The sequence below is a fragment of the Bacillus cereus group sp. BfR-BA-01382 genome, from assembly GCF_022663475.1.
Taxonomy (GTDB): Bacteria; Bacillota; Bacilli; order Bacillales; family Bacillaceae_G; genus Bacillus_A; species Bacillus_A thuringiensis_S.
Genome location: NZ_JAKUFQ010000005.1, coordinates 1 through 115343, shown reverse-complemented (window position 1 = coordinate 115343; position 115343 = coordinate 1). Strand labels below are relative to the sequence as shown.

Below are 115343 nucleotides of genomic sequence, written 5' to 3'. Positions count from 1 at the left end.
AATAAAAATGTACAAAAACAATTGCATTATGGAGTACAATCAAATAATGCAGTAGAATTTATAATGCCGTTAATCAATAATAAGGTTCATCAAATAGATGGTTTTAATTTAAACATGCATAGTGATACAGGACTAAATTTAAATAGGGCTAAAAAAGCAGTGCAGGAATATACAGGGGAAACGGCTCATGTTATGAATGCGGCTAATAATGGCAACTATGAAGAAGCCAATAAAAGAGCTAAGCAAATATTTGAAAATGAGACAGAAAATATATCAAGTATTTCAAGAAGGATGAAACTTGGCGTCAGTAGTATGCTTAATGATATTAAGACGGTTAAAAAACATGAAATGTTTGAAAGTAAAGAAGGTAATAATCTATCAAAAGAATTTGAGTATATCAACCAAGATAGCTCCATTTACTATTTAAAGTCTCCACGTTTATATGAGGAGAAAGAAATAGTAAATAACAATTTTTCAAATGAGAAAGGGATTAATAAGGGTTTCAATAAGAAGCGTATTAAAACAGCAACAAGTTCTAAAGGTGTTACGGAAATCGTCAATCTAGATGCATTAGATAAAGTATTATTTGGATTTGAGGGAAATAACCAGCCAATACATGATTTATATGATGGCTTTAATTTGAAAGGTGAAGGCATAGGATTTTTAAAAGGAAAGACATTTGAACATAATCATTCAGAAATATTAAAAAGGAATTTTCATGAGTTCCGAAATATAATGCCTACTTTAGACCACCTATTCTATAAGAAAATATTAGTTACTGGGTTCAGTTCCCTACTAGAGCAATATAAAGATAAGCATGTATACTCAGGTACAATGTTAAGTCAAGATAAGGTAGAGAGTTTAACTGAGAGATATGAATACCATGAATTGGAGAATCAGCATAGATGTGGGTCAGAGTTTTCCATGGTTAGAAGAAATGATGGTATAGAACAGAAAGATAAAGCTATATTTAATCGTAATGAGAAAAATAACGTTAAAGAGATTAATCAGTTATTTACCCCATTGACCAATTTAGATGTTCCTGATGGAGATATTCAATTGAGAAAGTTTCCAAAGCATGTTTTAAGTATATATCCAAAAATAGACGATATTATATCAACACCAACACCTATAGAGGAAGAAAATCAACTTTATGGTCAATTACAATTACAAGGTTTTGTAAGTAGACGAGATCATCATGGCATTAAAGGGTTAATGCATTCAAAATATATGTTATCTGATGATGTTTATAAAGTTAATATGAACATATTTAAATCGAGTTTATCTAATTTGATGGATTTTAATACTCTGTTGAAATTGCAAGATATATATAAAGAAAAGAAAGATACTGTCATTTCAAGAAATATGTCTGAAAATATGGGATGGGGGTCCAAATTAGAGGGTAGTAAGCACAGGTATAATACAAATGTACATTATCATCATACCTTACATAACGGAATGCCATTTACAAAGATAATTATAAATGATGATGTGAACACAAGTGAAGTTTATAGAACTTTCTTGTCACCTATTCTTTCAGATACCGACTCCAAGAGCTATTATTCTTACATTAGTGGTTCGTTAGGTGAAAGTGAATATAGTAGGTCAAGTTTACAGAATGTGGTTGAAGATAATATGAAACATACTGGAAAAACTTTTGTAGATATCTCTAGAAAGATAGTCTCAAAGGCGGGTCAGATGACAAGAGACTCAGCAATTAACTTAAACGCATTTATAAATCGGGAATTTAGTAATATTCAGCAAATAAATGAAACAATGAAAGAATTTGGACATGGTCTAAAGCGAGAATTAATTGATGCGAAACGTGGGGCAAGGTCAACGGGACTTGAGATGATTAATGCAGCCTATAACCATGAGTTTAATTTAGAAAAATTAAATGAGCGCGAATATCTTAATGGGAAAGTTACACGGTTTAATAAAACCTCAGGAGAGTTTTCTAATTTTAGGCACAGGATGTTTGATAAGCATCAAAATATAGAGGTATCAAAAGGAAGTCTAGCAGGAATAAAAAGTGTTTCAGAATTGGCCCAAACATTAATGCAACAAAAAGGGGGAAATACGAGAAACCTTATTAATAAAATAAGAAATAAAGTTATTGATAAAGGGACAGGTATTGTATTACAAGCCTCTGAGAAAGCTAATGATTTATTAGATACAGTAAGAAATATGAATCAGGAAAAAACAATGAGAATGGGTGATGCACTTGCCCTAGGTGGAATAACATCGTACAATATTATTAGTGATAAAAAACCTGTAATGCATTACAATGATTCGAGTCGTGGAGATTATGAATCAAGAAAGCAAGACCATGTACCATCGATAGAAATGCCAAATGAAAGTTATGTAAATCAAAATGCTTCCATCAGTATTCAAGCAACAGGAAGTAACATGGATAAAAAACAATTTTCTAATATAGTTGAACAAAGTATGAGGGAAATAGGCATGAGTGCAGGACCAACTAGAATTACAGTGAATCATAATGACAACACAAAACAATTAAATCGTATTTGGTATAGAGATAAAGTACGACAAAATATGTAGGGGGAATGATTATGCCAGTTACTCAGAGAACTCCTTATGGGAGCTTGCTTGAACATCATTTACGCATAGGAGATACAGCGTTTTTTGTACCACCTACCGCGATTAGTATACACCGTCAAATGAAAAATGAACGTGTAAAAATTCTGCGTGCTAGAAATAGTTTACCTAAAGAATCGGGGCACTTTGACAGGGTGATTGAAATCACCCTGTTTTTCCCTGATAAAGATCATATGAATGAAGAACTTAGACCTTTATTATCTCAAGTAAAAAAATGTCCGTTTTTACCAATAGAAAATACATATTTAAATGATATTCATAAGATTGATGCGGTTACTGTTTCTGGAATAACGGTTCAAACAACACCGGGATTTCCACAAACTTTACAAGCTCAAATACAATTATATTCATTTGAGCCTTATTCATATATTTCAGATGATGAGGATAGAACATATGATGAGATGTTTGATTGGCCACTGTTTAGATGGCATTATCAAAGAAATTTAAATCCTCAAAATGCGAAATCTTTTCGTTCTTATTATGAACCTTTATATAAAGAATTAGATAATGATTTTAAATTTAGAATAGCCGCTGAAGATGATTTAGTTAAGATGAACAAATGGAATAATGAGAAGAAAAAACTGATTAAGAGTTATATTGAAGAGAAGCAAGAAGATTATCTGGATACAGGAAAACTAGAGAAACAATTCAATAAAGATATTGATGCATTTTATGAAAAGGCAATGTTTGAACATGACGTAGGTTACGAAGAGTGGGATTTACCTAACTTAACATTAACTGATTTGTCTATAGGATTTGAAAACACCATTACTTCTGTTCAACTACAACATGATGAATCTCCTACGCATCAGTATATGGGATCTCAGGATACAGTAATCACGGGAAAGTTTACTACTCATGATATGGAGTCTATTGCAAGCTTAGAAGGGCTAATGAGAAGAACTTCTTATTTAATTCGTACCTATCATAAAGAGATGGCGAATGGATTTCTAGATTTTGATAATCAGCTTGCAAGATTATTTGGAGTAAAAAATGTAACTATTGAAGATATGCAAACAAATACTGTGCCAGGAATGCCAGGGATGTTTGAAGTCACTTTAACAATGATTGCATACAATCGAGCAGAAAAAAAGATGAATGAGGTTAAATGGTTATCAGAGACTGCTAAATGGGATATTGATAAATTTGAGAATCAAGGAGTCTTGAGTCTTTTAACAAGCTTAAATCCAGCTACAATGTTTGAAGACGGAATAGGTGATAATCCATTAAATAGATGGGCTCAATTTTTTGCGGATAGACCGGCAGCGAAAGAAGCATGGGTGGGATTAAGATCATTCTTAGGAGGTTCTAATGTTCAAGCGGATGCAAAAAAACAAGCCATTTATGAGGAATCCATACAAAAGTTCTTTGCAGCGGCTGAAGTATATCCTGACTTAGAACTCCCTACTTATGGCGAAGTTGAGGAAGCTGGTTTTAAAGTAGAAAACTATAATAATGGTGTATTTGTAGATCCTGACTTTTTTATTAGGTACAAAAAAGGGACGTTATTCTTTGAGGATTTGGTTAATGTAGCACAACAAAATTATCAAACAGTATTGAGGGATGGTAAAGGCGGAGAAGCAAATATCAACGGTGGTAATATTGAGAATATAAATGATATTACATCTGAAGAATTAAAGAATAGTAGAAAAGACTATGAGGATGCAGTAGGTAAAAATAAAGTTAGTTATAGTGCTATCCCAGAAGAGCTTATTGATAAAAATAACCTTTCTGTGGCTCAAGCAGAAGCTCTTATTAGAGAAAAATCACAACAGTTTCATATTAATCAAAACTTTACAGTTGCATTTGCTAAGGCTCTAGATTCTGAATTAAAACAATTCTATGATGTAGGAACAAATACAAGGCAGGATAAAGTAGTAAATAGTAAAACAAGTTCTCCTACTATGATGAATAAAAACTTTAAATACTATGTAAATAACGATGGATCTATAGATGGAGAATACATTGGGATAATGAAAGTCAGAAAAATGTATGGTTCTAATGTAAATTTACTTGGTAAAAATATTGAATATAATGTTGAACAAGGTGTACGTAAGATGTCTCAATATTACACGGAACTAAACCAAATGCTTGCTAAATCAAATACGAGTGATAAAAAAATGTATCACGAAGAAAATGTATATGCTTGTTTTGGATTGAATACCAATAATGGTTGGGAGCAACAAAAGGTACGCTTTGCTGGGGTGGTTATGCTATATCTTGGTTATGATCGAGAATATGTAGATTTATTAAAAGATAATAAACAACCACCTAGAGAAGTTATCGACATTATTAATAAAGTGTTGAATTCATCTTCTTATAATCCAGAATGGTCTGATCAAACCATCAAAGAAAAAACAAAAGATTTACCTGTGAAAGATTTTAAAACCACAGGTCCAAACGGAAAAAAACAAGAACAAAACATGAAAGAAAGTGATTTCAAAGACGATAACCGAATACATACAGGTATGTTACATGACATGGTGAAATATGATATGCGTGGAAGATTAGTCAGAGCATTCCCTACATTTTTTCTGACATTTATTGATGAAGGAAAATATATGGGGACTGTTAAAATGTCCGATCAATTCTTTAATTATCAAGCTGTTATGGATATTACTTATACTAATAGCAGAAAAGAAGCTTCTAGTACATTGGCGATAGAGATGTGTAATATCTATGGAACATTGGATGACGCTGAAAAAGGTATGGATTTAACAAATACAAGTTGGTGTGAAGTCTTTAAAATGCTAACAATGCCTGGTGCGGTGGCTAAAGAAGCAGAGCGTTCACGACATAGGAACGCAAACTATTATAAGAGTATTATGCTGCGTACTGGCACACGTATTCATTTCAGAATGGGATATGGTTCAAACCCTATGAGTATGCCAACAATCATGAATGGAACAATAACATCTATTCAAAATAATGGGATTTCTCTTACAGTGATTGCGCAGGACGATGGAATTGAACTAACAAATAAAATTAGAGCAGATGTGAATGAAACTACAGAGGGTGGATTTTTATTTTCTAAGCAAGAACCAACAGAAATTGTAGATGAATTATTGACTGATTCAAGAGGCTTTTTTTCTAATCTTTGGGCTGGCTTATCTAATGATGAATTCCAAGAACATAGTTTAGGCATAATGCATTTTGGACATCAGCAAGCTCCACAAGGATGGGGTGAGCTTGGAGGATTCTTTGGAGGAGCAGCATTAGGGGCATCTGGAGGATTTCTAATTGGTGGACCAATGGGAGCAGCTATTGGCGGTGTTGCTGGAGGATTTATTGGTGGAGTAACATTTGGTAAGGATAGCCGAACTGTTGGAGAAATTAATATGAATATCTACCAAACCACGGGGCTAACAAACGAAGAGCATGATGGCTGGTGGAATAAAATTAAGGATGCATTTGGTATTGGGCAAGCAGATGAACCTGGTATTAATATTGGATTATTTGATAAGACCGTCTGGGATGTATTAAATATATGTGCGGCTGTTGGTGATGATCACATAGTTGCGGTTCATCCCTTTGGTTTTAGGAATACTATATTTTCTGGAAAGCCATATTTTCCGTTGCATTATGATTATGTTGTGGATGGTGAAGAAGTTAAAGGTACTGCTTTGAAGCCATTTAGACAATTCCATGTTTACGATAGTGCAACAAGTATTATTGATAATTCAATAGAGACTACTGAAGATAACATGTATACAGTAGCTGTTGGTTTATACATGAATGAAGGGGAGATGGATACAACCTCCCCAGTGTTTGTTGACACAAATATTTGGCCTGAAAAACAAAGAGTTGTAAACATTGATACGACAATGAATGCGCAAGGGGTTCGCATGATACAAAATATCCCTCTGATTGGTGGCTTACTAAATAAATTGCCTAAGTGGTATTACGATGAAGGAGTTGCTGTAAAAATAACAGCAGCAGGTTTAAGGGATTATGTAAAAGATATGTATGATGGCTATTTAACGGTTATGGGAGATCCATCTGTAAAGCCATTTGATCAAATGTGGATTAATGATGAGCATAATTCTATTTCAGGTCCTGCAGAGGTAAAGGAAGTAACACAAATTATGAATCATGAACAAGGGTATGTTACTTTAATCAAACCGGATGTTGTAGTTGTTAATACAGACCGCCGTGCCATGACGTTACTTGCAAGTGTCCAAGCATTAGCAGGTAGCGCATTAATTACCCATACGTTACGTAAAAAATTAAGAACTTCTAAATACGCAGGACATTTACCAATTATGAATGCTTTATGGTCTTCTACAAAAAATCGATTCGACAAGATGAAAGAGCGATTTGATACGAGCAAGCTAGGTCAAAAGTTTCAGGATAAGGTAACTGGTGGTAAGGCACCAAATGGCAAAGAGATAGCTGCCGCTGATGAATTGAGAAAAGGTGGTATATCTTCCAAAGATATTGCGAGATGGTCCAAGAATGGATTACTTGAACAACTTGCTAAGCTAACAGGAGAAGAAGGCACAAACAACTTAAAGAATATATTCCAGAATTCTAGAGAGTTTGGCTATAACAGTTTTAAAAATGTAAAGATGAAAGCTAAAGGAAGTGCTCTAATTGCAAAAGGTTCTAAATCCATAGGTAAGGTATTAAAAGGTGGGCGTGGTGTTGTAACGTCTCTTTGGACAGGTGCGCACATAACGGCAGGGCCAATTGGTTGGCTAGGACTAGCCATAGAAGCTTTAGGAGTTCATATCCTTACATCAACAATTGGAGAATTTATTGAACGATGGTTATTTATGAGACAGGCATGTTTAATATCTCCATTACAAAAAAGCGGATTTGAATATACAGCAGGTATAAATGGACATAAGGGTTCTGTCATAGGGGATGCACCTGATTTTGTGCAAAAAATTATAACAAATGATGTTTCTGCATTCCTTCTAGGATTTATTGGTGTGGATGCTTGGCAATTTAGAAATGATAATCTTCAAGAGCAAATGGGGATAAAGTCGGATACACCTACAGAACAACCTATTGATCTAACTAAATTAGCGAGTAACTTTTATAATACATTTAAAAAACAAGTATCGACTTCAGAAAAACTGTTTGAACTTTATGATAAAGATCGCAAAGCAGCTTTAGAACAAATTAATAAGAGATTAGAATTGTTAGGAAAAAGGGATACAAAAGCAACATATGAAAAAGAAGAAACATCTTGGGAAGAATGGAAGAATAAAATTAAAAACAAAATAACCGGTTGGTTTAAAGATCTGTGGGATAAAGTTACATCCTTCTTTGGAAGCAAAGATGATGGTACTTGTGTTCCTGAGGGTGATGTACCGACAGATGGTAAAGCGAAAGGTCTTTCAAAATACTTTGATGTAATTGGTCCTAAGATTGAAGCTGAAGCAAAAGCACAAGGAATCGGATCATATGCAGAGATATTAAAATCTTTAACTATGCAGGAGTCAGGCGGTAATTATCACAAACTCCCTGATGTGATGCAATCCTCAGAATCGATGGGAAAACCAATTGGGTATATTAAAGATGTAGATGCTAGTATTAAGCAAGGTGTAACGCACTTCAAGAACCAACTTGCAAGAGCAAAAGGTGATATCAAACTAGTATTGCAATCCTATAACTTCGGCGGTGGATTTATTGATTACTGTATGAACAGAGGTGGAAAATACACATATGAATTAGCCTATAGTTTTTCAGAATCTATGGTTAAAAAAGTAGGTAGAATTTCAAGGATTCCACCAGGATACGGTGATTCTAAATATGTAGAACGAGTTTTACGTTACTATGATGGTAATTTGCCTGCTGGTGCATGTAAAGGTGGCGGAGCAGTTGGCGAAGGTTCTGGTGGTGCAAGTTCATGTCCAATTGCAACAGGGAGAGAAGGGAAAAGTAAATATCACTTAGGAAGTGGTGGCGCTCCAGATATCATTGATTTACATAATTTATCTGGACGTAATTTTGGTTTAACAATTGTAGGAGGTGGCGGTACAAGTAAAGTTCGAAAAGCAACAGGTGAGTTGCTCATAGAAGTTGCTAAATTATACAAGGCTGCCACAGGAGATAGTTTTAATATTACGAGTGGATGGCGACCAGGTGATAATCAGTGGCACGGTACTGGTTGGGCTGCTGACATTGATACTCCAAATACAATGAGAGTTATTAATGGGAAAATGAGATTCCCAAATGGAACTGATAAAGAAAAGGCTAGAAAGCTTGTAGAGTGTTGTTTGAAAGCTGGCTTTAGAGGTTTAGTGTTTGGTGATTGGGATATTATTCAAGAAATGAATAGTAAATACGGAGACGGTGCAATGCAATATGATCCTAAAGGGCATTGGAATCACTTGCATTGTTCATATCCATTGTGCAGAAAATAAAAGGAGGAGTTGTTTGTGGGTATAGAAGCAAGCCAAGTAAGAAAAGATTTGCAAAATGAAGGAGCAGATAGAGCGTCAGAACGACGCTCTTATGGTCTTATTGGAAAAGTTGTTGATTATCATCCTAATACAGGTACCAAAAAGGCAGGTGGTGTTTGTAGGTGCGGTAGACATAAAGGGGAAAAGATAGAAGTATGGGAGCAACACACAGTTGATGTAGACGTTTTACAAGGAAATAAAATTCAAAAATTATATGCCGTCCCTTGTTTTGTTTATTCACAGGGGGTTATTGATAAAGGGTTTACAAAGAATGACCGAGTATGGATTCAGTTTATTAATGGTGATCCTAGTATGCCAATAGCTACAGCCTATTATAGAGAACCAGACCAAATAGAACTATTTTGGAATAATTTAAGCATACGTGTTGCTGGTTTCTTTGAGGAACTATTACCAGGTGGAGGGTTACTATGAGCTGGAAACAAAAGCTAACGGATCTAGATCTAAGAGTAACAGAAGATATTGATTTTCTCACAGAAACAGCAACTGAAGCGAAAGAGAATGATGTGGGCGTAATTAATTCTATTAGTGGTGCTGGCATATTAGCTAGAGAAAATGGGGATTTAGAAGGATATGCGGATTATGGATTGGGATTTCGTTTTAGTAGAAAGAAGCAGGCGCTTATGGTGTTTGCTCCAAGTGTGCACGTTTTTACACAAAACCTTCAAAAGCATACTGACATGAAAGTAAGTTCGTATATAAAAGATGAACTAAAAGACGTACACGATTTATTGCAGCTAAACAATAAAATTGAAAGCGGGAATTAGAGATGAGGAATTATAATGAATCTGATATTCGTTTTTATGATACTAAGAATGAAATCGAAGGGGATTACATGGTTAATGAATCAGGTGATTTTGCACTTACAGAGCAATATGAATCTGCTAGACAAGACATTACGAATCGCATGCATTCCCAAAAAGGAGAATGGCGATCTCATAAGTGGCTAGGTGCTGATTTAGAATTGCTAGAAGGAGAGCCAAACACTAGAGAAACAGGCTTGAGAGGTGTGGAACAAATTTATCAAACATTAACAGCCGATGGGCGATTTCAGATTGCAGATATAGATGTTAGAGCTGTTCCTACTAGCATAGAAGCAATAGAGTTCTTTGCTATATTAAGTACAGATAAAAAAGGGAAAGTAGTTGTTAAACAGCCACTAGAATTATAGGAGGTTTTCATGATGTTATTAAAACGTAGTGCGCAAGAAATTATAAGAGATGCTTGTGTTTCTATATCTGAGAATACGCCTATTACAAATTTCTCAGCAGGAAGTATTGCCCGTTCTATTACAGAAGCAATTGCTCCTGAAATTGGTTCAGGAGATGATCCTAAAAGAATATCGTTATATGATTTTGCACAAGAAGTATTAAATCAAGGATTTATTAGCAAAGCAACGAATGAGCATTTAGATTTAATTGGTGGACTGTTTAGTTATAAACGAAGAATGCATCAAGTTCGTGGATCTGATGGTATATTAACAGAAAAGTTAATAGATGATGATATGTATCGTGCAGAATTAATACAAATCGTTCCTGCATCAGCTACCGCAAACCATACAGCACTTAGATTAGCTTGCTTAACAGTGAATGGCGTAAGAGATGTAATTGGTAAAGAGTATACTCATGGAACGGGAAGTTTTAGTTTTATTGTGATACCCGAGTATGGATACGAGAAAGAAGAAGTGCTTCATAATGTAGGGGAACAAATATCAAAGATAAAAGCTTTTGGAAGTCGTCCTAATATCATTACACCAATTGAAATCCCAATTGATATAACGGTGCAGTTAGCATTTCATGAATCAACGAGCGCACAGCAAAAGTCATATATATCTTTTGAAACACAAAATAAACTTCAAGAACATTTCGGCAAATTCGAGATGGGACAAGGCTTTATTTACAATGACTTAGTGCAAGAGATTATGAATATTAATGATAAAATAGTTGATTTTGAAATATTAATGCTGCATTTAAATAATGAGGCAGTGCTCTTAACAAATCATAAGCTTTTGGAGGATGAACAAATTATACCTCAAAACATAAAGGTTATTTAGAACGAGATTTAAACGCCTTGATTATATGTTATCACAAAAATAAGTAAAAAAATGAGGAGAAACGATTATGAATAGAAGTTTAACGAAGATACAGAAGTATGATTTAGAAGATAGTTTAATCGAAATTATTGATGACATTATTAAGTTGATGGGTACCTATGATACAGTTTATGGACGCTTTACACATATTAATAGTGATTTGTTTGATACAAATACAAGAGCTGTTGTTGACGACTTGATTCAAGGTTATGAGAATGGTGGTATATTAACAATACAGCGTATTGAGAATATAAAACGAGATTTAGAATCAGCAATCTTGAAAGGCACCACAGAATCTGGGGATTATGATGAAAAATTCGAGTATGATGAGCAATATGGAAACATTATACGTCATACTACAACAGGCGATAAAGAAATGATAGTAGAGTATGCTTACCGAGATTTAGCGGTAGGTGAATTAAGTAAATCAGTTCAAACATTTGCAAATAATAAAGGTCAAAAAGTTACTGTAACAAAAACGTATTCTTATGATACTAAAGGCAATATCACAGGTATTAAAACTAGAACAGAGGTAGACGTAACGGCACCTGCAGATATAAAAGGGTTAGTTGGCAGCTCTCCATCTCAAGGAGTTGTAAATCTGGAGTGGGTGAACCCTACAGATGCTGACTTAGATAAGATTAATGTTTATATCGATAATATTAAGACGCCACTAGATACCACAAAACGTGCATCCATTGTATTGAATGGCATTTCAAATGGAGAACATACATTTACACTTAAAGCAGTAGATACAAGTAAAAATGAATCTGTTGGTACATCTATTACAGTGATTGTACTATAGGAGGGAATAAGATGGAGATTATTTCTTTCAGTAAAGCAAGTAAAGTTTTTCAGGATATTAAGCAGCTCAATGAGATGGTGGTAGGAGAGGGAGCGGAAGGTCGATTTAACTCTGTTGATGAAAGGTTAGATTGGATAGAAGCGCAAGCATCAAACCTACAAGTAAAAGAGGTATATGAAGTAGATTTAAATAAAGGTCAGTTTAATGATGCAGAGTTCAAAGACGGTAGCATTCAACTTCGCCAAATCGGACCACAAGCATTTGTAGGATCAGGAGTATGGGAGTCTGAAGTAGTAGACTTAGGAAGCGGTATGCAAAAAATAACAAACATCGAAATGAAAATTAAATAAGGAAGGGGTAATCATATGTCTTTTTTCTTTGGGTATGTAGATGTAAACAATGATATGTATGTAATTGCTGGTAATTCCTCCAGTGATACTTCGCATACATTTCCACAGAACCAATGGACAAAAGCTGCTTCAAATGTAAAGAGCGCCGTTATTAGTAATGAGGATTATAACAATGCCTGTGATGGATATATTGATATGTATAATAATTTATACATTTGGAGAGCAAGTAAAACGCCAATCCTGATTGATACAAATGTAAAACAGGCGGATTCATCTGAAGAAAGCAAATTAGTCTATGTTAAAAATGACAATACTCTTTGGATAGTAGATACAAGTGGGCCTTATAGAAGACAGATAGCATCAAATGTGGATTATGCTGTATCGGCAAATAATCAAATTGCATATAAATCGTTAGATGGACGAGGGTATTTCTCAACATATACAAGTTGGGGTTCAAGTCCAAATGCAGGATTTGTTGATATAGGAGCCGTGCAAGATGTTGCTGTAGCTGGTTCAAATGGCGGCAGCGGAAGATATATGTATATTGATACTATTGGAACTTTATATGGGAGTACATCACCAACCTCTAATTTTAGTAGAATTTCGTATGGTGTAAAGTCAGTTAGAAAATTAGGAAGTGGATCTATATATCTAACAGTTTCCAATGACTTATACAAGGACACAGAGTTAATTGCAAGAAACGTTATGGACTATTGGGATAACATAACTTACGGCGGAACTATATATGGTATTTTTTATACGACTATTGATAATCCCACTGTATTAAAAGCAGCAAAGTTTAGTGGGGTACCTCCAACTCCACCAACACCAATTAAAAAGCTAGGAAGTTCATATAATGATAACTTAGCTTATATAAGAATAGAAGTGAGTGCTTCTGATGATGGCATTACATTTGGTTCATATGCTTTCTTTGATCCCAGCAATCTTCCGCAAAAAAGATTCTTAAAGTTTCGGGTAATCCTTGATGGTGGTACACAAATGGGGGAAAAAAAGGTGTTTGAGTTTGACCAGGCGAACCCAGAAACCAAATTGGCATTAAATGAATTTGTCTCGTCTATTAATACCAATGTACAGGTGAGTGCTGTTTATAAAATAGATGGCATTAAGAATGATAATTACACAGATGGAGTGTTATTTGAAATACCAGTTGACCGAACAAAGTATAAGTCCATTGCAAAAATAGAAGTAGTATAGGCGATTCATTCTTTGAATGGTCGTCTTTCTTTATGAAAGGAGGAAGTGCTATGTCTAACTTTTTTGGATATGTTGATAACAAAAATGATATGTATGTAATCGCATCAGCAACAAATCGCTTAGGCCACAGTTTTCCAGTAGGTGTATGGACGAAGATTCCAGTAAAAGTGAAATACCCTATTATTACAAATGGATATGATTCATATAATAGTGTCGATGGATATATAGACTTTACAAATAATTTATATTTATGGCGAGATAAGCAAGAACCAGTTCTTGTAGATACAGATGTAAAACAGGCTTACGGCTCTAATAAAGGATATCTGTATTATGTAAAACGTGATAATACATTATGGCGTTGTAATTGTTCTTATACTGCAAGTACTATTTCAAAAACTCAAATTGCAAGTGATGCAAAATATGCGACAGCTTCCGGTTCTCAATATACCTATAGAACATTAGGCGGAACTGGATGTTATAATTCAAAAGTAATTGGGAAGGTAAAAGATATTATTGCATTAGGAAGTTACTCTGGTATTGGACATATGTATGCCTACATTGACATGTATGACAATTTATACGCAGAAGGAAACGGTAAATTAAAAGTTGCATCAAATGTGTTATCTATAAAAACTGGAGCAGACTTATTCCTTACATATATCACAAAATCAGGTGATTTATATTGTGGTCAGCCATCTAATATGTCTTTGGTTGCATCAAATGTAGATAAATACTGGTCAAATAAAACAGGAGCAGTTGGATTAAATGCGATTTTTTATACAACAACAGATCAGCCTTCTATATTAAAAGTGGCATCAGAATCTAGTGCTGAAAATTTTTATGCCACCGCTCGAACCACACCTACGCCAATTAAGATACTTGGAACGGACCATAATAAACCAAATGCGATTACAACAATATTTATAAAACAGCCAGATTCTAATAGCATAAATCTTCCAGGCAAATCTATATCATTAGAATGGAGCATATCTACTGATCTCGAAGAAGATGCTATCACATATGAAATTGAATTTTATAATGGTTCTACATGGGTAAGCATTGCAACGAAAATTACAGGTTCAACATATGACTGTATACTTCCAATTTGTAATACAAGTAATGCACAATTTAGAGTTCGAGCATTTGATAATGAAAATGATGCATCTCCATACACAATGAGTAATGTGTTTACAGTCGCCGCTCAACTTGCATTAGTGCGAGACGGAAATAATGTAAAAACATATAAGAATGGTATATGGAAAATTATTTAGAAAGGAGAAGATACTATGGCAACTTATACAGTAAATCAACCTGGTAGTCCAGTAGTAGCATTTCCAGCAAGCTTACAGCGTGGGGATGTATTGCTGATTAGTAATACTAGAACTGGACCCTCAGGAGATATAATATCATGGACTGTTCAAAATGATGGAGAGTATAAAATAGAGGCTTATGGAGCAGAAGGTGGAAATAGTGGTGGAAAAGGGGCAAAAGTACAAGGTAACTTTAATCTAAAAAAGGGGCAAGTAATAAAAATATTAATTGGGCAAATGGGAGGGGCATATACAAATTCTAAATATGGAACAGTAGGTGGTGGTGGTGGTGGAACATTTTTAGCAGATTCACAAAATGCCCCTCTTATTATAGCCGGTGGCGGTGGTGGATTTAATAAATATCAAAATTATATTGCTGAAGCTAGACCTGGAACATCTTCTGTAGGGGATTCTTCAGGAGCTGGATTTATCAAAGAAGGGTATGGAGGGAATGGCGGAAGCGTTACAGGTGGATCGGGTGGTAGTGGATTCTATGGTGATGGAAATAGAAGTAGCTATGGATATGGAGGAAAGGCTTTTATTAATGGAGGAATTGGGGGCAATGGTTATAATGCCATTGATTATGGTGGATACGGAGGCGGAGGTGGTGGCGGATTTTCTGCTGGCGGTGGTGGTGGTGGATACACGGGTGGTGGCGGTGGCGGAAATGCGTCTGAGTATGCTGCAGGTGGTGGCGGTTCTTTTAATAAAGGAAACAATCAATCAACTGTATCGGGATATAATAGAGGTCATGGGAAAGTAGAAATTACATTTATCGGCTCTGCAAATGAGCCACCAACAAAGCCATCACTTACAAAGCAACCAATCTCTAATAGTATGAATCTATCCAATGAGATAATACCGTTAGGGTGGACTGCATCAACTGATCCAGAAGGAAATCCTATTACATATGAAATAGATTTCTATAATGGCTCTGCATGGGTAAGTATTGCAACAAAGATTACAGCTACAAAATACGATTGTATCCTTCCGTCAGTTACAACAGACAAAGCACAACTACGGATTCGTGCAACTGACAGTGAAAATGGTGCATCTGAATATGTGCTAAGTAATGTATTTATAGTAGCAAAGCAATTGTATGTAATTAAAGATGGAGACATAAATAAATCTTATAAAAACGGAAACTGGGAGTTTATTTAAAAAAGGAGGAAATTACATGGCAACACATATTGTTAATAACACATATTCTGGTGTTACTAATTACCCAGAAGCACTAACATTAAATGACACTCTTCATTTCAATCCAACGTCTACTGGTCGTTCAGGGACAATTATGAAGTGGATAGTCCCTATGAACGGAAAATATAAAATTACAGCAGCAGGTGCACAAGGGGGGAAGGGAACAAGCTATACAGCCTCACCAGGTAGCGGAGCAATTGTGTATGGTACTGTAGAATTAAGAAAAGGGGATGTTATTCATGTCCTAGTTGGACAGCAAGGAGGAGCTTATACTAATGGAGGTGGTGGCGGTGGTGGTAGTTTTGTTGCCAAAGGAGATACACTTTCTTCGGCTATCCCTCTAATTGTCGGTGGTGGTGGCGGTGGATCATCAGCTGAAAATGCTTCAAGAGCATACGGAACAAATGCAAGTACAGGACCAACCGGAACATCATCTACCAGTTCTTCCACTCCATATGGAGGTTCATCGGGACAAGGTGGTAAATCTATTCCTTCTAGTACGTATCCAGCTGGAGCAGGTGGTGGCTTTTATAGTGACGGACAATCTATTGAATATGCAACACAAAAAGTTGTAAGTTGGGATACACCTAATGGCTCAAACACCTATGCACAGGGAGGAAGAAGCTTTGCGCTCGGTGGAGCTGGTGGATATGCTGTAACTTATGCAAAAGGTGCTGACGGTGGATTTGGTGGTGGCGGTGGTAATGGTCACTATTCTGGTGGCGGTGGCGGTGGTTACTCCGGTGGTGCATGTGGTTACAACGATAGATATGGAGGTGGCGGTGGTGGCTCTTATGTATCTGGGGAAAATACATATGGAAGAATAGGAAATACCGGACATGGATATGTAACAATTCAACTTGTTGAATTAGGAAGTATGTCGCCAACAGTACCAACTAATCTAAAGATAACAGCAAGCACAAATAGTGTATACCTAACAGGTGAAACCATTACAGTATCATGGGATGCATCTACGGATCCGGAGGGGGATGCAATTACATACGATGTAGATTTCTACAACGGTTCTTCTTGGGTGTCGGTTGCATCAAAGATAACAGATGTATCAGTAGAATATACACTTCCCGATGGATTAAATATTACAAATGCGAAAATAAGAGTAAGAGCAGTAGATAATAATACGGTTGCATCTGCATATCAGGAGAGTGCTGCCTTTACTGTGCGAAAACAATTATTACTTATTCAAGATGGTGATATAATAAAAACATATAAAAATAATACATGGCAAACCATATAAGGAGGAATGAATATGCCTACAGTAGATGAATTTAAGCAACATGGTATGACAGATTTGAGTGTAATTCCTGAATCAGCATGGAATCAATTAGAATCAGACAATATTAAAATACTAGTGCTCACAAAAGATACAAGTATTAATAGTGCGTCTGTAAATGTAACTGCTATACCAAAGCGACAATTGATTATGCAAGAAACAGATATGATATTTGAGAAGCCTATTAAATCCTTTACATTAACGGGAACTGTACAAAATGAAAGTGTCCTCAAGATTATTGCATCTAATGACAGTGGAACAACATGGAAAGCATTTAATGGTGTATCTTGGCATCCTGTTGATATAAACGACCTAGATGATGTAAAGTCAAAAGGGATGGATATTGCTACATTTAATAACGTTAGACAGGAAGCATGGAAGCCTTTTTTATCTGGAATGAAGTTACGATTAGCATATTATTTAGACTTACATGCAGTTACAGACACATTATTAATTGATAAATTAGCATATGAGACGGTGCCAGTTGTAAGCAACTCACCAAAATTACATAGCATCAAAATTGAAACAAATAGCTTAACGGTTGAAGGACGTTTAAAAGAGCTAGAACGAATCAATGCAATTAATATGGCGAAACTCAACTTTAAAAGTAATGCATTACTTAAATCAGAGAAATATAAAATGCATGACATGGTAATAGATACATGTGAATCTGATAGTATGAAAATTATTGCTTCTTCAGGTGCGGGAGAAACAAAGCAAGAAGTTGCGTTTTCTAATACAGTAGAATTAGGCTCAGGTAAGGTATCTGAATTAAATCTTGCATCGATAACAAATATAAAGAAAATAGAGGTGAAATAAATGCCACGTATTGATTTTAATGACAAGGAAATATCTGATGATAACTTGCAAACAATAGGCATAGCAAAATCATCACCACCTTGGAGTACAAGCAGTAGTTATAATCCATCTTCATTAAATGATGGGAACAAAAGTAATTCTGATGCTTCTTTTTGGTTTGAAAGAGGAACCACTTCTGCTTGGATGGGAATTGTGTTTGATTTTCCTGTTCTTATTACAAAAATTAAACCATATGGATTGCCTGATGAGGGTCTTGGGAAGGAGGATTTTATTACCTATGTCGAATACCGTGATATAGAAACAAATCAATGGAAGCGAGTAGAAAACAACAATGAGGACAAAGTTAGAATGATTTATGGTCCTATTGACTGTTGGATATTTTGTAATGGTATTCGCTATTACTTTAAAGATAACGGGGGAATTAGCATTGGGTCAGGAAGTGGCCAAGTTAGATTTACTGAACTTGGAATAACAGGGTTCAAGATTAATAATATTGATTCTAAATTCGCAGATGTATCAAATGATCCAGTCGGATTATATAATGACGTGAAAATACCTAATATCCAAATGTTTCTCATTCAATCTGAAAATATAATCAAAAAAATTAATAGCACATGGGAAGATGTAGGCACAGAACCAGTCACATACGAAATGTTTAAAGACCATGGTATGTTTTCATTAAATAGCATTACAGAGGAACAATGGAAAGCACTCCCGAGTAATTCTAAGATATTAGCTTATACAGAAACTGAAAAACAATTTACAGCAAGCATTTCACAGCATTATCTCTATAATTCAGAAGATAAATTATATCGTGGAACTGGTATGATAGAGACGGATACAGAAGAGTTACCTACATATCGCAAAACACTTGTCATAGCGGCAGATCATCAAGAATGTACATTCCAATATTCTTTAGATAACGGAAGTACTTGGAATGCCTTTCAATCAGGGGATGTAATAGATGTCTCAGCACAATCTGGTAAGCTGTTTAAAATTCGTATTAATCTACCAACAGATTTAGCAACCTTAACAGCAATCGCTTATGCATGGGCTTAACAACAAGAAAGGAGTGAAACAATGGATATCGTCAGTTATTCTAAAGCAATGCAAGGAAGAAAAAATCTAGACTCACTGAATAGGCGTCTAGGTGTAGGTGACTACAAAAATGGAGACAAAGATATAAAAGGAACTTTTGCTACTGTTAAAACTCGTCTAGATGAATTAGAAAAGAAAAGACAAGGATTAATTGATAAAGTAAAGGTTGTTTCAACTCAAGAAGGTAGCATCACTAATGATGTTTGGACTTCTAATGTAATTCATTTAGGGGAAGATGCATTGGATTTAAAAGCATTAAAAGTTACAGGATCATTAATATCGAAAAGTGGAAACTTAGCAGAAGGCGGTAAGGCTTCTGCTAGTTCATTTAGAAACACTGGAAACAGTTATGTTCCCGCTAATGCGTTTGATGGAATGAAAAATGAAGGAGTAGGATGGCAATCATCTGAGAGCGCAACCTTTCCACATTGGATTATGTATGAGTGGGAAGCTGTGACAAAGATAGTAAATAAGTATAAAATCAGATCTCGAAAGAATTTGCAGTATGTGAATCAATCACCAAAGAGCTGGGTGTTCAGAGGTCTACCGTTAGGTTCTAATGAATGGGTTGATCTTGATACACGAGTAAATCAAGTGAACTGGGGAGAGTATGAAGAAAGAGAATACGCTTTTGAAAATAATTCAGGATACAGGGCCTATGCACTAGTTGTTTCGGAAACAAATGGATTCCAAGAGGGCGGAGTCTTTCCTGTGAATATTGATGAATTGGAGTTTTATTTTGGCAATAATGTGCCAGCGGAATTGCCAAGAGACAAAGTAAAAGTATCTGTGAAAACAACAGATGATTTTATTGATGTAGGAAATAGTTTTGAAATAGTAAGTAAGTTTTCAAAGAACTTACAAATACAAGTAACTGTTCTTGATGAAGCGTATAAGTTTAATAATGTGGCAATCTCTTATCAGAATCGTCCATTGCCTAATCGTGTATCAGACTTAGAAACGAGTATCCATGTAAATCTCAATAAACATAATTTAAGAGTAAATTCTCTTTTAGATAAAAAACGCTATAACATGAAAGATATGATTATAGATGATTTTGGTGATAGCTCTGGCATTGATTTAATAAATTCAAAGAATGTTCTTCATGATCAACAAAATCATAAAGTAACACCAAAGGACAAGACGCAAGCAGCTATTTTGATTACAGCCGTTGAGTCTGTAGAGACTATTCCTACATTATTTTTATTATCGTCAGTTACTGAAGATAATGGAGAATCCAGTTTAGAATATTATGTATCTCGTAACAATGAATCATGGATGAGAATTGAGAAAGATAAGCTTGTTAGTTTAGATAAACTCCCAGAGGGTAAAGAACTGCTTGTTAAGGTCGTTCTAAAAAACGGAAAAGAGCTTCATGCAATTTCATACTCATGGTTATAGAAAGGATGGTGCTAAATGGATACTATTAGTTATGGTATTGCGAATAAAACCAAGGATGCAGAATCCAGCTTACGTAATCAAACATTATTTTCTGGTGTAGAAGGTAATTTTATAAACGTAAAAGAGCGTATTGATAACCTGGAAAGATATCTAGAAGGGTTATCATTACGAGCAAATCAACTCATTGTTCATGATGCAGTCAACATTATGAAGGCACATGCTAAATTAAATAGTATTGCAAAAACACTAAAATACAATATGAAAAATATGATGTTTGATGATCTATTAGATGTAAGTGGAATTGATACTGAAAAGAGTAAAGGTTATATTCATAATTCTGAGAAGGGCTCATTAATAACAACTGAAGAATGTGTTATTGAAACAACTACTGAAGAGTTAGAGAGTATTCCTTCTAAACTTATTTTAATTGCCAATGTGAAAGTAACACCTGTATCTTCAGATGAAAACTTAATCCCTAAAATGACTTCCAATACAACTCCTTCTGGAGAAGCGTTTGCAAGTAATACAAATCAAGGAGAAAAAGGAAATGTTTCTGCTTATGAAGCGTTCGATAGAGACTCTGAAACAAGATGGGGAGGGAACACTTTAACAGGACCTAATCCTAGTTGGATTGGATATAGATTTCCTAATCCAACTTTAGTAGATAAATATATTGTGGAAGGTTCTAGTGTAGCAGATTCTTATCATATTGAAGATTGGGAGTTTCAAGGAAGTATGGATGGCATCAATTATACAACTCTCCATAGTGTCTCAGATGCTACGTTTATAAAGCAGGAAAGAAAAAACTATACCTTTTTAAATAAAGAATTCTACCTATATTATAGAATTCTTATAAAAAAAGCTGTTGATATGACTATCCCAAGTCTCACAGGAATAGAAATGATGGGCGCAATCACCAATGAAAATGCTGATAGAATAAATTATTATATTTCTCGTGATAACGGTGAAACTTGGATAGGCATTTCACCTGAGGAACTTTTCATATTTGATGATAAGATTCATCCAAAAGAAAAGAAATTAAAATTAAAGATAGAATTACCTGTTAATGTAGAGTTACAAGATTATTCACTAACATGGATATAAAACAAAAGAAAGATTTAATATGGATAGAGAACGTATTTCATTTGTATGAGATGATGTAAGGAGAGAAGAGAATCTAAAATTTGGGATAAATGAAGAATTTATCAATATATAAAGATCATTTTGATTTATCTTTAAACAATTGGATTTCATGTGAAATCCATAAAAATTCAGTAAAAATAAAAGAGGAGGCACGATTATGAATAGAATTTCAACAAAGATACAAAAGTATGATTTAGAAGATAGTTTAATCGAAATTATTGATGACATTATTAAATTAAAAGGGATATATGATACGGTTTATGATCGTTTTATACACATTAATAGTGATTTGTTTGATACAAATACAAAAGCTGTTATTGATGACTTGATTCGAGGTTATGAGAATGGTGGTATATTAACAATACAGCGCATTGAGAATCTAAAACGAGATTTAGAATCTGCAATTTTGAAAGGCACTACAGACTCTGGAAACTATGATGAAAAATTTGAGTATGATGAGCAATATGGAAATATTATACGTCATACTACAACAGGCGATAAAGAAATGATAGTAGAGTATTCTTATCGAGATTTAGCATCGGGTGAGCTAAGTAAATCAGTTCAAACATTTGCAAATAATAAAGGACAAAAAGTTACTGTAACAAAAACTTATTCTTATGATCCTAAAGGAAATATCACAGGTATTAAAACTAGAACAGAGGTGGACGTAACGGCACCTGCAGATATAAAAGGGTTAGTTGGTAGTTCTCCATCTCAAGGCGTTGTAAATCTGGAGTGGGTGAATTCTACAGATGCTGACTTAGATAAGATTAATGTTTATATAGATAATATTAAGACGCCACTAGATACCACAAAACGTGCATCCATTGTATTGAATGGCATTTCAAATGGAGAACATACATTTACACTTAAATCAGTGGATACAAGTAAAAATGAATCTGTTGGTACATCTGTTACAGTGATTGTGCTATAGGAGGGGATACAATGGAGATTATTTCTTTCAGTAAGGCAAGTAAAGTGGCTCAGGAAATTAAACAGCTTAATGAAATGATAGTAGGAAAGGGAGCAGAAGGTCGATTTGACTCTGTTGATGAGAGGTTAGATTGGATAGAAGCTCAAATATCTAACTTACAAGTTAAAGAGCTTTATGATGTTGATTTAACCAAGGGCATGTTTGATGATGCGGAATTTAAAGAAGGAAATATTCAGCTTCGACAAATTGGATCACAAGCATTTGTAGGTTCTGGTACATGGGAATCAGAAGGCGTTGACTTAGGAAGCGGCATGCAAAAAGTAACAGGAATAGAAATTAAATTTGGGTAAGAAAGGAGAAACAATATGTCTTTTTTCTTTGGATATGTAGATGTAAATAATGATTTATATGTGACTACTGATCAAAGTACAGCACATATGTCACATGGATTTCCAGTTGGTAAATGGACAAAAGCAGCTTCTAATGTAAAAACTGCTGTCATTAGTAATGAGGACTATGACTATGCTTGTGATGGCTATATTGATATGAATGGCAATCTATATGCTTGGAGAACGAGCATGACACCAACCCTTGTTGATACGAATGTAAAGCAAGCGGACTCTTCTGAAGGAGGAAGATTAGCATATGTAAAAAATGATAACACTCTTTGGATGGTGGCAACGGATAGTTCGTTCCAAAAAGGGCAAATAGCAACAAATGTGGACTACGTTGTATATGCCAATTTTCAATTAGCATATCGGTCACTAGATGGCAATGGATACTTTACAACTAGATCATCTCCCATGGATTTTAGTAAAAGCTTTTATTCTGTTGGAGCTGTAAAAAGCATAGCAGCAGGTGGAGCGAATAGTGGTCAAGCTAGATTTTTTTATGTAGGTAATAACGGAGATTTGTATGCGAACCCTGCTGGTAGTACATCGTATTCATTTACAAAAATAGCTTCAAATGTAATGGCAGTTAAGAAGGCAGGATACTCAGATTATTTTTATATAACAAATGATAATACTTTGTATGCTGTGAGTACTTCTAATACACATACTGTAATTGCCAGAAATGTTGCAGATTGGTGGTCAAACTTAGGTTACTCTAGTGGCTTGCTCGCTGTATTTTATACACTTCTTGATAGCCCTACAGTATTAAGAACATTAAACGAAGGAAGTAGTTTTCAAGCATACGCAAGAACAACACCAACTCCAATCAAGAAGATGGGAAGCTCATATGGAGCACTATCTTATACACGGGTGGAAATAAGCACTTCTGACGATGGTGTTACGTTTAGTCAATATATTGCATTTAATCCAAGTTTTCTTCCGCAAAAAAGATTCTTAAAGTTCCGTGCAATTATTGATGGAGGAACACAAACGGGAGAGCGCAAGGTATTTGAATTCGACCAAACAAGCCCTGCAACCAAACTCGTTCTAAATGAGTTCTTATCTACTGCTAGTTCAGACGTAAAGGTAAATGGCATTCATAAAATAGATGGCATCCAGAATGATACCTTCACAGATGGCAAACTATTTGAAGTGCCGATTGACCGAACAAAGTATAAATCCATTACCAAAATAGAAGTAGTATAGGCGATTCATTCTTTGAATGGTCGCCTTTCTTTATGAAAGGAGAAGTGCAAGTGCCTTCATTATTAGTACCAAGATCAGAAGGTAACTGGGGTGCTGCTTACGATGTATTGGTAACACCTAAAACAAACATCATCATGAATAAGGTGTATGTTCAAACGTATAACGGAGGATATGGAGGAATTGTATATCGGCTTCGAATTGCCGACGAATCAACAGGACAAATTGTTTATGATATTTCAAGTACAGAAGAAACAGCAGATAACAATCGTGTAAGTATTAGTCCTAATATATGGAAAGATTTTCAGGATGTGAAAATGCTTTCAGGAAAAACATATAGGCTAAGTCTTACGACAATAACACAAGACTCTTCTAATTATGATAATGGTACACACGGAAGCAGAGATCCATTTAATGGAGCATCAAACGAGCATCTAGAAATTAAATCAGCTAGTCGAAAGTATGGGAGAAGCGCACTTCAGTTTCCAGAATGGAAGTTTGATTACACATTAGATGAGCCTAAAGGAATAAGAGTAAGGAGTACAACTGCTTCTGCAAAAGGTATTAAGACAATCGCCAAACCTACAGGAACACAAGAAGGAGATGTCCTAGTTTTATATGTCAATCATTATAATGATGCCATTATTGATTCTAATGATGGATTTATAAAAACAAATACTAGTGAATTTTCTACTATGTTGTATAAAGTAGCAACAAAGTATGAACCGGAAGAGTATCCGATACGTATCGCAACAGCCCAATTAAGTTGGATTGAGATGTCATTGATGTCTGTTGCAGATGCTAAAGTTGTAAACTATGGCATGGTTGATAAAAGTGGATCTTCTTTTCCTCCTGTTACTACAACTAGGGTTAATAGTAGGTTTGCTGTTATTGCAGCTAGTTCTCTTAATGACGGAAGCAGTGCATTACTTCCTCTTACAGAACGTTACGGAAAAATGTGTTCATCAATAGTTCCTGTAAATACAAATGTAACAATATATAGAAATAGCTGGGACTCACGAACAAAGTTTATTATCTTAGATGAAAATATTAAAAGGGAGAATAAGATAAAGCACATTGGCACTACAGCTCCTGCTACTAGCTATAGTGGAATAAATTATATAACTTCTTGGCCTGTTCCACGTGGCATCCAGGTAGGGGATTTAATTGTTGTCATGGCACAATCAACAGGGTCTATTTCGAACTCTGCAATTATAAGTCCATCTGGTTATACTAAAGTTGCAGAAGCGACAAGTAATGGTTCAATGGGATCATCTCTTTTTTATAAGATTGCAACGAAAGAAGATATTGATTCAACGGTATCAGTTGATACCCCAAGATCACCAACAGGATTAGGATTTGGTTCCATCAATGTATATCGAAATGGTAAGTTTCTTACTGGTGGTGTTGAAAAGACAATTGGGTTTTCTACTCCTATCCCAAGTCCACAAGAAGAGGTCGTATTATTACAGCAAGTTAGAAATAATTATGAAAACCCACGAGTTGGCTTTACTCGAATTGCAGAGCATAAATATGGTGCTACAACTATGCATAAGTATTTCTATAATGTAAACAATACAGTTCCTAGCTCAATAGATGGAGATTACCCAGAGTATGGTGTCCCTTTCACTGTAATTGGATATAGTGAAGGAAATGAGCCACCAACTAAGCCAGAGCTATTTGTAAAACAGCCGACCGTAAACAGTATGAATCTCTCAGGGGAATCAGTACAACTAGAATGGACAGTATCAACTGACAAAGAAGGAGATTCTATCTCATATGAGGTGGAACTATATAATGGCTCCGATTGGGTTTCAGTGGAATCTAGTGTAACAGTAAATTCTTATGCTACTATTCTTCCAAGTTTAGATACAGACAAAGCACAGTTTCGGGTAAGAGCAAAAGACAATAAAGGAGGAAAATCAGATTACACATTGGGAAATGTGTTTACAATCGCAACTCGTCTTTTATTAGTGCAAGATAATAACATAGTAAAGTCATATAAAGATGGAGTGTGGAAAGCCATTCAGTAAGGAGGATAAACAATATGCCATATATTAAAACTATTAATAAAGGTGGAAATGGAAATAGAGGCGTTATGTTTTCTGTTACAGCAAATAAAGATATTTTTGTGACAGGATTTTCAACCTACTTCAGAATTAGAGGAGTTGCTTATGTTGATATTTATGTGCGGGACGGAGGATACGCAAACGGAGCAGGTGGATGGGTTAAAATAGTATCTAATGTTCCAACGAATGTTATTGATAACAATAAAGTATATACTGAGATACCAGCCAAATTGAAAGTTAAGATTAAATCAGGAGAGACAAAAGGTTTTGCATTGGTTAATCCATCTGGCAGTAATATAGCATATTCAGATGGAGACACTAGCTTTTCTAATGATGATGTCACTCTTATAAATGGAGCAGGTTTTTCTACATTAAGTAGTGGATTTAGTGAACGAAGGATATTTAATGGTCGTGTCGATTATGAGTTAGATAATGACCCACCAACACAGCCAGGAGAAATCACAGGGATACAAGAGACATTATATTTAACAAGTGAAAGTATACAACTTGATTGGGGTGCTTCTACGAGTCAAATCGGGGCTCCCATCACTTACGATATTGATATCTATGATGGCAGTGCATGGCTATCAGTAGCAACCAGTGTATCAGATATATCAATTTCAGTTATAATTCCACGTCATATTAATACAGATAATGCAAAGATAAGAGTGCAAGCCAAAGATACAGTCGGAAATAAATCACCATATAAAGAAAGCCAAGACTTTTCTATATACGATAAGATGTTGCTCATACGAGATAGGGAAACAGTGAAATCGTACAAGAATGGGATATGGAAAACTATTTAGAAATGAGAAGATATTATGGCAACTTATACAGTAAATCAACCTGGTAGTTCAGTAGCAACATTTCCAGCAAGCTTAAAGCGTGGAGATAAAATGATTCTTAATAACACTAGCACTGGAAGGTTCGGAGTTATATGTCAATGGAAAGTACCCTATGATGGACTATATACAATTGAAGCATGGGGGGCAAAGGGTGGCGGGTCATTTGGGGGGAAAGGCGCAAGAATGAAAGGAGACTTCAACTTGCAAGCCAATCAAATAATTAACCTCGCTGTTGGTCAAGGAGGGATATTTACTCATAATGGATTGGATTTTGAAGGTGGAGGTGGCGGAGGTTCATTCATTGTAAGAGAAAATATTCCTCTTCTAATTGCTGGCGGAGGTGGTGGACAGTCATCATACTCTAGCAATCAAAATATTCGTGGTAGTGACGGCTCAAAAGAAAAATTACCGCCTAGTATTGGTGGAGGTAAACCATCAAAAGGAGAGGGCCTTGGAGGAAGTCATGGTGGAGGAACTGGAGGTGCAGGCGGGTCAGGTTTTTACTCAAACGGTTACAATGATGGTGGACATGGAACTTACTATGGTGCAGGTGGATATACATATTCTCAAGGCTTATTTGGAGGAGAAGGATATTCAGGTGCGAGTGGTAGCTTTGGTGGTGGAGGTGGAATTGGAGGTACAGCTGGTGGTGGGGGTGGAGGCTATACAGGTGGTCACGGCGCAGGGAACGCTTCTGCTTTTTCCGCACAAGGTGCAGGTTCATTTAATACAGGAATCAATCAAGATAACGAATCTGGTGTGCAAGGTAGTCATGGGCGAATTGAAATTACATTTATCGGCTCTGCAAATGAGCCACCAACAAAGCCATCACTTACAAAGCAACCAATCTCTAAGAGTATGAATCTGTCTAATGAGATTGTTCCATTAGAATGGACTGCATCAACTGATCCAGAGGGGAATTCTATTGCATATGAAATGGATTTCTATAACGGTACAGCATGGATAAGTATTGCAAAAAATATTATAGATACAAATTATGATTGTATCCTTCCATCAGTTACAACAGATAAAGCACAACTACGGATTCGTGCAAATGACAGTGAAAATGGCGCATCTGAATATGTGCTAAGTAATATATTCTCAGTAGCAAAGCAATTGTATGTAATTAAAGATGGAAATATAAATAAGTCTTATAAAAATGGAAACTGGGAGTTTATTTAAAAAGGAGGAAGCTACATGGCAACACATGTTATTAATAACACGTATTCTGGTGCTACTAATTACCCAGAAACACTAAATTTAAATGATACTCTTCATTTTAACCCAACGAACATTGGTCGGTCAGGGACAATTATGAAATGGATAGTTCCTATGAGTGGGAAATATCAGATTACAGCAGCAGGTGCACAAGGTGGGAAAACATCAAATTCAAGCCTTACCGCAAGGGGGGGATATGGTGCAATTGCTAGTGGGAAAATTGAACTAAAACAAGATGACGTAATTCAAGTATTAGTAGGACAGCAAGGTATGGGCTATCCACAAGGTGGTGGTGGCGGTGGTGGTGGTTCAAATAATAATTCCAGCGGCTATGGAAGCGATGGGAGCGTATCCACTTCAGGGACATCATCTTACGGTTCTATGACTCCATATGGAGGTTCATCAGGGCAAGGTGGGAAATCGGTTCCTTCTGGACATTATCCGGCTGGATCAGGCGGTGGCTTTTATAGTGACGGACAATCTGTTGAATATGCAACACAGACAGTTGTAAGCTTGGGGGAAAGCGGATGGAAAAAATAGCATTGTACAAGGTGGGCAAGCTTTTATTAGTGGCGGACTAGGTGGCTATGCACGTTCTGACGCAAGTGTAGGTGGATTTGGCGGCGGTGGTTACTCTGGAGGTGGCGGCGGCGGTTCCTATATATCCGGGGAAAACACATCTGTAACAACGGGAAAATCTGGTGATGGATATGTTAAAATTCAACTTGTTGAATTAGGAAGTATGCCACCAACAGTGCCAACAAATCTAAAAGTAACAGCAAGTACAAATAGTGTATACCTAACAGGTGAAACCATTACAGTATCATGGGATGCATCTACGGATCCAGAGGAGGAGGCAATTACATACGATGTAGATTTCTACAACGAATCTTCTTGGGTGCCTATTGCTTCAAAGACAACAGATGTATCAGTAGAATATAAACTTCCCGATGGATTAAATATTACAAATGCTAAAATAAGAGTCAGAGCAGTAGATAATAATACAGCTACATCTGCATATCAGGAGAGTTCAGCCTTTACTGTGCGAAAACAATTGTTACTTGTTGAAGATGGAGAAGTCATAAGAGTTTATCAAGATGGGGCTTGGATAAGTATTTAAAAAAGGTGGGTAGTAGTATGGCACAAGTATGGACATTTAATTATACAGGAGCAGAGCAAACATTCACTCCGCCTGTTAGTGGAGTATACAAGATTGAAGTTCAAGGCGCACAAGGTGGAAATTCTTCTTCTGGGGGATTAGGTGGATTAGGCGCTTTGGTTTCAGGAGATTTTACACTAGAAGGTGGCAAACCTATTTATGTAATGGTAGGTGGACAAGGAAAAAAAGTAGAAAATGGAAGTGTTGCAGGCGGATGGAATGGTGGGGGCTCAATTGTAAATACAAGTGGAAGTGCCGCTTCAGGTGGTGGATCATCTGATATAAGAATTGGTGGAATGACTTTAGATAAACGAACAATTGTAGCTGCTGGAGGTGGCGGGGGTGGATACGAAAGAACAAAAGGAGGAGGTGGCGGGACCAAATACGGCGAAGCAGGTGAATCCTGGAATACTACCTGGTATGGTGGTGCTGGTGCTGGACCTGTATATGGTGGTGCTGCTTCTAATACAACTACCGCAGTTACTGCTACTTCTGGAACAATTGGTCAAGGTGGAAAGGGAATAGGCTACTCTGGCGGGGGAGGTGGCGGGGGAGGTGGATACTTTGGCGGTGGTGGTTCAATTATTTCAGGTGGAGGAGGTGGAAGTAGTTATAATTTAGGGTCAAATCAATTAGGACAAAATAGCTATCGAGCAGGAAATGGGTTTGTTACTATCACACTAAAATCAGAACCTAGTCTTCTCTTGATACAAGATGGTGATATAATAAAAACATATGAAAATAACACATGGCAAAATATTGAAGGAGGAATGAATATGCCTACAGTAGATGAATTTAAGCAACATGGTATGACAGATTTGAGTGTAATTCCTGAATCATCATGGAATCAATTAGAATCAGATAATATTAAAATACTAGTTCTTACAAGAGATACAAACATTAACAGTGCGTCTGTAAATGTAACTGCTATACCAAAGCGACAATTAATTATGCAAGAAACAGATATGATATTTGAGAAGCCTATTAAGTCCTTTACATTAACGGGAACTGTACAAAATGAAAGTGTCCTCAAGATTATTGCATCTAATGACAGTGGCACAACATGGACAGCATTTAATGGTGTATCTTGGCATCCTGTTGATATAAGTGATTTAGATGATGTAAAATCAAAGGGTATGGATATTGCTACATTTAATAACGTTAGACAGGAAGCATGGAAGCCTTTTTTATCTGGAATGAAGTTACGATTAGCATATTATTTAGACTTACATGCAGTTACGGACACATTATTAATTGATAAATTAGCATATGAGACGGTGCCAGTTGTAAGCAACTCACCTAAATTACATAGCATCAAGATTGAAACAAATAGCTTAACAATTGAGGGGCGTTTAAAAGAGCTAGAACGAATCAATGCAATTAATATGGCAAAACTCAATTTTAAAAGTAATGCATTACTTAAATCAGAAAAATATAAAATGCATGACATGGTAATAGATACATGTGAATCTGATAGTATGAAAATTATTGCTTCTTCAGGTGCGGGAGAAACAAAGCAAGAAGTTGCGTTTTCTAATACAGTAGAATTAGGATCAGGTAAGGTATCTGAATTAAGTCTTGCATCATTTACAAATATAAAGACAGTAGAGGTGAAATAGATGCCAGATTTATGGTCAGCAACTACGAGTATTTCAAGCGATAGCGCAAAAACATGGAGGGGATCTTCATTTAAGGCATTAAAGGATTTCAATATTGGAGAATTATATCTAAGGACAGAAACTCCTTCTTCTTGGGATAAAGCGTCATTATGGGAAGTAGAAGAAAGCACAGGAAAAATACTATCTAAACTAGTAGAAGCAACTCCATCAGCAAGAAATTCTCAGACATATATTAATGCAAATGGCGTGGAAATTAAAAAAGGAAAAGTGTATTTAATTGTGTTTAGGTCATCAAGTGAAGATGCTAAATTTTATTTTACAGAAAACGAAAATCCGATTACAAATGAATTGTATCAGGCAATGACTTCTCTTGGTGGAACAAGTGGTGCGAATTACGGGTCAGGAAAAGAGCCGGCAATTGGAGCAAGTGCCACGGGAAATAGATTTATGGTTGGCGTCGGTTTTACTATTGGGAAGCCAAGAAAGTATTTTGAAATGTGTCCAGATGCAAATGCAATATGGGGAAATAGTATGAGTACAATAGCAAACTATATCAGTGTAAAACAAGATGTAGTAGTCACAGCTATGGAGTGGCTTGTTCATCCAGCAACAATTAACTCTTCTAATACTGGAACAGCAAAGATATGGGATGGAAATGGCTTACTTGCAAAAGGGCAAACAACTGTCACAGACAAAAAAGGAACATGGGTGAGAAGTGAATTCACCTCGCCAGTAGCTTTAGAAAAAGGAAAATCATACTATGTTGGTTTTTCTGCAACAGCACTAAGTGAAAAAGAAAATCCTGTCGCAAGGGATATTTATAGTAATGATGGGTCACTTCCAATAAGTGTGAAATCATTCAATTACAGGGTGCCAAGTGGCAGCGATGGTGATGTTGATATAAGACCAAGCATATCTATTCAATATGAGTTTGCAATTCGTATGTATGTGGAGGTAAATAATACAAGATTCCTCATTGAATCAGATGGAATGATTAAAAAGTTATCTGATTCATGGATAGATGTTGGACCTGCACCTGTAACAGATCAAGTGTTTAAAGACCATGGCATGGTGTCATTGAATGGCATTACAGCGGAGCAGTGGCAAGCATTACCTAAAAATTCTAAGATACTTGCTTATTCAGAAGATGATAAGGTATTTAAAGCATCTATATCACGTGGAATTCTTTATAATTCAGAAGATAAATTATATCGTGGAACTGGTATGATAGAGACGAATACAGAAGAGTTACCTGCATATCGCAAAACACTGGTCATAACAGCAGATCATCAAGAGTGCATATTCCAATATTCTTTAGATAACGGAAGTACTTGGAATGCCGTTCAATCAGGGGATGTAATAGATGTCTCAAAACAATCTGGTAAGCAATTTAAAATCCGCATTAATTTGCCAACAGATTCAGCAATCTTAACAGCAATCTCTTATGCATGGGCCTAATGGAAAGAAAGGAGTGAAACAATTGGATATCGTAAGTTATTCTAAAGCAATGCAAGGAAGGAAAAATCTAGATTCACTGAATAAGCGCCTAGGTGTAGGTGACTACAAAAATGGAGACAAAGATGTAAAAGGTACTTTTGCTACTGTTAAAGCTCGTCTAGATGAATTAGAAAAGAAACGACAAGGATTGATAGATAAAGAAATTATCATTGACACAAAAGATGATTTTGCAAAGGGAACTTTTATTGGACTAAATGCAGATACAGGTGTGCTTTCATTAAATAAAACAGAAAGCGGCGGAGAGTCTAACGTTAATTTAATTCCAGTTATGACAAGTAATACAGCACCAAGTGGAGTAGTAAGTGCAAGTGCAGAATCACTTTCAAACGGGCCTGCATATCGAGCATTCAATGGTACCACGAATTCTTGGGAAGACAGATGGTTTGTAGAAGACTTTGTATCAGACACATGGTTACAATATAAATATGATAGCCCAGTAGTAGTTACATCATATGAAATACACCCTGTCTTTGGTGACAATGGATTAGAAGAAACTAGAGCACCAAGAGATTTTAAATTCCATGGAAGCAATGATGGAGAGACATGGAATATGATAGGACTAGAAGCTGCCATATCAGGATGGAAAGCAGGAAATCCCAAAAGATTTTTCACGCAAAATAGAACAGCTTATCAATATTATAGATTAACAGTTCTTGCTAACAATGGAGATAAATCATTAGAGATTGGTGAATTAAAAATGCTTGGCCCTTCATTAGAATACACTAATCAAGGAGAATGGATATCCCAAGAGATTGATTTAGGAAATGACTTCTTAGAGCTATCAGCTATTGAAGTTGTAGGGACAGGAAATATTAAAGTTTCAACTAAGACTAATAGTGATTCTGATTTTATAGAATTGGATGGGAAGAATATTAAGTCAAGGAATGGAAAGAAACTGAAATTAAAAGTGCAGTTTAAAAATGGAGAAGTTCTTCCAACTATTGATTCTATTAAAATTAAATACAAAATCCGCCCATTGCCTAATCGTGTATCAGACTTAGAAACGAGTATCCATATAAATCTTAATAAGCATAATTTAAGAGTAAATTCTCTTTTGGATAAAAAACGCTATAACATGAAAGATATGATTATAGATGATTTTGGTGATAACTCAGGTATTGACGTTGAAAAATCTGAGAATATTACATACGATAAAAAGAAGCATAAGGTGAAGCAAAGTAATGCTCAACAACCAGCTACATTTATTACAGTAAGCGAGCAATTAGATATGATGCCAAAACTATTTCTATTGTCAGGGATATCCGGAAAAGCAACGAGAGAAAGTGGATGGATAAAATATCCTGAAGCCCCTCTGACTTCCAATACATCTAATAGTTTAAATGTTATTTGGGAGACATCTATAACTAACTTCAAAGGAACACAGCCTTGGCAGGTGTTTGATGGGAATGAAGAACTTAGTGCAACTCATGCACATTACTATTACAACTGGCGCAACTACTATGTGGGATTAGATTTTAAAGATAGTCCAAAACATATTGAGAAGGTATATATATCTTCCGTTAGTCTTGTAGAATTTCAAGTTATCTGTTCCAATGATAAAACAAATTGGAAAATTGCTTACTCTGGAAATCATGGTGCAATTGAAGTAAATGGAAGCCCAACTGCGACACCGAAAGAATATGAGTTTGATAGCATTGGTTCCTATCGATACTGGGCTATTCGGACAATTACCAGTGTTCCTAATAATTGGCATGGTACTATGAATGAACTTGCATTCTTTGAAAATAAAGATCAAGACATTATGACACAAGATCCCTCTAAATCGGAAGGATTAGAATATTATGTGTCCCGAAATAACGGAGAAGATTGGATGAGAATTGAAAAAGATAAGCTGGTTAGTTTAGATAAACTCCCAGAGGGTAAAGAGTTAGTTGTTAAAGTCGTTCTGAAAAGCGGGGAAGAACTTCACGCTATTTCATACTCATGGCTATAGAAAGGATGGTGCGAAATGGATACTATTAGTTATGGTATTGCGAATAAAGCCAAGGATGCAGAATCTAGCTTACGTAATCAAACATTATCTGACGGTGTAGAAGGTAAATTCATGAACGTAAAAGAACGTATTGATAGCTTAGAAAAGTATTTAGAAGGGTTATCATTACGAGCAAATAAGCTTATTGTTCATGATGCAGTGAATATTATGAAGGCACATGCTAAATTAAATAGCATTGCCAAAACAACAAAATATAATATGCAAAATATGATGTTTGATGATCTCCTTGATGCAAGTGGCATTGATGCAGATAAAAGCTCAGGATACTCACATGACACACAATTTGGATTCATTCAATCGAATTCAGAAGCACCTTGTATAATTGAGACAGTGGCTGAAACAGTGCAAAGTTCTCCAGAGAAAGTAATCCTTCTTGCAGGGGAGCAGAAGAAAGAATTTAATAAGTATGGGATGAAGTTTAATGGTTCAAATTCTCATATCGTTATACCTGGATGGACGAGTGGACCTTCTACGGGAACATTTACATGTGAAATAACCGTTACATTGAATTCAACCAAAAACCAATGCTTTGTTGCTTTTAATGAAGATAATATCTTGTGTGGCTATTATGAAAATAAACTTCAGTTACGAGTGTTATCTTATGTTATATGGGGTCCAGCGTTGGAAGCAGGAAGAGATTATAAACTTCGTTTTGTAATCGAGCGCACAGACAAAAGTTACTTTCGAATCTATGTAGATGGAAATCTTGTGGCAAATGGAGAGACGGCAAATCTCATACCATTGAGTGCTAATTCATGGTCAATTGGACAAGAAACAGATGGTGGTTCTTATTCAGATTTTGTCGATGGAACATTGGCAAATATTCGACTATGGGAAAAAGTTGCAGATACTGTTGGTACAGAATTATCAGGAAATGAAGAAGGGCTGCTCTTATACTATGATTTTGCAGAAGGTGAAGGAACAGCAGTTATTGATAAGAGTAGCAACAGAAGAAACGGTCAAGCTCAAAATGCAATCTATGTAAAAATTCGTGGGAAGAATATAGCAAGGGATGCTGATATCCAAGCAACTGGCGAAGGATTCTTTCGTGGTGATAAAAGCGGAATGACAGATGGAAATAAAACTAACTATGTTTGGGATGACAGTTCGAATGGAACTGATGACGGTTTTTTATGCACATTTCCTGAAAAACGAAATATAGGTTCTGTGATTATTTATGCTGACCCTACTTGGCCCGTTTGTTCAGGAAAGCTTCTTGTAGATGGTATTGTAGTTGCAGTAAACCCAAATAAATTTATAACTTGGGAAGTCCCTGTGGATAAGGCTGCACAAAAAATCGAATTCATTCGAACTACTACTGGCGTAGATCAAGGAATTGCTGAAGTGGAAATTTTCGAAGCCAATAGTAATAATGAGTTAGTCCAAGATGGAAGCTATCTCATTTCTCGTGACAATGGTGAAACATGGACCCCGATTACACCGGAAAAATTGTTCTACTTTGACAATAAGACAATCCCAGCAGGTACGCAGTTAAAAGTAAAAGCTATCATTCCATCAGGCATTAAGCTATTAAACTACGCTCTAACATGGGCATAAAATAAAGGAGAGATTAAATATGGCTAGAGAACGTATTTCATTTGTATCAGATGATGTAAGAAAAGAGGAAACACTAGAATCTAAGATTCTATCAGGAGAAATTAACGCAGAAAGCTTTAAAAATCTATCTGAAGAAGAACAATTGAAGGTAAATCAGATTTTATTCAATATAGCTTCAGAGAAAATAAATCCTAACATTGGATCATCCACACTAGAGTTTGTGTTGTTTGGTTTTATGAGAATAATGAATAAGAAAGTAAATGGCTTAAGTCTTTCAGTAGATGAGAAAGAAATTGAAGAGAATCTAGAGCAGATTGCAAAAATGCATCAAATTACAGACGCATCTTTAGCTAAGTCTGACTGGTTATTTGATTATATGGGATATGCAGAAGCAAAAGCGAAAGAAATATTAGAAAACAGAAAAGAACATATAGATAGAAAGCAAAATATCATGGGAACAGCTTAACAATGGCTTGCTATGAGTTTTGTATCTAGAGTTTAATCAGTATATAATTTATTACAATCGCAGAAGGGAGGTTATTCTGTGAAGTTACAAACAGGAGATATTGTTTTAGTGAAAGGCAATACACCTATTATTTCTAGATTAATAAATTGGATTACAGGATCAGATTATACACATGCTGGGATAATAGTAGCAGATGGTTTAATACTAGAAATTGATATTAATAAAGATTTAGCTATACGTCCGCTGAAGCATGAGGTATATGATATTTATCGTTATACAAAGGGACTTACTAGCGAGCAAAGAACAAAAATTATTAAACAAGCAATTCGAAGAGCAAAGCTCAATAAAGGTTATGATTGGATACATATTATTTCATTTGCATTGCAAAAGATATTTCGTATTTCAGCAACTTTTGAAGAAGTAAATAAAGTTGTTTGCTCTGAAATTGTCGATTATATTTATAACGATATTGGTATTGATCTTGTTCCGAATTGTGCTGATGGAGATGTAACGCCTGAACAATTGGCGACCTCGCCGTATCTAACAAAGTTGTTTAGCTGCAAACAAGTAGCCTAACATATATAAAATATAATTAAGGGGTGGAAGTAATGAGTACTTTAGAATCTCGATATTCCGTACAAGTATTTGCTACAGCTGGTGATACAATTGCACCAGGTAAAGTGGTTGGATTAAATTATACGATAGAGCAAGGAAAAGTAATCCTATCTTGGGACGCATTAAAAGTGAACGCTGATGGATCTGTTCTTGATGACTTACAAGGTTATCGTATTTTTAGAAAGAAAACAGCAGGAGCTACGTTTGCATTAGTTGGATCAGTTGGTGCATCAGCAACTACATACACTGATAGTGGTATGAAAGATGGTGCAAGTTATATTTATGCTGTTGCTGCATTTGATGATGAAGCATTACCACAAGAAGGTGAAAAATCAGCTGAATTAGAAGTAAAAACAATTCCTTCTATTCCAGTTGGCGTCACTGCTACAGCATTTGATGGTAAGATTCGAATTGACTGGCAATCAGTTAAAAATGAATCTGATGCAGAGCTTAATGAAAATCTTGCTGGTTATAACATTTATCGCTCTACAAAAGATGGCGTGGAATATTCTAAAATTGGTGCAACAGGAGCTACTGAGGCAACGTTTGAAGATACAACTGTTGAAAATAATACGAAGTATTACTACGTTATCACATCTTATGATAATACACTGTAAAATAAAAAAAGGCATACCTATGTGGTATGTCCTTTTTTATGTTATACTGTTCTTACATTTAAGGTTTGTAATGCCTTTCAAGGACAGGAGGGTGTTTTTTATTTATATAATTCAACACGAAGACATATGGATTGAGAGCACAGAACCAATCAGTTGGACTCAGAAATATAACAAGACCCTGAACTATAGTAATTTAACTATAAATAAGGATACATATAATGATTTTCAACCAACATATTTACAGTTTTATTTAGATTCAGAAGTTCCCATTCAATCCATTACTATGAAAATAAAATTTGCGAATCGACTTACAAAAGCACAGGTAAAGCATTGCAAAGCTTGTAGATACGATGAAAAGAGAAAAGAATGGGATGTAGTTAAACACACTATTGATCAAAAAGAAAAGACTATTAATCTTTCTGTGCAATCAATAGGGGTTTATTGTATTTTTGTGAATCATTACTGGTATTCAAGCTTTACTCAAAGACTTGCAGAGGAATACCCGTTATGGAGTAAAGTTAGACAAGATAATGAAAGTACCGGTCAACAGTTCTTAAATTTCTTTGGTATTGAGTTAGAAGAAGTTCAAGATTATTTAGACTGGATTCAAGAACAAAAATATATTCATACCGCTGATATTCATACTTTAGACTGGATTCAGTTATATAAGATTCCTCAGATCAAGCCTAGTGATAACGTGAGGTTGTTTAAAAAGAATAATCTTATTGAAGTGCCTATTTTAGAAACATTAAAAGAATTCTTTTATAATGATAAAAATCAAGGTGCAATTATTGATTATAGTGAGATGAAACTATATACAGTACAAAAATATGGTGAAATAATTATTAAAACAAAACATGAACAAGGTCATGTGGAGGTTGTTATTACACCTATTGATTATCATATTTGGAATGTATTTGATGAATTTGGCCTGCTATTAGGTGTTCAAAGGATGCATCTAGAAAGAAACGCAGACTTTAAGGAAAGAATTTTAGATGTATTTAGGTATCCAGCAGGTTCACACGATATAGGGTTAACAAATGGAATTGCAAGAGAATTGAATTTCATTCAAAGAAAAGATCGTTCTAACAAAAAATTAATTTGGAAAGATGATTCTAAAGATTTCTTTTTGAAGAATAAATCAGGAAAGTATATAGATACTCGTACATTACGTGTAGATAATCAACCATTAACAGATAAACAATTTTATGTAGATGAGCATTTAAACGTAAGAATATATGCCATGAAAACCGGTAGGTCACATGAAATTAGTTTCATCTATGGGATTAAAAAATACCAATTATACGATAAAAATAAAGGAGATGTTCATAAAATTCTATTTCAATCAGATGGACAGGCAACCCCTACGTTGCTGAATTGGGTAGAGTATATTAATACGGTAGCTCCAGTAATGTGGAATCATTTCAAATGGGATGAAGGGTACTGGGATACCATTGATAAAAAACTCACAGGATTGGGGTATGTACCAAATATGTGGGATTCTAATATCGACATATGGAAAGATTATCAATTGGACTCTAATATATAAAGGGGGTTTAGGAGTGTCAAAAGCAAAATATAAAAGAAATGCCATACATTCAGGTATTGGAGATAATGATGATCTATTTACAAAAAGCCCTCAGAAAGAAGATGTTGTAGAAGATTTTCAATACGCTGCTCGTTTACGTGGGAAGAAAAAACACGAGACAATGATTTACCCAGAAATTCCTTTTGAATATGGAATTAGCTATGACGGGAGATTGTTAGAGAAATATAACGAAAAACCTTATCAGTTTGAAGTAAACGCACATCCTGAAAAGACTCTTGCTTACGAAATCGAAGAAACAAAAGAGTTACCGGTAAAAAGACTATGGGAAGCGAAAGCTTGTTTTGAAGCCGAAGTTTGGCGATTAAACATGCAGTACTCCTTTAACTGGAAAGGTCATACAGGTATTCGAGATAAGCGAACAGCTGAATATGCTGTTGATTGGAAAGGCATGTACAAACTCGAAGATTATGGAGATGTAAAAGACTTATTTACATCTGATAAAGGTATTTATATTGGATACAATGACAATCAAACAACTTGGCATCTGTCTGGTGATGGGAGTTATGTATTAGATGGTCTAAATCGTCCATTTTTCTCAGGTGTCATTTCAAGAAACATGATGTCATGGAATGCATATGAAACAGAATTTGATTTCAAATGTATTAAGAATGATGGCGCAGGCATTTTCGGACAAACATTAAGATATGACTGGAGTACAGGGGGATTTTTTAGTTCCCCTTGTTGGGATGATGATGTTGTTGGACTAATCTTCCAAGCTAAAGATCCTAAGAACTTTTATATGATGCTTTGGGAAGCAGAAGAACGTATACATATGTCTTCTCGTGCTGCAAATGACTTAGATGGTATTGATATTTTCAATGATAAAGATACCTATATAGATAGGTCTGTTATTAAAGGAAACAATAGCTGGTCCCATTATTGTGATAACATGGGATGGGGGAAACAGCACAAACGTATCTATAAAGTAACAAACGGTGTTATGCGAAGAGTATGGATAGATGATTTAAGCAACGGATTTGGTTGGACTATGTTTAATATGCATGGTATTAAAATTAAAACCAATGGTAGTAATGTGCAAATATTTGTTAGGCAAAACAGAGGAGCATCTTATGTAAAATGCTATGATTTTAATACTGAATGGGGACACGGTAGTTTTGGGATGCTTAACGTGTCACAAGCTGTTGAATTCCATGGTGTTAAAGTTACAGAATACAAGATTATTGAGGGACGTATTCCTGAGTCTGGATGGTATACAACTGACGAACCAAATAAAAGGATAGCAGATGTAGCAGCATGGTATGTAGATAATGATGCTGGATTCAGGCGAAAGTGTGACGCAGCCAATGTAAGGTATGGCGATGTAGATATCTTTTATATAAATGGATACACACGAGTTGCTGAAAATGGAACAATAGATGTTGCAGGCAGGAATGGGCCAATCACAGTACACGCTAAAGACTACACTACATGGAAAGACTATAGTGGTAGATTTCCTCAGAACTACAGTGAATACTTTGAGTTCAATGGGATAGGTGATCAAATCCTTGCAAATAATGCACAGGATTATGTTAGCGAAAAGATGAACCTACCAGGATTTATTATGGATGATATAAGTGGACAGGTAGTAGACCCTAAAACAGGGACGCTAATCATTACAGGGAAAACTGGACAAATTATAGCCCGAAATAACAATCCACCTGATGCAGGTAAAAAATATGCAAAATGCTACGTACGATGTGGAATAGTAGAAGTCACCCCTGATCATAGAGATTTCAATACAGCTCTAGTTGTGTTTGACGATATTAAAAAAGTATTTAGGGATGACTACAATGAGTTCTTTAATCGAGAGGACTACATTAACAAAAAAGAAAAATATGAATTAGTTAAGCCAGTTAAGAAACCTAAACCTGTTCCGCCAGATGTGGAGCCTGAAGAATCAGATGGTGGATGTAGAATTGATGATCCAGTAGTTAAACCACCTGATGAAATTATTGATGAATGTTGGGATGATTTTGATTTCGATGGAATCAGATTAGTCATGTGGAGCTGTACGTTCCCAATTGAAAAATTGAAGAAGACTTTTGAAGAAAAAGTATTTGCATATAACGGATGGGTAACATTTAATCCGCTAGCTTCCTTTAAGCCAAACAAGTGGACTTACTATAAAATGACACCAATTGAAGCTACAATAAACCCTAAGTACGATAAAGTGAAATGGGCAAACAGAGATGATTTCGATAGGATTCCAGTAGGGACAAAAGTCATTGCAAAAACAACAGAATGGTATAAAGCTATTTTCCCGGCAGATATAAAAAACTCTGGCATTATAACAAGTGATAAAGATTTGATTTCACATATACCACCATGTCCTGAACATTTTTATCATCCCATTGATAAAGAAGACAGAATGCCTGATACTTTTGAAGTTATTCACTTTTTACTAGATGCATTTTCAAATAGCGCTGATGTTGTAATGTGGTATGAAAGCAATCCAACATTAACAACAGAATCAGCAGATAAACGACCAGAATCTCTTGCACAAGAGGGGAAATCTGGCATGCCAATTGTATTAACATCTAATGAGAATGATAATATCGTTATTCATTGTAAGGAGAATCCACGTTGGGTTCCTTGGTCTTCTGGTAAGTATATTGGATATGGAAAAGTAAATGGAAAGCGTCCGTTCTTTGGAGATGGATCAGGGAAAGCTGATATGGTGAATGTATCTACAGAAGTTGTATTTTTCCCTGACAATTTAGACATGGAGACATTAAAAGGTCCGTTTATTGACATATACGACAAAGATTTTCCTAATAATCCTAGAGTGAAATATAAGCTGAATCCAAAGGGAACAAAGGTAGATTTCTTTTCAAATCATACTGATGCATACAACTGGTATACAGATTGGTACTCCAATTGGGTGGAATCGAAAGAAACCCTACAAGCTAATATGAGTGATATCACTGTTGTAGAAAATCCATTAGAGCTGAATCCGTATGATTCTAATGTTGCAAAGGATTATGATCCTGATAATACATTCATAGAGCGAATTGAAGTAACAAGTAATAATGAGTTTATAAAGGTTTGGATTGAAGAGAAGAAAGGGAAAGAAGATGGCTTATTTGGTTCGTATTACAGATTCCCATTAACTTCACAAACCTATGAACAAAAGTGGCAAGTGCAAGGTGATTATCAAGAATGGACACAATCCTATGAAATTAAATCATATATGGATAAAATCGAAATTCCAGTTCAAGCAAGTGGGGCATTTAAAATACTTTATGTAAAAGTAGGTAATACCCTTATCTCACAAGATAAGAATAATGGATGGACATTAGAAGATGATGTTGTAATACTACACGGCAGCGGAATACGTCCTGGCACGATTAATATCAAATATGCAACAGGGTCTATACATAATGTGTTCCAGATTAACGAATTGGGTAGCTATAAAGAAATCTATTTGAACGGGATTCTATTAGATAATAAAAAGTATGAAATAAAAGACCATACTCTTACGATTAATAAAGATATATTAAATCTATATGATTGGGTTCATTTTCAGTCATATCATATTGATGAGCTTCATGATCCTACTAAGCGTAATTATCTGGGAGAGAAAAAGTATAATCAATTAGATTTTCAAGAAGATATTCCAACCAAGAAAGAAAATCCAAATTACAATGATCCATTCTACGAAGGCTCTTTATGTTTTAACTGGGGATATCGTTCACCAAAGAAACTTCATGCAGATGAGTCCTTTAGCGCTATGTCTATGTTTTTGCCTGAAGATATTCAATTTGATGTAGATGTAGACATGGAAGTCGTGTATCCAGTTGGAAATGCAGTTGATATATCAAACTTTACAGGTGAATGGAAACAATGGGATCAACATCCCGATAAAGTATTTGATACAAAGGGAAATCATATAGATGGACCTGGTGACTGGCATGGTCCACCTGAAAAAGGATATGATAAAGTAATCAATTTAATTAACCAAGGATATTATTCTGGTTGGTATAACCCAAAGCATGTGGAATTAAAAGATTATGCCTTTTCATTTAAAGTAGAATCCAGAACATTATGGGATGATGACCTTTATGGATGTGTATTTAGATTTGATCCTCAAACATGCTCAGGCTATTCCTTTGAATGGGACTCAGGTGGTGCAGGAGTCAATGGTATGGCTATTTATAAGTTAACTTGTAAAAATCCAGATCAAGTAGGAAAAGGACACTTGAATTTTAGTAAAATACGATTAGTACACGACCCAGAATGGTGGGATCCAGATGGCTCAGATAATAAGCCGATTCCTAATCGTAAGTTTTATACTCATGATGTGAAAATTAGCGTAATCGGAAATAAGTTTCAGGTTTATGTTGACGGTAAATTAAAACTTGAAGCTATTGATAAAGAAGACACTTATAAGTCAGGCGCATGGGGACCAATTACGTACTCAAATCCAGACACATATTTTTGGAACTTTTGGTTGCAGACTTATAAAAGGGTGACACCAAAAGAGCGCCCTGGATTTAGAAAACATCTTCAATTCACTAAAAAGCGTAAGCTAATTGAAGGAGAAGAAGCTTTCTATGAACTTGAGTTAGATGAAGAAGTCATGAAAGAGAAATTCGAAAAAGAATATTTAAGCTTCTGTCAGTCAGTAAAATTAGAACCACGGTTTGTTGTATCTATGGAATACTTTATAAGAAATGATGAAAGTGATTACGAAGTTTACTTTAAGGAGTTCCAAAAGATTAGAGTTTTAGAATTGTCTCCATCTATTCTGGAAGTAAACCCTCTCGGTCATACATCTATCCAAGAAGCTGTTAAAAGATATGGCAACTTTGATATATCAAAAAGCATCGAGATAGTGCAAGACGTGTACCAAAACTGGAATAAATATAAGGTGGAAGATTTTGATGTACTTACATTTACTCCTGCAGATTGTAATGCAGGTACAGATTTTGCAGATGACATGATGGATTTTGTACGCAAGTTTAAAGCAGCATCTAATAAAGTAATCATATTTAGTCATGATACGATATCTGGTAATATTAAAAATACAATTAAATTACTTGAAGAGTTCGGGTTTAAGAAGGCTAATTCTGAGCCATATACACGGGGTGATAAAATTACATTGATTGACCCGTCATTCAATTATCCGTACCCACTTACAGGGACAATTGACGTAAGTGTGAGTCACTGGAACCAATGTTTGAATGGGATACCTATCTATAAGTTTGCGCATGAAAATCGACCATGGTTAAGTTATGTTGATAACGTATATTACTCAGAAGCTGGGGATAGCACGTATTATTGTGATGGACGTTTTAGACAACAATTGAGTGATAATGAAATGAAAATATGGGTTAACTTAATGTGTAGAATTGCGCAATGGAAGCCATCTGAAAAACCTAAGATGACTGCATATGGTCAATCAAAATTATTTGCAACAGTGAGGGGACAGAATCCACCTATCCCTGATCCGAATCAAAATAAATATCCTTCTAAGAATGAGCCAACGGTTCCAGTGCTTCAGCCGCCAAAAGAGTCAGATCCAAATGACGGATTTACTGTAAGCTGGAATGGATATATTTATGCACCACAAACAGGGTACTATCGTTTTAAAGTGCAAGTAAACGACGGATTTAGATTATGGATTGCTGATAAATTGCTTATTAATGAATGGCATATTACTTCAGCTGAAGATTTCTTCCCTTCTTATGAAGCTTCTGTATATATGGAAGGTGGTAAATGGTATCCAATTAGGGCGAATTTCTTTGATAACGTAGGACAAGCCGTTATTCGTTTGCACTGGTCTAGACCGGGTAAAGATTTCGAACGCATCCATCCTAAATACTTAACACCTTATCTTGGATACAAGCTATTTGCTCAAGTAAAAAAAGCTAGGCCGCTGCCTTGGCATCTGCTTGTGCACAATGGATATTATTATCATCAAGAGAGGGAGCATTACTTGTATGCAGAGAAAAAAGAATATATAGTAACTCCTGATAAAAACAATAGTATTATGATTCAGCCAAGGCCACAGCAAGGTTGTCCAATCATCGTGCAGGATAATCAAGGTAATACTTTGAGGAAGGTAACATTTTATGATGATAACTGGAATTTAACGTTAGAAAATAAAGAGGTCTTTCATGGAAATGGATATGCAAAATATTATTTAAACTACAAAGGCATTGATAAAGAAACGTTAAAGGTTTATCTAAATGGAAGTCTTATTGAAGCGAATGATTTGATTTTTCATGAGGAAGTTTCAGCTATTGAATTTATGAAAGAAATTAATGTAACTGATATAATAGAAGTGCGTTACATTTTATTATATAGCTACATTCTTGATATAAATGCAAATTTAGAAACCGATTCAGCTCAAATTATTTTACACAATAACTATGAAGAAAATAAGATGAAAAATATGAGAGTCATTTATGAGTCAGCAAAAGAGACGCCTTTCTATCGTGCGAAAGAAATTGTTTTAAATCCTTTATTAACTCATAACCACACTGGATTCTTATATCTATCTGAAACAGGAGAGCAAGATGCAAAAACAATACAAGCTCACTTATCAGATAAAATAATCTCTAATTCAGGGAAGGAGAAGGTTCTTGTAACTGTTAGTATTTTAGACAAATACAATAACCCTTGCCCGAATAAAATAGTGAAAATTTATCGAGACGATAAGCCAATAGATGCAGAGTTTATTACGAATGAAGCAGGTGAGGTATATATTTACGATACACCAGCTCCACCAAAAGGCTTGATTAGTATATACCGTATAGAATGCAATGATCTGCGAAAAGAATTGCTATTAAACTATTATGCAGAAAATAAAAAAGAAAGACTCTATATCGATATAGTTGCTCCTAAATTGGCTATCTTATCAGGTGTAGACGACTATTCGACTATTAAAATGACACTAAGAGATTCTAGTTGGAATCCTGTTATGAAAGATAAAAAAATGAATGTTGAATATAGAGATACACATGGGAATGCACGTAAAAAAGAAGTTATAACAAATGATTTTGGACAAGCTGAATTCATATTAAGTGGTTTAAAAGAAAAGCATGGTGAAATTATGATTAAAGTCTCATATGATATGGGTTTTGAGCAAGCAGCGAGCTATGTATATATAAAAGTCATTGGGGGATAAATTCCCCTTTGGCTTTTTCTCATATAAAAGGAGGTTCTTTCATGTCTCTTGAAAGAGAAAAACAGGGGTTAGATTTGCATGATTATAAAAGCAAACTCTCTAATAATACCTATTCTATGCGTTTAGGAAAAGAAGTGCCAGAAGGTGATGTTAATCTAGCTTATATTCATGTGCCAAAGGTACAGATTGAAGAAAATTTATCATTAATTGATACTTCATATACAGCCGATAACGTAATCACAAAAGATCAACTGGAATCAATTGTGGTTGCGAATGAAGCAGGGGAATTGGAATACGTTGATATTGTTAATGAGGATGAAATAAAACCTCGGCCACCTAAAGGAGTATTTCCAAGTGATAAAATTAATGTTACTCGGAAATTCAAAAAGAACGAGTATAAGACTGAAAGTGCTCTTTATTATAAATTCGAAATAGATTTTCATTATGACAGTAAAACCGCTATCGCAAATGAAAAAGGTGTATTTAAAAAAGAAAAATATACAGGGCAGCAAATAGAATTAACGGATGAGAATGGAAACCTGTTAGATGATTCGTATAAGTATGATATTTATGTGATTCCTCATAAGGAAAATCCAAGAATTTATAGTATACAAGTCTATCTTCATAAGAACACAGACAAAAATAATACCATTAAAATTCGCTATAATCACATAGATAAGATCGTAAAAGATTCCAGCATACAAGCTGTAGAAAAAAGCATAGAGTTTTATACAGATAAAAATAATGAAATTCAAGTAGATAAATTATCTAGACAAATGCTTGAAGGTGGCAAGTTGCGAATTATCAATGGTATAAGTGCATTTGATCAAAAAACTGAAGAAGAAGTTCGCCAAGCGTCCATAGATAACCCAGATAAAGAAATTTTTGCGGTAGTCTCTCATAGTAATGGGGAAGGTCATAAAGTGATTGTCGCTCAAAGATCTGAATCAGACCCTCGAACACCTAAAATATTTTCACATCGAATTGTTGCGAAATATAAAAATGACGATGGAAAAGAAATGCAAGTCAGTGTCGGACACATCACAGATTGGGTAATGAATTACGATGCATTGCTTACAAATGAAAAAGAAGAATACACTGGTGAGTGGAAGAACATCGGCTTGGCTCTAGATGGTGGGAAAATAAATGCAAAAGATATGATTGAACTATCTTTACCAATGGGTACACCAAGTGTTCCAATGGATGCCAAATATTTCATCGAAGACGGAAAAGGGAATCTTCTATATAACGTAACAACCATTGTAGATAATAATGAAATTGAAAGCCAAATCAACGAGGTTATGTCGCATGCTGCAGAAGCAAAAGTAAAGCAATTGAATGTGAAACCCTGGAAAAATGCACTTCAAGATAATGTGAAGATTAAAGATGAATCAATCCTCCATCGCTGTACTATTATCCCAGAGCGTCAAAAGACAAAATGGGGATTTACATGGGAAGCAAACGGACAAGGCTTTACGGAAAAGAAGATGGATTATAAAACAAACTGGCAAGTATGTGCAGATGTTGCGTTTAAAAAAGAAAGAGAAACTAAAGTATTAGATGTACTAGATAAAAACAAATGGTCTACGATAGGAATTTCTAATGATTTAAGTAAATGGCAGTACTCCTATATTGCATCTATGAAAAAGAATGTAATTCAGTATTTAGAAAACCAAAATGATGTTTGTGGATTCTACCAAAGAAATGAAATGATTAACGGTAAAACCATTAATCTGATGGAGAAAACAGATTATCAATTTTCTGTAAAAGTAAAAATGGATGATTCCATTGATGATGATTGTATTGGACTTATGTTTCGTGTACAAGATGCACAAAACTATTACATGTTTGTTTGGGAAAAAGATGAAAAATCAACAGCAGAGAAAACCTATACGAAAGAACATGGGAAAGATGTTGCTGGTAAAATACAACCATGTGATCGTGCTATTCTTGACGAATACGGCTTTACTATGAAAACTTTTAGTCCAGTTAATAATAATATGTGGAACACCACTAACAGTAGGGAAGCTTATTTAAGTAGTGGATTTGGAAGAAGTCATAAACGAATTCTAAAAGCTTTACCAAGTGTTTTGCCACCATCTCCAAATCAAGATTCATGGAATAGTGGAAGCAGGTATCCTACAGATAAAACGAACTGTTCATTTAAGGATATAACAAATATGACTGAATCGTATGCCAGTAAGGGCTGGGAGCATGGAAAAGATTATAAGTTAACCGTAGTTGTAACTGGTGATTGGTTCCGTATTTTCATTTCTGATAACCCCGAATCAGACGAGCTAGGACAATTAGTTTGCCAAGCGAAAGATAATACGCATCAAAAAGGCTCATATGGTATTTTTTCTGCTTCTCAGAGAAATACACTATGGTATGATTTTAAAATGGCTGACGTGATTGTAGATACAGTTTGCACAGAGAAAAAAGATATCTTATTAACAGATACGAAGGATAAAAAGCTTTCTAATTATGCAGTAGAGGACTTGATGGCTGCATCCATTAAAAGTAAAGCTAAACAACTAGGCGATGCAACTTATGAGGTCTTCACATATTACGGGAAATCCGATGGTGAATTTACTATTAGCATAGACCCTAGGACACACTTCGTTTATGGGCGTTCCAATGATCCTATTACAGGTAATGTGGTCAGATCAAAGTGGACAACTAAACAAAATGGTCTAACCATAAAAGGAACAGGCTTTATAGAATATCATGCAGATGGACATTATACAATTTCCACTGTTCCAAGTGTGCTCCCTACTGAGCAGATACCATCAACTGTAAAAGACTTCACATGGAATGAACCAGTTCTATTAACTGGAGAGAATGTTTCTATCCAATTAGAGCATCCAAACAAATTAAAGGTTATACCAAAAGTTCCTCCAATACGAGTAATAGGAAAACCCTATACATTAGAGGATAATGAGATATTAAAAGCAGATGGTCTGAAAAGCATTATAGAGATATTTGGTGACATAGGAGTTTATCAGTTTCTTGAAATACCTAAAGATATTCCATTAGATGAAATCTGTTTGCGAATTGAACGTGGAAAAGTGAACGGAATATCAGCTGATGGGACTGCTTCCGTAGAGAATGCAGAGTATCGAGTTAATTACAGGTTTAGATGTACTAAAAATGGATTTATTCGATTACCGGTGGATCAGTTTCAAGATCAAATAGGTGTCAATCGCCTTCGATTAAAAAGCATATTAACTGATAAAGGTGAGCTAAATTCTTCTATTCATGTGGATGTAGTAGCTTGGACTACTTTTCAACAATTATCAGCAGTCCCTTTATTCGCTATTAAAGTAGAAGAGCAAAGAAAAATTGAAATTGAAAAGCCTAGGATTGAGCAACAAAATATAGAACAAGAAAATTGGTATATTCGAGTTAAAAGTGGAAGGTTTTTAAAGAGATTGCGATTGCCTTATCATGAGTTAAATTCAATAGAAAGACCACCTGAGATATACATTTCGTATCCGCAGCTATTGGGAATGGTTAAATCGCCAAATGATATCGTAGAGGTTGATTTGGAATACAGCCTTCCAGAATATACGAATCAAGAATTCTATAATAATGCTACTATACTGGTAGATAAAGAACGGCCTATGATATTAAATGAGTATTCCATACAAACAAGGTATACTCCTATTTTATTAAGCTCACCAAAAAATACTAGTTATCTAGAAGTATATTCAATTAGAGGAAATAATAAACGAAATCTCCGAGTAGCTGATGTGGATGCAATGAAGGGAATTGTTTATTTATTAGATCGTATAGGTGAGCAAGATGAAGTATATATAAAATACGCATACAAAGAAGAATGGTATACATATCGAGGGTTCGAAAAGAATGAATCGTTTTTCCATTTAGATTTAAATCCAACACCAGGTCATCGTCACACAGTAGCTGAAAATGGTTTCCATAGATGGATTCCTATTGAAAGTGATACAGAGCCATTTAAAGTAAAGAAAGAAGGAACTAGCAATCTAGAATTACTAGTAAAACAAATTCATGTGTACATATGCCCTTCTGCAGTTAGATTAGTTGATTTAGCTAACCCTAGTTTGCATGGCAAATTTGTAACAGGGTCAGTTCGTAAGAAGGTACTTTTCCATACAGATGAAGAGTTTTGGTTTAATCAAAAAGACCAGAAATATAATCCAACCTTGCTTCGATTAGGAAAAGCAATGCTACAGTCCAATAGCACATCAAAAGACAACATAACCATTCTTGATACAAGAACAAAGGGTGGAGGACTGGATGAATCTTTATCAAGGGAAATTATTAAACAAGTTAATAAAGAGTCACTATACCATTGGGACATTGGCTACTTTGATGGAGAAGCTTACCAAGAGAATGGGGTTATAATTATTAGGCTTCCAAAAAGTATATTGAAATCAGAGGATAATCCTAATGGATTTATTGAATCCGAAATACAAGAAGCCGTAGCCAAACATAAAGCTTATGGTACATTGCCTGTTATTGAATTTTATAATGAATTCAAGCAGGAAGATGATTATAATATTCTTCCAAATCATGAGTTCTTATATAATCAGCATATAGGATATTATAATAGCTCTATAAGTAAAGGTTCGTTTGAAGTAATTAATGCATTCTTAGGAACAGGGGATAATTATGCTTTACGTATCAATAATGATGCTGAGTATGGCATTACTTTACCTGGTCACTTAATCAATCATAGTACATATGGAATTGAGATTAAAGCTATAAAAGAGCAAATGGCAACAAAGCGTAGTTTAGGTCAGTTAGAGATATCCTATGATGATGGGACGAAAGAAACAATTGAGTTAGCGCAAATCAATCAGCCTCAATGGATGGTTTACAAACAATCAATAAAAGTAAAGTCTAGCGTACATAAGATTGATATCATCTTAAATAAATCTAAAGACATCCGAAAAGGATCGCTTCTTATTGATTACGTTAAACTAAATGCAATGCCAGTGATATCAGAAATATCTACAGAAATATATGAAATCTAGTGGTTAATGTAATGCATTTCATGATAAAATATTGAAAGGGAGGTATTAAAATGCCTATATATAATTCGAAAGATTTAATACCATTTGTAAATATACTTGAAAAACAGATAGATGAAATGAATCAAAATTTGAGCGATTGGAATAGAGAGAAGTATAAAATTCTAAACTTGCCTTCTAAGTTAGATACTGCTTCAACCAATGCATTATCAGCATTAATTCGTGCAGATGAAGCTTTAACAGAAATATCTACTGCTTGTTTTGAAAGTACCGCTAATCGGGGAAAACGTCTAGAAGATACACTAAACCAATTGAAAAATGAGGTTTATAAAATAGCATCCAGTATTGGTGAGAAAGGGGATACCAGTGGTGGTGAGCTGACAAAAGGAGTATTCTTTGAAGAACTCAATAATGCTATTGCTTCTGTGGATGTAAATATAGATGACGGATTGAAGTTAGATTATAGATTACGTCAATTACAAGAGATGGCACTTGCAAATGTAGAGAAAATTAATAAAGAATTGTTTATACCACATAAGTACAATATTGATATAGAAGCTGAAAGTTTTAGTATCATAAAGTCAAATGGCATATCTTTTATTGATGGTGATGTGAGTGTATTAACCTCTGATGGCATGCCCGCTCGTGATGAATATAATCGTTTTGTACAAGGTACTATCACAGAAAAGGGTATCGTAACACTATCTACAACAGCGCAAAAAGGATGGGTATTATATTTTCCGGTGAGAATGCAATTTAAAGATATCCCTGAAGATTTCTTATATATTTTTATTCAGCAAATGGTTCAGAAGAATAGCAAAGTTACACAAATTTTATTTGATTTAGAAGAAATCGTAAAGTCAGTCCAAGAAGATATGCAATCCATGAAGGGGGCAAACTGGACAGCTGATTTTTCTATTATGAGAAACCATCAAGATGTAGTTAAAGAAGGAATTACACCAAAAGGTTTACAAGTTCAAGTGCAAGATGGAATGGCTAATGTTACTTTTTCATATGCAGATCATCCTCATTTAAGCCATTTTATTTTAGAGAAATGGGACGAAAATAAAAAATCCTATATTCCATTCGATGGAAAGCAAGGTATCGTGAGTAAATAGACAGCTTCGGCTGTCTTGTTTACTTTATAACCCAGAGAAAGGACATAACATATGACTAAGTTTTTAGATGATTTCTTAATTACAATGCCTACAACTCAAAGAAAAAAGTTAATAGAGTTACTAGAACTTCAGCAAAAAGAAGGTAAAATAAAAACAAATTATGAGATGCAGGCTGAATTAGAGAAATTATTAACAGAATTAGATGGGAAAAATAACGGCCCTACTTTTCAAGCTAGAATGCAATCAAAACAGACGAATTCTAAATCGTATAATGAAAATATGGAGGAAATTGCTTTTGATTTGGCTACATTATTTGAAGCGTCATCTACAATAGATAGGTTTATAGATGATAACAAACAGCTTTCAAAATCTCTATTAGCAACTATTAGAAAAAATGTATACGCATTACAAACAAAAGTAAATCGTTACAAGTTAATTATGAAAAATACAGATGGCTTTGTTGATGGAATCCATGAGCAATTTAAGGCACCAGAGTATATAGAAACTAATGAAACAGTATTACAAAGTCTAAGAAAAGATCGTTTCGATAAATATTTAGACTCCACATTTCTTGCTGAAAATGTAGGTGATGCTTTACAGTTAGCTGGAGTAGAAACCATTGACCAGTTAAGAACGAACTATGGCCGTAAGCTTGCTCATATAAACGTTCTAAATAGAACAGGGTATCCTAGTGAAAATCCTAATCATACAATTGACCAAGCTATAGATGGCTCGCTAAATACATATTGGGCAGAAAGTATTTTAGTGGATCAACCAATTAAACAAAATATCAACGACTTATGGAAAAATGACTATCAAGAAGTTCCCAAGGATGGGGCGTTATGTGAGTTGGAGATAACTTTGAATGGCGTTACTACTGTCTCAGATATTCATTTTGAACCATTTTGTGCATATCCATTAGAGATTGTTAGCATCTATGGTTATGAAACAGAAGATATGAACGGAAAAATGTACGAATTAATTTCTCTGAATCATATCAACCCTATGCAGCGAAACAAAAAGTCAGTAAACCTTATGACATTTCAGTTTCCATCTGTTGATGTATCTAAAATTAAAATACTACTACGACAAGAAAACTATGTAAGTGAGAATTTTATTGTCAACAAAGATGAAGAACAAAACATGCAGCTATGGAGAAAATTATCATCTTCAGAACAATTGATCCCAGATTACAAAAATCCTAATGAAACCATTGCGGAATTTGATAAAAAGAATGAGATTACTGGTTGGTCTGTTTATTTAGAGAAATTAAAAGAATGGGCTCTTAGTGTCAATGAAAGTGGAGTACTAGAAAGTGCTAAGCGTGCAATGGAAGCTATAAGGATGGGTGACTATAAAAACCCAATGCTCTTGAAGTTGCAAGCATTATCAAAAGATAAAGATAACGCTATTAATAATGATGAGGAATTAAAGAAAAGCTGGAAAGCAGTTAATAAGATTTCATATCTATATGGTGCATACAATATATCAATCTTTGGACGTAAGTACAAAAACCATTCAATAATGGTAACCGAGCCGCTTCCCTTATCTAGTAACGCAAATAAGATAGGACTAAGCACGGTTGAAAAGCATCATCATCTTGAAATAGATAATGCAGTAGCTGATCCAATTACAAAAGAGCTCGGAAGCATAAATACAGCTCAAATTACAGATATAGAATACTATATAACGTATAAGAAAAATCCTAATGCATCGGATTGGATTCCAATTTTGCCAAATGATAAAAAATACGTATATGGCGAACTGTTATCTGGAGATATGATACAAGGAGATTATCCAGAATTCAAAGGACACTCTTTAATTCAATATAGTTTTAGATTCCCAATCGTATCAAATAAGACAGTCGTGTTAAGGAGAAATGGAGTGCCTATGGATCCGCAGACATATATTATCTCAAACGATGGGAAGAAGATAGGAATCTTTAGTAAGTACTACTCTGCATCTAGTATTTATACTGTCGATTATAAGCCAACAGATGAAGCGTATGTAGTTGTATTAGATTATGAAAATAACATTACACCAACCCAGTATATAGATGTAAATGGAGATACAGGAGAAAGTTTTGAATCAGCGGATTTCAATAATGCAATTGAGCTGAAGCATAGCCCTTATTTATTTAGAAATTCTCTTTTTAAATACAATGAAAAGGAAAATCGCTATGCTCAAAACGAAAATAAAACACCTGAATTCCCTATCATTGTTCGTGTAAATGGTGAAGAATTTAAAAACATAACAAATCATGCTACAAACACATACGACACTGAAAGACTCACTGAAAACGAAGGAAAGACCTTTGCGCAAATAGGGAAAACAATTGTTTTCGGTAAACCTATTGATGGAGCGAAAATTGAAAACATTACTGTTGATTATTACTACGTGACAACTGATATTAGATTAAAAGCAATCCTGCGTCGAAATAGCATGGAAGATGAGTCAGTTACGCCAGCTTTATATAGTTACAGTATTAAGTGTCAATCATACGATCAGGAGGTTTAATATGAGTAAGCCAATCAAAAATAACTCTCAGATGCTATATTTGCAAGCTCGTCAATTGTTTGAACGAGCAAAGCAAAAATTTGAAGATAACTCTATTCAGTCAGAGCCAAAGCTGATTGCATCTGTATTTAATTCATTTCAAGAATTCTTTACTTCTGTAGGGAAACCAAATATGGTGCCTCGTTTTGCTCCAGAAGGTGGCCCTCCTTGGAGTGAAGATTTTAATCAAATGATGATAGAAATTAAACAAGATCTTGAGCTATTGTTTCAGGAGATGGATATCATAGGGCGATCATTGTATACAGATTTTAATCACAATACTGTGCAGCATGAAATTCTTAATAATCAATATGAAAACATTTTTGATAAAATGAGGGATTTAGAAATCTATGCAGAGAAAAGTGAAGATGATATCAAATTTGGCAGAGATGACTTTTTAAATAAAGAAAAGATAGACTATAGCCGTATCGTAGGAAAGCCATTAGAAATAGTAAATGGGGCTGTAACATTGCCTCAAAAGAGTAGAGAAAATGTCGCTCTAGATTCTAGTGTTACTATTATTGCCGGTAATCGTAAGCAAGATAAGTTTATTATTGGCACTGAATCAAATGGATTTCCAGGTAACAATACAGAAATACATAGTGTTACGGATGATATTCTAACAAATAAGAATTATATTCCTACTTTCTTAGGAGAAGAAAACAATCATAGTGATTATTCAGCTGTCTTAGATGGCTCGCCTAACACATGGTTTGAATATGAAAAAGTAAATGTCCGAGAGCATGATAAAGTGCGTGTGGCAAAAAACTTAGGCTGGAATTATCAAGTGCATGGCAATCAAACCATACAATGGGCTGAGGATGCAGATAATGGCAGCTTAAAACTACATATGCAAATTATATTAAAAGAGGAAAAAGTTATTAATGAAATCAATTTGAATATGTATACTCCTTCTAATTATGGAGCAAAGACAGCTGTTATTAAAAATATTTTAGTATCTGATGGGAAGAATCAGCCGAAGTCAGTCCTACCTAAAGACAAAAAGGAAAATCAATATCAGTTTCATTTTGCACCAGTAAAAGCAAAAGTAATCTCGATCCTATTTGAGCAATCTCATAAATACATTACAGATATAGGTCATATCTTTTATGAGAAGAAAACACAATCAGAAGATAAGTCTGAATACGCAATGGATATGGCTACTAAAAAATATAAATATGCACCTCGTGTAGAAGGCCCATTGATTTCTCTTGAAGATTTAGGTATAGAAGTAAAAGTAAATGAGAGTAGTGTAGAAGCGAACTATCCTCTATTGGGTGAAACGAATATTAAAGCAACAAGTATTGGTGAAACAATCAATCGCCTTATGAATAGTATTGATTTAGATACTATAGATATGGGAGTAGAAAAATTTGAAGGATTCAGATGGTGCATAGGAATTAGGGATATAGAGATATGGTCATGTGAGTATGAAGAAGAAGGAGAGCTAGTTACGTTTCCATTTTTCTTTGATAAAGCACTAGATAAAATATCTTTAAATGTAAATCAGAATATCCCACAAATGTTCTCTGAAAATCCTGAGTTATCTTATGAATGGTTAAAGTATTTTATCTCTATAGATGATGGAACTACATGGCACCCTATAACACCGCTGCAGCATCAAGTGCTTTCTGATGAACAGCCACCAAAGATATATACAGTCCGAACTGTAGAAAGTTCCAAGCAAAAATTAGAACAAAAAGATGCTTATTTAGAATCAGAATATCCTGTTTATAGCTTGCGACTAAAGGTGTTAGGACGTAGACCAAATGATTACACTGTAGAAGGATTCATGCTTAAAGACTATGCTTCAGCACCACAATCAGCAAATTCATTCTTGCAAGCCAGTCCTATACTAACAGGGTATAATTTTAATTTACAAACTATAAGTACGGTTTCAAATAGTTACGAGAGTGAAAAGAGTTATAAAAAAGCAAATACAATAGCTCCTGATATTATTTATAAAGAAACTCCCGATGATCCAATTACCGAAACTATTGAACCATCAAATCTAAAGATTAGTATTCTTAATAAATCAGCTCAATGGTGTGATGATAAGGATTTAACACTGAAATGCAAAGCAATAAGTAACAATAGTTTATCAAAAGCTGAATTATATATTGGACCGAAGAAAAAAGAAACCAAAACCATTTCAGGAGCAGAATCAAATTTTGAATTTACGATACCAGCGCTTATGCTTCCTAAAGGAACTACAACCATTTCAGTGAGAGCATACGACCAAAAAGGTATGGCATTTGATGTATGCATATTTGAAGTTGTAACTTGTGACAATATGCCAGAAGAAGATAAGCCAGTTGAACCGGATAAGACAAAGGGTATGTCAATTATCTTAGATAAATATCCAATAACACTATGTGAAAATGATCAACTTATCTTCTATGGAAGTGTTCAGGCCTCATCCTCCATACGTAGCATTAGTTATACTATAAACGGCATATTATTTGAACCTGAAGAAGCGGTATTGCAAGCAATGAATACTAGTAATTCAAAGGTAGATCTTATGGAAATAGAGGATTTCGGGGAATGGTTAGATGCTTTTGAAGAACAAGAAGGATGTGGCTGTAAAAACAAAAAGAAACAACCAGTTTCTATACAAGAAATGCCAGCGATCAGTATCATGGGCATTAATGAATCTAGCATATACGTAAAAGTCCCTTATCAGAAACTTACTGATTTAGGTATTAAAAAAGGTGACGCTGTAACAGTTAGCATAACTGCATATGATACTCAAAACTTATCTATTAACAAAAGCTTTTCATTTGTAGTGGAAGACTGCCGTAGACCAGATACAAATCATGAAGGCAAAAAGAGAGTTCGAGATTGCTATAAATTAGAGGACATTACTCTTTATTATTATCTTTATAACGACAATGGCTCTCATGAGATTAAAATGATACATATTCCAGCGTCTACGCTGCCTTTAACATTTTTAGATAATGGGGCAGGTGCAAAGCTTGCAATAGGATGGAGTAAGCAATTTAGTGGCCCTGTACTAATGTTAGCAGCAGGAAATGATGAATCAAAACAAGCTTTTCAAATCCATGCTATTAGTTTGCTCTATTCGGATTATTATGATGACCCACATGTGATTTGGCCAGTAGGCATAGGAAAGACACATGGGCAAGTTTCAAACATAGAAAAAATCCTAGTAGGAAGCGACAAGAATGATGCAGATTGGTTCCCTCAAACAATCCAGGGTGATTTTTCTTCTGCTCCAAGTCTAGGGGAAAAAGGGAGTTATGTAATACCGGTTTTTGAAAATGATTGGATTGATCATGCTTGTGATACAATGAGTGATTTTAACCCTGATACATTTACTTATCAGCCATCTGGAAATATTTATTCATGTAATTTAGTAACTCATATTTTAGTTCAGTATTACAATGATGTAACGAATAAACTTGAAGTAAGGAAAATATCCTTAACTGCCTATGCATCCAATTATAAATTTACCACTAAAAACGGAGAAGTCGTCGTAAAAGTGGGATGGGAAAAATTCTTTAAGAGCCCTGCGATTCAAATTACCAGTGGCACAGGCAAAGATAATGTTCTAATAACAGCATTAGGTGTGCTCTATAGAGATAGGACAGGTGTAGAGCAAACTAGATGGTCACAAGGAATTCAATATAAGTCAGCTGGAGTAAGCTATCCAGAGCATTCAATAGGGGCTTTGAAATCAGTAAATAATCTTTTATGGCTCCATAATGGTACTGTGGATTACAGTAAAGCACCTTATGTGGGTGGGAAAGATGATGTCATTGTATATCGATTGGACGAAGATTTTATTAAATCGATATGTCCTTCTCAAAACTTTATTGAAACTGGCATTTCTTCAAATGGTCCGGAGATTCAATTTAAAGATGCTCCAAAGGATTTATGTGGAAATAAATATCTAACTCAAGAAGAGAATCCTAATATTAAAGATAGCCTATTTGAAAGCTTAAACGTATATATATCAGACACTTTAGGAATAAAGTCATTTAGTTGTTCTTTAAAAATAAATGGTAAACTTATAAAAGACCCTGAAGTAATAGCGCTGCAAAATAAAAAAGAATTTACTCATAATCTTTCATTAGACACAACTTTACTTGATCCTGGTGATACTTTCTCAATTAGTGTAACTGCAACAAATGAAAGTGGTATTAGTTCTACAAAGGAGCTCAAGCTGATAGCTGTTAATTGTAAAAAAGAAACGCCTGTAGATGTTAATATTGAAGGGAATTCAGATAATATAAAACTTGATTTTTCAAATGTTCCATATTCATTATGCGCAAATAAAGAAAATAATGTTGAAAAGCCTATTCATGTAATCACAGTTAATGTGAAAAGTATTAATAATATTGTTAATGTCTTTTCTGTTGTTAAGATTAATGGTAAAGAGATTTTTAATAATACTGAAAAAATCAATAACCAAAGATATGTATCGAAAACAATTCCTGTTGATACAAATTTAATTAGTAAAAATAATCTAGTAGTTGTTAAGTTTGGTGTCATAGATGAAAATGGAGAAGTAAAAACTGATTCACTTTCATTAATAGGGAATGACTGTACAAAAGGTCCGCTTAGATTTACGACTGCAAGTGCTTATAATACTAGTGACGATAAGACGCGTGCTCGTGGCAAGAATTGCTTTGGTAGCTCATTTGTTAGTGACTTTAAATTTTCTGTGAAAGATGATTTCCATAAGATTAAAAAATTAGTTGTAGAATCAGGGGAATTCAAAAAGGAATATGAATTTACAGGGGAAAAAGATACAGAAGATGTGTACCCGAGAATCCCTATGTTTAAACATAAACTTTTCCCTAGAAAATTAACAGGAAACGCCACAGCTAATGAGATAGGTAAAATTGACATAGTGTTATCTATTAATACTTATGAAAAACTAGAAGATCTATGGTTCCATAATATGAAACAAAATGTAAAAATCCTAATTCAAAACTTAATAGATGCAAAAGTGGATGCTAGAGTTGCAATAATCTCTACAGGTCTAAACCCTGATGGAAAACCTGCTTTCTATCAAGAATTTACTCCTGTGAATGAAATCGATTTATCTAAGGTAATGTCTTTCGAAAGACTCAAAGGCCTTAATAGGAAAGAATTTAATGTCGAATGGAATCAGTTTACTGACCCTACTTTTGGGTTATTTACATTTAACAATAAATACAGACATGATGCAGTAAAACATGCCATTGTTTTTACTTCACTAAATATGTATCCGATGCCTAGTAGACCTGAAAATATCATTCCAACTTTAAAAGAGAATAACATAATCACTAGCATAGAGTACTGGCATAATTCAAATTATCCTACTCATTATAACTATGAGTTTTATACAATTACAAAAGAAACTGGTGGTCTTAATTTTGAAGCTTCTGCAGATTGGATGTTTGACATTTGGTTTAAAAAAGGCGGCGGAATAACAAAGCGAGAAACGTATACTGAGGATACATTCCAATTAACGAAGGCAACTGTTTACAATACAAATGGTGATCGTGTAGAAACTAATCTTTTAGTAAACTATACAGATTGCAGAAGACCAGACTAAGAAAAGGTGATTACATGAGTATAAAAAAGATACAAATCACAAGAAAAGTAGAAGAAATTATAAAAGGATATCTGTTTCGTGGCAGATATCCTACTTTTGAGACTATTACACATCAGTTTGCACAATGGTTGCGAGAGCATAGACCTGGAACACCATCGTTTAATCCAGTAAAGGTATTTCGAAAAGAAAAGTCAGATGCTGATAAATATAATAATCATGTGTCACAGATACACCAAGATATAACAGATGCCTATGATGCTACTATTAATCAAACGACACAAATTATGACTGATTTTAACTTAATAGAAACAGAGAGAAACAAACTAAGTCATGAACTGGCTAATATCTCTAAGTCTATAGATGAATTGCTATTAGTATCTAATAACAGTGATTATAAGTACTTTGAGAGCTATGTGGTTACCTTTGAGAATGCTAGTGATGTGAATAAGGCAAATAGTACTATATTTGTAGATATTCAGAATAAAGAGGTAACCTTGTCTGAGAATATCGGAAAAGGGAAAAGAATTATTATTGATCCAAACAAAGCGTATTTCCAAACACTACAGCCATCCCAGAAGAATGAAGCATTGGAAAGCATTACACATGCATTTGACGATAATATTAATACAGCTTGGTGGCATGTTGTTAAAACAAAAGAGTTAAGTGCAAGTAATGTCATGCGAGCTGAATTGACTGTCATGTTTGATGAAGTAGAAGAGCTGAATTATATTGAATACATTCCACATCACGGAAAGCCAATTAATATCAAGCTAGAATACACAAATGATGGAGCAGCGTTCTCTCCTATTTATCAGCAAGCACAAACAGATAAAATTACTGGTATTAAAATATGGAGCTTCCAAAAAATTAATGCACAAGGTGTAAAATTTGTATTCGAAAAAAGTGACTATGATGAAAGGTCTGGTGACTTTTATAATTACTATTTTGGAGCAAAGACAATTGGTATGTATAAGAAGGACTACCTAAGTGAAGGTGTTTTATATACAAATCCAATTCCATTCAAAGATACAATTCAGCAAGTATCTATTATGACAAAAGAGGATGTTCCTTTTAATACAGAGCTAAAGTATGAGATTGCTTTGCATGATCCTGCGAAGAGTTTGGAGGAACTAATTTGGCATCCAGTATCATCTTCAGATGATACACAACCTAAATTCGCCAAGGTAGTAACTCTTAATACAAAAGAGACTAAGCAAATTGAAACGAGCAAATGTGAGCCAACAAGAGAGGTCATTAATGGTATGCAAGTGTTCCGACTTATGAAAGATAATGGCGATGGCATAATTTCAGAACAAATTCTTAATACGCAAACAGGCTCAACACAAGAAACGTTTGATGAGCTGGAAAACCCTAAGTTATTTAGGGGGATTAATCAATGGAAAAGAGAGAGGACTTATATCCCGTTCAATGGTCAAATTCCTCTTAATAGTATTTGGGATCAGCAGTATCAAAACCGTCCTGAAATAATTCGTGTAGATTACATACCAAAAGGAAATATCTTATCCCTCAGAAGAGACGGTGGAGGGTTTGATGATAACTTCTACAGATATAGTATTTGTGTATTTGCAGATGAATCAAGAAATGAGCCATTAAGTTTATCTGTAATGTCTATGCTAGGGACCGGCTCAAGAAAACGATTAGGCTCCTATTCTGTATATGTAAATCGTCAACGATTAGCACCTGTAAATGATGAAGTAACAATGAAATTTGAAAAGGGATGGAATGAAATTCAAATTTTATATCATTGGGGAGATATGCAAGATAGAGTAGATACAAGAAGAGAAGAGTTGCCACTTGAAACAATCATAGGCAAATTTAATTTCGCAAAAGAAAAAAGAGTCCGTGGTGATCTTGAATCTATGCAGTTTGTAGAGTCTCATACTTTATTTCATAATATATCTCCTAATAATCGTAGTTATTTTGCTATTCATGAAAGACAAGTTGTTTTAAATTATTTACCGAAGAATTGTATCTTCCAATTAATTTATGAAACGAATAAAAATATTGAAAAGCACAATGAAATGATTTTACGTGCAAATTTACGCAGGGATGCAAATGTACCTTATGTAACTCCAAAAATATATAGCATTCAATTGCGTGCTAAATGAGGTGATTAAATGGACCAAACTGCCAAACATCTTACATTATTCTTTGCTAACGCTCAGCAAAGTGAAGAAGGAGAAATGCTAAGAGATTTACCAGCAGAACAAATCATTATTAATTGGGATCAGCTAGGTAACAAAAAAATAATATCCTTATCTACAGGAGAAGCATTAGAAGTTGATGTATCTAAAGAGGATGGTAATCTTATTCGGATTACGAATATGTCCTATTTTGGTTCAGGCAGATATGGCCGCTTGCTTGGAGCACTCTATACATTTATAGATGGCTCTGAGTCATGGGTGGTTTCTGTTAAGAGTAAAAGCAAAAGCTCTCAAAATCTAAATATGCTAATTGGAAACTGGTTTTATGGATTGCCATTCGATAAATTAAGTGAAAGTGAACATTGGACAGGCAGCCCCTATATTGGATACACAAAAGACTTCGTAGAAATACAAATGGGTCGAGTGGAAACTATTTGCGATATACAGTTAACACCAAATACTTATACGATTAGGCCAGGCGAGAAAGCAATTTTCTCCGCAATGCATCCCTATTCAGAAAAAGGAAACTGGATATATGATAAGAAATTAACTGTAATAGAGGAAACAAACAAATCCTTAGTTGTTACGAGTAATATAGAGAGTGAAACAGCATACGATATTTCCTACTCCGTACATAAGTGTATGAAAACATCTAAGCTATTTATACAAACTATAAAAGACAAAGATAAATTTAAAGATCCTAAAGAGCCAATTGTGCCGCCTTTGATGGATAAGCCGGCAACAATAGATGAGCCACCAAAAGATATAGTGGATTTAATGAATCCTGCAATCCCTATGTCACCTCTATACAAATATCCTAACATCATGAAAAGGAACGCTAGATATAGAGGGCATAGAGAGTCAGAAAAAGCATTACATGACCATCAAGAGCAAATATATGATATTAGACAGTTGCATCGTTCTATTACTGATTTAAAGAAAAAAGCAGACCTTGGTATACAATCTTGGTTTGAAGGTAAGAAAAATATTAGTATTTCTATGAAAATAGGAGAAAATGTGGAAAATATAAGCGAAATACAAAATATGCAGAACAATATACATAACGGACACATAAGAACTTTGGGGGACAATATGATACAATTAAACAGAGATTCTTCTGTCAATGGCATGCTAGGTATTTATGAACTGAAACAGCATTTGCAACAATTAGATGAGCGAGTTGCTGAAGCTGAAAGGAGATATCAAAGTTATGAGAATGCCTACGAGTAAAAGTGGTGGAGCGAAGTTTCGTGGACCAACCTCTTCCCAAGAGTATAATGAAAATGAAGACTTAAAATATGCAGAGTTATTGGAGTTGTATAAGCAAACAAACGAATTAAATATTACACTTAAGGAAGCACATCAAACAGTTATGATGGAAAATCTAACATTACATAATTATGTGAAAATCTTAGAGGACCGCATGGCTCTTATTGAAAAGCAAGTAGATACTCTTGGTGGACCATCAATTATAAATAAAAATTTTCATAAGACAGCTTTTGTGCAAGATATGAAGATAAATTATCCAAAAGAATTCCAAAATAATCAAATTACAATTCCAAGATCTGAAATTGATTTACAATATAGATTTGCAACTATACCAAAAATTCATCAAATATCAAAAACTCATATTGTGGATATCAATGGAAAACGGATTATTCCTTCTGAGTTAAAAGTTCAAGTGGGAAGAACCAGTAAAAAAGGAAAAGTAATAGATAATAACATTTTAAATGCATTTAATGGTGACAATTTATCTTTTTGGAGAAGAACCGTAACATATGACTCTCCAACAGATGTTCCTCAAAATGGTGAGGACGTTGTATTAGAAATTGAACTGCCATTGCATTTAGTTAATAACCTTCATGTTAATACAATTGCAATACACCCTCACCCAGAACGAGGGATTCAAATAAAGGATATTGAAATGCATTACAATGATGGGTGGCGAACAATTCAAGGCTTTCACCAAAATGAAATTACTAGTATAGCATCTGAAAATCATGCCCCAAGAAAGAAATGGTTTTTCCCGAGTGTACCTGTGCAAAAAATTAGAATCACATTTGTACAGAACTATTCAATCAATGTAGATGGAAAAACTATTTTTACATTAGGTGCACAAGAAATAGGTTTATTTTTAACAACATTTGAAACCAGCGGAGGAATGTTGTTAACACCATTTAATATGGAAGGGGTATATAACATAGAATCCGTAGAGCATGTTTTTCTAAATAGAGGCGCATTTAGCTACCCTAAAAATATGGAGACACAATTAAACGGAGCTATCTATGAATATGAAGTCTACGTAGAAGAGAATGATTATACACTTCGACCTCTTTTAAATGCTGATTGGAAAAACCAAATAGCAGAAAGGGTTTGGATTAAAACACATCTGCACCCTGATCCTTATAATGGAGTTAACCCCTGCCTTCATGCTGTGAGATTACATTATACAAAAGAATCATAGTATACAAGGAGGCAAATACTATGCCGAGTGATAGAACTATATCTTTAACAGAAATGGATATAAAAAGGCTGATTGAGCGTCAAGATGAGTTAGAAAAAGAAATTAAAGAGCTCCGAGAGACTATGAAGCATATGGATCGAAAAAGTGCTGAAACAGAAAAACGAGTAACAGAACTAGAAACAGAAGTATTAAATATAAGAAAATCTTTAAATGATATACAAGGATCGGTTAATTTGATTCAACGTGGTGTACTCACTGTGCAAGAGAACGTAGGTGAATTAAATTCCAAACAAGATGTAGCAATGAAATCTCAAGATAAGTTTATAGATTCTCAAGAACAGTTTATTGGCCAACTATGGAAAGCATTCTTTACTGTTCTAGGCATAGTAAGTGCTTTAGGGACTGCCGCAATTGCTTTAATTAAATAGGTATTATAAAGAAAAATGCAGTAATTTAGAGAGATCTGAAGGTAACTGCATTTTTTTATTGTTTAGTTTATTGCAGCATGATACAATAAAAACAAAGGATTTGAAATGCATTACAATATTTATTACTTGAGGGAAATGCTTAAACTATGATAGGGGATTTTTATATGCCAGTAGTAATTGAAAATTTTATGCCTGAGTTAGAAAAAATTAAAGATATTAGAGAAAAACTTAAAGAATGTAAAGAGGACTGGCTAGAAAGTAAGCTGGAAAACGTGAATCATAAGTATATAGGATCAAGAACTGTAACTCGAATATTAGATTATGCAACAGATGGCATTACATATTGGGATTTTGAACTTGTAGAACAATGGAGAGAAGAAGTGTATCAATATGATAGAAATACCGGTACTTGGTTTTTTGATGGATACGTGTATCGTGTTAAAGGATATTTATTTATTCCAGGATTAGGACAACGATCGCAATATGGTTCTAAAGTTATAATAGGTAGTACAGGGAATTCAGATGGTGCGTATAAATCAGCTGCTTCGTGTTGTTTAAATAATTGTGCATCTATGTTTGGTATAGGTTCATCTATTTACGATAAGATAAAAATTGAGACAGATGAAAATGATTATGAAAATCTAATACAAGATTCTAATTATTACGTAGGGCACACCCAAAATGCACGATTACAACAAGGACAGAAGCAACATTGGAACCAACAGTATCAGCAGCAACAAGGACAGTATCCCAGTTAAACCAATTTTAGAACAACAAGCAATGTATAACAACGCTATAGAAATGGAATATAACTTTTTTACCACTCCATTTAATAGAGTTTCACAACAAAGTAAATTAACTCAAATTCAAGCACAGTCACAGGAAACAGTAGAAACTAAAGAGGATATTTGTAATATAGAAAAGTCAAATGATCCTCTGATTAGCATAATACCCGATAATCCTTGGAATAGTTTTGAAGTTACACAAGAATTAGATAGATTAAAACAAAATAAAATAAGATTAAATATTTCCACTGACAATCAATTATTATCACATGTGAGAGAGTTTATTAAAGATGAAAATGCATCATTTGATTATATAGCTTCACACAATCTAAAGGACTTTAATAATTATTTAGACAAAAAAGTAGTATAGGAGTGAGTTATCAATGCAGACGGTTGAAGAACTTGCAAACTATTTTGTACTTTACATCACCCATGCTAGATTTTCAGTAAAAGCAAGAACTGATAGTGCTATTTCCTCAATTCAAGTTTTATTGAATAAAGGATGGACTTTACAAGAAATTAAAGAAGAATTAGATAATTTTTCAAAAACATACCCTCAAATTGTTACAACTCTTTATCATGTAGAGGAGATTATGAAAACAAAAGAGCTACCCAATAATTTGCTAAGTCCCACTTCATTTTACTATCACAATATTTTAAGAGAGGTACCACCGCCACCGATTTTAAAAAGAGATCCAAATTCGGGAAATTGGATGAGAGTAGAATCGGGGTTTTATCTAGAAATGAAAAATAGATTTACTCTACAAGACTTATTAAATTATTGGTATGAGAAAATGGATATCATTCCTAATAATCATATAATTAAGCAAGATGAGGGGAAATTTAAATATATGCTAGGTAACTATACAGTCGATGAATTATTATTTATGATTGATGTTGCCAAAGTACAACGGAAAGAAAAACAACTTAGAACATTAAGAAATGCTTTTGAATTAGAAAAGTATTTAGAAGAAGCAAGAGATTTTATTCAAAGGAAAGAAAATATTCATAAGGTGACAGGAATAAATAGGGAGATTAAACGTCATGCAAAAAACAGTGATACCGCAAAACCATAATAATGTTACATTATGGGTTGAATGTGGTGCTGATTTAAAAACAAAAAAATATCCGTTTACACGAAAGCATTTTATGTTTCCTGAGAACACTTGGCAATTCAGAGAGCATTATAATAATCAGGGTGTGTATCAAACTGTAATGCAATACATTAATCCAATTTGGTTTCAGAATGAAACAGGAAAATGGATTATTAATGCGGGTGACAGCTTAAAATGGGGAGATTTTTACTTAGATTTTGATACTATAATTAAAAGTGAAAAAGATTATATAAAACTAAAAGAAGATGTAAAGATAGCACTCAGATATGTAACGGTTATTATGCAAGTTAATATTAAACAGGTACAGCTTTATTTTTCTGGAAACAAAGGGATTCATCTGGTAATTCCTGCTATTACATTAGGATTAGATCCTCATGTAGCTCTGAACCAGATTTACAAATTGATTGCTAAAGATATTAAAAATTATTGCCCAAATAATACATTAGACTCGAAAGTATATGATGATAAACGTATGTTTCGGATGATCAACTCATGGAATATAAAAGGTGGAGCTTATAAAATTCCTATTACATATGAAGAATTTAATAAACTAAGTTATGTAGAATTAATTCAACTCGCCCAGTCTCCAAGAGAAATTAAGCTGGAGCAACCATTTGTTTCACAACGTGCACGGTTAGTTATAAAAAAACATATTGAAGAGTGGAACAAAAAATTAAATAAGCGAACAGAATTTTCAGGGAAAATCAGGAGAATAAAAACAGAACCCCCATGTATTAAAGCAATGAATGAAAAGTTATTCAGAGAAACTATAGATGAAAGAAACAATAGCGCTACCGCATTAGCAAGTTTCTATATGCAACAACAAATTCCAAGAGAAGAAACTATATTAAGAATGCAGCAATGGGGAAAAGAACGTTGTTCACCACCATTAAAAGCAAATGAAACTAAAATTATTGTTAACTCAGTCTACAACGCTCAATATAAGTATGGATGTAATTCATTCAAGCAAGCAAGTGGTGTCTGTAATAAAGAAAAGTGCCCTTTATTTAATAAGGAGATTTCAAAATGAGAAAAACATTTGGTGAGTTTGCTTTCCTTATTTACGGGTTTGGGATTGCAGTAATTATTAATAAATGCGTTCATAATCAATCAAAATATATTCAGCAAATAACTTTTATGATTACGCTGGCTATCATAATATTTGTTTGTTTACATATAGAAAATAGAATGTATAAAAAAAGACAAAATAGGGAGCGGAAAAAATGCAAAAGCAAAGAAATATATTAATTGTTACCCGAGATTTTAGTAAAGAAATTAGCACTAAATTTGAAAGAATCATTATGCTTCCTGTTAAAGGTATGGTGGATAATTTGAAAGGATTAAACTGGGATCAAGTCCTTGCTCCAAAGGAAATGGATAGTAATGAACAGGAATGGTTTAGAGAGTCTATTTTTCCTTTAACGTTAGATAATTACCCTAATAATATGGGGATTATTTACTATCAAAAAGATTTCACATAATTACCAAACTTGGCAAGGAAGAATTTTCTTCTTTCTTGCATAAAGTTCATGAAAATAGTTTGTATTTACCATTTACTATTTTCATGAATTTTATGCAGGGAATGAGTGAAAGGAGCACCTTAAATGACAATAATTAATTATCAAGAAGTTGATACTGATAATTCAACACTGAATCAAGATGAGGAAATCTTTACAATTAATATTGAAAATCCTTTGAAAGTTTGCTTGAGGAATCCGGAAAAGATTTTTAACCGTCCCATAAACTTTATTGAACAAAAAATGTTAAAAACAGTTCGAGATGTAGATGATTATTCTTGGAACCGAGATGCTCGAGGTGGACTTAGATCAGGATTTCCACTATTTGATGAAGCAATTGAAGGAGGCGTTCAAGCAGGTCTTTATTTAATTGCAGCACAACCTAACGTAGGTAAATCTGCTTGGATGTTACAAGTAGGTCAAAATATTGCGAATTTAAATAAAAATGCGCATGTCGCATATCATTCTTTAGATGATAGTGTAAATGAATTAACACCGAGATACATTGCTTGTAAGCAACAAATTACAATTTCACAGGCTAAAAATCCAGCACGATACATGAATGAGCCTGAAGTAATAGAAAAGCGAAATGAGGGTGTTAAACATTTATATCGAAATGCTAGTAGATTTTCTTTATGGGATTCTACCGAAGGAACGAGTGTAGAAGCTATTGAAAAAAGAATTCAGGATTTAAAAATGGCTTTTCCAGATAAAGAATTAGTACTCATGATTGATAGTATCTATGATTTAACGGTGGAGTCTAAACAATTACAAGATAAGAATTTGTATGAATATGTTGCTAGAACTGTTAAGCAATGGTGTGTAACATACGATTTGGCCATTTTTTGTACAGCACATTTAAGGAAATTAGGTGGTAATCGAAGGCCATTAACAGAAGACTTGAAAGAGAATAACCGTTTAGAATATGAAGCGAATTTTATAGCACTTTTATACAATGAAGTAGGGATTAAAGAAGAAGGTGCTCAGGTTTATTGGCTAAATGAAGATACTGAGGAAAAAATGCCGGTCATTGAAATGAAAGTCGGTAAGAATAAATTAGGCTCTTTTAAAGGTACTCACTTCTATGAATTCGTACCAAATATGTCATTTTGTATGGAGGCCTCTATTGAATCCCGTAGAAGATATGCTTCTTTAGTTTATCAAAGTTAAAGGGGAATATGAGAATGGAAAGTTCATATATTAAAGCTTTAAAGCATACAAAGGATAAAGTTAAATTCGTATTGGAAAATTATCCAGAGACAAGAAATAATGATAATTTGCTGTGTACAACATACTGGAGAATCATTGACCGTATAGAAGATATACATAGTATTCAGTTTGCTACTGGAACAGAAGTTATCCGTCGAGCAAGGCAATCTTTAAATGAAAAAGGACTATTTCTAGCAACAGATCCAAAAATATTAAGTAAAAGAAAACGATATGCTAAGGAAGTAAGATTAGGTATCAAAATTATATAAAGGAGTGGAAAATATGCCAACACAGATGAATAATCATCTAAGAAGATATGTACAGGATGGGATCCAAAAGAAGATTCGTCTTAATAGCCTAATTAAATCTTATCAAGTACAGTTTTCGAAAACAAAAGAAGATGTAATCGACCAAAGTGATTTACAACGTAAGATGGAGTATAACGGGATTCCGGAGATGAAAATAAAGCAAATTACATCGCGTCTAAATAAGGATCAGGAAATTGAAAAACAAACTATAAAAATCTTAAGAGACTTAAACTCTGATATGGATGATTTAACAATTGAAATTAATGCTCATTTAGAGGAGTTGTCAGCTATTGAGATTGAATCTGGCGGATTTGTGACACATGCTATTGGTATTGATAAAGATACTACATTAGATAAAGAGAATATGATTTTAAAATTGAAAAAGAACAGTCATGCAGAAATTCCAATTGGTGTTCGCCTTGATAGCTGGAAGGATAGCTCACAGTTTACAATATCAAGAGAAAAGAAAGGGGATATATAATGTTATTCTCATATTATTTTGATACGAAAAAGACTCATTTGCTAAATTGTCATTTTACAGTTTTACAGTTTACTAAAAAAAATGCTGGTGTTATTGATGTTATGTTCTCAGCTGAAGTATCTGAAATAATGAATGGTAAAAAGAAAAGGAAAGAAATGAAAGTTTCAACATTTTCTTTTGCACCATCGTCAAAAGATGAAGCAAAACATGATATAGATTTTAGTCGTGTCCGCTACGCAGAACAAGGAAAATGGATATTTACTGTTACAAATAACAAAGATGAGGAACAGAAGGTAACAGTGGGATTAATTACCCAATCAGCTAATAAGAATCCTATTGGTATGGATATCTACCATGATGATGATTTTTCAGCAGAATTGAAGGCTAATACACTAGCTATTCTCGAAAAGAATTATATTGCACCAGTATTAACTCAAACATTAGTAAATGCACAATTTGAACAACCTGGATATCCAGAAGGATTCTTTTCAGTTTCTGGAACGTATAATAAGGAGTTTCAAATGTATACTGTCTCTGATTTTATACAAGAATTCTCAGAAGCAATTCCCGAAAAAGCAAAATTTGATATTACACTGAATCTTGCACCCTCTGAGTTAATTAAAGATAAAAATGAAGTATTTTCGCTTATGATTGAGAATTTGGGTACCATTAATTTACTGAAAAATGGATTAGAATATAAACCTTATAATGGAAGTTCATCTGATGTTATATTTGATCAGTATGAAAAAGAAATCACAGAGAAAGATTTCTTTAATAACGGGTTTACTACAAAATCTTTTATTAAGCTTAATGGCGATGGGAAAGGTAACTTAATTATTTCTTATAATGGAAGAAATATAAGTGTTACATATGATTCACAAGTAGAAATGTCAAAGATAACATTTAAAGGAACATTAAAACCCTTGTCTGATAGTTTAATAGATGAAGAAAAAGAAAAAAATAATCCTAAGAACTGGACTAAATCAACGGTCGATGATATCAAAGTAGTTTATCATAAATAATCTAATAAAATACAACCAATAGTTATATATAGTACGAATTGAAATATTATTAAAACTTCAAAATTCATAAAAGATAGAAGAATGGATGATAAATAAGGTGAAATATATTCCGATTCACTGTAATGCATTGTAGAAGTATTGATGTCCATGTATATAGAATTTAGTAATACTTTTAAAATAATATTTAAAAGAAATGGTTCTATTATTAAAGATAAAGTGACTATGCAGATTTATAAAGAATTTGAAATAACATTCATTAATAGCTGTTTTCAAGGACACAACTATGGGAGATGAAAGATATGATGATACACAAGCCGAAGGCATTAGATTATTTTAAAAAAGAACTAGAACAAATTAAGGATGCGAATTTACAAACCTTTTTTTACAATTCTTTAGCAATTGCTCCAAAAAGTTTTCATAATGATGAAGGATTAATGGAATATACAAAAAAAGCATTTTATATTTTGTATGGTTTTTTAAATCAACGTCAAATAATCGGGACGGTTCGTGAAGCACTGCTAGGAACGACTTTACTATGTGATATTATGTTTAATGAATTTGAAGATGAAATGAAAAAACTACATCCAGTTGCAGTTCGAACATATTTAGAGAATCACGGAATGAATAAAGAGATTCAACAGGGATTATGGGAGAACATAATGCGAGCAATTGAAGCACACCATGGAAATAAAGGAGCATCTCCATCATTAGATGCTAAACCGGGTACAGCTGAGTACGAATTAGCTCAAGCGTTTATAGTAGCACATATGCCTTATGTAAATATTTATTGGGAGGATTTATATAATGAAGGGAAACATAAAAAATAAGCTTAAAACTACTTTTTTCTGGAGTGGTATGGCATCAGCTACTTTAGTCTTTGCTCAATCTATGGCCATACTTTTAGGATATGAGTTACCACAAGATACAATTGCTAAAATCATGGGAGCTATAAATAGTTTGTTAGCGCTATTAGCTTTTAGTGGATTACTCGTAAATCCAGAGGAAGTAAATTCATTTCAAGCAATGGTAACAAAAATGAAAAAAGATTAATAAATAAATGTTCTCTATATATAGAGAACATTTTTGTTGCTTACATCTGTAGTTTAAGAATATCAATTAACATAGAAATGTATTACATATTAACTTATGTGCAGTAATATGAAAAACGATTGGCTCTAGTATTAAAATAATATAGATGAAATAGCTGGATTTATAGAAAAAACATTTACTTATAACAAATGTCTAGTTAAAAATCTATGGATAAAAGCAATAAATATAATAAAGATTTTCTAAATGTTATGGAGGTAGAACAGTATGTTAAAACTACTAAAAATGTGGAAGTGTAAGAGAAAAGGCACACATGAATATGCGTTTATAGATAGTAAATGGGACGGTCCTAAAAAGTATGGGGTAAAAATACATACACGGGTATGCAAAACATGTGGTTCCGTTAAGAAAATTATAGTGTGAGTAGATAAAGAATTTTTATGTTCAAGAAACGAGTAATTGGCACATTAGGAGAAGGTGTTGCGTTAGCAGGAATAATTGTGGCAGTAGTAACTGATGCAGAACAGAACTACATTTGCAGCGGAATTTAGTATATGTATAATAAGTATTCAACCAATTTATTTCATCCTATAAAATATGATAAATTAACAATATATATTGTTAATTTACAATTAAAATAGAACCTAATAAATAAATTCAAAATATACTTTGAGGTGAGTCTAAATTGTGTTTTAATGTGTAATTTTCTTTTTTTATAGGTGAATTCTAGTATGATACGATTACAAAAAGGGGACAGGGAATTCTAAGGAGGAATTTCCGTAATGTTTAAAGTAGCAGATTATGTAGTAAGGCAAGTTATATCTCCAGAAATAGGAAAAGATCTTATTGATTGGGGGCTTAAAGCTATTGGTACTGAGGTAGCTTGGAAAAAAACAAAAGGAGAAGGTATTAAAGTTGCTATTCTTGATACAGGAATTGATGAAGATCATCCTGACTTAATAGATAATGTAAAAAAATATATAGACTTTACCAATTCACCTAGTCAATATAAAGATATGCAGGGGCATGGAACTCATGTAGCAGGGATTGTAGCTGCAATGGATAATGGTATTGGCATGGTTGGTGTCGCACCTAAATCAGAATTATATTGTGCTAAGGTACTAGGCGATAACGGCAAGGGCGGGTTTGAAGCAATGGTTCGTGGGATTAAATGGGCCATGGATTGCAAAGTAGATGTTATTTCTATGAGTCTGGGGACCGCTAGTCGTCCCCCAGAAGTGCTATATCAAACTATCAAGCAAGCTATTTCTCAAGGTATTGTATTTGTAGCAGCTACAGGTAATGAAAATAGTCAAGTTTGTTATCCGGCAGCATACGATGAAGTAATTGCTGTATCCGCTGTAGATGAAAAAATGCAACATCCTCAATTTTCAAATCAGGGTATAGAAAATGAAATTTGTGCTCCAGGTGTAAATATTTTATCTACTTATAAAGAGGGATATTACGCACGTTTATCTGGAACATCAATGGCTACTCCGATTATCTCTGGGGCAATTGCATTGATTATCGCTCGCTATAAACAACTGCATAATGGAGTAAATCCATCCGTATCAGTAGTACGGGAACTATTGCAACATATGGTTAAAGACCTTGGTGTACAAGGGCGGGATGAGCTATATGGTGCAGGAATTATTAATTTAGCTCTACTTCCATAAAAGACAGGTTTAAATCCTGTCTTTTTTATTTTTTTGTGCTATAATTAAGCGCGTGAAAGGCATTACATAATACTTAGAGGGAATTGTAGGGATTTATAGAATTACTCTCTAAAAAATACTAAAATGGGCATGTATGTTCAATAAGAACTGATTTTTAAGTTTATTTGAAGTTTCAGATGTACTGCAAATTAACTAAAATTATAATAGCAAATAAAGAGAAAGTAGATGGGGGCATGACAAAAATATCGCTAGGAAGGCGTGTAAGCACAAAAAATAATAATGGAAGGAGTGAAAAAATGAGTAATTATTGAAATGAGAGAGAATCCAAAGTGTAAGATATAAAGCAATGAAAGAATTTAATGGGGCGCCTAGTAGATAAGGAGTAACAATAAATGGGAACTATTACAGCACAGGATAAACAAGTTTTATTATATCAACAAACAGGTATATCTGAACCACTCGTAAAAGAATATGAAAATTTTCTCAATAAGTATTACACCTTACTAACGAAAGATGTGATTAATTTTAAAAACTATGACATTCGCTGTTTTCTAGCTTGTTATATTAATAATAAGGGTATTATAAAAAATTTGAAGGATGGGGGGTTCTATTCACAAGAATCAATTAAACAAGCCTATAAAGCATTAAATTATTTAAAATGGGTGTTTCGTAATCATACGAAAGATGAATTAAGAGCTGAGCTATTGATACCATTCTTACTGTGTGCTCGTCATTATAAGCCACAAGGGAGCTCATTTAAAAAATACATATATGTTTCTTATAAATTTAATCTAAAAAGACTGATCGATAGTATGAATCAAGATTTACTTGATCATAAAGATATGATTTATCAAAATAATTATACAGATCAAAATAATGAAAAGGGTTTAGAGGAAACACTTAATAAGTTAGAAAGTAAAAACCCTAGTATATTAGAAATTGAAATGTCTACAGGATCAGAACTTAATCATCCAAGTTGGGTCCATGGAGATGTATCGCAATTCCCTTTTAATAAACTAAAAAGTCATGAGCGCTATATTCTTGCAAAATACTATTATGAAGGATATACCGACAAAGAAATCGCAAGAATGATTCCGTATCATTCAAAGTCTATTCATCGAATTAGAAAAAGAATTCAGATGCAATTACAAGATATGTTAAGTAAAGGAGAATTAAAATGTCTAAGAATGCAAGCAAGAACTTATTAGAAATATTAGAAACGCCTTTAGTAGCCCTTATATGTTCAAGTAAGAATAAGCATTATGGAATTTATATAGAAGATATGAAATTAGGCAATGCAGATTTTCAGGAAGAGCTTATAAGAATAGATACCATTTTTATACCATATAAATGGTTTGATTCAATTACAGCATGTAATGAAGAAAATTTAAAAGAAATTAAAGAGAAACTTGAAGTTTCTTAATCTTTCTTATGTTTTGTCTTGTTACCTTATTATTCTTATTGTATAATCGATAGTGAAATGCATTACATGAAAAGGATGGTTGCAACTAAAAATATGAGAGTCCTAATTAATTCACAGTATAGAATAAAATGAATTTATTTAAGAAGAAAATAGGGTCCTTAACAATTGAAATGATGGATAGGAAGATGATTCAAATTAACATGTTGGATAATCTATTAATAAGATTTTTTGAAAATAGTCTTATGCTAGAAAACAGTTAAAATAGAAGATAGGAGTAGGTGTGTTAATGCCTAAATATGACTTTATAGTAGTGAAAATTATCTTGCAGAATTAAATAGTGCCTTTAACGATACTTGAACTAAAGAATGGTATACAAATCAATTTACATTTTATCTGAACTTAGAAAGAAAAGTCTATTTAACTTCACTAAAACAATACTAAGTTATTGTAAATGTTTTTGATGTGATTTACATTCTTATAGTAAAATAATATGGAAAACCAGTATATTATAAGCTCTTTAAAGGTACTATAATTCTTTTAGAGTTATACATGCAGTTTAAAAATATTAACCAATTCTTAATATTATTCAAGAAGAGACACATGGTGGCATTTTTACAACGCTGGAGTTTGACACTAATTTATCCTCTAGATTAAGAACTAAATAATTGGTTGATTCTTATATGAAATATATCAATTTTATCAAAGGATGGGACATTACTTATGAACAACAATATTCATTTTGTAGATATCGGATTTTCAAATTATGTGGATGCTGGTAAAATTTTAACAGTAAATCGACCTGATTCTTCACCAATTAAACGTTCATTACAGCACGCAAAAGAAGCAGGGCGTTTTTTAGATTTAACACAGGGAAAGAAAACAAGAAGTATTATCACGCAGTCATCTAATACAGGTTTAATTTTTACAGCTTCTGCTGTTCAGACATCCACAATTATGAATCGCATTCGCGAGACTGAAGTGAAACAGTCAAAACGAATGGCAGGAAAATTAATAGAAAAGTCTGTTGAGGTAGGAAATCAGTAATTAAAAATGAGGGAGACAAAGCATGTGCAGAGGATGTCATTTACATGTTCATAGCGAAGAAAGTGTACTAGACGGCCTATCTAATGTAAAGCATCTAGTCGCTAAAGCAAAATCTAGTGGAATGACTGCCCTAGGTATTACCGATCATGGCGTATGCAGTGCAATACCAGATTTCATAACAGAATGTTTAGCAAATGGAATTAAACCGATTCCAGGTTGTGAAGTATATACTACAAAAAATCGTTTAATTAAAAATGAAGACATGGTAGAAAAGCGGATTAAATTGTGCGAAAAATATATGCTAATTGATAAAAAGGGAAAACCAAAACTGAAAGTTCTTCATGACTTTATTCGTAAAGTAGCCAAAGATATGAAAGTTTTTGAGGAAAAAGTTCATATAATTTTAAAAGATTATTTAATGTCTATAGGAAAGCGGACAGAAAAAACTTTAGATTTATTTTCAACCTGTGAAATTGATTTAGAAAATCAGTTCGTCTCTCCATCATCAAAAATATCAAAGTATAAAATTGATTCATTCAAAAAGGATATTTTCGACTATATAGATCATGGGAACTTTCATATGGTCCTTCTAGCAATAAATAATAAGGGATTGGAAGATTTATATGCAATTGTATCGGATGCTCATATCAATGGTTTCTATTCTGATCCTCGGACTGATTTGGCTTATATCCGTGATAGGGGTCTTGGTAATAACATTATTGCTACGTCTGCTTGTCTTGGGAGTTATTTTAGTCAATTGGTGTTGGCAGGACGCATTGAAGAAGCAAAAGAACATATTCATGAATGTAAAGATACATTTCATGAATTTTACCTGGAAAAGCAAGCTACTGAAATTCCTAAACAAATTTACGTTAATGCTGTAATTGATCAACTTGCTGCAGAAACAAATACACCTAAAATATTAACAACAGATGTGCATTACGCAAATAAAGAAGATAATGAAATACATGATATTTTGGTAACCTCCTCTATTGGAAAGTGCATTAATGATGAGAATAGACTTGTATATGCACATGAATTCTGGATGAAAACAGAAGAAGAGATGTTAGTAAAATGTAATGATATTGAAGCATGGAAAAATACCATGAGAATTGCGAATAAGGTAAATGTTACTTTACCGAAAGAACCATTATTTCCTAATTTTATTGTGGATGGCTCAGAAACAGTCGAAGATTTATTAAGAAAAAAGGCTTGGGATGGCTTGTTTGAAATGGCTTTAACAGATGGTATTGATGTGAATTCATATTCCAAGAGACTGCAATATGAATTAGATGTTATCTGTTCTGAAGGATTCCAAGATTATTTCTTAATAGAAGAAGATATGATTGATGCCGCTGTAAAGGCTGGTTTTCTAGTAGGACCAGGACGTGGTTCTGGAGCAGGTTCACTTGTATGTCGATGCTTAAAAATCACTTGGTTAGACCCTATTAAATATAATCTATTATTTGAACGTTTCTTAAATCCTGAACGTGCCGGATATCCTGATCTTGATGTAGATTATAGTTATGAAGGAACTCGATTTGTCTTAAATTATCTGAAACAAAAATATGGAATTGATAAGGTTGCACAAATCGGGACCAAAGGTACATTAGCAGCTAGAGCTGTATGTCGTCGTACAGGGAAAACACTTGGATTGGATACAGCGACTCAAGATGCTTTTGCAAAAGCGATTCCCTCACGACCAGGTATTACATTAAAAGAGGCGTATGCTGAAGAATCAATGGTACAGCAATATGCTCAAATGTATCCTAAGTGGTGGGAAGCGATGCTTGCTTTAGAAGGTCATGTTTCACAAGTGGGTGTTCATGCTGGAGGGATTGTTCTTTCTCCTGAACCAATTACAAAAGTTACACCACTTCGCACTGATAGTGAAGGGATTGAAACTACTCAATATGATATGGTTTGGATTGAAAAACTCCTTGTAAAATTTGATGTACTTAAAGTAGAGACACTTGATATAGTAAAGAAAACCTTGGAGTTTGCAGGCTTATGGGGGAAAATGAATATCTACCGAGATATTGATATTAACGATCCTCTTGTATTTGAGCGAGTATATAATGCATTAAATTTATCTGGGATTTTCCAATGTGAGTCTGATTTATTCAAAAAGATTATTTCTGAAATGAAACCCAACTCATTTGAAGATATTTCGGTAATTGTTGCACTGGGCCGTCCTGGGCCGTTAGATCTAATTCCTACATACGTTGCTCGTAAGTGGGGCAGGGAAGAATTAAAATATCCATTCAGTGCTTTAGAGCCAGTTTTGCAAGAAACCTATGGTGTTTGGGTTTATCAGGAACAAATAATGCAGGCTTCTAGGGTGCTAGGAGGATTGACACTAGGGCAGAGTGATATGATTCGAAAAGGTGTATCAAAGAAAAAGCACGATTTGATGAATAGATGGATAGATTTAATGATTTATGGAAGTGAAGAATATAAGAAAAGGCATGCTGAACTTGTTTTACAATATCCCAAAGATGCTGAAGGGAAGCCTACCCTTTGGGTTGATTATGATTATGCAAAACAGCCATATGTAGAGGGAGCAATTAATCGTGGATTCGATGAACAAACTCTACTTCAAATAAAAATTGATTGGATTAAGTTTGGTAACTATTGCTTTAATAAAGCACATTCAGCTGCATATGCATTGCTATCTGTCGTTACAGCTTGGTTAAAATGCTACTATCCTGTTGAATTTATGTCAGCGCTGTTAACCTTCTCAGAAAGAAAGAAAGATAAGAATAAGAAGCCTAAAAACATCTATTACATGAAAGAGTGTGAAGAGATGGGCATTACTATCCTTCCCCCAGATATCAATGAATCTATGGCAGGATGGGCACCTATCAAGACTGAAACAAAAGGTATATTTTTGGCTAATTCATTTGCTGGATTTACAACAGAAACCATTAATAAATCAAACGAAATACGCTATGGGTTATCTAGTATAGCAGGTGTAAGTGGTGAAACTGTAGATGAAATTATGCAGAACCGCCCCTATAAATCTGTTGAGGATATGTTATTAAGAGTTGATGGGTCAAAAGTGAATAAGACTAAAGTTACTGCATTAATAAAGTCTGGTTCTTTTGATAATCTAAGTAAAAATCGAAATCTCTTATTACGAAATTACATGCAGTTTCGTAATGAAGAATATGAACATATTCCAAAAACAACTAACAAGGGTGACATTGTTGATTTTGAAAAAGAATGTTTTGGTGTAAGTATTACAGTCAAATCCAGATGGGAGAAGTTAGAAGAAGGTAAGAGTGCTCAATTTACTGGAGTTATTCGTTCAGTAGAAAGTTGGAAAGCTCGTACTGGAAAAACGCACTATACACTTTCATTAGAGACTCAAGAAGAAGTAATCATGGTGACAGTATGGGGTTATCTAATGGAGAAGTACCAACAAACGCTAAGGCTAGGTAATAAGATAACAATCAAAGGAGAAAAGAGCAGAGATAAGTTTACAGCTAATTTTTTTCAAACTACTTGTTGATATGTATGAAGTTGAAATGCTGGTATAAGAAGGGGCACATATGAATTCGTATATAAAACATCTATTTCATGTTACTGTTCGATCATTGAAGCGAAAAACTTTCATAAAAGATTTTAAGTGTTGGTGGAAGTATAAGTATGAAGATCGCCCTTACTAGAAATCATGAGCTATATAGATATGGTAGGAAAAGGAGCATACTACTTGGAAAAATAGAGGCGAACTAAAAACAACAAATAACACCATACCTAAGTGCTAAAATTTCACGTACCGTAATAAAGAAATAAAAAACCAAACAACAGAACCAAAGAGGCTACACTGGCTTGTGTCGTCTAAACGTGCAGGAATGTTTAGAATTGGAGGTTTACAATATGTTGTGACTTGTAATTCTATTGCAGTTGAAAAAGTAAATGATTCATACCCACGTTCAAATTCTAGCAACAATGCAACCAGCTAGAATTTTTCACCAAAAAAGTCCCCTTAACATTGTTAATCGAATCTTATTTACATAATATAATTATGATTAATTACTGGGATTTGATGTTGAACAAAAGATGCTAATTGCTTTCTTAAATTCAATCGTTATTGTGTAGAAAGTAAACAATTATTCTTACATTCATGCGAAGATTATTATTTTAACGAACATTAATAGCTGAAATAACATTTGAGGAAAATTCTATTCAAGAAGAAATGAAGATTTTATGATATAATATATGTAATGCATTACACAGAAGGTAGAAGGGGATTATGGAGCTAACACTAACATAATTAGATTATCAAACAAAAGTAAATCGAGAGCTAGAATTAAAGGGAAATCTGCCCGTAAAACTAATAGAAACAACAGGTAAAAACTTTGTCCTACAACGAAAATATCCAAGTAACGCTGGATTTGATTCTCTTGCTCGAAAATTGATAAATCTATTATTATTAAGCCTGGTAAAAGGGCTTGTATTCCATTAAGTCTTGGTATCAATATTTCAATACATCATACTGAAGATTTGCGTCCTCGTAGTGACCTTACTAAGAAAAATAGGGTAATGGCTACTTATGGAACAATCGATATAGGTTATATAGGAGAAATACAAGCCAACATATTTAACCTTGGTAATGAAACACTCCATATTGAATCGGGAAATCGTATTGCACAATTAGTTGTATCACTGCTCGCTAAGCCTAATAAAGGATTCCTTTCTACAATTCTTGATGCATTTAGAACTCTATTAAAAAGAAAAGCAAACGGTGTTGCTGCTATGAAACTGGTAGATAATCTAGTAGAACTAGAAAAAAGATAGCAGTTTTGGTAGCTCAGGAGTTGCTTAAAAAATTAAAGGAAGATGGTGTTCATTATGGGTTTTAAAATGAAATACGAAATCGAAAAACAATACTTAACATCTAAAACAAAACGTCGCTCTGGTATTAAGATGCCTGGTGTTAAATTCATGGTTGCACATGATACAGGAAATCCTACATCTACAGCGCAAAACAATGTTACATATTATGAGAATAGCCGCAATGAGATGTCAGCATCTGCACATATATTTGTAGACGACAAGCGAATCATTGAATGTATTCCATTCTTAACAGGAACTCCTGAAAAGGCATGGCATGTACTCTATAATGTAACAAAAGATAATCAATTATTTGGTGGAGATGCTAATGATTATGCTGGTGGCGTTGAGTTATGTTTTGGTGGGAAAATTAATGGGGAAGAAGCGTATAAGCGTTATATTTGGGTGCTCGCTTATGCTTGTTACAAGTTTGGTCTTAATCCAGCTAACTCCATTACGGGACATGAAATTTTAGATCCAACACGAAAAGTTGATCCTAGCCAAGGTCTTCGTACAATGGGGAGAAGCTACTCTCAACTTTTAAAAGATATCGTTCGTGAATATAATAGCTGCATTAACGGTGGTGAAGATGTTACGATTTCTAAACCCCAACCACCAACAGGCGGCAGCGGTGAACCTATTGGTAAAGTTGTAATTACAGCAACGGCAGTAAGACTTCGTGATCGTCCTGGTATGGATGGCATTACTTTAAAATTATTAGATCATGGAACAGAGTGGGCGGTCTTTTACAAACAAGGAGACTGGTATAATCTTGGTGGCTCAAACCAATTCTGTACAGCGGATTCTGAATTTGTTAACTTTATTCCTTATAGAAATAATTCCGCTATACCATCTTCTGATTCAAGTAGTACTCTTCCAGATGGAGTATTAAAAAAAGGGTCTAGTGGGGAATCCGTTCGAGCTGTACAAAAAGCATTAACAAGTGTATATTTCTATCCTGATAAAAGTGCACCTAACTATGGTTGTGATGGATTTTATGGAGACAAAACAGTGAATGCTGTATATCGTTTCCAATCTGTTTATTGCAGTAATGCTGATGGAATCTACGGCCCAGAAACAAAACGTAAATTAATTGAGCAAATTAACAAATAAAAATAAACACTTAAAGGCTTTTTTCTAACGTATTCGCCTACTTATTTTGATAAAAGGAGATTATAATTTGAATGTTTCATGCACTTCCTGTGCATTGTTTGCATATATGCTTGTCATTCCTTTTACCTATAACACCGTACCATATTAGTTAAATAACCAAAAAGGAGATGCTCCATGGAAAAATATTTGGCACAAACACAGGCACTTTTAGGTATGATACAGGCCACTATTTCAGAAGAAGAATTAAAACAATCCAGTAAAGCAGGAGAAGAAATGTGGAAAGAAATCCGAGGAATTACAGATAATTACCAATTAAATATTCAAGAAATGCTAAATGCAATACTTAGTTGCCATTATACAATTTTAGAAGCAGTTAATGAACAAATTCATGAAACCAAAAAAGAAGAACAATAATAATGGAACATTAAAATAAACAGTTCAATTTTAATCATCTCATCAAATATTTTTTTACTTAAGGGTTTTTTTAGCAAAACATCCAAATTGACTAAAAATACGACCAGAACGTATTACTCGAAACAAGAAAACAAATTAGCGCTACGATTATATTATTCAGAATCACAACAGACTATCAATTCATACAATCTAAAGAATGCTATAGATGATCGGTAAAAAAATTGGCTCACTAACTAAAAAGAAAAGGGAATAAGTGATGAATAAATATAACAAAGGGAATAAAGATTTAAATTATCTTTATATCATTATTTCAATAATCACATTTGTGTTCATGTTAATAAATATAGGAACAGATTGCGAAATCTTTACTTTAATTACATCCACAAAAGTATTCATTTATGCAATTACATTATACGGATTAATTAAATTAGATATCTACATGAAAATAAATATTTTAAAAAATGAAAGGGAGGAAAGGAAAATGAAAAGCATCAAGTTTTTTAGTAACTCTAACTTTTTCTTTTCTAGTGTATTATTAATATCACTATTTATGCTCCTTTTTCAAAACACGGTTGAATCAGTCACAACATTGTTTATATGTTTACTAATCACTAGTATTGGCTTACTATTAGTGAATATATATTTCACAACTGATAGAGCATTAAAAATGCATAGTAGTATATTAAATGATGAAAAAGAAGAAAAATAAAGAGCCTAAAAAGATCTTTTTTCTAACTTAATAAAGCAACCCCCTGCCAAAAATGACAAGGGGTTGCTTGCGATTACATCTATTAATTTAATTAAGATAATTATAACAAATGAAACAATAGGATACAAGTATTGTTTTTTAGCAAAGCTTGTAAAATTATGTCTTCACAGTTTGTAGTAATTTATGCTAAAATGGAAATGCGATTACATACACTAGCAGGGGGACTGCTATGCCTATTAGGTGAAGTCTATCCTCATGTTAATGTTTGTTTAGTCGCACCTAAAAATAGAGTGCGTTTTTTTGTGCACCAAAAGAGATCTTTGAAAAAATAATACATGCTGACATAAAAAAAGAACCTTTTCGTTGGGAGCGAAAGGGTTCTGGTAGAGAGTTACCGTAATTCACCAAATAAAGGTGAGCTTTATCACATATGTAATGATAGTATAACGGAAATTCTCTGTCATTGTCAACGCAATGGGAGGAGAAAAAAGTGAGTGATTTTCAGGAGCAGAAGCTAAACTTAAAAGGGCGCACCGGAAAGCTACTTTACTACCGAAATATTGACACTGGTAGAGTCGCTGAGAAGGTAAGAATAGTAAAAGGGCAGCCGCAAACATATTTTACGCCGATATTGGATCGAGTATATTTTACAGAGAACGATGTTCGTAAATTCAACTTAGATCGCCTTGGCCAACCATTACCATATATGCATGGTCATATTGTAATGATCCATGAATATGTGTATGATTTTTGGGGGCATTACATACAAGCAGAAGGATTAGCATTATACGGACACTTATTGCGTCATTGTTATGGTGATAAAAACTGGTGTTTCCCTGACTTGCCACTATTGGCACAAAAAATGGGGAAAAGTGCAAATACAGTTAAAAAGTATCTGAAAATACTTGAAGACTATGGCTTTGTTTATAAGTTTTTAGTGCAGAGCCAGAAAAATAACAAAATGGATGAAAGTCCGCTTTATAAGGTAAGAAAAAAGGTTCCCTTCCTATCACAGGACTTGATTAATAAATTGCCTGAAAACCTAAAAGAGCACCATGAAAAATTCATGAATAGATTAGTAGAAAACTTTGAAGAGATTCCTGAATTCAATGCGGAAACTGATTACTCTCAAATCTATGATGATCTAACAGAGAGTGGAGAGCTTAGAAAGAAACCTATATCTCCAATGCATATTCAGAAGAGTGAATTCCTAAAAACAAGAGAAATTAGAAAATCACGTTCTGAAAAAGATATTGATACCTGGATGAAAGTATTAGAGATCATTCAACATACAAAGAACGTTTCTAAGCCATCATTTGAAACGTGGTTTAAAGGCAGCATATTCCTTGAAAATGGAAACCATTTCTGTATATATAGTCGAACTAAGTTCGCTGCAGACTGGTTAGCATCACATTATAAAGAGTTAATTATTGAATCTTTACAAGAATGTACGCATTTTGATGAAGATATTCATACACTTGTTTTTGACTACATGGAAGTAGCAGATGTACAAACAGGAGAAGAGTGAGATTTCACTCTTCTTTTTTTATAGCCAAATTTCATTTCTTTATTCTAACTATTTTCAACTCGATTACTGAAGGGGATAGTATAATAGAACTAGTAACTGAAGACGTGTGGTGGGAGATTGTATCCTTTCTTTCTCTGATCTCAAGGGAAAAAGGAGTTGTAACCGATATGGATTTTCACTACAAATATAGCAGAATGCTACGAAATTATTCGTAACAGTATTCATAACAACTTTTGTAACTGCTTATGCAAATAAGCTTGTAAAAGGCAGTAATCAACGTAAAAGAGCCACCTCCACGTCAGCCAAACGTAATAAATGTAATTCAAAACGAAAATAAACTTTTTGCAACCTACCACCTAACGGTAGAATTTATATATCAGACGGGATGTTTCCAGCATCTCGTCTTTTATTATTATGCACTAATTTAAGTAGTTAAAACTATTCGTGTAAGAGAGTTCATCTCTACATACTCATCATAAAAATTATCGGAACATTCACATCATTTATACTTAATGGATGACCCCGTTGTTATCGGCGTATCAAATTCTGATACCCTTGCCCATCAAAATTTGATACGCCGCCTATCAGAATTTGATACCCGTATATCCATTTTTTTACAACCAGCCTATCAAAATTTGATACCCTCGCCTATCAAATTTTGATACCCTAAAATAATAAATTTTTTTATTATTTATCAACAGCAGAATGCGTTTATCCCCAGAAAATCGCCCATCAAAATTTGATGGGTGAAAACTCGCCTATCAAAATTTGGCGGACCCCCGTCAAATTTTGATACCGAATCAAAAAGAATTTAATCATATTTTTTTATTATTAAATATAAAGAGTGAATAGTTAAATGAAGAAATTTTCTTTAACAAAATAAACAATGATTTTTGACCAAAACACTAAAAGCATCCATTCTTCATAGAAAACTTAAAATTACCATAAAAAGGTAAAGATATGTGAGCTAATATATTAAGGGAGTTCGATACAACTTCAAATTAGTGTTATTTAGATTGAAGAAATGGGTTATCTATTATTGTAGTTTTAAAAATACAATTTTTAGTAAGGGAAGAAAAAAACATATAAGCGTTAAAATATTTCTATATTATAAATATTTTAATTAATTACAAAAAAATTATATATATTCTTTTAATAATATATTGCACTGATTAATTGTTCATACTGTTATAATAAATTTGGCAATTAAATTGACTAAATAAGGATATTGGATTATAATAAATTCACATAAGAACGTAAGTTCGATTTTCGAAAGGGGAATTTTTTACATGTCTACTTTATTTCAAACAACTCAACAACTTATCATGGTAGAACAAATCTTAGAAACCAGCTTAGAAAGAATTGAAGAGATTTTAATTACATATGATGAGGAAATTATGGCAGATACTGAGTAACAAGGGAGAGTTTAATATAAGTAGATGACAAGGTTATTATTATAGAGGTGTGCGCCTATAATATAAGTTTACCTTGTTAGGGAAAATGAAAACACAATACAAAATGTCGTATTTATATATAGATAATATTAAAATTCATCAAGGAGGATTACATGATTCGAATTGCAATAGGAATTAAAGGAAAGAATAATGATTATATACCTGTAGGAGTCTATATAGACGGTTCGGTGAAGGAGTTAACAGTTAATGAACTCAATGAAAATGAGTGCAATCACTATAACGAATTATCAAGATTTTTGCATAGAGGGAGTTTCTCTAATAAGAAATAATAGCATTAAATAAGGAAAAGAAAAATCAATCTATTTTACACTGTTATTTATTATATATAAGATGGTCTTTAGGTATATATTTGATCAAGCCTGGAGCCTTCAGTGCCTCCAAAGGAGGATTGTACATTAGTCATTGAAGTTAAAACAGTAGATAGGTAAATGAAGCTAAATATTATTTTTTATTTTAATGCCTTTTGTACAATTTTTATTTGGTTCGGAAGGATATCTAGTAGCTAATGGTAAAAGATTTTAAGCATCCTAAATTAGGGACTAATCCCTGACGTATCCTAAGTATAGACAGAACATTTTCAATGGCATTTATTTTAAAAATAAGTATGTCTCTTAAACGATACGACATATTTCCTAGATATGATATATCCTCATAAATATCATATTTAAAATTAGATAGAGCTAAACCTATAGTATATTATTTATTGATGAAAATGTAACATTAGAATAGCATCTATACATAAATTAAATGTACTATTCTAGAAAATTCTTTCCCCTCAAGTATATAAAGGATAATCATTCAACAATAAATTGAGGATGAATTTTGACTTTGATATAATTAGTTTTAAGAGATGAGAGCTTGAGATAACAATGAAATAAGATAAGTACACTAGGTATTTTTATGGATTGATAATAAATCGAAAATATAAAGAAGTTATTCAACATCAGAAAGGAATCCATACAACATATTAGATGCTTATAATTTTTGATAAAATAGCCTTTGGAAAAAAGCTATGGTTAATTATTCGAGAATGGATTTTTTAACGAAAAGCAACGACTAGTCGAAAAATCACTACTTTAACTAAACCCGTAAGAACTACGAAGTAGTGGATAATTCACTGCTTTTAAGCACCCTATTTTAATAGAAGAAAACAATAATTTTAATGAAATTAAAACTATATTGATTATTCAATCTTTTATGAAGAACTTTCTTAAGCTAGTAACAGAAACATTAAACCAATAGATAGCAAAAAAATAATGCCTTCATTCTAAGTTTAAACATTTATGTACCAAATCTAATCATAATAAAGGGGAGCTATATTAAAACCATGAAAATATAGTAAATTATGATGTGGAGTTATTTTTTTACGAGAATTATGCTACGTCAGTTACATATGATATTCAAATTGATATCTAGTCGTATTTTTAGTATAATGATAAAGTATCGATACATCAGAGGACGCTCTGATTAGTCGCATGTTATAGGTTATAACATGCGACATTCATTTCAATTCATAAGATCAGTTTCACTTATAAAGTGTGCATAAGACAAAAAAACCTTCCTGATGAACAGGAGGGTTTTACTGTTTTTTTCTACTTACTTTTAATTAGTTTACATAAGAAATCTTATCGGTAGTCATAAAATGTAAAAAAAAACCATCTCAAATAGACTACATAACTTATAATTATGAGATATTAAGTATAAATATAAGTTATGTATAAGTGAAAAAACTATATATAATTATGTAAAAATATATTGATTATAAAACATTATTTTGTATTAATGTAAAAAGTATTTCTTATGAAAATGTTTAATCTCAAAACAAAAAGTAATCTTGTATTTTGAGACGAAATAAGAAATTATAGCATGCTACAAAAAATGTATATCTTCCCTATTAATTATATACATAAAAGTAAATATAAAAACTCAAAGGAAATCTCCCTTTCGATCGTCTTGTTGAGCAGATGGACTTCTTTGCAAGCTTATTGAGTCATTCTTCATTTATTTTGAATTGATTAAACTTTTTGAATTTTATTCTAAAGAATTTACTCTTATTAACATAAGTCATTGTTTTCTCTTTTGAATTTGGAGTATCATCTGTAGAGGCTTTTTTCAGAGCTTTGTTGTGAATCTCTTTCAAAACTATTTCCAAAGCTGTATCACCCAATGATTCAAGTTTTGTTTCATAATAGTATCCATGGTTATGAGAATAGCGATCCTTGACTTCGTTTACAGGGTTACTCAAATCAATTGCTTTATCTTTGATGTCGTAAAACTTACCGGATACATAAGATACATAGTAAATTGCACTCTTTTAATTAGTAGATTTTAGGTTTACGAAATTTCTTTTTCGCTGCATTGTATTTGTATACAAATACAAGTGTCTTCCAATTGATATAGTTTCTCTTCTCTTGTGAATAGAGCTATCTATAAAAAGGTTTGCATATAAGTAGAATTAAGTAAAAACAGTTGTATATTTGTAAAAATACTTTCATTACTTCAAGCTCATCCATTTTAATAATTGCATGAATTGTACAAAGAGATTATAATGAAGAAACAGAACATATGTCATATGAATTATATATGATTTTCCTAAAAGAGATTCTCTATTACAGAGGATCTCTTTTTAGTTGAAATTTATATGTACAAATAAAAAGTAATTTATATTGAATAACTATATAATTTAATTCAATATAAAAATCCTTTTCTTTATTATATGTAAACAAAGAAAAGGATTTTATTAGATGTGTAATTTTTACATAATTAAAGTTGGGTTTATGGTTATTTAAAATTATGCAAATGGATAACATTCCAAATATGTTGGGATTAATACATAGTGGCTAATTAATTTGGGATATAGATTAAATTTCATAAAAAGATTCTTAAATAAGAGGACCTTTTTTGAGAAATAATTCAACTGTTCTCCAAACGGGTGAATAGCCATCATTAGCTAGATCTTGTATAATAGTATTTCGTTCTCTTTCAGTAATAACATATTTAATCTGCTCTTCTCCTATTTTATTTAACCAAATTATAGCATAACGGTATTTGTGCATAGATATCACTGCTCCTAATAAATAAAATAAATTGCTTTTTAGTTTAGTATAGAAATTATAAAGAATAACCTTTAAAATAATTGATCTTTTTCTCAGTGCTTAATTTAATTAGTTCTGTATTTTATGAGTTGATATATTAATGTACTTTATACTGAATTAAGTTAATAATTATTGCTAATATCATTCCTCATAAATATTTTCAAGCAGCTGTATAAATAGATCTTATTTTGATTATCTTAATGATCTAAGAATTAGAACGGTTTAATTACTGTAATGAATATGTGTAACTCGTCTTGCATTATTTATTGCTTATAGTGTTTTAATTGCAGTTTCTTACTGTAGTATGTTATTTTACTTATGGTATTTACTCTTTAATTAATGATGTAACTTATCTAAGAGATAAAGGAGTATCTGGTTTTTTAGTAGCCTCTTATCAAAGTGACAATTCCATAATGTTTTGTGTTAAGAATTGTTTTACAGCAGGATTCTTTTGTATTTTTAGCCACTTAACATAGGCTAAATTATCTGTACCAAATGCTCCAGATCTTTTGGAGTAAGGAACTTCTTTTTCGAATTGTATCCATAAATTAATGTGCTCTTGCGGATGGGCTTGTGCAAAAGTATTTGTAATAAAAATTGCTTTCGAAATGTATTCCATGCTCATAGGTTATTCCCCCTCAAATAATTTTATGTAGTTTTCATTATTAGTACACTATAAGTAGGATTAATGTTACCAGATTTAATATAGGATTCGTGAGAAAGATTGGTCATCAAGTAAAACTGAAAATAAAATAATGTTAGATTCATTTTTTATAGTTTTTGGTATACGAAACCTACTTTATAATACAAAAACGTTCACTTCCAAATACAATTGTAATGCATTACAATTGTATTTGGAAGTAAATGTTTGAAGAAATTAGGAATAATTTATTTAGATACCGTTTGAATAATGCTAAAATTATATTATATATATTATTGTTTTGTCTAATAATATATTTTATTTATACTATTTATAATTTGTAGAGGAAATATATGATGTATAGGGATATCAGGATTGGTTTTGAATCATAATCAGTCTAGTAGGCATCACTACTTTCATAAATTTCATTCGTAGGATACATTCAGTAGCTCAAAATGGCTATACTGTACTTAATTTGAGGGTATTTTTATATAAATGTCTTCCTTTTTATTTATTAAAGCGAATTAATAATTGATAAAAATTATTAATTCGTGATTTTATAGTATTTAAATCAGTAGTATTTTAATCTATTATAATTAATATTTAAAGGTAAATAGAAGAATCACAAAAATCTTCTATTTATCTTTAAATTCTTTCATCTTTCTCCAGATATCTTCTCTTAATTCTTCATAAGATTCATATCCAATAGGTTCTAAACCTAAGTCATAGAAAAAGGTATCTAAGCATATTTCTATTAAATCTGATTTCGTAATAGAGCAGCCACCGTTAAATTGATTTTCAGTAGTAAAACTTTTTGCCCATTGATGAACTTCTTTGTTTGCGCAATCAAAACTTGTTTGAAGTCGTTTGCTTCCATAAGAACCATTTACAATTCCTTCTTCTCGGGCAAATAAAGCTACTTTTTTGGGGATTTTTCGTCCATCTATTACAATATGCTTTTTAGGTCTAAGGACAATGCTTGCTTCCATATCGTCTATAATATTGTCATATGCTTGCTTAAGATTTACTTCTTCAATGTCTTCTACAACTGTTGCAGTGGTCTCTCCTTGAGTTTGCTGAATAATTTTTGGAGGAGCCTTATCAATTTTTACAGGTGGCGGTGTAGTTAAATTAGTATTTCCTTGTCTATGTATATTTCTCATTCGATCTTTTGCGCTACTCATAAAATAACCCCCTATTTATCTTTTTATAGGATTATTATACAGTAAAAGATGAGGTTTGACAATTTTTATAAAAAGTATTTCTTATGAAAATACTTATCTTTATTCATTCTTGAAAAAATTATATTTATAGATGAAAGTGAATCGGAAATCAGTATTTTTATATGTACTTGTTTTATCCTTTTTAATCAAAAGTTAATAGGGATAAAATAATGTCTGGCTAATCATTATATAATTAGGTTTAAGAATTTTAATACTTATTAGCTATTATTGAATTTGCAAATATAAAATTTTCGTAGGGGTTTATTGGAAAAAGGTAGCTCGCAAGTAATTGATAGACGTTCATTTATATTATCTTTAGTATTTCAGGGAGTTATAATGATATTATGTAGTCCCACATTTATTTTTATATTTTCCATCTGTAATATTAAAGGCAGTGCGTGTCACTTGATATCTATTGGATTTAAAACTTTTTAAAGAGGAAACTAATATATGTACTTTACATTTTTTAAATATAATAAAGAGCTCGAGAATAATACTCAAAGCTCTTTAATACTTATTTTTCTAAATGTAAAGTATATTTAACTAAATCGTTAATCTCTTTTGATATTTTATTTCTAAAATTAGTTCTTCCTAATGCTAATGCATGGTTAGGTTGATTTACATAGTTATCTAATGTATCAAAAATCATTTGTTGCATAAAGCGTACTCTATTTGGATCTATTTCGTATTTTTCTAAATTTTGTTGAGATTGTTTTCTAGTCTCTTCTAGTTCTCTCTGCAGTTTTTCTACTTCTTTATTCATTCTGTTACGATCATCAATTAAATGTTGAATCAGCTGCTTATTTTCAACAGTAGTTAATTGCTCAGATAAATCTTTTAAATAAACAATATTTTGTTGAATCGTTTCATTCATAACTGAAATAATTTCTTTATCTTGATGACTCAATAACTTTTCAGCAGTATGAACTTGATTCGTTTTATTTAGGAATTGTTCTATTTTTTCATCTAATGTTAGTTCTTTTACTTGAAAATTAGTAGTATTGATTGCATTATCAGGTATAATCTGTTTAATTTCTTGTAAATCATTAACTTTTTTACTTTCTTTTTCCTCGCTAGTTTGTTTAGTAGTAAAAACATTATTTATATCTGTAACTAAATCTGATTCAGATATTAGAACTTCTTGTTTATCTTTATCAGCTGGATGAATTTCACTCATCTTTGATTCAGTAGAACTCTCTTTATTCTTTAAGTGGTTTTGAATAAATTCTTGAAATTTTTCTTCTGATTTCTTAGATTTAAATGGAATATGAATATTTGTTTGATTAGTATCTTTCTTTTCTGCTGATACGTTAGTTGAAGGTAATGTAAATATTTTTTTATTATATTTGCCTCTTCTATTTAAAAGAAGTAGAGAGCCATCTTTAACTAAAACACTTAAGTGATAGTCCATTGTGGGACCTTGAACCCCAAATTTATCAGCTAAATTTGAAGAGGATATCTCAGCTTCTCCATTAGGGGACAATTCTATTTCTCTGACAACCTCTTTATATAATTCATCACGATTCACTTTATTTTGCAATGGTCTAGCCATATAAAACATCTCCTTTAAGAAAAAAGTTCCTTACAATCATAATAATCCGTATGTGTTAAAGAATGCAAGAAACTCTTAAAAAAACAAAAAAATATGGAGAAAGTATGTGAATTTCTCCATATTTTTCTGGTATTTCTTCAAGAAATCGTGAAGGATTATACCTCATTTGTATGCCATCTTATTTTATTCTTTGGGCTGTATATCTAATTCTCTTGCTTTTCTCCTGGGATTTTCCGAGAAGAGAATATCACTTTATACCAACTAAAATATAATAGGAAACGCTAATTCTTTTGATACATCAATTGTCATAATTTTTATTGAGTCAATTGCATGCCCCCGTTTGATATCTACGAGTTGTGAAGAACTTTTTACTACTTCCCATCCTGTTAAAGTTAAAATAGGACCATAAGTACGTTCACTGCCTCATATTGTTGGGCATTTAGTATCTTAAATGTATTTAAATTTGTTTGTTCAACAGTTGATAGTGTTATGTCCCTAAACTCTTCCTTTCTTATTTGTAATATGTAATAGCGATAGATTTTAGTTCATTTTGATCTGCACCATTAAATTGTATCATTTGGTAAGTAAATCCTACATTTTTTGCAATACTTTCAACTTGATCTGAATATCCTTTAGTACCAATAATAATAAATTGTTCGTTCCCATCCATAAGACTTAGTGACTTATATCTATTAGGTGCTTCGAAAAAAGGATATATTTCGATAGGTACTTTTTTTATTTCTTGTAGTATTTGCTTCATTCTGTTTTGTACTCCTAATCATTTAATTTATTTATTTTCTTACATGGGATATACGTCTTTGTATATCGTAGGATTGCTCTTTTATATTTCTTTTCTATTTTTTACTATGCTTTAGTTAAATTGAATTTTTAAAGGTCCTTTATCAGGATATAAAATTCATCAGTGATGTAGGACTTTCAAACCTTGTGTCACTGGGAATCAAATTATTTTTAATTATGATTTACAATATGTAAAGAAATGCATTCCGGTTGGTTTAATATAAAGGCATTGAAAATAGTAATTTAGGGTTATCCGTATCCTTGAGTTAGATAATACAGCGTCAGGTAATGTTCGTAATGTTATGCAAGTTCATGGCCCAGATTATAGTAATCATCATTAAAATAATTCTTCAAGAATTCAATCTGAAAAATCTAGTTTTATTTTTGGTTTTTGTAACGTACTACAATAAAGCATTATACTCAATTATATTTTTCTGCAAAAAGTATAATTGAGTATAAATAGTCTGGAAATTTTAAATGGAAATCACAAAAAGTATACACTTTCAATAAAGTGTATACTTTTTGTTAGATAATCTTTTATTCATTGACTATCCTTTTCTTTTCTCGCTGGATCCATTATAAGTTTTTTATTAATATGTAATAATTTTATATAAAAATTAATAAATTTCAAGCAGACAACGTTCATTTCGAGCGTTTAATGATAAAATCTTTCCGTGTAATTGTTATAACTGTATATTATTAATAATGAATTTAAAAAGCAATTTAAAAGGATAAAAATAACGTTTATTCATAATGATCACATAATATTTCAAGTTTATCAGCAAATTTAATTGCGAGTTTATCTATAATATCTTCAGCAGACCCAGGATTAGCTGAGATCTGCTGAGATAATATTTCAATGATTTTCTTCCCTTCTAAACTAGATGGTTGATCATTTTGAAAAAAAGTAAAAACTTTTTCAACGATAGTATCATTTTGATCTTTCATATTAGCCCACATTAAAACACTCACAACCCTTTCTTAGTCTTTAACTATATAAGCGGTTGTTCCATCACCTAATGGCTGACTTGAAATGATTTTATTTGAATCTATTCCAGACTGTTGCGCACGAACAGCAGCTAACTCTTTTTGTAATTTCTCAATTTGCTGTTCTAATTGAGCCTTCTCCCTTTGAACTTTTTCAAGTGATTCTTCTTTTCCTTTTAATACGGATTCAAGCCTATTTAATCCAGATGTTAATTGACCAGCTTGTTTCATAATATCCATAATTTGTTGAGATTCATCAACAGAAGAACCATAGTATACAATTTCATTGGATTCAGCTTTTTCTAATGATGGAACAATACCGATAATACCTAACTTACGCAATTTCTTAATCGCTCTGTGTGCAGTAGCTTCACTAAGTCCTGTAGCTTCTCCCATTTTGCTCATAGATGCTTTTACCGAACCGCCTTGCTTACCGGCTGTAGCTTTAATATAATTAAAAATTTTTTTTTCATTTTCTGTTAGCATTGATAATACCTCGTCAATATTCATCATTCTTTAAAACATCTCCTTTTTCCTCGTGTATATCTTTTAAATATGTAATGTACTACACATAAAGTCGATAACAATAATTAATATAACATAATATCAATAATTTTACTTCTATCAGCGTTTAGTTTTTTGAAGAATGATGAAAGATACTAGCAAATGCTCTAAAAATCGTTATATTTTGCTGTATATTTAAATATCTCCTGTTAGTATAACGATACAGGTTTAAATAGATAAATAACATTTGATGGGAAAATGTACAATATAAAATCTTATAATTATATTTGTCTATATTTTTTCTCAATTACTTCATTATTTACAACATCTATTCCTCTAATATTAGCTATCTTTATAATCTCTTCAATAGTGTATATGCGATAATTATTTTTTGGATTTCTTCGTGCTATAGGAATTAGATGATTTGTTTCCCAATACATCAGTGTATCCCTATGTACACCTAATATTCTTGCTGTCTGTTTCATTGTATAATCTACTTTTAGTGTATTCATATTAAGAACTCCTTTATACTGTACTGCCCTTTTGCAGCCTTGTTCATAAAACAAGGCTGCAAATATTTAGAACAAATAATCATTTGGTTGAATTATCAGATTTTTTATGCGATCTAATACAATGCTCAATAGGGATTAAACAAATTACAGTTTTACTCAATAGATGATGTTCATATTGGTTAAATATAATTTGTATATTTAACCAATAAAGGAATCCTTGTAGATATAGATTGAATTTTAATAATGCTATCACCATCAAAAGTAAGGATAGTGATGGAATCCGATTTTTTATTTAAAATAGTTAAGATATCTAGGTTACTCATTACATTTTTCACTTATTGCGACTTTCCATGTAGTTGTTTTCATTATTTTTTGTATTGTTCCAACCTGTGTAGTTCTGAATAAATATATCTAATGCATTCTTTACATCTTTTAAATCTTTTAATGCCTTGAATGCTGTTTCATCTTCTATCTGCTTAGCTGTTACTTCTTTTGTAATAAAAGTACCTCGATCATTTAGAACACGTGAAATCCATTGAGCCATTAGTACAAGCATTTGATCTGGAATCTCTTCTTCTCTTTTTATAATTTTAAAACATGCTTCTAGAGTATTATCAATCATACGAGCCTTAGCTGTTTTTTGAGGCATACCACGATCATGATGATAATCGTATATCCCATAAATAAATTGTCCTAATGAATGTGTTGGATTTAATCTATTTCTTGACATTATTTATCACCACTCTTATAAATTTTAATATAATTGGTATCAGGGCTAACTAAATACTTTAATTTTTTAACATTATAGTATGTATGGTTAACTATCATAAAAAAATGGTACAAAATGAGTAGATATCATACTATGTTTGGATTTCACTATTTCTGCTTGAACCTTCAATTAAATTACTCCGGCTAATAAATAAATGTTTAATATCATAAAAAAGATCCATTCTCTATAGTTCATTATTGTTGTGCAATTGCAGGAAATCCGATATTTCCTTGTATACTAGCTGGAGCACCTACTCGTACTGAAGTTTGTTGCTGGGGTAAGAATCCTGAATGAATAGGAATATTTGATAGGCCCCCTCCTTGTTGTGGCTGTTGTCTAGTTTGGTTTGCAACATAATTTTGATGATTGGGTTGGAAGCCACTATGTTGTGGTTGAAAGTCTACACCTTGAGTTTGTTGTTTAAATTGACCTGTGGGTTGTTGATTATCTAAATTTCCACCATCTAATCCGATAAGATTTGTAACTTTAATGGTTGGATAATAAGTGTATGTTCCGTCAGTGTTTTTCGTTTGTCGCAATTCAGGAATACCTTCAATAAATACTTTGCGCCCTTTTGGGCAATGGTTTAGTAGAAATTTATAATAACCATCTGAATTCTCATTTCCCCAAACTTCTATAAACCAAAAATCTGCTTTCTCACCACCACGATGATTTATAACAACTTTTGAGCTGGCAACTTTTGAGTTATTTACAGGTTTGGATTCAGGGTCCTTTACTAAACGCGCAACTACCTGTATTTTGACATGATTATCTGCACCATTATTTCTATATCCACTATTATTTTGTTGTTGACTTGAGAAATTACCATTAGGTCGAGTTTGGTAATTATTTTGTTGTTGATTGAAGTTGTTATAACCGTTATAACTGTTATGCATTGTAAGTACCTCCATCATAATAAATTATATTATATTCAAAAATATCCCATAGATTGGATCAGATTTAGTATTTTAAGTGGTAATAAATTATTTTATCTGTATGTTGAATGTTATATATTTCTAATATATGAACTGAATTGCATTGCATTTGGACTTGTAGCTTTTCGCCTACAAAAATAACTCGATTATCAGGATACAAAAAGTCTTGTTCAGTACCGTCAGGAAAAACTAAGATATTTCTCATTTAATAAGTTCCTTTAAATCTTTCGTATTGAGTGTAAAAGTACCCATAGACAATTCACATACCTTTTTTAAATCTATCAATCTTAAAATTATGGTTATTAAGTCTTTAAAGATATTATATTCTTTAATATGTAAGTATCGCATATGGTTTTGTACTATTTTGTGTGGAACTGAAACATAAATAGTGCTAACAAAGTTATCAATCATTTTCTTAGCTATAATGGCTCTATTTCTAGATAATCTATCTATATAGAATAATTCGGAGGAGTGTATAACGTATTTCTTTAATTTTTGAACATCCATGTTTAGGTCAATCCCTTCTTGTTTTGGTATATATCGTGTAATACATAAAATAGTCCCTGTACTGGATTTTGTGAAATAATGTGTTTATATACTAAAATATTAACGAGAAGATTGTTTAGCACGATGATATTTTTAAATTTAATCAAAAAGAATGAATAGTTATAGTTATTTAGGATAATGTAGTAAAAACTAAATAAAAACTCGTGTGTTTTCCAATATGCTTTATCAGGTTTCTATTTTCTTGTGTAATCTATGTCTTTCCCTAAGTTTAGCATACTAAAATAATATTTGCAAGGCATTACATTAAGGGGCGTTTATCAAGAATAATACTCTGAAATAGATTTATCAATTTGTAGATTCAATAAAAAAATAATTAGAATCAATGTAGTAAAGCTTTGCGAATTTGGTGATATTTTTTCACTTGTACATAGTTTTTAGTATGTTTTAAAAAAATTCCATGTATGTTCTAAGAACTATGCAATATTTAAATGATTATAACCGTGTAATGATTCTATAGCTGATATTTATTGTTATAGTATTCCCTAAACTTATATACTCTTATTCCAGTTTATTTTTTTAATCAATCTGGCGCTGTACTGTGGATTAGATTGGTACGTGCTATTCTTATAAGAAGTTTTCTTTAAATAGTATCTAATATCTACAAAGTAGATTTATACAGGTAAAAAGGCAAGAATTTGAATCTCTTGCCTATTCACTTAAAATATAAAATTGGGCCGATAATAGTTCATCTAAAGAAAACATAATGCTATTATTATTAACTATCGTTTGTTCGCTTCCTATTGTATGGAAGATGCTTTCATATAAGCTATCTCCATGCTTGATAAATCGTTCTGTATTTTTGTAGCTAATTTTTATTTTACCGCCATCTTTGTAACAAGCTAATGCATCTCTTAAGGTAGCTCTTTTAAATTTTTTATTCCTTTGCATAATTACAAAATGAGATTGAAGTACATCAGTTCCAAAATGTAATGGATAGGTATTTTGGAAAGCTTTATCAAAAAGCATAAAATGACCATTTTCATTTTTTGTCACACAAGAATCTTTTAATGGACCAGATACGCCAAGTGCTATCTCTCCTAATGGTAGATCTAATAATTGAGCAGCGGAATATATTTTTTGTTCGCTAGAATCTGAATTATATTGTGTGTTGCCTTGTTTCGTTTTTAATGAATCACATATTTGTTGTGCATCTTCTTTGGGTTCAATAGACTTGGATTTTATCTCATCTAACATCGTTTCTAAATCGATTTGTTCTAATCCAGGGATGCTTTTGACCATAGCTACCATTTCTTTGAAGTTTATTTCTACGCCCCCCCTAAAGCTTGTTGCAAATAACCATAGGTTACCGTCAGTCAACTTATCAAAATGGTTACTTAATAAAAATTTAAAGGCTTCTTCGGGTGTATTGTGTATAATAGATGGTTGTAATTCAAGTGTATAGTGCATAGTTGTATTTTCAAAAACATCAAATAAGAATTTTGCTTGTACTAGGTTATTCTGAATGTTTAGGATTTCAGATTCAATAATATATGAATCACCATTTCCTAATGGATTAATTAGAACATGGAAAAATGTTTTATTAACTTTATGGACTGTTTTCATTATGTAAAACTCCTTTAATATATTTATTCTCAAAAACATTCTCCGTAGAGAATTAATCTTCATATTTTGGCACACGTCTCATTAATTCTAAATCAGCATAAATTTTTCCCTTTTGGAAATATAATTCATGTAAGTTATAATCATGTTCCTTTTGTCTTTTTTCTAGTTCACTAATTTGTTTGTTTATTTCAATATATTTATTTTCTAAGTATTCAATTTGACTAAGAGCGGCTTTTTGTTTGCTCTGTAATCGTATTATCTGTTCCACGTAAAACTCCTTTGTTTTATTAAAGTAGAGAGAATTTTTATGGGAGATATGATAATAATGTTGTATCATATCTCTTAAAAATAGCTTTTCATTTTCAATATTCATTCTAAATATGCATATATTGCTTTCTTTTTTATATTAAAAATCTTTACCTTGTTCTATATACCAACGTACAAATCCTTCAGCAGACATGCCATATTGAGCTCCTGTGTTGATATATGTGATCATATAAGAAGATAATTCTTCGATTCTATCTTCAGATTCACCACTAGCTTTAACCGTACTTTTAATAATTGCATTTAAAATACTTTCTTCTTTTGTTCTACTCATAATTGATCACCTAAGTTTTGTAATTTGTTTTCTGTTTTTAAAAGGGTGTATTCAAAATTTATTTTAACTTCACAACAGTTATTTTTTTGTTCATTAAGTAAAGTCTTTATTGAGAAGTTTTATTCTATTCAGTGATTGTACTAGTTGTTTAAAATCGAAATTTTTATAGTTAAAGACATATTGAACTGATACCTCATTCTTAATAAATTTTTTAGAATCAATTTTATTAATTAATTCTTTCATTTATATCTATTAAAAGTTCAGTTAAGTATTTTAGTTTCCCTCTTTAATTTTTTCAGTGTGTAAAATTGAATTATATTCTATACACACAACGTATTTAAATTTCCGAAACATCATACATATTAAATTAATTCCTTAATTAATTATAAGAGTAAAGAGTACATCACTTTTTCCCTAGGTTCTTACTGTACGTTTTCCACGATATACTAAAAAAGACAATACGTCAATAAAATTTGTAATGCATTACAACATCGGTATGGTGTTGTTGTAATGCTCTTCTTAACGAGGATAGTTGCTATTTTTTAATTACAAGTGATAAATAGAAGATGAAAATATTTACAATTGAATATAATGAAAAATACTGATCGATTTAATTCAAGAACAAAAGTAATTATTTTTTTACCTATCAGAATAATTCTTCTGTAAGTTCCGATATATCTTTTTTGTTTAAAATATATAATGCTCGATAGCTAATGGAATTAAAATTAGATACTTTCATTTTATTTATATTTTCTTTTTATCATATACATCAGTACCGCTAAATTCTTGTTGAATTACTTATTACTTTAATATCATGATTTTTATTTTGTTCATTTTAGGCATTACAATTTAATTACCGATGAATAGAAGTAAATGTTTTTGATACAAATATAATTTATCTCCCCTACTCATATTATTTATAAAATGAATAGGTGTAGTACGTGAGAACTTCTTATTATATGATAAGCCAGTATATGTCTTGTTGATTTTTAGAATTATTTGAATGTACGTTTAGTTTATGTTAATTTAAATATAGATTCAATTTTCTTTTTAACTTCTGTCAAACATTCAAGGGCCGTTTCGCGGTTCAGACTTAGACACTGGTATGTGTCTATGATTCTGATTGCGAAATGGCTCTTTTTATATATAATCATTTATTTGGATGGAGATCATGACAATGAATGTGTTTTGGAATTCAAAAAATATGGTAAAGGAGTGGAGACCGAGAGGTATGAGGAAGGCGCGGCCATGGCCGCGCCTTAGCGAAGACAATTGTCTTCGCTAAGTAATTAAACGTGGATATAACGGTTGCTCTCCACGCTAAATATGGAGCGACAGGCTTAGGCTTAAATTTGAGGTTTACAGATACATATGGAATAAAGGATTGACACCTTATGAAGTACGGTGCATTGGCAGCGCAACTTAAAGTGAAACATGCCTGTTTGTTTTGATTGAAATTGTTTGTGTAGAGAACAATATTGAAATGGGATTGAGAAAGTTACAAATGGTAATACATAGACAAGCTTAAATCTTTAGAAAGGGACTGTAAGCTGGTGTTCAAAGAAGAAAGACTATAAACAAACATGGTCAAGGTATAAAAGTCTTTGTGAATCGATCTATGAGCCTGAAGGATGCAAGGATATGAATAGAAAGCATCTCCTATTCATATCCAGAATTTATTTAATCAACAGTTATATTTGGCAGTTCGTGCAGAATAAGTAATTCATTTGACTCCAGAGCATTTAAATCTAATGAATACTGTTTTAAAAATTAAGGAATTTATGTGCATTAAAATATTTGGAGGAAATGTTAGTTTATATATTAAAAAATCATAAACAAGTAAAATATGCAAATTATGGGGGTAATCAAGGATTTAGGAGAGTTTATAAGCAAGTAGTAGATGTCATAAATATAATCTATGTAGAATTAGGGCATGGTAAAAGAAGAATTGATTTAACATGAGTCTATTTAACATGCTAAGATAGAGGAGTTATAACAGTTGTAACGAATATAGAAATAAAAAGGAGGTTATGACTATTATGATTCCTATAATTTATGAAAATGTATCCCAAGTTGCTAAAAGATTAAAAGTATCACCATCTACAGTGAAAAAATATTATTTGCTAATCGAGAGTTATAACTGTTATGCCTTTAAAAGGGATGAAAGAGAACGAATTATCTTTGATGACTACGATATTAGTTTGTTACAAAGGTTAGTAGAATTAAAAAATATGCCACAAGTTACATTGGAAGAGGCTTGTAAACAGCTCTTAAAAGAAGAGGGATTGACAGTTAAGAATGCGGATATGACTGTTATAACTCCTGATACTGAGGATTTAAAGGTATTATTAAGAGAATTAAAAGATACTGTAGAGTTACAGCAAAAACACTTACAGAATCAAAATGAACAAATAACTAAGTTAACGGGTTTAATGGAGTCACAACAAAAAATGCTGGATCATTCGAATTCTGCAGAAAAACAACAAATCAATGATCGTGATAAAGCTGTTATGACTGTTATACGAGAGTTACAGGAAGTGAAGCAGATGTTTGCAGCGAGTAATGAAAAGAAATGGTATCAATTTTGGAAATGATACCATTTCCAAAATTGATAGTATACAGTGAAATTTATTTGGTTATGCATTCCTAGCACTAGTTCATCGAGGATATAAATTTAATCTTTTATATTCCTGATGAGCTAGTGTTAGTTGTATTGTAGTTCACTTATTAAATTTAATTAATGTAATAGTAATGCCAGCGATGAATGTGACAACTTAAGTGAAAAAAGAATTTAGGAGCTAGTTTTGTTTTAAAACTAGCAACAATGTAATCATCAAATATAAAATTAAATTGTGTAAACAATTGAGGGAATTTGTCGATATTTATATTTCTGAACGGATTTTTAAGTTTTTTTATTTCTTTAATATATGGATGAACTTGCTATCGTATGGTTTTAATTTTTTTACTTAGTCCAATCATACATAAGGTTGTTGTCTCTCGTTTTTTGAATGAACTAAAGCTAATCAACAAACAAAGGCACAGGATTAACCTGAAACCTTTGTTTGTTGTGATGCAGCTTTTTTTTGTAACAAACGATCCATAGCAAGTGAGTTAACATCTTGATTTTTAGATATGTTATTTATTCCACCAGTTAGAATCTCTTTTGCTAATTCTGATTTTTTGAATAATAGCTGTAGCATATGCTCATCATAAGAATCACTCATAATGTAGTAATACATTGTAATATTACTAAAATTATTGCCGGTACGATCGATGCGTCCGTTACGTTGTTCTAATTCAGTTGCGGTATAGGGCAAATCAAAATGAACCATATAGTTAGCAACCTGCAAGTTTAGGCCGGTACTTCCGGCACGCGTGCTTATGAAAAATCGAGTATGAGGATCCTCACGGAATCTTTCAATTACAGTATTTTTTTCCCTATCAGATATCTGTCCAGTGTATAGAACTGATTGGGGTAGGGACTCATATATAATGCGGGCCATACGCTCATATTCAGTAAAGATAACTACCTTAGAATTAGGTTCGTCATTTAATAATTGCTTTGTAAAGGTTTTTAATTGCTCTAATTTTGGTGATTTTTCTATCTCCTTAGAAGAAAGACCTAGCTCTGAAATTACTTTATGAGACATTTGCGAAGCTTCTTCATGTACCAATAATTGTGGAGTATCACAAGATTCAATTAAGAATGTTTGTAAACCTTGGATGATTCCATCGTAATATTCTTTTGCTTGTTGTACGTTCATAAGATTCCCGTTAATAACTTTAGTACCAGATCCAAAAGAACGCAATGAATCTTTTACTTCCTCTATCTTTATTAATAAATGTTTCTGAATACGTTCTTGAGCATCAGTCATTTCTAAGAAGACGTGAGAGTGTTGTACTTTTGGAAGCTGTTGTTGAATTTCAGGCATTTCTTTTGTTCTTCGTATGAAATTAGGAGCGATTCTATAATAAAGTTCGCCTAAATTAAAACTGCCAGTAATACCAAAACGTGTAGTGTATTTACAGTAACGTTCACGGAATACTTCCCAGGAGCCAAGTATGTCATCATTAATAAAACTAAATAAACTCCATATCTCTTCAGCTTTAGATTGTACTGGTGTGGCAGTTGCGATAAAACGATAAGGAATATGTTTCAATTCATAGCAAGCTTTTGCATTTAACGAAGGTTCAATATTTAAATACTTATCTGTAACACCTGATTTGATTTTTTGTGCTTCATCTAAAGCTACAATATCAAATGGGATTTCTTTGATAAGCTTCATATATTGAGGGTTTCTTAATGTTTCGTAATTCACCACTAAGTATCTAATATCAGAACGAGATGCAAAACCTTTAATGGATTTCTTACGCTTGGCAGGGCTGCCGTATACAGCTATTGCTTCTTCGCCGGTAAACTTATATATTTCCTTAGTCCATTGTCTTTTCAATGAATTTAAAGTAACAATTAGTGCACGCCGAGCTTTATTTCTATTAAATAATATTTGACAGGCTCCTATAATTTGAGGCGTTTTCAGTCATGTTATCGTAAGGTTTATTATCCTTACTTCTAGTCCATTATAGACTAGCTCGGCATATCTTTTCACCTTCGTCATTACACGGTAAGGTGGTGCGGCCTCGTGGCGGGATTATATCTTTTCACCCGCTATGCTCTGCCCCTGACCATGGTTTCCATAGCCTTCGGTTCGGATTGCCCTGTCGTATAGAGGGAGGGCTTCTCCGCTTAATTCCGCACTTATAATTCATTCAATTTCTTGGATGAACGGCAATATCTATAATTTGTTAGTACTTTTCATATTTACGTAGAGGATATACTATTGCATCAGTAGATAAACGATTCAATAGTGATGGTACCTGTGTAGTACCTAAATATCTAATTTCATAAGATGCATTTTGTCCTATTTTGTTAGGATATTTCAGACTTTACACTTTAGTATAAAGAGGTTCTATTTTTCTCTACTATGTTAGAAGAATTTATGGTGGAATGTTCTAACTGGTATTTTTTAACATGTTCATGCTGGCGTTATACCACATGATAAGAACAAATTATAGATTTTTTTACCAAGTCCTACGCCATCAAATATAGCAGCTCTTCCTCTGTCGGCTAAATAATGTGATCCTACTTTTTGGTATGGATAGGGTTTCAATGACCATGTCTTGAAATCATTATCATCTTCCTCCCAAGAAAGATGTTTATTGACAAGCTCATGATTCATATCACAGTCTTTAATAAGCTCTTTTAAAGGCTGATCCCATATAATTTGATTACTAAAATGTAATAGTAAATCACCGATTGATTCTTTTCTGAACATCCATTCACCAGTTTTGGAATTGAATATTCGTCCTTCAATAAAACGGATTTTTTCTAATGTATAATCAAATGTTTCTTGTGTATCTAATATCTTTACATAGATATTTCCATACTGTTCACGAACTTGAATCATGTAATCACTCCTTTCCAAGAAGGTTACTAATTATATAGAACTAATTATACATGAAATAAATCATAAAATATATATTATGCTCTATAACACTTCAATAGGTATAATCTTTTAACCGATGGTTACTAAAAAAGAAACTTTAAAATGAATTGCAATATCAAGAGAACTACAAAAAGTTAGTTGATTCTGTCTAATTTATTCAATGAGAACACGGAAAATCAATATAACAATAGAATATGGGATTATTAAGAAAGAATTTGTTGTTTTAAATATGTCCGGCAGATTAAATCATGAATATCTCAGATATTATATATTAAATCCTAGGTGTATTTAAGGGGGATAATTTATATAATTTCGAATTATGGTTAATTATTTATCTTATTAAATGGATAATAAGATAAATAAATAAATTCAAAATGTATTTTCTATGAATAAGTGTTTATACTTTGTATTTTCATAATAAATATAAAATGTATAAAAATAATCCGATTAAAATATTGAACATTTTGTGACATTTTTAGGGTAAGGTAGATTTTCCCCAGGTTTAAATGGTCTATAATAATAATGAGATGTGTTTTTCTTACAATAATTTTTTTGTAAGGTTTAACCTTTCATGAAAAAGTTTGTTCACACTTTTGGAATATAATCCTCCAAAAAAATATTCTTGTTCCAAAATTGCAAACAAACATGTGACACCAACAGATAACATTTTGTGGCTTGGCGGTGTTATATTTCAAGTTGATAAGTATATATACACCATGTGCTTCATTCTAGATGGCACGATGGGACGGGTCTGCTCTTTTTTAGCAAGTAAAAATCCGCCAGTTTTCCTTTTAAAATTGCTATACATTTAAGGGAAGTATCAAAAGTCATGGGTTGAAGGTTAGTTATAAAGTATTATATGAACAAATAATATTTCACTTAGACATGTAATCACCCTACAAGAAGTGCTAAAAACAAGTGTATGTGCCCGTATCAAAGATTCAACAGATATTTATTTTGGAAATACCATCATAACCATCATAACTATCATAACTATCTAATGCGTTTTGGAATTTTAAGTTTATTTTTGTATAAAATACTAAACATTTATACTTAAAATACTTTATACTTTATACTTTCTATTTTCATAAAAAATAGAAAGTATAAACATGATAAATAGTTGAATTTGAATAAAAAGAAAGAGCCCACATTTAAGTGCTCTTTCTTTTTATTCGTCTTATTTAATTTCAAAAGCTGGTGTGATACTTTTAATAATATTTTCTTCAACACCAGCACCTTGTAATTTTTCTATTAAGAAGCTAAACACTGTCTTAGCATTTTTAATAGCAACTAAGGCGTCTTCTGCTAATAATTCTTCAAAAAATGGATAACGAACATTCGTAGCATAATCATCAAGATCAACACATTCTGATAGTAATGTATCAAATGTGGGGTCATATTCAGCACATATCTTATTTAACTTTAAAAGGCTATGTGTTTTCTGTATATTACCACCATTAAAAGCAATGAATCCTTTTAATAGTTTTTCAACACATTGTTGGCAATGATAACAAATAATAGATGATGGAAAAGGCTTCATATTTGTCAGGAAATTTGCTGAATCTAAATCAGATTTAGCGATAGTAAACCACTCTTTAGTATCTTCAATGTTTTTCATATAGAATTTTCCCTTCTTCTGCAATTTTATATTCCATTGTGACATTTCTAGAAGCACGTTCATTAAACTCATCTGGACCATAAATAAGTAAATCAACGGGTGTATTTAAAACATCGTAAATATTGTGTTTTATATTTTTAGAAACTTCTCTTTTACGTTTTCCAACACCATCAACCACAACACATAAATCAAAATCACTATCTTGTGTTGGCGTTCCATAGGCATGACTACCAAAAAGAATAATTTTTCTAACAGATGATGTAGATTCACGTATTTTACCAACTAATTGATCTAATTCTTGCTTCACATTTTCTTTCATTGATATCACTCCTTGTAGTGAACGATCTATTTACACTTATTATACATACAAACTACATATCCTTGTTATTTAAAAGATATTGAATACAAATAATTAATGAAAGACAAGCTCCATACATAAATGAGTTTTTAACTATATACGAAAATATAAAGTAGCATATGTTCGTGAAGGGCATTTTGTTGATTCGAATATTTCATATTTTAAACACTGTTTCAAGTACTAAGGTTTGAAATGAGTATGGCTTGTGTTAGGTTTCTTGAAATTTTTATTGCGACAATAAGAAAAAGGATTAGATAGAGTATATAAGGAGAGTGGGCTTTACTTGTAGTTTGTAGGAGCAACTAACATACATTTGATTAATATTCACATTAACAATTTTAGGAAACATTGTGTTTTAGTTGGATTAATGTTGGGACATGTTATTACGATGATAAAAAAACATTTTTATAATAAATAGTAAATATAAAATATATTAATAAAAAATATAAAGCTATTTATTATTAAAATTGTAAATGGGAATATTAGAAGTAGCTAAGTAGAAGCTGTCATATGACGATTAAAATATTGGATTTTCTAATAGTATGCAATAAAAAGCACACATATCTTAGTGATACCTTACATGTCCTTTTATAATAGAAGTAGTATACTTTTCTTTTAGAATTTTTTAGTGGTAAGGTATTCTAAGGTAGACATAGAACTGATAGGTATCTCTTGTCCTTTTTTGATTTTTGTTTACTGCATGTTTTTTAATTCTAATCACTTTATTGAATGGCATTACATTATCTCAGTTTCGTGTTTATCTCTAATTTTAAAGAGGATCCAGATAAATTTATACGAGAAAATTTGTGTAATTTGGATGTAATAACACAGCAAAGATATCTGATACAAGTAAAATTGAAAGAATCATACGCTTATAAAAATCTAATATGAGTACGATATATCCTTATCCATAAGAGGTATAGAAAGAACAGTTTTATATAATAAAGGATATGTAATTGGGATATATAACATAAAAAAATGTATTTTAAAGGATTTTTTATTAGTTTTAAAATATTGCAAGGCATTACAAAGTGTGGTATATTTATCTCAAGGGGCGTTCGTAACTTTAGCTATAAACTTGATATAATAATTAATTAGCCCCGTGTACTGCAATATGTTTAACTTCTTTAAAAAGAATCATTTATAGTTTTGGTGCATTTTTGCACCATTATGTGGGGGAGTGTAGCGGTAATACAAGAGACTATAATTATTCTCTTATCGACGGTTCAATCCCATCGGCCCATTCCAAAAAATAACCGTAAATTGCACTGAAACGAAAACTTATAATTATTTTGTTTCACGGTTTTTACTTAAGATGTCCCACGATAAATAAGATAAAAAAATCTTTTTATACTTATCCTATCATATTTTAGTATGATAATTATCTGAATTAATTTGGGGATTTTGTTCCAAACAAGTTAGAGATTTTAATGATTAAAGGATATCCACTTTAGGATATACATAAATAGTTTTTTGTAAACGAAAATAGGAAAATTTGGACCTTTAGCTCAGCTGGTCAGAGCAGATGGCTCATAACCGTCAGGTCGTAGGTTCGAACCCTACAAGGTCCACCATATGATCGTGTAGCTGAAAAGGGATATAGCACGACTGTAATTTATCTGCGATTATTTACAGTCGAGGTTACAAGTTCGAATCTTGTCACGATCCCCCAATTACTAGTAACTTCTTTAATCTTTTTCCGTATTGTAGAGTGGTATCGAGGAATGATATTCTCTCTACAACATGTTTGGTATAGCTTAATAAGTAGAGCGAATGATGTAAGCATGCAGTCATTTATGGTGTTGGTGCAATTCCAACTACTGAGCACATAGAACAGTTGGAGTGATAGCGGTTTTATTAACCTATAATACAGGCATAGTAGTTTTGCAATTGTTAAAGAGTTTATCCTCCTTATCCTAAAAGATATGAATTGTTGTAACATCTCCTTTTCACTTCATATCTTTTAGGGTGTGGAGTATCACGCTCAATCCCTGCACTTTATTGTAATTGTTTTAGATGGTCAAAAATCGTATATCAATTTCCGCATTGTAAGAGTTTATAACACAAGAAAAAGCACTGGTTTATACTGGTGCTTTTTTTGTATGTTCTTGTCTAAATAGCAAGGACGAAATATATTGTCAGTTTGTCCATAATGTAGTAATATTGCACATAGGAAACAAAGTGTACATTTAATACTTTTTGTGCACAATGTATACATTAGGTATAAGTATATAAAAGACAATGTTCTGGAGGCTATATAAAATGAAAACTCAATTAGTAAGTAGGAAGACAAAGAAAAATCAACCTGTTTTAGTTGGTTTAGATGTAGGGTTTGGGGCAACAAAATACATATCAAATGTACACCCATACTTAACAGCGCTTCCAAGTGCGGTAGTACCTGGAAAATATAAAACGTCCAATAAAATTGTAGGTTCAAAAGAGGTTGATCTTGAAAATCTAGTAGTGGTAACAGAAGAAGGCACATTTACTGTTGGTCAATTAGCTTTAAAAGTTCCGAATACAACTACAAAACGTACAGTAGTTAGAGATAGAGCAAATGATGTATTTAGTAAAGTATTATTTCAAACAGGACTAGGAATGGCTGTTCCTCATGAGTCAGGAGAATATGATGTATTTCTAGTAACAGGGTTACCAAATAAAGACTTTGAATTATCAATTAAAGATAATTTAGAAGAATTCTTAAATAAACCATTCACAATTACATTCCCTGTAAATGGTGGAAATGAAATTAAAAAAACAATTAATGTAATTGGTTTAGAAATCATGCGTCAACCAGAAGGTGCTGTTACATACAATCAGTTTACTTTTAGTCAAGAAGAATTTTTAGTTCCAAGTGAGAATGCAAAAAACTTTATTGGTATTATTGACTGTGGACATTTTACAACAGATTATGCATTATTCCGTGATGGTGTAATTATGGAGGATTCTATTACAAGTAATTCAACGGTTGCAGTGAATGATGTGTACAAGCGACTGCGCAAGGTTTTAACAATTAAGTTTGATAAGCTAGGATACACTGAATATCAAGCGGAAGAGGAAGACTTAGACAATGCTGTATTGACGGGAAAAGTAGAATATGTTGAAGCGCATGATGTTTCTGAAGAAGTTGGAGAGTGTGTAAAAACAGTTGCTAAAATTATTGCAAAGGATATTCTAGATGCATGGGGTAACGAGACAAACCGTGTACAAACTATTCTTCTTTCTGGTGGGGGATCGGCATTATTCTCAGAGGCACTTAAACAAGAATTTACTGAACGTAAGAAGCGTGGATTTGAAGTACTTGATGTCGCACAATTTAGCAACGTATTAGGTTATTATATGTATGGTTGCATAGCTTTAACTGATGAAAAAGAACAAAGCGAAGTGTTCATGGAATTTGTAGAACCTGTGTTTGGAGAAGAAGAGGTTGCGGAGACAGAATAATGGCAGCAGAAAAATTAGTTGCACGAATCAGAAAAGATGATCACCTAATACGTGAACACTTCGATAAGATTAAAACAAGTGATCATCCATATGAGATTAGAAGATTGCTTGAGAAAGCGATTAAAATAGAGCAAGAAGAGCAGGAATTAATTGAAAAAGTGAAAAAACAACTAGAACTGGATGCTGAATAGCGTCCAGTTTTTTTTTATGCTCTTGTATGCGAATGTAGATATATGAAGAAAATTAGTACAATTAGAATGTGGAGATACTGCACCACCTCACACAGGACCGTTGGGTATTGACAGGAGGATTGAGCTGAGTATCTCCTTTTTGTGCTATTTAAATAAAGAAGGATTATTAGGGAGTGTGGAACTACCTCGTAGATAGACAAAGTACGTTTTGTAGGCAGTATAGGCTATCCCATAAAGTATAAAAAGTCATCGTTATTATTTGGGGAGTGAACAATTCTAATTTTTTAAATAGTGCGTAACAGCGTAGTTGTTTTACATAAAAGATTGGTATGGAGGTTGATAAAAATGTCTAGTGTTCAAGGAGGTTCTGATACAAATCATGGACTTCGAAATAACGTGGTGGTAAGAAAGTTTAAAAAGGCAGGAAGAATAGGTGGTATTGCTTATGGTACATATTCTCGTATGAAAGCTGGGGACTCTGCCTCTGTAGCTTTAGGCAAAACTATCTTATCGAAAGCGGCTTTATCTCTTATTCCAGGTGCTGCTATAACAGTTAATACTATCAAGGCTATCAGGACTGTACCAAAGATATTTAATAAACTAGATGCAACGATAGGAGCAATAGATAGTAAAAAAAGTCAATTTGGGGGGGGATTCAAACAATCTGAATCACAAGTGGCTATGATGCAAGTAGACCTATCAAACATGCAAAATGCAAGAAATCATTTGGTTAAAAGTATGGCAAACCATGCAGCTGGAGCTCAAAAAGTATATTGAAAAATTAGTAAAGAATTGCGCCAAGATAATAATTAATTATGTAGAAAAATAGGGTAGGAGGCTTTGAAAAAAGAGTGGATAAAAAATAAAAATGTTATACATAGTTTTAAAAGTTTTCATTGGTTGTAGAGGTATTGTTTTACTAGATTAATTTATGGAAAGGAAGATCTAAGCTGTCAAATCTATATTTAGCGAGTAATCAGTCTTATAAAGAAACAGTCTATGAAAATATAATCGAATCAATGGTCGTAGGTGCTGCCGATAAGTGGAGACAAAATAGAATTAAAAGAATTGATACGATTCATAGAAAGAGTCCTATTAAATTAGAGAGTAGTTATATTAGTATGATGAATAGTACAAGTATTAATAATCCTAAAGTAGACATGTTATTAGAAGAAGATCATGATGTTCAAATTCCTATACATGTACATTCTATAGACATAATGTTCTATATCGAAAAAATTTATAAAAAAATTTTTGGTGGAGGATGGAAAGGAAAAGCAAGATCAGTATTAGCGGATGGAAAATTTGGTGTTAGTACGGCTGTTTTGTGTGAATAATTATGTTGAGTTTACTAGGGACAGCAGCAGCCATTCATATAGCACCTAATTTAGCGATGAAGGCAGTTAAAAGTACAAAAACTGGTCAGAAGGCTTTAGCAGCAACGTTTGGAGCGGGTGTTGATATGGGGCGTAAAGGCCAGAAGTTACAACACACCGTAAAAGATTTTATGGAGTATGGTATAGGTCCAGAAAGCCTTGTTGAGTATGAAATGGGACAGAGTGTTGGCCATAGACTACAAGGTCTGCCTGAGCATGTACAGACAGAAGCTTTAAAGATATTTAGGGAGCAAGTTAAAGAACAATTTTCAAGTTTAACAGATATTCAGAAGCAAGAATTAGATAAAACTCCATATATTAATACCTTAATACATTATGCGGAGGGAAAAGATGATGGGAAATTAAAGGATGCTTTAATGAAATTATCTATACCAGAATCAGAAGAGAAAAAGCTTCGACATCATGTCACAAACATGGGTATATTAGGGGGGGTTGGGATGGTAGAACCACATGCTTTAATGCAGCCAGCTATTAGTGCTGCACGTAAATATACAGCCCAAAGTGCATATGGGAAAAAATTTATGAAAAATAGCTTTAAAAAGGGCCTACAAGGAAAAATGACACCTAAGTTGGGTCAAGTTGCGACTGATATGCTAATATCTCCTGCTGCATTAGATGCAATGAGAGTAGGAAGTACCTTGTCTAAGGCAAGATTAAATGCTTCCCCTCAGCTAAAAAGTAGTGTACCATATCAATTAATAGATAAGGTATGTAATGAAATAAGCGGTCTATAGGAGGATTCATAGATGAATAAAGATAAAAAAAGCCTGAAGGACACAAAAATTGGGAAACGCGTTGTTAGACAAGCAGAATTAGCTTATGCAAGAGGATTAGGATATGTTGCTGCAGCAATAGTTAACGAGAGAATTAATCAAGTACTAAAAGAAAAAAATCTCAAATAAAATTATATGAGTAAAGGGATAAAATGCATATTAGATTAGTAAGGGATTTTTCATATTAATGATTAGATAATAATAAATTAGTCAACATAGGAATTAATGCATTACTAAAAAAGGAATTGTAAATGTATTAATGGGAAAATGGGATGATATAGAAGAGTGAAATAGTGTGAGTATATTTAAATCACTTCTACAGCTCATTGTATCGTTGATTTTATTGGGGATATATTCGCTAATGTAGTAAGGATTATTGCTATATAACCATGAGGCATAAGATTGAAATGCTTTACAATTATATTTATGAATAGAATTTAATATGGTTTAGAATTAATTAATAGATTGCTCAGTTGCTAAATTCACACTTAGCTAATTCTATATACATAAGAATATATGTACTCTAAATATAGTTTATATTTATTGTAGTAGCAGTT

90 protein-coding genes and 1 tRNA gene (1 of these 91 running past the window's edge) are annotated in these 115343 nt (G+C 33.0%); 73 read left to right on the top strand and 18 right to left on the bottom strand.

What is annotated here, in order from left to right:
- The 65 genes from MR160_RS03940 to MR160_RS03625 form a co-directional block, all read left to right on the top strand.
- Positions 1 to 2562 carry the final stretch of a hypothetical protein gene (locus MR160_RS03940; protein ID WP_242297074.1) on the top strand. 2772 nt of this gene lie to the left of the window's left edge, so 2562 of the gene's 5334 nt are visible here — the last part of the coding sequence; the start codon falls outside the window, past its left edge; its stop codon occupies positions 2560 to 2562.
- An 11-nt stretch (positions 2563 to 2573) separates the two neighbouring features.
- Positions 2574 to 8993: a lysozyme family protein gene (locus MR160_RS03935; RefSeq protein WP_242297073.1), complete on the top strand. Its 6420-nt coding sequence runs from the start codon at positions 2574 to 2576 to the stop codon at positions 8991 to 8993.
- 15 nt (positions 8994 to 9008) lie between these two features.
- Entirely contained in the window at positions 9009 to 9464 is a 456-nt protein-coding gene (locus tag MR160_RS03930; RefSeq protein WP_000510552.1) for a hypothetical protein, read from the top strand.
- Positions 9461 to 9817 (top strand): hypothetical protein, encoded by a 357-nt coding sequence (locus MR160_RS03925; RefSeq protein WP_000118578.1) that lies wholly within the window; start codon positions 9461 to 9463, stop codon positions 9815 to 9817. Before MR160_RS03930 ends, MR160_RS03925 begins: the two co-directional genes overlap by 4 nt.
- Positions 9818 to 9819: 2 nt before the next feature.
- Positions 9820 to 10221 carry a hypothetical protein gene (locus MR160_RS03920; protein WP_001246993.1) on the top strand — a complete coding sequence of 134 codons (402 nt, stop codon included), beginning with the start codon at positions 9820 to 9822 and terminating at the stop codon, positions 10219 to 10221.
- 9 nt (positions 10222 to 10230) lie between these two features.
- Positions 10231 to 11103 carry a baseplate J/gp47 family protein gene (locus MR160_RS03915; RefSeq protein ID WP_242297072.1) on the top strand — a complete coding sequence of 291 codons (873 nt, stop codon included), beginning with the start codon at positions 10231 to 10233 and terminating at the stop codon, positions 11101 to 11103.
- Between the two features lie 67 nt (positions 11104 to 11170).
- On the top strand, positions 11171 to 11947 hold the full coding sequence (locus MR160_RS03910) for a hypothetical protein (RefSeq protein WP_012614833.1): 777 nt from the start codon (positions 11171 to 11173) through the stop codon (positions 11945 to 11947).
- A gap of 11 nt (positions 11948 to 11958) precedes the next feature.
- Entirely contained in the window at positions 11959 to 12297 is a 339-nt protein-coding gene (locus MR160_RS03905; RefSeq protein ID WP_000402864.1) for a hypothetical protein, read from the top strand.
- A gap of 15 nt (positions 12298 to 12312) precedes the next feature.
- Positions 12313 to 13512 carry a hypothetical protein gene (locus MR160_RS03900; RefSeq protein ID WP_000007493.1) on the top strand — a complete coding sequence of 400 codons (1200 nt, stop codon included), beginning with the start codon at positions 12313 to 12315 and terminating at the stop codon, positions 13510 to 13512.
- 50 nt (positions 13513 to 13562) lie between these two features.
- A complete protein-coding gene (locus MR160_RS03895; RefSeq protein WP_000064434.1) occupies positions 13563 to 14783 on the top strand; it encodes a hypothetical protein in 1221 nt (406 codons plus the stop codon).
- Between the two features lie 15 nt (positions 14784 to 14798).
- On the top strand, positions 14799 to 15983 hold the full coding sequence (locus tag MR160_RS03890; protein WP_242297071.1) for a glycine-rich protein: 1185 nt from the start codon (positions 14799 to 14801) through the stop codon (positions 15981 to 15983).
- Positions 15984 to 15999: 16 nt separating this feature from the next.
- Positions 16000 to 17277, top strand: coding sequence for a fibronectin type III domain-containing protein (locus tag MR160_RS03885; RefSeq protein WP_242297070.1), 1278 nt, complete (start codon positions 16000 to 16002; stop codon positions 17275 to 17277).
- Between the two features lie 12 nt (positions 17278 to 17289).
- Positions 17290 to 18132 (top strand): hypothetical protein, encoded by an 843-nt coding sequence (locus MR160_RS03880; RefSeq protein ID WP_242297069.1) that lies wholly within the window; start codon positions 17290 to 17292, stop codon positions 18130 to 18132.
- Positions 18133 to 19191 (top strand): hypothetical protein, encoded by a 1059-nt coding sequence (locus MR160_RS03875; protein ID WP_098900378.1) that lies wholly within the window; start codon positions 18133 to 18135, stop codon positions 19189 to 19191.
- Positions 19192 to 19212: 21 nt separating this feature from the next.
- Positions 19213 to 20631: a hypothetical protein gene (locus tag MR160_RS03870; RefSeq protein WP_000355890.1), complete on the top strand. Its 1419-nt coding sequence runs from the start codon at positions 19213 to 19215 to the stop codon at positions 20629 to 20631.
- 15 nt (positions 20632 to 20646) lie between these two features.
- Positions 20647 to 21735 (top strand): discoidin domain-containing protein, encoded by a 1089-nt coding sequence (locus MR160_RS03865; RefSeq protein ID WP_000379771.1) that lies wholly within the window; start codon positions 20647 to 20649, stop codon positions 21733 to 21735.
- A 196-nt stretch (positions 21736 to 21931) separates the two neighbouring features.
- Positions 21932 to 22708 carry a hypothetical protein gene (locus MR160_RS03860; protein ID WP_001080011.1) on the top strand — a complete coding sequence of 259 codons (777 nt, stop codon included), beginning with the start codon at positions 21932 to 21934 and terminating at the stop codon, positions 22706 to 22708.
- 11 nt (positions 22709 to 22719) lie between these two features.
- On the top strand, positions 22720 to 23058 hold the full coding sequence (locus tag MR160_RS03855; protein WP_000402863.1) for a hypothetical protein: 339 nt from the start codon (positions 22720 to 22722) through the stop codon (positions 23056 to 23058).
- A gap of 15 nt (positions 23059 to 23073) precedes the next feature.
- Positions 23074 to 24306 carry a hypothetical protein gene (locus MR160_RS03850; protein WP_000007492.1) on the top strand — a complete coding sequence of 411 codons (1233 nt, stop codon included), beginning with the start codon at positions 23074 to 23076 and terminating at the stop codon, positions 24304 to 24306.
- Between the two features lie 50 nt (positions 24307 to 24356).
- Positions 24357 to 26336, top strand: coding sequence for a fibronectin type III domain-containing protein (locus tag MR160_RS03845; protein ID WP_001139565.1), 1980 nt, complete (start codon positions 24357 to 24359; stop codon positions 26334 to 26336).
- 14 nt (positions 26337 to 26350) lie between these two features.
- Positions 26351 to 27178 (top strand): hypothetical protein, encoded by an 828-nt coding sequence (locus MR160_RS03840; protein ID WP_001146349.1) that lies wholly within the window; start codon positions 26351 to 26353, stop codon positions 27176 to 27178.
- Between the two features lie 15 nt (positions 27179 to 27193).
- Positions 27194 to 28399: a hypothetical protein gene (locus tag MR160_RS03835; RefSeq protein WP_242297082.1), complete on the top strand. Its 1206-nt coding sequence runs from the start codon at positions 27194 to 27196 to the stop codon at positions 28397 to 28399.
- Between the two features lie 15 nt (positions 28400 to 28414).
- The gene (locus MR160_RS03830; RefSeq protein WP_242297068.1) at positions 28415 to 28975 is read left to right on the top strand and encodes a glycine-rich protein; all 561 of its coding nucleotides are present in this window, start codon (positions 28415 to 28417) and stop codon (positions 28973 to 28975) included.
- 202 nt (positions 28976 to 29177) lie between these two features.
- Positions 29178 to 29555 carry a hypothetical protein gene (locus MR160_RS03825; RefSeq protein WP_001135335.1) on the top strand — a complete coding sequence of 126 codons (378 nt, stop codon included), beginning with the start codon at positions 29178 to 29180 and terminating at the stop codon, positions 29553 to 29555.
- 17 nt (positions 29556 to 29572) lie between these two features.
- Positions 29573 to 31213, top strand: coding sequence for a glycine-rich protein (locus MR160_RS03820; protein ID WP_000090002.1), 1641 nt, complete (start codon positions 29573 to 29575; stop codon positions 31211 to 31213).
- Entirely contained in the window at positions 31214 to 32671 is a 1458-nt protein-coding gene (locus MR160_RS03815) for a hypothetical protein (RefSeq protein ID WP_001113123.1), read from the top strand.
- 22 nt (positions 32672 to 32693) lie between these two features.
- On the top strand, positions 32694 to 34685 hold the full coding sequence (locus MR160_RS03810) for a discoidin domain-containing protein (RefSeq protein WP_000355889.1): 1992 nt from the start codon (positions 32694 to 32696) through the stop codon (positions 34683 to 34685).
- Between the two features lie 15 nt (positions 34686 to 34700).
- Entirely contained in the window at positions 34701 to 36302 is a 1602-nt protein-coding gene (locus tag MR160_RS03805) for a LamG domain-containing protein (protein WP_242297067.1), read from the top strand.
- A gap of 19 nt (positions 36303 to 36321) precedes the next feature.
- On the top strand, positions 36322 to 36768 hold the full coding sequence (locus tag MR160_RS03800; protein WP_242297066.1) for a hypothetical protein: 447 nt from the start codon (positions 36322 to 36324) through the stop codon (positions 36766 to 36768).
- Between the two features lie 78 nt (positions 36769 to 36846).
- On the top strand, positions 36847 to 37344 hold the full coding sequence (locus MR160_RS03795) for a YiiX/YebB-like N1pC/P60 family cysteine hydrolase (protein ID WP_242297065.1): 498 nt from the start codon (positions 36847 to 36849) through the stop codon (positions 37342 to 37344).
- Positions 37345 to 37376: 32 nt separating this feature from the next.
- Positions 37377 to 38000 (top strand): fibronectin type III domain protein, encoded by a 624-nt coding sequence (locus MR160_RS03790; RefSeq protein ID WP_012614845.1) that lies wholly within the window; start codon positions 37377 to 37379, stop codon positions 37998 to 38000.
- A 91-nt stretch (positions 38001 to 38091) separates the two neighbouring features.
- Entirely contained in the window at positions 38092 to 39549 is a 1458-nt protein-coding gene (locus tag MR160_RS03785; protein ID WP_242297064.1) for a low copy number virion structural protein, read from the top strand.
- A gap of 13 nt (positions 39550 to 39562) precedes the next feature.
- On the top strand, positions 39563 to 46741 hold the full coding sequence (locus tag MR160_RS03780; RefSeq protein ID WP_242297063.1) for a PA14 domain-containing protein: 7179 nt from the start codon (positions 39563 to 39565) through the stop codon (positions 46739 to 46741).
- Positions 46742 to 46782: 41 nt separating this feature from the next.
- Positions 46783 to 51759 carry a hypothetical protein gene (locus tag MR160_RS03775; RefSeq protein WP_242297062.1) on the top strand — a complete coding sequence of 1659 codons (4977 nt, stop codon included), beginning with the start codon at positions 46783 to 46785 and terminating at the stop codon, positions 51757 to 51759.
- A gap of 50 nt (positions 51760 to 51809) precedes the next feature.
- Complete coding sequence (locus MR160_RS03770) at positions 51810 to 52874, top strand: hypothetical protein (RefSeq protein ID WP_001123435.1); 1065 nt, start codon at positions 51810 to 51812, stop codon at positions 52872 to 52874.
- Positions 52875 to 52925: 51 nt separating this feature from the next.
- Positions 52926 to 55391 (top strand): hypothetical protein, encoded by a 2466-nt coding sequence (locus MR160_RS03765; RefSeq protein WP_000159992.1) that lies wholly within the window; start codon positions 52926 to 52928, stop codon positions 55389 to 55391.
- Position 55392: 1 nt separating this feature from the next.
- A complete protein-coding gene (locus MR160_RS03760; protein WP_242297061.1) occupies positions 55393 to 60996 on the top strand; it encodes a vWA domain-containing protein in 5604 nt (1867 codons plus the stop codon).
- Positions 60997 to 61010: 14 nt separating this feature from the next.
- The gene (locus tag MR160_RS03755) at positions 61011 to 63125 is read left to right on the top strand and encodes a hypothetical protein (RefSeq protein ID WP_000023357.1); all 2115 of its coding nucleotides are present in this window, start codon (positions 61011 to 61013) and stop codon (positions 63123 to 63125) included.
- 9 nt (positions 63126 to 63134) lie between these two features.
- The gene (locus MR160_RS03750; protein ID WP_000372860.1) at positions 63135 to 64391 is read left to right on the top strand and encodes a hypothetical protein; all 1257 of its coding nucleotides are present in this window, start codon (positions 63135 to 63137) and stop codon (positions 64389 to 64391) included.
- Positions 64372 to 65625, top strand: coding sequence for a hypothetical protein (locus MR160_RS03745; protein ID WP_001242767.1), 1254 nt, complete (start codon positions 64372 to 64374; stop codon positions 65623 to 65625). Before MR160_RS03750 ends, MR160_RS03745 begins: the two co-directional genes overlap by 20 nt.
- A 20-nt stretch (positions 65626 to 65645) precedes the next feature.
- Positions 65646 to 66053: a hypothetical protein gene (locus MR160_RS03740; RefSeq protein WP_001138728.1), complete on the top strand. Its 408-nt coding sequence runs from the start codon at positions 65646 to 65648 to the stop codon at positions 66051 to 66053.
- A 164-nt stretch (positions 66054 to 66217) separates the two neighbouring features.
- Complete coding sequence (locus MR160_RS03735) at positions 66218 to 66811, top strand: hypothetical protein (RefSeq protein WP_098900383.1); 594 nt, start codon at positions 66218 to 66220, stop codon at positions 66809 to 66811.
- Entirely contained in the window at positions 66735 to 67208 is a 474-nt protein-coding gene (locus MR160_RS03730) for a hypothetical protein (RefSeq protein ID WP_242297081.1), read from the top strand. The genes MR160_RS03735 and MR160_RS03730 overlap by 77 nt, the downstream gene beginning before the upstream one ends.
- Before the next feature lie 13 nt (positions 67209 to 67221).
- Positions 67222 to 67914, top strand: a complete 693-nt coding sequence (locus tag MR160_RS03725) for a hypothetical protein (protein WP_098251099.1) — start codon at positions 67222 to 67224, stop codon at positions 67912 to 67914.
- On the top strand, positions 67883 to 68983 hold the full coding sequence (locus tag MR160_RS03720) for a primase C-terminal domain-containing protein (protein ID WP_098566585.1): 1101 nt from the start codon (positions 67883 to 67885) through the stop codon (positions 68981 to 68983). Before MR160_RS03725 ends, MR160_RS03720 begins: the two co-directional genes overlap by 32 nt.
- Positions 68980 to 69201: a hypothetical protein gene (locus tag MR160_RS03715; RefSeq protein ID WP_098900384.1), complete on the top strand. Its 222-nt coding sequence runs from the start codon at positions 68980 to 68982 to the stop codon at positions 69199 to 69201. The genes MR160_RS03720 and MR160_RS03715 overlap by 4 nt, the downstream gene beginning before the upstream one ends.
- A complete protein-coding gene (locus tag MR160_RS03710; protein ID WP_001171823.1) occupies positions 69177 to 69434 on the top strand; it encodes a hypothetical protein in 258 nt (85 codons plus the stop codon). Before MR160_RS03715 ends, MR160_RS03710 begins: the two co-directional genes overlap by 25 nt.
- A 123-nt stretch (positions 69435 to 69557) precedes the next feature.
- Entirely contained in the window at positions 69558 to 70640 is a 1083-nt protein-coding gene (locus MR160_RS03705; protein WP_000152597.1) for a DnaB-like helicase C-terminal domain-containing protein, read from the top strand.
- Between the two features lie 14 nt (positions 70641 to 70654).
- Positions 70655 to 70948, top strand: a complete 294-nt coding sequence (locus MR160_RS03700) for a hypothetical protein (protein ID WP_000446121.1) — start codon at positions 70655 to 70657, stop codon at positions 70946 to 70948.
- Between the two features lie 13 nt (positions 70949 to 70961).
- Positions 70962 to 71468, top strand: coding sequence for a hypothetical protein (locus MR160_RS03695; RefSeq protein WP_001143146.1), 507 nt, complete (start codon positions 70962 to 70964; stop codon positions 71466 to 71468).
- Complete coding sequence (locus MR160_RS03690; protein ID WP_000899460.1) at positions 71468 to 72490, top strand: hypothetical protein; 1023 nt, start codon at positions 71468 to 71470, stop codon at positions 72488 to 72490. The genes MR160_RS03695 and MR160_RS03690 overlap by 1 nt, the downstream gene beginning before the upstream one ends.
- Before the next feature lie 299 nt (positions 72491 to 72789).
- Positions 72790 to 73317 (top strand): hypothetical protein, encoded by a 528-nt coding sequence (locus MR160_RS03685; RefSeq protein ID WP_000972646.1) that lies wholly within the window; start codon positions 72790 to 72792, stop codon positions 73315 to 73317.
- The gene (locus tag MR160_RS03680; RefSeq protein WP_157466321.1) at positions 73295 to 73540 is read left to right on the top strand and encodes a phage holin; all 246 of its coding nucleotides are present in this window, start codon (positions 73295 to 73297) and stop codon (positions 73538 to 73540) included. The genes MR160_RS03685 and MR160_RS03680 overlap by 23 nt, the downstream gene beginning before the upstream one ends.
- A gap of 779 nt (positions 73541 to 74319) precedes the next feature.
- Positions 74320 to 75213 (top strand): S8 family peptidase, encoded by an 894-nt coding sequence (locus tag MR160_RS03675; protein ID WP_058839228.1) that lies wholly within the window; start codon positions 74320 to 74322, stop codon positions 75211 to 75213.
- Between the two features lie 392 nt (positions 75214 to 75605).
- Positions 75606 to 76421 (top strand): sigma-70 family RNA polymerase sigma factor, encoded by an 816-nt coding sequence (locus MR160_RS03670; RefSeq protein ID WP_000536764.1) that lies wholly within the window; start codon positions 75606 to 75608, stop codon positions 76419 to 76421.
- The gene (locus tag MR160_RS03665; protein WP_000041513.1) at positions 76391 to 76636 is read left to right on the top strand and encodes a hypothetical protein; all 246 of its coding nucleotides are present in this window, start codon (positions 76391 to 76393) and stop codon (positions 76634 to 76636) included. Before MR160_RS03670 ends, MR160_RS03665 begins: the two co-directional genes overlap by 31 nt.
- 720 nt (positions 76637 to 77356) lie before the next feature.
- The gene (locus MR160_RS03660) at positions 77357 to 77680 is read left to right on the top strand and encodes an extracellular matrix/biofilm biosynthesis regulator RemA family protein (protein ID WP_001063509.1); all 324 of its coding nucleotides are present in this window, start codon (positions 77357 to 77359) and stop codon (positions 77678 to 77680) included.
- 22 nt (positions 77681 to 77702) lie between these two features.
- Positions 77703 to 81194, top strand: a complete 3492-nt coding sequence (dnaE, locus tag MR160_RS03655; RefSeq protein WP_098311497.1) for a DNA polymerase III subunit alpha — start codon at positions 77703 to 77705, stop codon at positions 81192 to 81194.
- A 905-nt stretch (positions 81195 to 82099) separates the two neighbouring features.
- Positions 82100 to 82483, top strand: a complete 384-nt coding sequence (locus tag MR160_RS03650; RefSeq protein ID WP_141526687.1) for a dCTP deaminase domain-containing protein — start codon at positions 82100 to 82102, stop codon at positions 82481 to 82483.
- A gap of 54 nt (positions 82484 to 82537) precedes the next feature.
- Positions 82538 to 83632, top strand: a complete 1095-nt coding sequence (locus MR160_RS03645; protein WP_000505941.1) for a peptidoglycan recognition protein family protein — start codon at positions 82538 to 82540, stop codon at positions 83630 to 83632.
- Positions 83633 to 83806: 174 nt separating this feature from the next.
- Positions 83807 to 84046: a hypothetical protein gene (locus MR160_RS03640; protein WP_000417402.1), complete on the top strand. Its 240-nt coding sequence runs from the start codon at positions 83807 to 83809 to the stop codon at positions 84044 to 84046.
- A 481-nt stretch (positions 84047 to 84527) separates the two neighbouring features.
- A complete protein-coding gene (locus tag MR160_RS03635) occupies positions 84528 to 84755 on the top strand; it encodes a hypothetical protein (protein WP_141526688.1) in 228 nt (75 codons plus the stop codon).
- Positions 84756 to 85245: 490 nt separating this feature from the next.
- Entirely contained in the window at positions 85246 to 86283 is a 1038-nt protein-coding gene (locus MR160_RS03630) for a helix-turn-helix domain-containing protein (protein WP_012614848.1), read from the top strand.
- A 1289-nt stretch (positions 86284 to 87572) separates the two neighbouring features.
- Positions 87573 to 87698 carry a hypothetical protein gene (locus MR160_RS34785; protein ID WP_012614840.1) on the top strand — a complete coding sequence of 42 codons (126 nt, stop codon included), beginning with the start codon at positions 87573 to 87575 and terminating at the stop codon, positions 87696 to 87698.
- Positions 87699 to 87850: 152 nt separating this feature from the next.
- Positions 87851 to 88027 (top strand): hypothetical protein, encoded by a 177-nt coding sequence (locus MR160_RS03625; protein WP_012614842.1) that lies wholly within the window; start codon positions 87851 to 87853, stop codon positions 88025 to 88027.
- 1721 nt (positions 88028 to 89748) lie between these two features.
- On the opposite strand, the gene MR160_RS03620 is transcribed toward MR160_RS03625, so the two are convergent.
- The 14 genes from MR160_RS03620 to MR160_RS03555 all read right to left on the bottom strand — a co-directional run bounded on the left by MR160_RS03620 (position 89749) and on the right by MR160_RS03555 (position 101501).
- Positions 89749 to 89910, bottom strand: a complete 162-nt coding sequence (locus MR160_RS03620; RefSeq protein WP_012614830.1) for a hypothetical protein — start codon at positions 89908 to 89910, stop codon at positions 89749 to 89751.
- Between the two features lie 730 nt (positions 89911 to 90640).
- The gene (locus tag MR160_RS03615; RefSeq protein WP_012614829.1) at positions 90641 to 90814 is read right to left on the bottom strand and encodes a hypothetical protein; all 174 of its coding nucleotides are present in this window, start codon (positions 90812 to 90814) and stop codon (positions 90641 to 90643) included.
- A gap of 433 nt (positions 90815 to 91247) precedes the next feature.
- A complete protein-coding gene (locus MR160_RS03610) occupies positions 91248 to 91478 on the bottom strand; it encodes a hypothetical protein (RefSeq protein ID WP_000061604.1) in 231 nt (76 codons plus the stop codon).
- A 650-nt stretch (positions 91479 to 92128) separates the two neighbouring features.
- Complete coding sequence (locus MR160_RS03605) at positions 92129 to 92677, bottom strand: hypothetical protein (RefSeq protein ID WP_000092891.1); 549 nt, start codon at positions 92675 to 92677, stop codon at positions 92129 to 92131.
- Between the two features lie 553 nt (positions 92678 to 93230).
- On the bottom strand, positions 93231 to 94268 hold the full coding sequence (locus tag MR160_RS03600) for a helix-turn-helix transcriptional regulator (protein WP_012614838.1): 1038 nt from the start codon (positions 94266 to 94268) through the stop codon (positions 93231 to 93233).
- Between the two features lie 511 nt (positions 94269 to 94779).
- The gene (locus tag MR160_RS03595; RefSeq protein WP_000809628.1) at positions 94780 to 95028 is read right to left on the bottom strand and encodes a hypothetical protein; all 249 of its coding nucleotides are present in this window, start codon (positions 95026 to 95028) and stop codon (positions 94780 to 94782) included.
- Positions 95029 to 95810: 782 nt separating this feature from the next.
- Complete coding sequence (locus MR160_RS03590) at positions 95811 to 96014, bottom strand: hypothetical protein (protein ID WP_231740123.1); 204 nt, start codon at positions 96012 to 96014, stop codon at positions 95811 to 95813.
- 33 nt (positions 96015 to 96047) lie between these two features.
- Complete coding sequence (locus MR160_RS03585) at positions 96048 to 96566, bottom strand: helix-turn-helix domain-containing protein (RefSeq protein ID WP_000980976.1); 519 nt, start codon at positions 96564 to 96566, stop codon at positions 96048 to 96050.
- A gap of 272 nt (positions 96567 to 96838) precedes the next feature.
- Positions 96839 to 97069, bottom strand: a complete 231-nt coding sequence (locus tag MR160_RS03580) for a MerR family transcriptional regulator (protein WP_001094255.1) — start codon at positions 97067 to 97069, stop codon at positions 96839 to 96841.
- A 331-nt stretch (positions 97070 to 97400) separates the two neighbouring features.
- Positions 97401 to 97799 carry a hypothetical protein gene (locus tag MR160_RS03575; protein WP_000089357.1) on the bottom strand — a complete coding sequence of 133 codons (399 nt, stop codon included), beginning with the start codon at positions 97797 to 97799 and terminating at the stop codon, positions 97401 to 97403.
- Positions 97800 to 98032: 233 nt separating this feature from the next.
- Positions 98033 to 98734, bottom strand: coding sequence for a single-stranded DNA-binding protein (locus tag MR160_RS03570; protein WP_058839223.1), 702 nt, complete (start codon positions 98732 to 98734; stop codon positions 98033 to 98035).
- Positions 98735 to 99988: 1254 nt separating this feature from the next.
- Positions 99989 to 100903, bottom strand: a complete 915-nt coding sequence (locus tag MR160_RS03565) for a hypothetical protein (RefSeq protein ID WP_058839221.1) — start codon at positions 100901 to 100903, stop codon at positions 99989 to 99991.
- 52 nt (positions 100904 to 100955) lie between these two features.
- Complete coding sequence (locus MR160_RS03560) at positions 100956 to 101171, bottom strand: hypothetical protein (protein WP_058839220.1); 216 nt, start codon at positions 101169 to 101171, stop codon at positions 100956 to 100958.
- A 138-nt stretch (positions 101172 to 101309) separates the two neighbouring features.
- Positions 101310 to 101501, bottom strand: a complete 192-nt coding sequence (locus MR160_RS03555) for a hypothetical protein (RefSeq protein WP_000091719.1) — start codon at positions 101499 to 101501, stop codon at positions 101310 to 101312.
- A 2039-nt stretch (positions 101502 to 103540) separates the two neighbouring features.
- Here MR160_RS03555 and MR160_RS03550 point away from each other — a divergent pair.
- On the top strand, positions 103541 to 104095 hold the full coding sequence (locus MR160_RS03550) for a DUF3967 domain-containing protein (protein WP_000612291.1): 555 nt from the start codon (positions 103541 to 103543) through the stop codon (positions 104093 to 104095).
- Between the two features lie 450 nt (positions 104096 to 104545).
- Here MR160_RS03550 and MR160_RS03545 read toward each other — a convergent pair whose 3' ends face one another.
- The 4 genes from MR160_RS03545 to MR160_RS03530 all read right to left on the bottom strand — a co-directional run bounded on the left by MR160_RS03545 (position 104546) and on the right by MR160_RS03530 (position 108942).
- A complete protein-coding gene (locus tag MR160_RS03545; RefSeq protein ID WP_338142099.1) occupies positions 104546 to 106024 on the bottom strand; it encodes a DEAD/DEAH box helicase in 1479 nt (492 codons plus the stop codon).
- A gap of 510 nt (positions 106025 to 106534) precedes the next feature.
- On the bottom strand, positions 106535 to 106966 hold the full coding sequence (locus MR160_RS03540; protein ID WP_000616908.1) for a hypothetical protein: 432 nt from the start codon (positions 106964 to 106966) through the stop codon (positions 106535 to 106537).
- 1216 nt (positions 106967 to 108182) lie between these two features.
- On the bottom strand, positions 108183 to 108623 hold the full coding sequence (locus MR160_RS03535) for a HEPN domain-containing protein (RefSeq protein WP_000789090.1): 441 nt from the start codon (positions 108621 to 108623) through the stop codon (positions 108183 to 108185).
- Positions 108610 to 108942, bottom strand: coding sequence for a nucleotidyltransferase domain-containing protein (locus tag MR160_RS03530; RefSeq protein WP_000662515.1), 333 nt, complete (start codon positions 108940 to 108942; stop codon positions 108610 to 108612). The genes MR160_RS03535 and MR160_RS03530 overlap by 14 nt, the downstream gene beginning before the upstream one ends.
- 1536 nt (positions 108943 to 110478) lie before the next feature.
- On the opposite strand from MR160_RS03530, the gene MR160_RS03525 reads away from it, so the two are divergent.
- From MR160_RS03525 to MR160_RS03495, 7 genes are all read left to right on the top strand, one after another.
- A tRNA-Ile gene (locus MR160_RS03525) sits at positions 110479 to 110555 on the top strand.
- A gap of 688 nt (positions 110556 to 111243) precedes the next feature.
- Positions 111244 to 112425, top strand: coding sequence for a ParM/StbA family protein (locus tag MR160_RS03520; RefSeq protein ID WP_058839282.1), 1182 nt, complete (start codon positions 111244 to 111246; stop codon positions 112423 to 112425).
- On the top strand, positions 112425 to 112616 hold the full coding sequence (locus MR160_RS03515; protein WP_000718622.1) for a hypothetical protein: 192 nt from the start codon (positions 112425 to 112427) through the stop codon (positions 112614 to 112616). Before MR160_RS03520 ends, MR160_RS03515 begins: the two co-directional genes overlap by 1 nt.
- Before the next feature lie 345 nt (positions 112617 to 112961).
- Positions 112962 to 113393, top strand: a complete 432-nt coding sequence (locus MR160_RS03510; protein WP_242297060.1) for a hypothetical protein — start codon at positions 112962 to 112964, stop codon at positions 113391 to 113393.
- Positions 113394 to 113635: 242 nt separating this feature from the next.
- On the top strand, positions 113636 to 113953 hold the full coding sequence (locus MR160_RS03505; RefSeq protein WP_058839281.1) for a hypothetical protein: 318 nt from the start codon (positions 113636 to 113638) through the stop codon (positions 113951 to 113953).
- 2 nt (positions 113954 to 113955) lie between these two features.
- Positions 113956 to 114747, top strand: a complete 792-nt coding sequence (locus MR160_RS03500) for a hypothetical protein (protein ID WP_000949931.1) — start codon at positions 113956 to 113958, stop codon at positions 114745 to 114747.
- A 12-nt stretch (positions 114748 to 114759) separates the two neighbouring features.
- Positions 114760 to 114915: a hypothetical protein gene (locus MR160_RS03495; RefSeq protein ID WP_012614828.1), complete on the top strand. Its 156-nt coding sequence runs from the start codon at positions 114760 to 114762 to the stop codon at positions 114913 to 114915.
- The last annotated feature ends 428 nt before the right edge of the window (positions 114916 to 115343 follow it).

What these genes read in the sequence shown, in the direction of transcription:
- MR160_RS03880 (WP_242297069.1), top strand. Translation starts at nt 17,290, where the DNA reads ATGCCTACAGTAGATGAATTTAAGCAACATGGTATGACAGATTTGAGT.
- MR160_RS03580 (WP_001094255.1), bottom strand. Translation starts at nt 97,069, where the DNA reads ATGAATACACTAAAAGTAGATTATACAATGAAACAGACAGCAAGAATA.
- MR160_RS03805 (WP_242297067.1), top strand. Translation starts at nt 34,701, where the DNA reads ATGGATACTATTAGTTATGGTATTGCGAATAAAGCCAAGGATGCAGAA.
- MR160_RS03570 (WP_058839223.1), bottom strand. Translation starts at nt 98,734, where the DNA reads ATGCATAACAGTTATAACGGTTATAACAACTTCAATCAACAACAAAAT.
- MR160_RS03515 (WP_000718622.1), top strand. Translation starts at nt 112,425, where the DNA reads ATGGCAGCAGAAAAATTAGTTGCACGAATCAGAAAAGATGATCACCTA.
- MR160_RS03585 (WP_000980976.1), bottom strand. Translation starts at nt 96,566, where the DNA reads ATGATGAATATTGACGAGGTATTATCAATGCTAACAGAAAATGAAAAA.
- MR160_RS03645 (WP_000505941.1), top strand. Translation starts at nt 82,538, where the DNA reads ATGGGTTTTAAAATGAAATACGAAATCGAAAAACAATACTTAACATCT.
- MR160_RS03615 (WP_012614829.1), bottom strand. Translation starts at nt 90,814, where the DNA reads ATGCACAAATACCGTTATGCTATAATTTGGTTAAATAAAATAGGAGAA.
- MR160_RS03680 (WP_157466321.1), top strand. Translation starts at nt 73,295, where the DNA reads ATGAAGGGAAACATAAAAAATAAGCTTAAAACTACTTTTTTCTGGAGT.
- MR160_RS03675 (WP_058839228.1), top strand. Translation starts at nt 74,320, where the DNA reads ATGTTTAAAGTAGCAGATTATGTAGTAAGGCAAGTTATATCTCCAGAA.
- MR160_RS03865 (WP_000379771.1), top strand. Translation starts at nt 20,647, where the DNA reads ATGGATACTATTAGTTATGGTATTGCGAATAAAACCAAGGATGCAGAA.
- MR160_RS03725 (WP_098251099.1), top strand. Translation starts at nt 67,222, where the DNA reads ATGCAGACGGTTGAAGAACTTGCAAACTATTTTGTACTTTACATCACC.
- MR160_RS03590 (WP_231740123.1), bottom strand. Translation starts at nt 96,014, where the DNA reads ATGAAAGATCAAAATGATACTATCGTTGAAAAAGTTTTTACTTTTTTT.
- MR160_RS03715 (WP_098900384.1), top strand. Translation starts at nt 68,980, where the DNA reads ATGAGAAAAACATTTGGTGAGTTTGCTTTCCTTATTTACGGGTTTGGG.
- MR160_RS03825 (WP_001135335.1), top strand. Translation starts at nt 29,178, where the DNA reads ATGCCACCAACAGTGCCAACAAATCTAAAAGTAACAGCAAGTACAAAT.
- MR160_RS03610 (WP_000061604.1), bottom strand. Translation starts at nt 91,478, where the DNA reads ATGAGCATGGAATACATTTCGAAAGCAATTTTTATTACAAATACTTTT.
- MR160_RS03730 (WP_242297081.1), top strand. Translation starts at nt 66,735, where the DNA reads ATGCACGATTACAACAAGGACAGAAGCAACATTGGAACCAACAGTATC.
- MR160_RS03855 (WP_000402863.1), top strand. Translation starts at nt 22,720, where the DNA reads ATGGAGATTATTTCTTTCAGTAAGGCAAGTAAAGTGGCTCAGGAAATT.
- MR160_RS03840 (WP_001146349.1), top strand. Translation starts at nt 26,351, where the DNA reads ATGCCATATATTAAAACTATTAATAAAGGTGGAAATGGAAATAGAGGC.
- MR160_RS03870 (WP_000355890.1), top strand. Translation starts at nt 19,213, where the DNA reads ATGGATATCGTCAGTTATTCTAAAGCAATGCAAGGAAGAAAAAATCTA.
- MR160_RS03860 (WP_001080011.1), top strand. Translation starts at nt 21,932, where the DNA reads ATGAATAGAATTTCAACAAAGATACAAAAGTATGATTTAGAAGATAGT.
- MR160_RS03665 (WP_000041513.1), top strand. Translation starts at nt 76,391, where the DNA reads ATGTCTAAGAATGCAAGCAAGAACTTATTAGAAATATTAGAAACGCCT.
- MR160_RS03890 (WP_242297071.1), top strand. Translation starts at nt 14,799, where the DNA reads ATGGCAACTTATACAGTAAATCAACCTGGTAGTCCAGTAGTAGCATTT.
- MR160_RS03660 (WP_001063509.1), top strand. Translation starts at nt 77,357, where the DNA reads ATGAACAACAATATTCATTTTGTAGATATCGGATTTTCAAATTATGTG.
- MR160_RS03600 (WP_012614838.1), bottom strand. Translation starts at nt 94,268, where the DNA reads ATGGCTAGACCATTGCAAAATAAAGTGAATCGTGATGAATTATATAAA.
- MR160_RS03685 (WP_000972646.1), top strand. Translation starts at nt 72,790, where the DNA reads ATGATGATACACAAGCCGAAGGCATTAGATTATTTTAAAAAAGAACTA.
- MR160_RS03775 (WP_242297062.1), top strand. Translation starts at nt 46,783, where the DNA reads ATGTCTCTTGAAAGAGAAAAACAGGGGTTAGATTTGCATGATTATAAA.
- MR160_RS03520 (WP_058839282.1), top strand. Translation starts at nt 111,244, where the DNA reads ATGAAAACTCAATTAGTAAGTAGGAAGACAAAGAAAAATCAACCTGTT.
- MR160_RS03530 (WP_000662515.1), bottom strand. Translation starts at nt 108,942, where the DNA reads ATGAAAGAAAATGTGAAGCAAGAATTAGATCAATTAGTTGGTAAAATA.
- MR160_RS03700 (WP_000446121.1), top strand. Translation starts at nt 70,655, where the DNA reads ATGGAAAGTTCATATATTAAAGCTTTAAAGCATACAAAGGATAAAGTT.
- MR160_RS03915 (WP_242297072.1), top strand. Translation starts at nt 10,231, where the DNA reads ATGATGTTATTAAAACGTAGTGCGCAAGAAATTATAAGAGATGCTTGT.
- MR160_RS03765 (WP_000159992.1), top strand. Translation starts at nt 52,926, where the DNA reads ATGACTAAGTTTTTAGATGATTTCTTAATTACAATGCCTACAACTCAA.
- MR160_RS34785 (WP_012614840.1), top strand. Translation starts at nt 87,573, where the DNA reads ATGTCTACTTTATTTCAAACAACTCAACAACTTATCATGGTAGAACAA.
- MR160_RS03720 (WP_098566585.1), top strand. Translation starts at nt 67,883, where the DNA reads ATGCAAAAAACAGTGATACCGCAAAACCATAATAATGTTACATTATGG.
- MR160_RS03625 (WP_012614842.1), top strand. Translation starts at nt 87,851, where the DNA reads ATGATTCGAATTGCAATAGGAATTAAAGGAAAGAATAATGATTATATA.
- MR160_RS03710 (WP_001171823.1), top strand. Translation starts at nt 69,177, where the DNA reads ATGCAAAAGCAAAGAAATATATTAATTGTTACCCGAGATTTTAGTAAA.
- MR160_RS03740 (WP_001138728.1), top strand. Translation starts at nt 65,646, where the DNA reads ATGCCGAGTGATAGAACTATATCTTTAACAGAAATGGATATAAAAAGG.
- MR160_RS03555 (WP_000091719.1), bottom strand. Translation starts at nt 101,501, where the DNA reads ATGAGTAGAACAAAAGAAGAAAGTATTTTAAATGCAATTATTAAAAGT.
- MR160_RS03535 (WP_000789090.1), bottom strand. Translation starts at nt 108,623, where the DNA reads ATGAAAAACATTGAAGATACTAAAGAGTGGTTTACTATCGCTAAATCT.
- MR160_RS03910 (WP_012614833.1), top strand. Translation starts at nt 11,171, where the DNA reads ATGAATAGAAGTTTAACGAAGATACAGAAGTATGATTTAGAAGATAGT.
- MR160_RS03905 (WP_000402864.1), top strand. Translation starts at nt 11,959, where the DNA reads ATGGAGATTATTTCTTTCAGTAAAGCAAGTAAAGTTTTTCAGGATATT.
- MR160_RS03575 (WP_000089357.1), bottom strand. Translation starts at nt 97,799, where the DNA reads ATGTCAAGAAATAGATTAAATCCAACACATTCATTAGGACAATTTATT.
- MR160_RS03895 (WP_000064434.1), top strand. Translation starts at nt 13,563, where the DNA reads ATGTCTAACTTTTTTGGATATGTTGATAACAAAAATGATATGTATGTA.
- MR160_RS03850 (WP_000007492.1), top strand. Translation starts at nt 23,074, where the DNA reads ATGTCTTTTTTCTTTGGATATGTAGATGTAAATAATGATTTATATGTG.
- MR160_RS03670 (WP_000536764.1), top strand. Translation starts at nt 75,606, where the DNA reads ATGGGAACTATTACAGCACAGGATAAACAAGTTTTATTATATCAACAA.
- MR160_RS03885 (WP_242297070.1), top strand. Translation starts at nt 16,000, where the DNA reads ATGGCAACACATATTGTTAATAACACATATTCTGGTGTTACTAATTAC.
- MR160_RS03705 (WP_000152597.1), top strand. Translation starts at nt 69,558, where the DNA reads ATGACAATAATTAATTATCAAGAAGTTGATACTGATAATTCAACACTG.
- MR160_RS03755 (WP_000023357.1), top strand. Translation starts at nt 61,011, where the DNA reads ATGAGTATAAAAAAGATACAAATCACAAGAAAAGTAGAAGAAATTATA.
- MR160_RS03505 (WP_058839281.1), top strand. Translation starts at nt 113,636, where the DNA reads ATGGTCGTAGGTGCTGCCGATAAGTGGAGACAAAATAGAATTAAAAGA.
- MR160_RS03565 (WP_058839221.1), bottom strand. Translation starts at nt 100,903, where the DNA reads ATGAAAACAGTCCATAAAGTTAATAAAACATTTTTCCATGTTCTAATT.
- MR160_RS03935 (WP_242297073.1), top strand. Translation starts at nt 2,574, where the DNA reads ATGCCAGTTACTCAGAGAACTCCTTATGGGAGCTTGCTTGAACATCAT.
- MR160_RS03835 (WP_242297082.1), top strand. Translation starts at nt 27,194, where the DNA reads ATGGCAACTTATACAGTAAATCAACCTGGTAGTTCAGTAGCAACATTT.
- MR160_RS03745 (WP_001242767.1), top strand. Translation starts at nt 64,372, where the DNA reads ATGAGAATGCCTACGAGTAAAAGTGGTGGAGCGAAGTTTCGTGGACCA.
- MR160_RS03540 (WP_000616908.1), bottom strand. Translation starts at nt 106,966, where the DNA reads ATGATTCAAGTTCGTGAACAGTATGGAAATATCTATGTAAAGATATTA.
- MR160_RS03875 (WP_098900378.1), top strand. Translation starts at nt 18,133, where the DNA reads ATGCCACGTATTGATTTTAATGACAAGGAAATATCTGATGATAACTTG.
- MR160_RS03735 (WP_098900383.1), top strand. Translation starts at nt 66,218, where the DNA reads ATGCCAGTAGTAATTGAAAATTTTATGCCTGAGTTAGAAAAAATTAAA.
- MR160_RS03695 (WP_001143146.1), top strand. Translation starts at nt 70,962, where the DNA reads ATGCCAACACAGATGAATAATCATCTAAGAAGATATGTACAGGATGGG.
- MR160_RS03510 (WP_242297060.1), top strand. Translation starts at nt 112,962, where the DNA reads ATGTCTAGTGTTCAAGGAGGTTCTGATACAAATCATGGACTTCGAAAT.
- MR160_RS03750 (WP_000372860.1), top strand. Translation starts at nt 63,135, where the DNA reads ATGGACCAAACTGCCAAACATCTTACATTATTCTTTGCTAACGCTCAG.
- MR160_RS03800 (WP_242297066.1), top strand. Translation starts at nt 36,322, where the DNA reads ATGGCTAGAGAACGTATTTCATTTGTATCAGATGATGTAAGAAAAGAG.
- MR160_RS03830 (WP_242297068.1), top strand. Translation starts at nt 28,415, where the DNA reads ATGGCAACACATGTTATTAATAACACGTATTCTGGTGCTACTAATTAC.
- MR160_RS03640 (WP_000417402.1), top strand. Translation starts at nt 83,807, where the DNA reads ATGGAAAAATATTTGGCACAAACACAGGCACTTTTAGGTATGATACAG.
- MR160_RS03815 (WP_001113123.1), top strand. Translation starts at nt 31,214, where the DNA reads ATGCCAGATTTATGGTCAGCAACTACGAGTATTTCAAGCGATAGCGCA.
- MR160_RS03760 (WP_242297061.1), top strand. Translation starts at nt 55,393, where the DNA reads ATGAGTAAGCCAATCAAAAATAACTCTCAGATGCTATATTTGCAAGCT.
- MR160_RS03500 (WP_000949931.1), top strand. Translation starts at nt 113,956, where the DNA reads ATGTTGAGTTTACTAGGGACAGCAGCAGCCATTCATATAGCACCTAAT.
- MR160_RS03900 (WP_000007493.1), top strand. Translation starts at nt 12,313, where the DNA reads ATGTCTTTTTTCTTTGGGTATGTAGATGTAAACAATGATATGTATGTA.
- MR160_RS03770 (WP_001123435.1), top strand. Translation starts at nt 51,810, where the DNA reads ATGCCTATATATAATTCGAAAGATTTAATACCATTTGTAAATATACTT.
- MR160_RS03635 (WP_141526688.1), top strand. Translation starts at nt 84,528, where the DNA reads ATGAAAAGCATCAAGTTTTTTAGTAACTCTAACTTTTTCTTTTCTAGT.
- MR160_RS03605 (WP_000092891.1), bottom strand. Translation starts at nt 92,677, where the DNA reads ATGAGTAGCGCAAAAGATCGAATGAGAAATATACATAGACAAGGAAAT.
- MR160_RS03495 (WP_012614828.1), top strand. Translation starts at nt 114,760, where the DNA reads ATGAATAAAGATAAAAAAAGCCTGAAGGACACAAAAATTGGGAAACGC.
- MR160_RS03690 (WP_000899460.1), top strand. Translation starts at nt 71,468, where the DNA reads ATGTTATTCTCATATTATTTTGATACGAAAAAGACTCATTTGCTAAAT.
- MR160_RS03595 (WP_000809628.1), bottom strand. Translation starts at nt 95,028, where the DNA reads ATGAAGCAAATACTACAAGAAATAAAAAAAGTACCTATCGAAATATAT.
- MR160_RS03790 (WP_012614845.1), top strand. Translation starts at nt 37,377, where the DNA reads ATGAGTACTTTAGAATCTCGATATTCCGTACAAGTATTTGCTACAGCT.
- MR160_RS03820 (WP_000090002.1), top strand. Translation starts at nt 29,573, where the DNA reads ATGGCACAAGTATGGACATTTAATTATACAGGAGCAGAGCAAACATTC.
- dnaE (WP_098311497.1), top strand. Translation starts at nt 77,703, where the DNA reads ATGTGCAGAGGATGTCATTTACATGTTCATAGCGAAGAAAGTGTACTA.
- MR160_RS03925 (WP_000118578.1), top strand. Translation starts at nt 9,461, where the DNA reads ATGAGCTGGAAACAAAAGCTAACGGATCTAGATCTAAGAGTAACAGAA.
- MR160_RS03550 (WP_000612291.1), top strand. Translation starts at nt 103,541, where the DNA reads ATGATTCCTATAATTTATGAAAATGTATCCCAAGTTGCTAAAAGATTA.
- MR160_RS03920 (WP_001246993.1), top strand. Translation starts at nt 9,820, where the DNA reads ATGAGGAATTATAATGAATCTGATATTCGTTTTTATGATACTAAGAAT.